Genomic DNA, 102,094 nt, shown 5'->3' with positions numbered 1-102,094 from the left:
CTTCTGTTTGAACGGAGAGTTTGCCGCGCGCGGCAAACTCGGAAGTGAGTTAGGCCGGATCGCCGCCGGGAGCAGCCTTCCAGCGCACCCTGCGCGCAGCGCAGGGCGAGGCACCAGCGGGACGGCACCGCGCACCGCCTGGCGCGACGCACCCCGGATGCCGAAGCCCTGGATTCCCGCCTGCGCGGGAATGACGGGGGCGCTACGGGGCGCGGTCAGTCCGCCTCGTTCTGCCGCTCGATCAACTCGATCTTGTACCCGTCCGGGTCCGTCACGAAGGCGATGACGGTCGATCCGCCCTTGACCGGGCCCGGCTCGCGGGTGATGTTGCCGCCGGCGGCGCGGATGCGGTCGCAGGCGGCGTAGACGTCCGGCACGCCCAGTGCCATGTGGCCGAACGCCGTGCCCAGCTCGTACGCCGACACGCCGTGGTTGTACGTGAGCTCGATCTCGGCGTGGTCGGGGTTGGTGCCGTAGCCGACGAAGGCCAGGGAGTACTTCTGCTCCGGCCGCTCGGTGGTGCGCAGCAGCTTCATGCCCAGCACCTGGGTGTAGAAGTCGATCGAACGCTGCAGGTCGCCCACCCGCAGCATGGTGTGGAGGATTCTCATGGGGCCGGATTATGGGGAAGGCGGCCAAGCTCTGCCGTGCTTTGTTTGCATGAGTCGGAATCGGCCTACGTCGCGTGAACCGCGGCGCGTCCATAGTTCGCAGTCCATGATTCGCCAGCTCCTCGGCGCAGCAGGCCTGGCCCTGCTCTGGCTGCTCGCGCCAGCCGCGGCCGCCCAGTCGCCCGCACCTGCCTTCGACCTCGTCGTGCGGGCCCCCGAACCGCTCCAGGAACTGCTGGAGCGCAACATGGAACTGCGCCGCTACCGCGAGGTGACCGACCTCGACGATGCCGAGATCGCCCGCCTGATCGTGCTGGCCGAGAAGGACGTGCGCGAGCTGCTGGCCACGCAGGGCTACTTCCGGCCGGACGTGGCCATCGCGCGCGAGCCGGGGCCGCGCACCCGCCTGGTGGTGACGGTGCAGCCCGGCGAACGCACCCGCGTCAGCGAGGCGCGCGTCGAGTTCGAGGGGGACATCGCGGCGAGCACCGATCCCGATGCCATCTCGCAACGGGAGGCGATCCGCGGCGGCTGGGACCTGCCGGCCGGCGAGCCGTTCACGCAGACGGGCTGGGACCGCGCCAAGTCGGAGGCCACCCGCCAGCTGCTGGCCCGGCGCTATCCGGCGGGACGCATCAGCTACAGCCTGGCCGACGTCGACGCGGCCACGTCCACCGTCCGCCTCGGCCTCCGGCTGGATTCGGGGGCCTTGTTCCGCCTCGGCGCGTTGCGCGTCAGCGGCGTCGAACGCTACGACCCGCGGCTCGTGCCGCGCCTGGCGCGCCTGCCGCAAGGCATGGTGTACGACCAGGAGAGGATCGTCCAGGCGCAGCTGCGCCTCTCGGGCAGCGGCTACTTCGATTCCGCCTTCATCTTCGTCGACCCCGAATCCGATCCGGCCAGCGCCGACGTGCAGGTGACCGTGCGCGAAGCGCCGCTGCAGAAGGTCGTGCTCGGCGTCGGCTTCACCACCGACGGCGGGCCGCGCCTGACGCTGGAGCACGTGCACAACCGCGTCCCCGCGATCGGCTGGCGCGCCGTCACCAAGCTGCAGGCCGAGCGCAAGAACCCCTTCGCGCAGACCGAGCTGATCGACATCCCGGACGAAGAGGGCTGGCGCTGGGCCGTGCTGGGCCGCATCGAGCGCCTGGACGACGACCGGCTGGTGACGAACAGCCAGCGCCTGCGGGCCGGGCGCTTCCAGCAGGGCGACCACATCGACCGCAACTGGTACTTCCAGTACGACCGCGCCACGGTGCAGAACCCGCGCAACGTGGTGCTGACGCCGCTGGACACCGGTGCCGGCTCCGCGTTCAGCGGCAACTACATCTGGAGCGGCCGCTACTTCGACAACCCGCAGCTGCCCACGCGCGGCTTCGGCGTCGGCTTCGAGCTGGGCGGCGGCATCACGCTGGCCGGCGACCGCAAGCTGTTCCAGCGCACCGTCTTCCGCTGGCTCGGGTTCCGGCCGCTGGAGCGCGGCCGGCTGCAACTGCGCACCGAGCTCGGCGCGGTGCTGGCGCCGTCGAGTGCGCAGGTTCCCGCCACGCAGTTGTTCCGCACCGGCGGCGATACGACGGTGCGCGGCTACAAGTACCTGGACATCGGCGTGCCGCTGCCCGGCGGGCTGGTGGGTCCGGGCCGCTACCTGGCGGTGGGCAGCGTGGAATGGCAGCGGCCGATCGTCCGCCGCGGCCAGCCCACGCAGTTCGACCACACGCTGTTCGTCGATGCCGGCGCGGTCGCCGACAAGCCGGCGGACCTGCGCGCGCGAGTCGGCGTCGGCACCGGCGTGCGCTGGCGCAGCCCGGTCGGCCCGATCGAGGCGGCGGTGGCCTATGGCGTGCACTCGAAGAAGTTCCGCGTGCACTTCTCCGCGGGGTTCGTGTTTTGAAGCCGCATCCGCGCGCCGCCCGCTGGATCGTGCGGATCCTGGTCGGCTTCGCCACACTGATCGTGCTGGCCGCCGCCGGCATCTGGTGGTGGGCGGGGCAGGAAGGTTCGCTCGAATGGGTCCTGCAGCGCGTGGCGCGCGGCGGGCCGCTGACGAGCGAAGGCGTGCGCGGTTCGCTGCGCCGCGGCTGGCACATCCAGCGCATCGTCTGGGAGCGCGACGGCCTGCGGCTGGTGGCGGAGGACATCCGCCTCGAATGGCAGCCGCTGGCCATCCTCAATCGCACGCTGCAGCTCGACGAAGTGTCGGTCGCGCGTGCCACCGTCATCGACGACCGTCCCAAGGACGATGAGCCGCTGAAGGAGCCGGAGCACCTGCGGCTGCCGTGGCGCGTGAAGGTGGAGACCCTCAAGGTCGGCGCGCTGAAGGTCCAGGGCCGCACGCCCTTCGAAGCCAGCGGTGCGGCGGCGAAGTACGGCTTCGACGGCTTGCGGCACAAGGTCGAACTGCAGTCGCTGCAGCTTGCGGGCGGCGAGTACCGCGGCGAGGCGACGCTGCTGGCCGTGAAGCCGCTGACGCTGGACGCCAGGATGTCCGGCAGGTTCCTCGCGCCCGTGCCGGGCGTGGCCGAACGCGTGCCGCTCACGCTGGAGGTGCGCGCCGAAGGGCCGGCACGCGCCATCGAAACGCGCGCGGAGGTGCGCGTCGTCGACGCGAAGGCGGATGCCGCGACGCTGCCGCAGGCGACGGCGAGCGCGCGCATCGCCCCCTTCGACGCGATGCCGGTGCCGCGGGGCGCGGCCGATTTCCGCCAGCTGGACCTGGAGATGTTCTGGCCGGCGGCGCCGCGCACGCTGCTGTCGGGGCACGTCGAGGTGGCCCCCGCCGGCGAGAAGTCGTGGCGCCTGCAGGCCGATGTGCGCAATGCGGCGGCCGGCGCCTGGGATGCGGGCCGCCTGCCGGTACGGTCGGCCCGCGGCGAAGGCGAGTGGCGCAACGGGGTCGCGCTGCTCAAGGCGCTGGATGCGGAAGTGGGCGGCGGCCGCATCGCCGGCAGCGGCGGCTGGCGCGGCGAAGGCTGGAGCTTCGAAGGCCGCATCGATGCGGTCGACCCCTCGCAGGTGCACGGCAGCATGGCGGCGCTGCCGCTCACCGGGCCCGTGAAGCTGGAAGGCGCGGGCCGGGCCGTGGACTTCGATGTCGCCCTCGAAGCCGGTGCGCCGCGCCGCCGCGGGCCGCGCGAGACCGACGTTGCGCTGGCCGCCGCGGGTGCGCTGGAACTGCGCAGCGCCCAGGCGCGCGGCCGCTGGGCCGGCGATGCGATCGAGCTCGAGCAGCTGCGCGTGCGCACCAGCGACGCCTCGCTCGAAGGCGAGGTGGCCCTGCGACTCGCGCAGCGTGCCGGCGACGGGCGCCTGCAGCTGCGTGCGCCCGGGTTGCAGGCACAGGTGCAGGGCCGCATCGCGGAGACCCGCGGCGAAGGCTCGGCGAACGTGGCGGCATCCGACCTGGCGCAGGCCCAGCGCTGGCTCGCCCGCTGGCCCGGAACGGCCGGCGTGTTGAAGGACCTGGCGTTGCGGGGGCAGGCGCAGGCGCAGCTCGGATGGCAGGGCGGCTGGCGCGACCCCGCGGTGCAGGGCCGCGCCACGGCGCGTGGGTTGGCGTGGCAGCCACGCCCGGCGGATGCCGCCGCGCCCGGGCCGTGGGTGGTGCGCGATGCCGCGTTGCAGGTGAACGGGCGGCTGCGCGACGCGGCGCTCGACCTGCGCGGGCAGGCCGAGCAGGGACAACGCAAGCTGGACCTGGCCACCAACGGCCGCCTGGGCGCCACGCTGGGCGGCGCCGCAACGAGCTGGCGCGGCCAGGTCGCGCAGCTGTCGGTGCAGCTGCAGGACCCCGGCATCACGCCGGGTCCCTGGCAGCTGCAGCTGCGGCGGGCGGTGGACTGGCGCTTCGCCGGAGGCTCCTTCGACGTGTCGGCGGGCGAGGCGGTGTTGCGCGCGCCGGCGATGCGCAGCGGGACCCCGGCCACCGACGCGCTCCTGGCCTGGTCGCCCGTGCGCCGTCAGGGCGGGCAGCTCTCCACCGCGGGGCGCCTGGGTGGGCTGCCGCTCGCGTGGATCGAGCTGTTCGGCGGCCAGCAGTTCGCCGGCGCGGCGCTGTCGGGCGACATGGTCTTCGATGCCGAGTGGAACGCGGTGCTCGGGACCACCTTGCGCGTGGATGCGTCCCTGGTGCGCGTGCGCGGCGACGTCAACGTGCTGGCGGAAAGCGCCGACGGCGCGGCGGCGCGCGTGACCGCGGGCGTGCGCACCGCGCGCCTGAACGTGAGCAGCCAGGGCGAGCAGCTGGTGCTGTCGCTGCTGTGGGACAGCGAGCGCGCCGGCCGCGCCGAGGGACAGGTGCGCACGCGGCTGGCGCGCACGCCCGACGGCGGCTGGACGTGGCCGCAGCAGGCACCGCTTTCGGGCCGGGTACAGGCGCAGTTGCCGCGCATCGGGGTGTGGTCCCTGCTGGCACCGCCCGGCTGGCGGCTGCGCGGCTCGCTCAACGCGGACATCACGGTGGCCGGGACGCGGGCGGAACCGGCGCTGTCCGGGCCCCTCGTGGCGGACGACCTCGCGCTGCGCTCCGTCGTCGACGGCATCGAACTGAAGAATGGCCGCCTGCGCGCGCAGCTGGCGGGACAGCGCCTGGTGGTCAGCGAGTTCATGCTGCGCGGCAGCGAGGAAGGCACCGGCACCGGCGGCTCGGTGGTCGCCTATGGCGAGGGATCGCTGACGCCGGCCGGCATCGTGTTCAACGCCAATGCGCAACTGTCCCAGCTGCGCGCGAGCATCCGCAGCGACCGCCAGCTCACGGTGTCCGGACCGGTGACGGCGCGGATGGACAGCGGCGGCACCACGGTGACCGGCGACTTGCGCGTGGACAGGGCACGCATCCAGATCCCCGACGAATCGCCGCCGCGGCTCGGCGAGGACGTGGTCGTGCGCAACGCGACCGGCCTGGCGAGCACGGAAGCGGAGCGCAAGGTGCGGCCGCCGCCCAAGGAGCCGGGACGCGCCGTCAGCCTGCGCGTGAACATCGACCTCGGCTCCGACTTCCGCCTGAGCGGCCGGGGCGTCGACACGCGCCTGGCCGGCACCGTGCAGGTGGTCGGAGCCTCGCTGTCGATGCCGCAGATCACGGGCGTGATCAATGCGGTGGGCGGGACCTACGAAGCGTACGGCCAGCGCATGAACATCGAGCGCGGCGAGCTGCGCTTCACTGGCGCCGCGGACAACCCGGCGCTCGACATCCTGGCGGTGCGGCCCAACATGACGCAGAAGGTCGGCGTGCTGGTGACCGGCCGCGCGCAGGCACCGCACATCGAGCTGTACTCCGAGGGCGGGCTGTCCGACGCGGAGACGCTGTCGCAGGTGGTGCTGGGCCGCTCGTCCTCGGGCGGCGGTGCGGAGACGGCGCTGCTGCAGCGCGCGGCCACCGCGCTGCTGGCGGGCCGCGGCGGCACCGGCAAGGGCCTCGTCAGCCGCCTGGGCGTGGACGACCTCTCGGTCAGCCCGGACAGCACCAGCGGCGCCGTGGTGCGCGTGGGCAAGCGCTTCGCCGACAACTTCTATGCCGCCTACGAGCGCAGCCTGTCGGGCGCGATGGGCACGCTGTTCATCTTCTACGACGTGTCGCGGCGCGTGACCGTGCGCGCCGAAGCCGGCGAGCGCACCGGCCTGGACCTGATCTTCACGTTCGCGTTCGACGGCCCGCGCAAGCGCTGAGGCCGCCTACTTCAGCTCGAACACCAGGCAGGTGGTGGTGCCGTGCGCGTAGAGCGTGCCGTCGGGGCCGATGAGCCTCGCCTCGGCGGTGGCCAGCTGCCGCCCGCAGTGCAGCACCTTCGCTTCGGCCCGCACGCGCTGCACGCGCAGGGGGATCGCCTTCACGAGGTTCACGCCGAGTTCGGCCGTGGTGTAGCCGCGGCCGGGCGGCATCAGCGTGTGCACCGCGCAGCCGAGCGCGGAATCGAGCAGCGTCGCGTACCAGCCGCCGTGCACGCCGCCCATCGGGTTCAGGTGGTCCGGCTTGGGCGTGCCCTGGAACACCGCGCGGCCTTCGCCGACCTCCACCAGCTGGAACGAGAGGGTGCGGGCGATCGGCGGGTAGGGCAGTTCCCCGCGCAGCATCGCCTGCAGCGTGTCGAGGCCGGTGCGGCCGGCCACCTGCTCCGGCCGCGCCACGCCGCAACCGGCGCCGGACTGCAGCCTGTCCTGCACGTCGCGCTCCTGGGCGATCCAGGCTTCCAGGGTGGCTTCGGGGCTCGTCATGCGGAATTCTCCATGGATGGTTGCATATGCAATGGTCGCGGCTACACTAATGTCCGTGGACACCGCTGTCAAGCCCGCGGGCTGCACCAACCTCAAGCTGCGCCAGCTGATGCGCCGCGTGGCGCAGCTCTATGACGCGGAGGTCGGCAAGACCGGCCTTCGCGGCACGCAGTACTCGCTGCTGTCGTACGTGGCGAAGCTCGGGCCCGTGCGACCGGTCGACCTCGCCCGGGCGATGAAGGTCGATGCCTCCACCCTCACGCGCAACCTGCGGCCGCTCGTCGACGCGGGCTGGCTGGCCATGGCACCGGGGCCGGACGCGCGCAGCCGCCTGGTGAGTGTCACGCCGGCCGGGCGCGAGAAGCGCACCGAAGCGCAGCGCCGCTGGCGCGTCGCCCAGGAGTCGCTCAACCAGCGGCTGGGCGCGACGCGGGTGGTGGCCCTGCACGCGCTCCTCGACGAATGCCAGGACCTGCTGGCCGACCTGCCCGAGGGAGAGGCGGATGCCTGAAACCGCCCGCCGCACGGCGTTCTGGCTGGTGCTGCTCGCGGCCGCCGGCACCTTCGCGCTGACCATGGGTTCGCGCCAGAGCATGGGCCTCTTCCTGCCGGCCCTCAACACGTCCACCGGCCTCGGCCTGGGCAGCATCAGCCTGGCCTTCGCCTTCGGCCAGCTGTGGTGGGGCCTCACGCAGCCGTTCGCGGGGGCGATGGCCGACCGCTACGGCGCCGGGCGCGTCATCGTGGTCGGCGTCGTGCTGCTCGCGCTGGGCACCTTCATCACGCCGTACATGACGAGCACGCCGGGCCTGGTCTTCGCGATCGGCGTCCTCGCCTCCGCCGGCTCCGGCATGGCGGGGCCCGCGGTGCTGATGTCCGCCAGCGTGCGCATGATCGCGCCGGAGCGGCGCGGCATGGCCACCGGCATCGTGAACGCGGGCGGCTCGTTCGGGCAGTTCGCCACCGCGCCGATCGCCGCCGCGCTGATCGTGGGGATGGGCTGGGCTTCGGCGATGCAGGTGCTGGCCGTCATGGTGCTCGCCTGCCTGCCCGCGGCCTGGGTGCTGCGCGGGACCGCGGTCCGGGCCGGCGCGGGCACCGGCGCCCCGCCGCCGGTGGGTGCCCGCGCGGCCGTGCGCGAGGCGCTCCGGCACCGGGGCTACCTGCTGCTGGGAGCGGGCTTCTTCGTCTGCGGCTTCCACGTCGCCTTCCTGGCGGTGCACCTGCCGGGCGTGGTCGAAGCCTGCGGGCTGCCGACGCAATGGGGCGGCTGGGCGCTGGCGATGCTGGGCCTGTTCAACATCGCCGGCAGCCTCGCCGTGGGCTGGGCGATGGGTCGCTGGCGCTCGAAGTCGCTGCTGTCGCTGATCTACGCCGTGCGCGGGCTGGCCGTGCTGGCCTTCCTGCTCGCGCCGAAGACCGGGCCGGTGGTGCTGGTCTTCGCGGCGGTCATGGGCCTCACCTACCTGTCCACCGTGCCGCCGACGGCGGGCCTGGTGGCGAAGTTCTTCGGCACGGCGAACATGGCCACGCTCTTCGGCGTGGTCATGCTGACGCACCAAGTCGGCGCGTTCTTCGGATCGTGGATGGGCGGCAAGGTGTTCGAGGCGAGGGGTGCCTACGACTGGGTCTGGTACGTCGACATCGTGCTGGCCGTCGGGGCCGCGCTGGTGCACCTGCCCATCCGTGAGGCGCCGCTTCCGCGCCGCGCCACGGCCGCGGCCTGAAGCGGCACCCGCACGCGGCCGCAGGCTCAGCGTTGGCGTTGGCCTACACGGCGTTGCGCAGCGCACCGGCCCCACGTAGGTGCGTTTGCCTCAGCCGGAAAGCGGCGTTCGTACTACCATTGGACTCACATGATAGGTGCACAGTATTATCATGTCAGAGCCCAAGAACGATCGCATGGAAGACAAACCCGCCCGTCTGACGATCCTCATCGACGCAGACAAGAAGAAGGCGTTCGAGGACCTTTGCGCCTCGCAGGACATCACGGCTTCGCAGGTCCTGCGCAAGCTGATCCGCGACTACCTCGCGCAGCACGGGGTGCAGCCTGCCCAGTTGAGGCGGCGTAGCGGCGAGTAACAGCGGCCCCGGGGCGGGCCACCGGCGAACCGGAACTGATTACAATCCGATTAACATCGGACACGTTCGCCCATGGAGCTCAAGACCGCCCGGCTGACCATCCTCATCGATCCCGCGAAGAAGCAGGCCTTCGAGGAGCTCTGCCACACGCAGGACATGACGCCCTCCCAGGTCGTCCGCCGCCTGATCCGCGATTTCATGGAAAGCGAGGATGCGCCGGTGGCCCGCAAGGCCGCCGCGCCTCGCAAGGCCGCGCCGCGCAAGGCGGCCCCGGCGCGCAAGGCCGCGCCCGCCCGCAAGCGCTGAGCGCGCCTCAGGCCGCAACGGTGTAGTTCAGGGTCATGCGCCCGCCGTCGACGACGACGATCTCCCCCGTGACGTAGCTCGCCGCGTTGCTCGCCAGGTAGGCGACCACGTCGGCCACCTCCGAGGGCTCGCCCAGCCGCTTCATCGGGGTGCGCATCATGATCTTCTTCTTCGCCTCCTCGCTGGTGAGCACCGCCTTGGCGGCGAGCTCGGTCGCGATCGTGCCGGGCGCGACGGCGTTCACGCGGATGCCCTTGTCGACCAGCGCCAGCGCCATCACGCGCGTGAGCTGGTTGATGCCGCCCTTGCTCACGTTGTAGCTGGCGATGTTCGGGATCGCCAGCACGGCGTTCACCGAACTCATGTTCACGATGGCGCCGCCGCCCGCCTTCGCCATTTCCCGCGCGACCGCCTGGCCGACGAGGAAGGCGCCCTTGACGTTCACGCGCAGCACGGCGTCGAAGTCGGATTCCGTGATGTCCAGGAAGTCGGCCGCCTTGAAGATGCCGGCGTTGTTCACCAGCACGTCGATGCGGTCGTGCGTGAGGATCGCCTTGGCCACCAGGGTGTCGACCTGCGCCTTGTCGCCGACGTCGCAGTGCACGTAGAGGCCGCCGAGTTCCTGTGCCAGCGCCTGGCCCTTGCCGTCGTCGACATCGGCCAGCACGACCTTCGCGCCTTCGCGGGCGAAGCGCCGCGCGCAGGCTTCGCCGATGCCTTGCGCGGCACCTGTCACGATGCAGACGCGGCCGCCGAGGCCGAAGGAAACGGTGGAAAAATCCGGTGCGCTGTTCATGCGCGCATGGTACCCGCCCATGCGTCCGCGAAGGCGCGCGCCGAGGCAGCCACCGCCGCGGCATCCATGCCCGGCTTGTAGAGCGCCGACCCGATGCCGAAGCCGTTGGCGCCGGCGGCGCGGTACTCGCCCATGTTGGCGGGCGTGATGCCGCCGACCGGGAACAGCGCGACCTGCGCGGGGAGCACGGCACGCAGCGCCTTCACGGCGCCGGGCGGGACCATCTCCGCCGGGAACAGCTTCAGCCCGGTGGCCCCGGCGGCCAGCGCCGCGAACGCTTCCGTGGGCGTCATCACCCCCGGCAGCGCCACCATGCCCTGCCGCACCGCGGCCTGCACCACGTCCGCATCGAAATGCGGCGAGACCACGACACGGCCGCCCGCGTCCTGCACCTGCCGCACTTCATCGGCCGTGCGCACCGTGCCGGCGCCGACGATCGCCTCGGGGAAACGCCGTGCCAGGCGCGCGATGCTCTCCATCGGCGAGGGCGAGTTGAGCGGCACTTCCATCAGGCGGAAGCCGGCTTGCCACAGCGCGTCGCCGACGGCGTCGGCTTCGCCCGGCGTGATGCCGCGCAGGATGGCCACCAGCGGCAGCGCCCGGGACGCAGCCTGCCAGGCCGCCTGCGTGTTCGTGTTCATGGGGTCTCCAGGGTGCGGGCCAGCGCCCACAGTCCGTGCCAGGTCGCTTCGGAACCGATCGAACGGCTGTCCCACGCCAGCGTGCGCAGGGCGAGAGCGTACCGGGCCGTCAACGCGGGGCTGCCCACCAGCACCACTTCGCGCGGCAGCGGGGCACGGGCGCGCAGTTCCTCGCCGATCACCAGCCCGGACAGGTAGCTGGCCAACGCGGCCGGGGCCGCCCGTTCGAACAGGGCGAGCGTGCGAACGCCGAAGGCGCTGCGCAGCAGGCTGCCGGCCGCCTGCGCCTCGCGCACGCCGCGCGTGAAGGCCTCTTCGTCCGGTGCTGCGCCATCGCCGGCGGGCAGCGTGCGGGCCAGGATCGAATGCTGCCGCAGCAGCGCATAAGTCTCACCGGTCATGTAGGTGCTGAAGCTGCGGACGCGCGCGTCCTGCACCTCGACCCACTTGCTGTGCGTGCCGGGCAGCACGAAGGTGCCGTCCTGCAGGCCCAGCCGGCCGAGCGCGCCGAACACCTGCACCTCCTCGCCGCGCATCACGTCCGGCAGGCCGCGCTCCTCGCAGCTCAGGCCCGGCACCAGGGCGATGCGCCCCGGCGTGATCCACGTCAGCGACCGCGCCACTTCCGCGAAGCCGGCGGGGCAGGCGCAATAGGGCGCCTCCTGCCAGCCCTGGCGGCTGCCCGCCATGCCGCTCACCAGGCACAGGGCATCGCCCCCGAGCCAGTCGCCGCAGGTCTCCTGCAGCACGGCGGGGAAACCGCCCGCCGGCACGCTCAGGATGCCGCGCGCCGAAGACCTTTCCTCCAGCACTTCGCCGCCTGCACCGAGGCGGGCCGCCCGCAGGGACGACGTGCCCCAGTCGACGCCGACCAGCGCGCGCACGGCGCTAGTGGTTGTCGCGCGGCACGAAGGCGCCGCGCTTGCCGACGAGGAAGTCGAGGTCCACGCCTTCGTCGGCCTGCAGCACGTGGTCGACGTACAGCTTCCAGTAGCCGGACGCGAGCGGCGGCTTCGGCGGCTGCCAGGCCGCGCGCCGGCGCGCCAGCTCCTCGTCGCTGACCTCCAGGTGCAGGCGGCGCTTGGGCACGTCGAGCTCGATGATGTCGCCGTTCTGCACCAGCGCCAGCGGCCCGCCGGCGGCGGCTTCCGGCGCCGTGTGAAGGACGACGGTGCCGTAGGCCGTGCCGCTCATGCGCGCATCGCTGATGCGGACCATGTCGGTGATGCCCTTGCGCAGCACCTTGGGCGGCAGCGGCATGTTGCCGACTTCCGCCATGCCGGGGTAGCCCTTGGGGCCGCAGTTCTTCAGCACCAGCACGCAGTCCTCGTCGACGTCGAGGTTCTCGTCGTCGATGCGGGCGTGGAAGTCCTCGATGTCCTCGAACACCACCGCCCGGCCGCGATGGACCATCAGCTTGGGCGTGGCGGCGCTGGGCTTGATGACGGCGCCGCGCGGCGACAGGTTGCCGCGCAGAACGGCGATGCCCGCCTTTTCCTTGAACGGCGCCTCCAGCGGCAGGATCACTTCCTTGTTCCAGTTCTGCGCGTCGGCGATGTTCTCGCCCATGGTCTGGCCGGTGACGGTCAACACGTCCAGGTGCAGGTGGTCGCGGATCTCCTTCATCACCGCGGGGATGCCGCCGGCGTAGCAGAAATCCTCCATCAGGTGCTGGCCCGAGGGCTGCAGGTTCACCAGGCAGGGCATCTCGCTGCCGAGGCGGTCGAAGTCCTCGATGGAGAGTTCCACCCCGAGGCGGCGGGCGATGGCGATCAGGTGGATCACGGCGTTGGTAGAGCCGCCGATGGCCGCCAGGGTCTTGATGGCATTCTCGAAGGCCTGGCGCGTGAGGATCTGCGAGATCTTCACGTCGCGGTGCACCAGGTCCACGATGCGCCGGCCGGCCTGGCGCGCCAGCACGTTGCGGCGGCCGTCGACGGCGGGGTAGGCCGCGTTGCCGGTCAGGCCGATGCCCAGGGCCTCGACCATGCTGGCCATGGTGGACGCCGTGCCCATCGTCATGCAGTGGCCGTGGCTGCGGTGCATGCAGCTTTCCGCTTCGAAGAAGTCCTGCAGCTTGAGCGTGCCGGCGCGCACCTGCTCGCTCATGCTCCACACGCCGGTGCCCGAGCCCAGTTCCTGGCCGCGCCACTTGCCCGAGAGCATGGGGCCGCCGGAGACGCCGATCGCGGGGACGTCGACCGAGGACGCTCCCATCAGCAGCGAAGGCGTGGTCTTGTCGCACCCGAACAGCAGCACGACGCCGTCGACCGGGTTGCCGCGGATCGACTCCTCGACGTCCATGCTGGCCAGGTTGCGATAGAGCATCGCCGTCGGGCGCAGCAGGGTCTCGCCCAGCGACATCACCGGGAACTCCAGCGGGAAGCCGCCGGCCTCGTACACGCCGATCTTCACCTGCTCGGCGAGGGTGCGGAAATGCGAGTTGCACGGCGTCAGCTCGCTGAAGGTATTGCAGATGCCGATGACGGGGCGGCCGTCGAACTGGTCGTGCGGGATGCCCTTGCCCTTGAGCCAGCTGCGGTAGGCGAAGCCGTCGCGGTCCTGGCGGCCGAACCATTGTTGCGAGCGGAGTTCGGAAGGCGGTTTCTTGGGGGTGGTCATAAGGGTTGGTCCTGATCGGTCAATCATCTTATGGTCATACGATTGCGCCCGCTTCCGTGCAAACCATGATCAAGAACGTTTCGGGCACCACCCTCGACCTGCTGGGCGCCGCCATCGTCGGCGGGCGCTATGCCGTGGGCGCCAGCATGCCACCGGAGCCGCTCCTCGGGGAGGAGCTCGGCGTCAGCCGCACCGTCGTCCGCGAGGCGGTCAAGTCCCTGGTGGCCAAGGGCCTGGTCACGACCGGTCCCAAGGTCGGGACGAAGGTCCTGCCGCCCGACGCCTGGAACTGGTTCGACCCGGACGTCATCGTCTGGCAATCCCAGGCCGGCCTCACGCGCGAGTTCCTGCGCGACCTGCAGGAGCTGCGCCGGGTCATCGAACCGGCGGCCGTGCGCATCGCGGCCGAGCGCGCCACGCCGGCCGACATCGCCGAGATCGAGGTGGCCTTCGCCGGCATGAAGAAGGCGGTGGAGCAGGGCGGCGACTACGTGGCGCACGACCTGCGCTTCCACCAGGGCCTGCTGCGCGCCTGCCACAACCGCATGATGGTGCAGATGAGCAAGGCCCTGTCGGCCCTGCTGCGCACCAGCTTCGAGATCTCCACCACCCGCAAGGACGGGCCGAAGAATTCGCTGCCGCTGCACCGGGCGGTGGTCGACGCCGTGATCGCCCGCGACGCCGATGCGGCCGAACGCGCGATCCTCGTGCTGATCGACGGGGCCCGCGAGGACATCGACACCGTGCTGGCGTCCCGCCGGCGGCTGCCCAAGCTGGACATGCCCGCGCCGCTGCTGCGCGCCGCCTGAAAGACCGCATGCAGAAGGCTTCCGACCTGTTCTTCAAGCTGCTCGAACTGCTGGTGGTCGTCGCGCTGGTCGCGATGGTCATCATGGTGTTCGGCAACGTGGTGCTGCGCTATGCATTCAACTCCGGCATCCTGGTGTCGGAGGAGCTTTCGCGCTACTGCTTCATCTGGCTCACCTACATCGGCGCGATGATCGCGATGCGCGACCGCGAGCACCTGGGCGTCGACACGCTGGTGCGCCGGCTGCCGCGCGCGGGCAAGATGGCCTGCCTGTTCCTGTCCGAAGCCATGATGCTCGGCGTGAACGTGCTGTTCTTCGTCGGCACGTGGAAGATGCACGAGCTGCAGGTGACCAACGTCTCGCCCGTGGTCGGCATCTCGATGATCTGGGTGTACGGGGTCGGTTACGTGGTGGCGGTGGTGATGGCCCTGTTCAACCTGGCCGTGCTGTACCGCCTCCTCGCCGGCAAGCTGTCGGACGACGAGCTCGTGCAGGTCGTCGAGTCGGAGGACATGCCGCACATCGTCGTGCCCGAACCGCAGCCGCAAGGGGCCCCCCGATGACGGTCACCATCTTCGTCGGCAGCCTGCTCGGCGCCATGGCGCTCGGCATGCCCATCGCCTACGCGCTGCTGGTGTGCGGGCTCGCGCTCATGGCGTTCATGGCCGCCACCGGCATGCTGCCGGCCTTCGACTCGCAGATCCTGGCGCAGCGCTTCGTCGACGGCGCCGACAACTTCCCGCTGCTGGCGGTTCCGTTCTTCCTGCTGGCCGGCGAGTTCATGAACGCCGGCGGCCTCTCGCGCCGCATCGTCCACCTCGCGATGGCCTGGGTCGGCCACTTCCGCGGCGGCATGGGCTACGTCGCGGTGCTCGCCGCCGTCATCATGGCCTCGATCTCGGGTTCCGCCGTGGCCGACACGGCGGCGCTGTCCGCGCTCCTGATCCCCATGATGCGGCAAGCCGGCTACCAGGTGAACCGCTCCGCGGGCCTCATCGCCGCCGGCGGCATCATCGCGCCGGTCATCCCGCCGTCGATCGGCATGATCATCTTCGGCGTCGCCGCCAACGTCTCGATCACCAAGCTGTTCCTGGCCGGCATCTTCCCCGGCATCCTGATGGGCCTGGCGATCGGCATCGCCTGGTGGATCGTCGCCAAGAAGGAGAACGTGCAGGCGGCGCCGCGCATGCCGATGGGCGAGCGGCTGCGCGTCACCGGCCAGGGCACCTTCGCGCTGCTGCTGCCGGTCGTGATCCTCGGCGGCATGAAGTTCGGCGTCTTCACCCCGACCGAGGCCGCCGTCGTGGCCGCGGTCTACAGCTTCGTGGTCGGCATGTTCGTCTACCGCGAACTGAAGCTGAAGGACCTGTACGGCCTGGTGGTGTCCGCCGGCAAGACCACCGCGGTGGTCATGTTCCTCGTCGCGGCCGCCATGGTCAGCGCCTGGCTGATCACCGTCGCCAACATCCCCGACGAAGTCGCCAAGCTGCTGTCGCCCTTCGCGCACAACAAGACGCTGCTGATGCTGGTGATGATGGTGATCATCGTCGTCATCGGCACGGCGCTGGACTTCACGCCGACGGTGCTGATCCTCACGCCGGTGCTGATGCCGATCGTGCGCCAGGCCGGCATCGACCCCGTCTACTTCGGCGTGCTGTTCATCATGAACAACGCCATCGGGCTGATCACGCCACCGGTGGGCACCGTGCTGAACGTGGTGTGCGGCGTCGCGCGCATCAGCATGGACGACGCCTTCAAGGGCGTGATGCCCTTCTTCATCGCGCAGCTCATCGTCCTGTTCTCGCTCGTCCTGTTCCCCGACCTCGTGCTCGTGCCTTTGCAATGGCTGATGCGCTAGGTCCATGTTCCCCCCGTCCGACCCTAGGAGACAAACCATGTTGAAGCGACGCACGCTCGTCACCCTCGTCGCCGGCGCCCTGCTGGCGGCTGCCCCTGCCTTCGCGCAGTTCCAGGAGCGCACCATCAAGTTCACCAACGGCGTGAACGAAGACCACCCGGTGGGCGTGGGCGTGAAGAAGATGCAGGAAGTGCTGGCCGCCAAGACCGGCGGCAAGATGAAGATCAACGCCTTCTGGGGCGGCGCCGCCGGCAACGACCTGCAGGCCACGCAGGCGCTGCGCGCCGGCACGCAGGAGATGGTGTGCACCTCCTCCTCCCCGCTGGTGGGCATCGTCAAGGAACTGGGCGTGTTCGACCTGCCCTTCCTGTTCGCCAACGAGAAGGAAGCCGACGCGGTCCTGGACGGCCCGGCCGGCGTCTACTTCAACAAGAAGCTGGAAGAAGCGGGCCTCGTGAACCTGGCCTACTGGGAGAACGGCTTCCGCAACCTGACCAACAGCAAGAAGCCGGTCGCGAAGGTCGAGGACTTCGACGGCATCAAGCTGCGCGTGATGCAGAACAACATCTTCCTGGACACGTTCCGCACGCTGGGCACCAACGCCGTGCCGATGGCCTTCCCGGAAGTGTTCACGGCGCTGGAGACCAAGACCATCGACGGCCAGGAGAACCCCTTCGTCACGATCGAGACCTCCAAGTTCAACGAGGTGCAGAAGTACCTGTCGGTCACGCGCCACGCCTACACGCCCTTCCTGATCCTCTATTCCAAGAAGCTGTGGGACGGCCTGAGCCCGCAGGAGCAGGCCGTGCTGCGCGAAGCCGCGATCGAGGGCCAGAAGGTGCAGCGCGTCGCCAACCGGCAGCTGAACGAGAAGTCGCTGGCCAGCCTGCGCTCCAAGGGCATGCAGGTCAACGAGATCACCCCCGCGGAGCAGCGCCGCATGTTCGACAAGGTCAAGCCGGTCTACGACAAGAACGTGCCGACCATCGGCTCCGAACCGGTGAACATCGTCCTGGACGCGCTGAAGAAGGCCCGGGGCGGCTGACAAGGGCTTAAGCCATATTCCTGGTGCGCTGCTCGGTCATGGCAGCTACAATTTCTAACATTCCCGGCGTGCAGCAGAAAGCCGGGTCAACGTTGGAGAGAGGTAGTTCCCGTGGCCCAGTCGTCACCAGCGACGCCGTTCCCGGAGGCCGACCATCCGCGCTACTGGCTCGGACGCTCCCCCCTGTTCGACATGGAAGACCCGAAGCTGCGGCTGCGGGTCCATGCCCTCACCCAGTTGTGCAAGAACGACAGGGAGAAGGCGCTGTCGATCTACGGCTATGTCAAGCGCCTGCCGCTGCGCACGCGCATGAAGTTCGGCGCGCCCACGGCGCGCCAGGTCTACGACGCCGGCCACGGCGACGCCTTCGACAAGGCGACGCTGCTGGTGGCCATGCTGCGCATGGCCGGCCTGCCGTCCCGTGTCCGGTTCCTGAACCTCGGCGGCGAGATCCTGCGCGGCATCCCGGGGCGCATGCGCGAAGCCGTGCGTCCGGTGCTGGAGATCTGGCTGCAGGACCAGTGGCTGCGGACCGACACCTTCATCTACGACGGCGAGTGCATGGCCGCGGCGCGCCAGCGCCTGAAGGACCTCGGCTGGGAATGGGGCTACGGCATCCACGTCAACGGCGCCATGGTCTGGAACGGCTACGAGAGCGCCTTCCTGGGCGGCGTGCCCACGGAATGCGACCTGATGGTGCTCGAGGACCTGGGCGTCTTCCACGACCCGCTGCATTTCGCCACCCGCAGCACGCTGGGCAGGCTGCACGCGAGCTTCGGCCGCCTGCTGCACTGGAACCTGCTCGCGCCGCTGATGGACCGCGCCTGGCGCAAGCTGCGCGACTCCCGCGCGGGCGGCGAACTGCCCTTCCACAAGACCTCCTGAAGCCGGCGCGGCCGGCGCATCCGGCATGAAGATCCGCCAGCTCGAAACCCTCCGGCTCGGGGAGTTTCCCAACATCCTGTGGGTGCGCGTGCACACCGACGAAGGTCTCGTCGGCCTCGGCGAGACCTTCATGGGCGCCGAAGCCGTCGAGGCCTACCTGCACGAATGGGCCGCGCCGCGGCTGGTCGGCCAGGACCCGCTGGCCATCGAGGCCCGGGCGCGCGACCTGACCGGCTATCTCGGGTGGCGCGGCTCCGGGGCCGAGACGCGCGGCAACTCCGCCGTCGACATCGCGCTGTGGGACCTGTTCGGGCAGGCCGCGGGCATGCCGCTGCACACCGCGCTGGGCGGCAAGAGCCGCGACGCGATCCGCGTCTACAACACCTGCGCCGGCTACCGCTACGTGCGCAGCAACCGCAACCAGGCGTCGTCGAACTGGGGGCTGGGCAACGCGCAGGGACCCTACGAGGACCTCGAGGGTTTCCTGCACCACGCCGACGAACTGGCGCAGTCGCTGCTGGAAGAGGGCATCACGGCGATGAAGATCTGGCCCTTCGACGTGGCGGCCGAGCGCAGCCACGGCCAGTACATCAGCGCGCAGGACCTCGACGCGGCGCTCGAGCCCTTCCGCAAGATCCGCTCGGCCGCCGGCTCCCGCATGGACATCATGGTGGAGTTCCACAGCCTGTGGCGGCTGCCGATGGCGCGGCGCATCGCGCGCGCATTGCAGGAGTTCGACACCTTCTGGCACGAGGACCCGATCCGCATCGACAGCCTCGACCTGCTCAAGGCGTATGCCGAAGACTGCCGGGCGATGGTCTGCGCCAGCGAGACCCTCAGCTACAAGTGGGGCTTCAAGGACTACCTGCAGACGGGCGTGGCCGGCGTCGCGATGCTGGACCTGAGCTGGTGCGGCGGCCTGACCGAAGCGCGCAAGATCGCGGCGATGGCGGACGCCTGGCAGCTGCCGGTGGCGCCGCACGACTGCACGGGGCCCGTCGTCTGGGCCGCGTCCACGCACCTGTCGCTGCACGCGCCCAACGCGCTGGTGCAGGAGAGCGTGCGTGCGTTCTACACGGGCTGGTACCGCGAACTGGTGACCGGGCTGCCGAAGGTGGAGCAGGGGATGGTCAGCCTGGGCGACCAGCCGGGGCTGGGGATCGAACTGCTGCCGGAGCTCTGGAAGCGCAAGGACGCGATGGTGCGCGCCTCGTAGGCACGCGCTACGCAGGCTGCATGTCGCCCGACAGCAGCACCTGCGCGGCCTTCGCTTGCGGCACGGTGCGCAGCAGCGCGCGCGCGACGTCCGCCGCCCGGATCGGACGCAGGTTCGCGGGCAGGACATGGCCGATCCAGCGGCCCACGCCGGCGGCGATCTTCTCGCCCGTGCGCTCCGGCTGGCCGAGCGACTGGCGATCGCCCAGCAGGAACGACGGGCGCGCGATCACGACGCCTTCGTAGCCGAGGCCGTCGACCGCCTTCTCGAGCTCGCCCTTCACGCGGTTGTAGAAGATGGCGGACTGCGAGTCCGCGCCCATCGCGCTGACCACGCCGAGGCGCGTCGCGCCGGCGGCCCGGGCCGCGCGAGCGACGGCGAGGTTCGCGTCGAGGTCGACCGCGCGGAAGGCCGGCTGGCTGCCGGCGACCTTGATGGTGGTGCCGAGGGCCAGGTAGGCCTCGTCCAGCGCCGGAAGTGCCGGCAGGCGCGTGAAGTCGACGAGATGGACGACCAGCTTGGGGTGGCGCAGGTCCGGCGCGCGGCGCGCGAGCACGTGCACCGTCGCCACGCCCTCGTCGGCCAGCAGGCCCTGCAGGATCTCGCGGCCCACCAGGCCCGTCGCGCCCGCCACGAGGGCGGTGCGGGGGGGCAGGGCGGGCCGCTCCATGGCAGGGACGGACTCAGCGGCCGTAGTTGCGGGCAGGGTTGCCGCCGCGGCGGTTGCCGCCGCCGCCACCACCACCACCACGGCGGCTCGCGCCCATGCTGTCGATGCTGGTGCGGGTGGGATCCGGCTGGCCGTTCGGGCTGACGCGCTTGACGCCGGTCATGTCGCGGCGGCCGGGCAGGTTGGTGCGCAACGGGTCCACGTTGCGCGGCATGCGGTCTTCACCGTCCTCGTCGCGCTCCGGGCGCACGTCGCGCGCCTGTTGCTGCGGCGGACGCGCGCCCTGGCCGTTGTTCGGCGGACGCTGGCCCGGCTGCTGCGGACGGCCGCGGCCGCCGTTGCCGTTGCGTGCCTGCTGGCCCTGGTTTTCGCTGCGCTGGCCGTTGCCGCCGGCGTTGCGGCCCGCGCCGTTGCCATTGGCGCTGCGGCCGGCGCCGTTGCCGCCACGGCCGGCGCCGCCGCGCGGCTGGCCGCCGTTCTTGTCCTTGTTCTCGCGGATGCGCTGCATCATCTCGCTGCGTGCCGCCTTGGCCGCGGCGTTGAGCACTTCGCGCGAGGGCGGGCGGCCCTTGCCGCCCCACAGCACTTGGCGGCCCATGGCGATCGGCTCGGCCTGCTCGCCGGGTTCGGGCCCGAAGCCCTCGACCACCTGCACGGCGATCTGCTGCTTGGTGAAGCGCTCGATCTCCTGCATGAAGCCTTCCTCGTCCAGGCAGACCAGGCTGACGGCGGCGCCGTCGTTGCCCGCGCGGCCGGTGCGGCCGATGCGGTGCACGTAGTCTTCCGGCACGTTGGGGATCTCGTAGTTCACCACGTGCGGCAGTTCGTCGATGTCGATGCCGCGGGCCGCGATGTCGGTCGCCACCAGCGCGCGGATCTCGCCGCTCTTGAACCCGGCCAGGGCCTGCGTGCGCGCGGTCTGGCTCTTGTTGCCGTGCAGGGCCATCGCGGTGATGCCCTTCTTGTTCAGGAATTCGGCAACGTTGTTGGCGCCGAACTTGGTGCGCGTGAACACCAGCACCTGCGACCAGTCGTGTTCCTGGATCACGTGCGCCAGCAGCTCCTTCTTCTTGCCGCGGCCGACCGGGTGCACCACCTGCGTGATGCGCTGGACGGTGGTGTTGCGCGGGGTGACCTGGATGCTCTGCGGATTCTTCAGCAGCGTGTGGGCCAGCTCGCGGATCTCGTCGCTGAAGGTGGCGGAGAACAGCAGGCTCTGCTTTTCCTTCGGCACCAGCGCCAGCACCTTCTTCACGTCCGGCAGGAAGCCCATGTCCAGCATGCGGTCGGCCTCGTCGAGCACGAGGATCTCCACCGTGGACAGGTCCAGGTGGCCCTGCTGCTGCAGGTCCAGCAGGCGGCCGGGCGTCGCGACCAGGATGTCGACGCCCTTGCGGATGCGGTCGATCTGGGGGTTCATGCCGACGCCGCCGAAGATCACGGCGGAAGTCAGGGGCAGGTACTTGCCGTAGGTCCGGATGGACTCTTCCACCTGCGCGGCGAGTTCACGCGTGGGCGTGAGCACCAGGGCGGCGATGCCGTCCTTGCCGAACTTGTTGGTCTTGCTCTGCCCGTGGGTCAGCTTGTGCAGCATGGGCAGCGTGAACGCCGCCGTCTTGCCGGTGCCGGTCTGGGCGCCGGCGAGGAGATCGTGGCCGTCGAGCACGGCGGGGATCGCCTGGGCCTGGATCGGGGTGGGGGTTTCGTAGCCTTCTTCGCGGACAGCCTTGAGGATGGCCGGTGCGAGGTTCAGTTCGTCAAAAGTCATTGAGCAGTGAAGCGCCTCCCGGGCGCTGGGGCATCGGCCGTTCCGGGCCACGCGGGCCGGATCCAGTCAAGGCAGATGAGGTTAAGTTCGGGAGCCGGCGGGCGAAAAGCCTGCTTCGTCCCCAGCGGAACGCTGAGCTCGCAGGCAACTGGAGGCCGCGAGAAAGGGCATTGTCGCACGGTTCCGCGGGGCCTGCCCGGGCCGCCCGTTGCGCCCGCGCACCGGCTGTCGTGCACAAAGTGTCACCCGTCCTGCCAAAAAGTGTCGACCCGGGTGGCCTCAACCATAATCTGTCGACCATATGTCCAAGTCCATGAAGCTCCGCCTGGGGGTCGCCGACGACCCCGCGGCCCTGCAGCCGTCGCTCGGTGATTGCATGGAGGCCATGCTGCAACAGGCCGAGCCCCTGATGGCCCAGGTGCTCGAAGGGCTGGAGAAGGCGGCCCTTGCCACGGGTACGCGCAAGGTGGCCGCCTTCCAGGCGCCGCCCGTGCGGGAGGCGATCATCCGGCTGCAGGAGAGCGCGGGCGACGTCACCGACTCGTTCGTGGCCGAACTGACCCGCCTGGTCTACGAAGGCGGCGGCAAGGACCAGACGAACGCCGAGACGCTGCGCTTCGAGGACCTGCAGCTGTTCGAGGACGCCCAGCTCGACCAGAGCATCGAACTGGCCCGTGCGCAGCAGGAGGTCGCCCTGGCGGTGGACGACACGCTGCCCGCCGCCGATGCGCTGATCAGCACCATGCTGGGCTGGCGCACGATCCAGCCGGGGCTCAACCCGTTGCGGCCGGACGTGTTCGTGCGATCCCTGCAGCACGCGCTGGCGCAGCACGTGCCGGACTCGCAGGTGCGCGAAGTGCTGATCACGCCCGCCGCGGGCCTGCTCGGGGTGAACCTGCGCAAGCTCTATCGGGAGCTGTCCGACTGGCTGCGCTCCACCGGTGTCGAACCGGCCGTTCCGCTGGGGGGCCGCATCAACAAGGTCACGGGGGCCGGCGGCAAGCCGGTGACGGACACGGCGTCGAAGACCCTGCTCACGCTCGACCGGCTGCGCAAGCTGCTCACCGGCGACCTGGACCAGCCGCGCAAGCCCGAATTCCTGCACACGGTGCCGGCGTCGATGTCGCTGCTGAACGAGCTGAAGAAGGCCGATGAACTGGTCAAGCGGCTGGAACAGAGGCCCAAGGCCGCGCCGGCCCCGGTGCAGCCGGTGGACATGCTGGCGGACGTGGGCAAGGAGCCGACGGCGGCGCCCGGCCGCATCGGCCAGCAGCTCGGCGAGGAAGTCGTCGGCATGATGTTCGACCACCTGGCCGAAGACCGCCGGCTGCTGCCCTCGGTGAAGCGCCAGCTGAAGCTGATGGAGCCGGCGGTGCACCGCCTGGCCAAGGAAGACTCGCGCTTCTTCAGCGACCGCACCCACCCGGCCCGCTTGGTGCTGGACCGGATCACCCAGCGCAGCCTGGCGTTCACCTCGGACGCCGATCCGGGATTCGCGCGCTTCATGGCGTCGGTGGAATCCGCCTCCAAGTGGCTGGAGTCCAAGGTGGTGGACGCCGAGACCTTCGGTGAACTGCTGGACCACCTGCAGGCGCAGTGGGGCGAGCAGGACCAGGGCGCCAGGCAGAAGCGCGAGGAAGCGGCGAAGGCGCTGCTGCACGCCGAGCAGCGCAACCTGCTGGCGCAGAAGCTCGCCGCCGATTTCACGGGCATGCTGCAGGGCCTGGACGTCGCCGACTTCGTGCACGACTTCCTGCGCAATGCCTGGGCCCAGGTGGTCGCCGAGGCGCAACTCAGTTGCGAGGACGGCTCCTCCGACCCGCACGGCTACCGCGCCCTGGTCGACGACCTGGTGTGGAGCGTTCAGAAGACGTCCGCCCAGCGCGGACGCGCCCGGCGCCTCGTGCAGATGATCCCCGGCCTGCTGCAGCGCATGCGCGCCGGCCTGCAAGGCATTGGCTATCCGCCGGAGCTCACGCAGCGCTTCTTCGACCACCTCATCACGCTGCACAAGGCGGCGGTACAGGAAGGCCGCGACGCCGCCACGCAGACCGCCGCCGATGCGGCCTGGGAAGAGGAATCGAAGTTCAGCGACAGTGCCGTGGAGATGTGGCTCGACGGCGTGGAGGTGCAGGAGTCCGGCTACGTGGACTTCCCCGGCCTCGAGACGGACACCGAGCACGTGGCTTCCGCCGAAGCCGCGCAGCAGGAGGCGCTGGAGGCGGAGCAGGAGCTGGCCGCCGCCCCGGACCTGAACCTGCAGGAGCCCGCGCCGGCATTGCGCGACGCCGAACTCAAGGTCGGCACCTGGGTCGAGATCCAGATCAAGGGCGAGTGGGTGCGGGCGCAGCTGACCTGGTCGAGCCCGCACGCGACGCTCTTCATGTTCACGTCCGTGGGCGGGACGGCCCATTCGATGTCGCGCCGCACCCTGGACAAGCTGCGCGCGTCCGACACCCTGCGCGTGATCGCCGACCGCCCGGTCCTCGACGAGGCGCTGGACCACGTCGCGCAGGAGGCGCTGAAGAACAGCGTGGTGAAGAAGGACTGAGGTCCTCCGGCCCTGCCTGGCGGGGTGACAATTCGCGTCACCCCGACCGCACTTTCCCGCCGGAATTTCGTCATCCGGGATAATCGGCGGTTTCCCGCAGAAAAATCCTATGGCCCAGTACGTCTACACCATGAACCGCGTCGGCAAGATCGTGCCGCCGAAGCGGCAGATCCTGAAGGACATTTCGCTCAGCTTCTTCCCGGGCGCGAAGATCGGCGTGCTGGGCCTGAACGGCTCGGGCAAGTCCACGCTGCTCAAGATCATGGCCGGCCTCGACACCGAGATCGAGGGCGAGGCCATCCCGATGCCGGGCCTGAAGATCGGATACCTGCCGCAGGAGCCGCAGCTCGATCCCGAACAGACGGTGCGCGAGGCCGTCGAGGGCGGCATGGGCGAGGTCAACCAGGCCAAGGCGCGGCTCGAGGAGGTCTACGCGGCCTACGCCGAGCCCGACGCCGACTTCGACAAGCTGTCGGAGGAGCAGCAGAAGCTGGAGGCGATCATCGCCGCCGCCGGCGCGGAAAGCGGCGGGGAACACCTGCTGGAGATCGCGGCCGACGCGCTGCGCCTGCCGCCGTGGGAAGCCGTGATCAAGAACCTCTCGGGCGGCGAGAAGCGCCGCGTGGCCCTGTGCCGCCTGCTGCTGTCCAAGCCCGACATGCTGCTGCTGGACGAACCCACCAACCACCTGGACGCCGAGTCCGTCGAGTGGCTGGAACAGTTCCTGGCGCGTTTCTCGGGCACCGTGGTGGGCATCACCCACGACCGCTACTTCCTGGACAACGCCGCCGAGTGGATCCTGGAACTGGACCGCGGCCGCGGCATCCCCTACAAGGGCAACTACTCCACCTGGCTGGAGCAGAAGGAAGCGCGCCTGGAGCAGGAGCAGCGCACCGAGGACGCCCGCACCAAGGCCATGAAGAAGGAACTGGAGTGGGCCCGCCAGAACCCGAAGGGCCGCCAGGCCAAGAGCAAGGCGCGCCTGGCCCGCTTCGAGGAACTGTCCGACTACGAATACCAGCGGCGCAACGAGACCAACGAGATCTTCATCCCGGTCGGCGAACGCCTGGGCCACGAGGTCATCGAGTTCGTCAACGTCAGCAAGTCCTTCGGCGACCGGGTCCTCATCGACGACCTGAGCTTCAAGGTGCCGGCCGGCGCCATCGTGGGCATCATCGGCCCCAATGGCGCGGGCAAGTCCACGCTGTTCAAGATGATCTCCGGCAGGGAGAAGCCGGACTCCGGCGAAGTGAAGATCGGCAAGACGGTGCAGATGGCCTTCGTCGACCAGCACCGCGACGACCTGGCCAACGACAAGACCGTCTGGGAGGACATCTCGGGCGGCCTGGACATGATCCAGATCGGCAAGTTCACCATGGCCAGCCGCGCCTACTGCGGCCGCTTCAACTTCAACGGCGGCGACCAGCAGAAGAAGGTGGGCATGCTCTCCGGCGGCGAACGCGGGCGGCTGCACCTGGCCAAGACCCTGCTGCAGGGCGGCAACGTGCTGCTGCTGGACGAACCCTCGAACGACCTGGACGTCGAAACCCTGCGCGCGCTGGAAGACGCGCTGCTGGAGTTCGCGGGCAGCGTGATGGTGATCAGCCACGACCGCTGGTTCCTCGATCGCATCGCCACGCACATCCTCGCGGCGGAGGACGAAGCCAAGTGGGTGTTCTTCGACGGCAACTACCAGGAGTACGAGGCGGACAAGCGACGCCGCCTCGGCGAGGAAGGTGCACGGCCGCACCGGGTGCGCTATAAAGCGCTGAAATGACAGCGCGGTAGAGCGCGCAATCCGGCGTCCCGCGGACGCCGGACCCACACCGTCCGAGGGGGCCGCCACATGGGCGTGCAGCAACCACAGTACCAGTCGCTGTACCGCGCCAGCATCAAGGAAGCCGCCATGCAGGGGGCGGCCCTGATGCAGGCCACGCTCGTGCGCGCGCTGCGCGAATGGCCGGACACGGCGGCGCGCATGGACGACGTCATCGAGCGCGGCGTGCTGCTGGAGGCGCTGGCGGTCCTGAAGGAGCGGCAGCAGGCGCTGACCGATGCCTTCCCGCAGGCGCTGCTGGCCGAGTTCGCGCATGCGATCGCCGGCGAGCGCAGCGCGGCGCTGAACTTCGACGCGCTGTCGCTGCTGGGGGATGAGCAGGTGCAGGAGAACGCCGACCTGGTGCGCGCCGCCCGCGCGCTCGAGGAGGCGGTGCAGCCGCGGCTGGCGGAACTGGAAGCCGCGCTCGCCGCCGCCCAGCTCACGCCGCGCGGCGCCGCGCAGCGCCATCCCTTGCGGCCCGAGGTGTACGTGCGCGCCGTCTACCGGCTCGCGCGGCAAAGCCCGCTGTCGTCGTCGGTGCGCCGCCGCTGGCTGCGCCACCTGCCGCCCCTGATGGCGCCGGACCTGCTGCAGTCGTACGCCGTCGTGGCGAAGCGGATCGCGCCGGCGGAAACGGCCCTGGTGCCCGCGGAGGTCGCGCAGGAGGCACGTGACCGCGCCACGCAGCTCACCATCCGCGAGCTGCAGAAGCTGCTCGCCGGCGAGCCGGGCGAGGGCGCCGGCGAAGCCTTGATCGTCTTCGACGAGAGCGACTTCCAGCACACGGTGCCGGCGGCGCTGGAGATGGTGCAGGACATGCGCAAGGTCGACCAGCTGATGCTCCAGCTGCGGCAACGGCAGGCGGCGATGCCGGGGCGGGAGCAGGACAGCCTGGTGGCCTTCCGCGACGCCTTGCGGCAGGAGGCGAGGAAGCCCGCGCAGGCCCTCGCCGTCGAAGTCGTGCAGCTGATGATGGACAACCTGGCTGCCGACGAGCGCCTGCTGCCCCAGGTGCGCGAGGTCGTGCGCGACCTCGAGCCGCCGCTGCTGCGGCTGGCGCTGGTCGACCCGCGCTTCTTCAGCGACCGCGAGCATCCGGCGCGCCAGCTGCTGGAACAGCTGACGCAACGCAGCCTGGCCTGGACGTCGGCCGAAGATCCTGCCTTCCAGACCTTCATGGGGGCCTTGCAGGAGGCCACGGAAGCGCTGCTGGACACGCGGGCCAGCGGCCCCGAGACCTTCGAGATCGCGCTGGCGGCCCTGGAGGAGGCGTGGGACGAGGCGCAGCCGCGTGGCCGCCGCAACCGCGAACGCGCGGTGCGCGCGCTCCTGCGCGCGGAGCAGCGCAACCTGCTGGCCGGCGAACTCGCGCGGAAGGTCCTGGAGCGGCCCGACGCCGCCGGCGCGCCGCCCGAGGCGCTCGCCTTCCTCACCGGGCCCTGGTCGCAGGTGATGGCGCAGGCAAGGCTGGTGGACGGCAGCGGCTCGGAGGATCCCGGCGGCTATGGCTGGGTGGTGCAGACCGTGTTGTGGAGCGTGCAGCCCGCGCTGACGGCGCGCGTGGCGGGCCACCAGCAGACGCTGCGCAACCGCATCCACGAGGGCCTGGCGAGCATCGACCACCTGCCGGCCGACACGCAGCGCTGGCAGAACCTGCTGGCGGCGCTGCGCGACCTGGCGATGTCGGTCGCGACGGGCACGGCCTTGCGCGCGGCCGGTCCCGAGCCCGCACCCGAGCGTGTCGACACTTGGCTGGCGCCGCTGGAGATGCACGAGTCGGGCTTCGTGCCCGATGCGGGCGTGCAGCTGGCGTCGACGGCGGCGGAGCCGGACGCCCTGCCGCCGCAGGAGCTGGCCGTCGGCGCCTACGTCGACCTGCTCTCCGACGGCTGGGAGCGCTGGCAGCTCACCTGGGCCAGCCCGCACGGCCTGCTGTTCATGTTCACGCACGCAAGCGGTGCCACCCGCTCGATGACGCGCCGCAAGCTGCACCACACGCTGCAGCAGGGCGCGCTGCGCCTGGTGTCGTCGCATCCCGTCGTCGACGGCGCGCTGGACGCGGTGGCGCACGCCGCCTGGCGCAACAGCGGCACCGCGTAGGGCTGCGCCGCGGCGGCTACGCCTGCCAGACGCCGAAGCCCTTCTCGCGCAGGGCGATCCCCAGCTCCACTTCCATCTCCACGGCCGCGTGGTACGGCATCGGGTTGTAGACCGCATAGAGGTCCGGACGCAGCCGCACGCCGTGCTGCTGCACGTAGGGGTTGGCCTGGATACCCGCCTTGTGGCGGTCGAACCGGACGTCGGGGTCCAGGCCCGTCATGCCGACGTAGACGAAGGGCATGCCGAGCCGGTAGTCCGGGTTGCAGCGGCGGAAGCGCGCGCTGTTCCACACCGCATCGCCGAGTTCCACGACGTACACGTGGTAGTGCAGGCGCGGCTTGCGGGGCATGGCCTCAGGGCAGGTGGCGCCAGCCGCCTTCGACCTTCACCTCGCCGCGGATCGAATGCGCCAGGTCGCAGTGCGCGTGCGCTTCGTGGTGCAGGTGGGCGATGGCCGCGTCGTCCGGCACCCGCGCGCCGCGCAGCACGACCTGGGGCCGCAACAGGACTTCGGTGATGCCCCGGTGGCCGTCGGCGAAGCGCCCCATGCGGCCCTCGGCGTCGTCCGTGTAGCGGTCGACCACGAAGCCGGCGCCGGCGGCCAGCGAGAGGAACCACAGCATGTGGCAGCTGGACACGGCCGCCACCAATGCTTCCTCGGGATCGACCGCGGCCGCATCCGAGTAGGGCAGCCGCACGGAGTGCGGCGAGCTGGACGCCGGCACGACGGTGCCGCCGTCGAAGCGCCAGCGGTGTGCGCGGCTGTACTTGCCGTCCGTGAAGGCGGCGTCGCCGCGGGACCATTCGATGTTGCAGGCGTAGTTCGCCATACCTTCCTCCTTCAGGCCGGGCGCAGCGCGGCGAGCGCGCTGCGCTCGGTGGCCGCGAGGTGCTCCTGCAGGACGCGGCTCGCGGCCTTCGCATCGCGCTTGCGCAGCGCCCGGATCAACGCGTGATGTTCCTGGTGCCAGCCCTGGGCGCGGGTGGAAGGCTTCAGCCGCGTGAAGTAGAAGCGGTCCACCAGGTAGCGCAGCCGCCGCACGATCACCATGGACTCCGGGCGCTGCGCGGGCGCGTAGAGCGCCTCATGGAACTCGCGGTCGCCTGCCAGCCAGTCCGCCACCGAATGCGCCTTGTCCAGGGCGGCCTGGATCGTTTCGACCCGGTTGATGCTGGACGCGTCGTGCAGCGGCACCGCCTCGGCCAGCACGTCGGCCTCGATGAGCCAGCGCAGCCGGAACAGTTCGCGCAGGTCCGCGGGGCTGACCGTGCGCACGTACATGCCCTTGTTCGGGACCATCTCCAGCAGGCCCTCGGCCTGCAGCTGGAACAGGGCTTCGCGCACGGGCACGCGGCTGACGCCGAGTTCGGCGGCGATCTCCTCCTGCCTCAGCGGCGCGCCCGCGGCCCAGCGGCCGTGGTCGAGCGACTGCCTCAGCAGCTGCGTCACGGCGGAGGAAGTGGTCCGGGCAATGGAAGAGGCGGGCATCGGCTGAGTTATACGTGTATACAATCTGACCCACAAGCAACCTATGGCTTGCGCGCAACACACGCCGTTGCGCATGCCTCTGCAGCAGCGCGGGTGCCTTCAAACCCATGAGTTTTTCACGCCTACACGCCATGTAGGACGAGACGCTGTAACAGCACGAACTTTCTCCGACACGGCCCCTCCGACCGTACTTGTCGCAACTCACGCAGGGACCCGAGGAATGAAAGAGCGCCTGGCTTCGCAAGTGACCTCCGTGCACAACGTGCTGATGCTCGCCGGCATGCTCGGCGTCGGCCTCACCGGATCCATGGGGACCACGCCTGCGCCGACGTCCGACACGCTGGCCCAGCGGGTGCAGGCCGGCAAGGTGGCGGAAGTCGCCGCGCAGATCGCGGGCCTGGAGCTGAAGGTGCCGAAGATCGCCTTCGGCACGCCGACGCCCGCCTCGCCGCTCGGCTTCAAGCACGACCATTACGAGCAGCTGCGTTCGCAGATGCGCTGGCTGCCCGTGCGCTACGCCGGCACGGTGCTGAAGACGCCCGACCCGACCTCCCGCATCCTGCTGGCGCAATCGGCCGCCGAGAAGGCCGGCCTGCAGGAAGTGGGGCTGAGCTACCACGACGTCTACGGCATCATCAACGCGGAGACCTCGTGGATCCCGCGCATGGGTTCCAGCAAGGACGGCACGCCCAACCTCGGCATCGCGCAGTTCGAGCCCGCCACCGCGAAGGCCGTGGGCCTGACGGACCCGCTGGACCCGGTGCAGGCGGTGCACGCCGCCGCGCTGCACCTGAAGGACGCCGCCCGATGGAGCGCGCGCCGCATCGCCGGCCTGAAGCTCACGCCCGAGCAGCATGCGCAGAAGCTGCGCGAAGGCGTCTCGATCTACTACAACCTGTCCACCAAGGGCCGCAACACCTGGAACGGCATGAACACCGCCAAGCTGCCGGTGGAAACGCGCCGCCACATCGCCAATGCGCGCGTCGGCGCGCGCGAGGCCGCGGAGCTGGAGGCGCAGCTCGCGCAGCTCAAGCGCCGCATGAACCAGCCCGGCGTCATGACCGTCTCGCTGCCGGACAGCGGCAGCTGAGCGCCGGCTAGATCTCTCCCGCGGCGGGCAGGTGCAGCTCGCCGATGCGCACGCCGCGGGCCGCGCGCACCGCCCGCACCACCGCCAGCGCGCAGGCCTCCGCGGCCATCGCGGCCAGCGTCATCATCCCCGGCGTCCGGCCGCTCGCGCCGGTGGCCAGCGCGAACAGCGCATCGCCGTCGGAGAGGGTGTGCACCGGGTTGATGGAGCGCGCCAGCCCGTCGTGCCCCACCGTCGCGAGCCGGCTGGCCTGCACCTTGGTCAGCACGGCGTCGGTGGCGATCACGCCGATGGTGGTGTTGCTGCCGGCCAGCATGGGCCTGGGTGCATCGCCGCGCAGCAGCGCACGCCGCGAGTCCAGCAAGTGCAGGCCGTCCTCCGTGCGGGCTCCGGCGATCACGCGGCCGGTGTCCGGGTCGACCACGTCGCCCAGCGCGTTGCAGGCGATGAGCGCACCGACGGTCACGCCGCCGGCGGTGACCGACGCGGTCCCGATGCCGCCCTTCATCGCGCGGTGGAAACCGAAGATCTTGCCGACCACGGCGCCCGCGCCGGCGCCGATGCAGCCCTCGGCCGGTGCACTGCGCGACGCTGCCTGGCACGCCGCATAGCCGGCCGCCGCGTCGGGGCGGACGCGCTGGTCGCCCAGCGGCAGGTCGAACAGCACCGCGGCGGGCACGATCGGGATGCGGGCCGGACCCACGTCGATGCCGATGCCCTGTTCCTCCAGCCAGCGCATCACGCCGCCGGCGGCATCCAGGCCCCAGGCGCTGCCGCCCGAGAGCAGCACGGCATGCACGCGTTCCACCACGTTCTGCGGGGCGAGGAGGTCGGTCTCGCGCGTGCCCGGGGCGGCACCGCGCACGTCGACGCCCGCGACGGCGCTGCCGCGGGCCAGCACCACGGTGCAGCCCGTCGGACGGCGGGCGTCGGTGAAGTGGCCCACCTCGATGCCGGCCACGTCGGTGATGGAGGAGGTCATGGCCGATTATGTGCGGCCCGCCGGTTCAGGCCCAGGCCCAGCGCGCCGCCGCGGTGATGCCGGCGATGCACAGCAGGTCCAGCTTCCAGCCCGCGCGCATCATCATCCGCTGCGGCACGCGGCCGGTGCCGAACACCATCGCGTTGGGCGGCGTGGCCACCGGCAGCATGAAGCCGCACGAAGCGGCCAGTGCGATCGCCATCGCCATCGCCTCGGGCGCGAGGCCCAGCGCCGGCGCCATCGGCATGAACAGCGGCAGCGCCAGGGCGGCGCTCGCCGTGTTGCTCATGAGCTCGCTCAGGAGGACGATGAAGGCGACGACGCCCAGCAGCAGCAGCGTGGGCGGAGCGCCCGCCAGCAGCGCCAGCAGGCGTTGCACGAGGAAGGCGCTGGCGCCGCTGGCATCCATCACGCTGCTCAGCGCCAGGCCGCCGCCGAACAGCACCAGCACGCCCCATTGCACCTGGCGCTCGAGCGCGCGCCAGTCCAGCGCGCCGGTGGCGAGCAGCGCGACGACCGCGGCGATGCCGACCAGCGCGCTGGTGTCGCTCGCGATGCCGAGCAGCCGGCCCAGCGTGGCGCCACCGGCCCAGCCGGTGACCGTGGCCACGAAGATGAGGGCCGTCGCGATCCGCGCGCGGTCCCAACGCCAGGGCGCGGGCGCGACGGCGATGCGGCCGGCCAGCCGCGGCCGCAGCGACAGGTACAGGACCAGCAGCATGCCCGTCCAGAGCAGCAGCGCCACGGGGGCGGCACGCGCGAACCAGGCGCCGAAGGAGAGGCCGGCGTGGGCGGACGCCATCGCATTGGGCGGCGTGCTGACCAGCGAGGCCATGCCGCCGAGGGCGCAGCTGTAGGTGAGCGCCAGCAGCGTGAACGCCTGCTCGCCGGGACCGGGAGCCTCGTCCTGCCCGTCCAGCAGCGCCAGGGCCAGCGGCAGCATCAACGCCGCCGCGGCCGTGTTGCTCATCCACATCGAGGCCAGCGCGGTGAAGCCCGCCAGCAGCACCACGGCGCGCGCCCGCCGCCCGCCCGCCATCTGCAGCACGCGGGAAGCGAGCGCCTGCGCCAGCCCGTGCTGCTGCAGGGCGGCGGCCAGCGCGAAGCCGCCGAGGAACAGGAAGAGGATGGGGCTCGCGAAGGGCGCCAGTGCCGGCGCGGGGGCCTGGATGCCGGTGAGCACCGCGAGCAGCGGCACCAGCAGCGCCGTCGCCGCGAGCGGCAGCGCCTGCGTCAGCCAGAGCGCGGCGGCCAGCGTGAAGATGGCCAGGCCGGCGCGCACCGGGGCGTCCGCGGGCGCGGCCCACCACGCGAGGGCTGCCGCCGCCAGCGACGCGGCCAGCCACGGCAGGCGGATGTGCTGCCTGTCGCCGGCCGCGCCCGGTGCGTGCGCCAAGGCCTACTTCTGCGCCGCGTGGTACGAAGCGTAGACCCGCGGCTCGCCGGAGCGGGCGACCAGCAGCACGTCGTAGGGGTCCCGGCGGTTGCCGTACGCCGGCCCGTCCATCCCGGGCGAGCCCACCGGCATGCCGGGCACCGCGAGCCCGACGGCCTGCGGCTTTTCCCGGAGCAGGCGGCGGATCTCGCGTGCCGGCACGTGCCCCTCGATCGCATAGCCGCCCACCAGGGCGGTGTGGCACGACCCGAGCTTGGGCGGGATGCCCAGCCTGGCCCGCATCGCGTTGTTGCCGGTGTCGTTCAGCTTCACGGCGAAGCCCTCCGCCTGCAGGTGCCGGACCCAGTCACCGCAGCAGCCGCAGTTGGGGTCCTTCCACACTTCGACGAGGACCGCGGGTGCGGCCTTCTGCGCGAGCGCGGCGAACGGCCATGCGGCGGCGGCCAGGAGCAGGTGGCGCCGGTTCTGGAGGAGGTTCATGGTTGTTGCTTCCGGGGGGCGTCAGGGGCATCGTAGCCGCGCAGCTGCTGGTAGCGCGCGACCTGCTGCGGGGTGAGCAGGGCGGTCTGCTGCAGGTGCGTGCGCAGGTGGGCGGCGCGCAGTTGCGCCTGCAGCTCGCCGATCTGGCCGGTCAACTGCGCGAGGGACGCCGCGTCGACGGTGCGCTGCGCGAAAGCCTGGTCGAGCCGGCGCTCCGCTTCGATCGCGCGGGCGCCGAGTTCGCGGGCTTCGCCGCGGTGCGCCCGCATCAGCGCCTCGGTCGCGGTTCGTTGCCCGGGCGAGAGTCGCAGCGCCTCCGCGTGCTCCAGCACGTGCAGCGGACCGGGATAGCCGTTGAGTTCGGCGGCCAGCGCGTAGCGCAGGCCGTGGCCTTCGCGCAGGCCTTGCGCTTCTTCCGCCGACAGCGCCTTGATCTCGCGCGACTGCAGGCCGGCATAGGGGGACGCGGGGGCGGCATGCGCGGCGTGGGCGCCATGGCCGCCGTGCTGCGCGGATGCGCCGGTCGCGACGAGCGCGGCGGCGAGGAGGGTGGATCGGATGTTCATTGCGTTTTCCTTCGACGGACCTGCCTGCGCACGACGTCGTGGCGGCAGGGATCCCTTGCCGGGACGGGCGTCCGGGAGGTCGGGCCACCCGGACGGATTTCGGGCCTGGAAGTCAGGCGCGCGGCGGCTTGAAGGCGAGTTCGGGCTCGGTGCTGGCATGGCCGTGCACCTCGCGTTCGGGTGCGCCCTGGCGCAGCGGCGGCCCGGCGAGCAGGTCCACGGTGGGCGCGAGCGCGGCCGCCGAACACACCTGGCAGCTGGCGCAGCTCCCGGTGTCGGGCGTCGCTGGGGCACCTTCGTCTGCCGGCGCGGCGCGGTGCCCTTCGCAGTCGGATGGAGCGGCATGGACGGCTGCCGCCGTGCCCGCCACGGCCAGGTGCTGCTCCAGCATCTGGCCGGCCAGGACGCCGCCCGCCAGGCCGCGCAGGGGCAGCAGCAGGACCAGGACGACGAGCAGCCAGCGGTGCATGGGCGGATGATAAGCGCGGCCTCCGTCCCCGGTTTGAGGAAGGACAAGTCCTACAGCCGATCCAATGGATTCTCCGACAGGGCCGAATCGCTGGGCTTCCTACAGTGGGCGTTCCGCCGGCATGCGCCGGCATCTTCCCCACCACGACCCCGCCGAGAGAGGAACCACCATGAACGCCGAAACGTCGTCCCAGAACCCCTTCCCCACCAGCGCCGAGACGTCCGGCACCAGCGGCGCCAACGGCAGCGGCCTCAACGGCGATGCCAACCGCGTCCGCCGCATGGCCCAGAGCCTGCACGAAGCCGTCGACTCGCTGGAGCAGAAGATCGGCTCCAGCAGCGAGCGCGTCATGAGCATGCAGCAGGAGTACGGCGACATGGCCCGCGAGCAGGTGCGCGCCAACCCGCTGGCCGCGCTGGGCGCCGCCTTCGCCGCCGGCTTCATCATCTCCCGCATCCTGCGCTAAGGAGCGCCGGGCGCTACGCGCTCCCGGTCGCGAGCTCCCGCCGCGCCTGCCGCAACACGGCCAGGCCGGCGGAGAGCGCAAGGCCCGCCATGACCGCCGCGACCAGCAGGTCCGGCCAGCGGGTCCCCGTCCCGAACACCCCCACCGCCGCCAGCAGCACCGCCAGGTTGCCGATCGCGTCGTTGCGCGTGCACAGCCACACGCTGCGCATGTTCGCATCGCCTTCCCGGTAGGCGTACAGCAAGGCCGCCACGGCGACGTTGGCCACGAGCGCGAGCACGCCCACGATGCCCATCGTCAGCGGCTCGGGCACGTCGCCGGCGAGCGCCGACCAGCCGGCGCGCGCCAGCACCAGCACGCCGAACAGCAGCATGCAGGCGGCCTTGAACAGGGCCGCGCGCGCCCGTGCCACCAGCCCCAGGCTCAGGACGGCGAGCGAGAGCGCGTAGTTGCCCGCATCGCCGGCGAAATCGATCGCGTCGGCCAGCAGCGACACCGAACCGGCGGCGACGCCGGCCGCGACTTCGACCAGGAACATGAGCGCGTTGACGACCAGGGCGATCCACAACACGCGCGCGTAGCCGGGTGGCACCGGGCCGTCGGGCAAGGCCCCGTGGTCGTGGTCGTGGCCGTGGCCGTCGCCGGCGTGGTGGTGGTGCAGGCCCATGGTGGTCTCAGCGTTCCCGCGCCGGTGCCGGGGGTGGAAGCGGCATCCCGCGGCGCTGCATCACCTCGCGCAGCCGGTCGGGATAGTCGGTGATGATGCCGTCGACGCCCCAGGAGAGGAGGCGCTCCATGTCGGACGGTGCATTGATGGTCCAGGGCGTCACCTTCAGCCCCAGCGCCTGCGCTTCCCTGACCAGCGCCTCGGTCAGGGCGCCGCCGTTCGGGGCCCACGCGGCACCGCCGGCCGCCTTCACCAGGCGCGGCACGCTGCCGCCGTGGTCCGACAGCAGCAGGCCGGCCGTCCAGGCGGGGTCGTTCACGTTGTTCGTGTTCGCGGTCTGGATGGTCAGGTAGGACGTCGGCAGACCGGGCTGCAGTTGCTGCACGCGCTGCAGGGTGCGCCAGTCAAAGCTCTGGATCGTCACGCGGTCCGCCACGCCGGCCGCGCGGATGGCGGCCAGCAGGGCATCCGTCATCGCTTCGACCGAGGCCGTGTCATCGGGCTGGCGCGGCGAGAGCTTGGTCTCGATGTTGAAGCGCACCGGGGCTCCGCGCCCGCGCACCAGCGCGAAGACCTCGGCCAGCGCCGGGATCCGCGTGCCGTCGCGCGGCTGCTGCGTGGCGAAGGTGCGGGCATAGGGCGACTCCGGCGCGATGCGGCCCACGTCGTAGGCCTGCAGTTGCGCCGCGGTCAGGGACTTCAGCAGCGGCCCCGGTACGGACAGCCAGCGCCCCGAGGCGTCGCGCGTGATCGCCGGGTTCAGTGCCGGGTCGTGCGACACCACGACGACGCCGTCCGCCGTGAGGCCGATGTCCAGTTCGAGCGTGGTGACACCGAGGTCCAGCGCGCGCTCGAACGCGGGGAGCGTGTTTTCCGGCGCCAGGCCGCGGGCGCCGCGGTGGCCCTGCAGGTCGAACGCGAAGGTGGAGACCGAGGCGAAGGCCGCCAGCAGGGCGGGCAGGACGCGGCGGAAGGCACTGTGCATGCGGCCATTCTGCCGTGGGGCCGGGAGGCCCGGCCCGCGCAGGGCTGCTGCCCGGTGCCGGTTCAATCGAGCTTCGCGCCCGATTTCTTCACGGCATCGGCCCAGCGCGGCATCTCCGCGGCCAGGAACTTCGCGAAGTCCTCGGCCCCGAGGAAGGCCGGGTCCGCGCCCTGCGCGATCATGCGGTTGCGGATCTCCGGGCTGGTGAGCACCTGCCGGAAGGCGTCGCTCAACTTCGCGGTGACGTCGCGCGGCAGGTTCGCCGGGGCGAGGAAGCCGTAGAAGCCCACCACTTCGAAATCGCGCAGGCCCGTCTCCATGACGGTGGGGATGTCGGGCAGGGCCGGGTTGCGTTCGCGGCTGGTGACCGCCAGCGCTTTCACCTTCCCCTGCTTGTGGTACGCCGCGGCCTGCGGGATCGATTCCGCCATGAACTGCACCTGGCCGCCCATCAGGTCGGTGAACGCCGGCGCGCTGCCGCGGTACGGGATGTGCACCATGAACAGGCCCGTGGCGCTCTTGAACATCTCGGGCACCAGGTGGCTGATGCCGCCGTTGCCCGCCGAGCCGTAGTTCACCTGGCCCGGCCGTGCCTTGGCATAGGCCACGAACTCCGGCAGGGAGCGCACCGGCACCTGCGGGTTCACCAGCAGCGCGAGCGGCTGCATCGCGGTGCGCGCGATCGGCGTGAAGTCGCGCAGCGTCTGGTAGGGCAGGCGCGTGTAGAGCGCCGGGTTGATCACCATCACGCCGGTGTTGGCCAGCATCAGCGTGTAGCCGTCGGCGGGCGCCTTCATCACGTCCTGCGCGCCGACCGTGCCGCCGGCCCCGGCCTTGTAGTCGATGACGACCGGCTGCCCGAGCACGGCCTGCAGCCGCTCGGACAGCAGGCGGGCATGCTGGTCCAGCGGGCCGCCGGCGGGGAAGCCGATCACGAGCCGGATGGGCTTGTCGGGATAGGCGGCGAGCGCGCTGCCGGCAAAGGCCGCCAGCGCGAGGGCTGCGGCGAACTTCCACGAACGCATGGGGTCTCCTCCTTGGGTCGGGCCATCTTAGCGGCGCGCTGTACGTCGCCTGGGCGACGTCGCGTGGGACTTCCCCCCATGCGGCGGCTGCCGGCATTGGCTATGGTGGCCGGCTCAGGAGTCCCGCCTTTTCCATGGATCGTCCGCACCACAAGTCCTGGCCCAAGCGCCTGCCCCATTCGCTCACCGTGCCCGCCACTTCGCTGTGGGACAACCTGGCGATCAGCGCCCGCCGCTATCCCGAAAAGGCGGCCATCGTCTTCTTCGGCCGCCGCTACCCGTATGCCGAACTCCAGCGCCAGGCCGAGCGCCTGGCCGCGCGCCTGCACGCAATGGGCGTGCGCAAGGGCGACCGGGTGGTGCTGGACATGCAGAACTGCCCGCAGCTGGTCATCGCGCATTTCGCGATCCTGCGCGCCAATGCGGTGGTGGTGCCCGTCAACCCGATGAACCGGGCGGAGGAGCTCAAGCACTACATCGTCGACCCCGACGCGAAGGTGGCGATCACCACGGCGGACCTCGCGGCCGAGATCGCCCGGGCCGACGCCGAACTGCCGCAGGAACAGCGGCTCGCGCACCTGGTCGTCACGCAGTTCACCGATGCGTTCGATCCCGCCGCCCCGGATGCGGGCCCGATGCCGGAGGCCTGGAAGCCGTGGCTGCTGACGCGGCATGCCCTGCCCGAACTGGCGAGCGGCCGCGTCACCGCGTGGACCGAGGCGCTCGCCAACGACCTGCCGCTGCCGCCGGTGGAAGTGGGCCCGGCCGACCTCGCCGTGCTGCCGTACACCAGCGGCACGACGGGCAACCCGAAGGGCTGCATGCACCCGCACCGCAGCCTGCTGCACAACGCGATGGCGAGCAGCCTGTGGGGCAACGCCACGCCGGAAGCCGTCACGCTGCTGGTGGTGCCGATGTTCCACATCACCGGCATGGTGAGCGTGATGCACTCGAACATCTACACCGGCTCCACGCTGGTGATGATGCCGCGGTGGGACCGCGACGTGGCCGGCTGGCTGATCTCCAACTGGCGGGTCACCAACTGGACCAACATCCCGACCATGGTCATCGACCTGCTCGGGAGCCCGAACTTCGGCAGCTACGACCTCTCCAGCCTCGCCTACATCGGCGGCGGCGGGGCGGCGATGCCGCAGGCCGTGGCGCAGCGGCTCTACGACCTTTTCCAGCTGCGGTACGTGGAAGGCTACGGCCTGACGGAGACGGCGGCGCCCTCGCACACCAACCCGCCGGATGCGCCCAAGCAGCAGTGCCTGGGGGTGCCTTTCCTCAGCTGCGACGCGCGCGTGGTCGACCCCGAAACGCTGCGTGAACTGCCGCCGGGCGAGTCCGGCGAGATCCTGATCCACGGCCCGATGGTCTTCGACGGTTACTGGAAGCGTCCGGATGCGACGGCCGAAGCCTTCGTCATGCTGGACGGCAAGCGCTTCTTCCGCTCCGGCGACCTCGGGCGCATGGACGAGGACGGCTACTTCTTCATGACCGACCGGCTCAAGCGGATGATCAACGCCTCGGGCTTCAAGGTCTGGCCGGCCGAGGTCGAGGCCCTGATGTTCCGGCACCCGGCCATCCAGGAAGCCTGCGTGATCTCGGCGCGCGACACGTACCGGGGCGAGACGGTCAAGGCGGTCGTGGTGTTGCGGGCTTCCCACCAGGGGAAGGTGAGCGAGCAGGACATCGTGGAATGGTGCCGGCAGAACATGGCGGTCTACAAGGTGCCGCGCATCGTCGAGTTCGCCGCCGCGCTGCCCAAGAGCGGCAGCGGGAAGGTGATGTGGCGTGCCCTGCAGGAGGCCGAGCCCCGGGGCTGACGAAGGGCGGCGGAGGACAAGGCTGTCGGAAAGGGCCTACAACGCCACGGTCGCGCAGCCTTTAGGATGGCTGCGCAGCGCATCTTCAGCGGCTGTTGCTACTGATGAAACGCAACGTACCCCAAGCCAACCTACCCACGCAGCCCCGCGCTTCCACAGGTGTCCCCGGCCTGGACGACGTCCTGGGTGGAGGGCTGCCGAGCCGGCACGTCTACCTGGTCGAAGGCGATCCCGGCTCCGGCAAGACGACCCTCGGCCTGCACTTCCTGCTGGAAGGCGTGCGCCACGACGAGAAGGGCCTCTACGTCACCCTCTCCGAAACGGGCGATGAGTTGCGCACCGTCGCCGCTTCGCATGGCTGGAGCCTCGACGGCATCGAGCTGTTCGAACTGGTGAGCGACGAGGGGCTGAGCCCCGAGCTGGAACAGTCCATCCTCCACCCTTCGCAGATCGAACTGGGCGAGACGGTGCAGGGTGTGATCGCCGCGGTCGAAAAGCTGCAGCCCCGGCGCGTGGTCTTCGACAGCCTGTCGGAGATGCGCCTGCTGGCGCAGGACCCGCTGCGCTATCGCCGGCAGGTCCTCGCGCTCAAGAAATTCTTCTCCGACCAGGGCTGCACCGTGCTGCTGCTGGACGACCGCTCCAGCCGCGACACCGACCAGCAGCTGCACAGCATCGCGCACGGCGTGATCAGCGTGGAGCAGTCCGTCGACCAGTACGGCCCCGAGCGCCGCCGGCTGCGCGTGCTGAAGATGCGCGGCATCAAGTTCCGCGGCGGCGACCACGACGTCGTGCTGGACACGGGCGGCCTCTCGGTGTTCCCGCGCCTGGTGGCCGCGGAACACCGCGTGCAGACCGAGTTCCAGGTCCACAGCACCGGCGTGCCCAAGCTCGACGACATGATGGGCGGCGGCATGCCCAGTGGCAGCAACCTGCTTTTCAACGGCCCGTCCGGGATCGGCAAGACCACCACGGCGATGCGCTGCGCGCTGTCCATGCTCAAGTCGGGCGCGAAGGTCGCGTACTACCTGTTCGACGAAGGCCTCTCCACCCTGGTGATCCGCGGCAAGGCGCTGGGCATGGACCTGCAGCCGTTCATGGATTCGGGGCAGCTGCTCATCGTCCCGCTGGATCCGGCGGAGGTGAGCGCCGGCGAGTTCGCGCACATGGTGCGGCATGCCGTGGAGGACGCAGGGGCGTCGATGGTCGTCATCGACAGCCTCAATGCCTACCTGCAGGCGATGCCGGGCAGCAAGTACCTGTTGCTGCAGATGCACGAGCTGCTCACGTACCTGAACCACCGGAACATCGTGACGATCCTGATCCTGGGCCAGCACGGGCTCGTGGGCGAGATGCACGCGGATGTCGACATGAGCTACCTCGCGGACGCCATCCTGCTGTTCCGCTACTTCGAGGCGCGCGGCAAGTTGCTGAAGGCCGTGTCGCTGGTCAAGAGCCGGACCAACGCGCACGAGCAGACGATCCGCGAGTTCCGCATGGTCACCGGCGGCCTGGAGGTCGGCAACGAACTCACCGACTTCGAAGGCGTGCTGGCCGGCGTGACGGCCTACCGTGGCGGCCAGCCCCTGCTGGGCGATCCGAAGCCGGGAAAGCACTGAATGGACTTCCGGGTCCTGATCCATGCGCCGCGGGGCCGCGACGGTGCGGTGGTGCAAGGCGTGCTGGCGGGGCAGGGCATGCACTCGCTGGTGTGCGACACCGAGGACGAATTGATGGACGCGCTCTGCGAGGGCGCCGCCGCGGTGATCCTCACGGAAGAGGCGCTGCCGGCCCTGCTGTCCGACGAGCGCCTGATCGCCTGGCTCCGGGACCAGCCGCCGTGGTCCGACTTCCCCTTCGTGGTGCTGGCCACCAAGCGCGAAGGGCGACGCCCCGACAAGGATTTCCGTTCGCTGCACAGCCTCGGCAACCTGGTGCTGCTCGAACGCCCGCTGAATGCCGAAACGCTCGCGAGCGCCGCCGAATCCGCGGTGCGGGCGCGCCGCCGCCAGTACGCGGCGCGCGAGCACCTCGAGGAACTCAAGCGCACGCGCATCGAGCTCGAACGCCTGAATGGCGAACTGGAGGACCGGATCCTCAAGCGGACGAAGGAACTGGCCAGCGCCAACGACCGCCTGATGAAGGAGATCAACGAGCGCGAGCGCGCGCAGGCCGCGCTCACGCAGGTGCAGAAGATGGAAGCGATCGGCCGGCTCACCGGCGGCATCGCGCACGACTTCAACAACCTGCTGCACGTGGTCAACATGAACCTCGAGCTGGTCTCCCTCTACGCCAAGGAGGAGAAGGTCAAGCCCGTGGTGGACCGCGCCAAGAGCGCGGCGCGGCGCGGCGCCCGCCTGACGAACCAGCTGCTTTCGTTCGCGCGCAGCCAGTCGCTGATGCCCAAGCTGACGCGGGTCAACCACCTGCTGCTCGGCATGAAGGACCTGCTGGAGATCTCCGTCGGCTCCGGCGTCGAAGTCGAACTGGACCTGTGCGAGGAAGACGCCAGCGTCGTGCTCGATCCGAGCCAGCTCGAGATGGCGGTGCTGAACCTCGCGGTGAACTCGCGCGATGCGATGCCTGAGGGCGGCAAGCTGAAGATCACCACGGGCACCCGCTTCCTCGACGCCGACCGCGACCTGCCCGAGGGCGACTACGTGCTCCTGAGCGTCACCGACACCGGCAGCGGGATCCCTTCCAACGTGCTGCCCAAGGTGTTCGACCCCTTCTTCACCACCAAGCCGGTGGGCAGCGGCACGGGGCTCGGCCTGAGCCAGGTGTACGGCTTCGCCCGGCAGTCGGGCGGCCTCGCGCGCATCCGCAGCGAGGAAGGCAAGGGCACGACGGTGGAGATGCTGTTCCCGGAGGCCGACGCCGAGGCCGAGGAGCCGGTGGTGCTGCGGCAGGAGCCGGCGGTGCCGGCGCTCGCCGGCGCCTGCCACATCCTGGTGGTCGAGGACGACCATGACGTGCGCCGCGTGATCGTGGAGTGCCTGAGCCTCATCGGCTACAAGGTCACCGAGGCGGCCAACGGCAACGAGGCGCTGGCATCTCTGGCGAACGCGAAGCCGGACCTGCTGGTGGTGGACTACGCCATGCCCGACATGACGGGGGCCGAAGTGATCTCGGAGGCCCGCAAGATGGTCGGCGACCTGCCGGTGATCCTGGCCACGGGCTACGCCGACATGGCCGCCGTCGAACGCCTGGCCGGCAAGCCGCGCATCCTGCGCAAGCCCTTCGACATCGCGCAGCTCGGCGACGCCGTGAACAGCGTGCTCGAGGCCGCGAAGGACAAGGCCGAAGCGCCGAGCGCGTAGCGCCTAGCGGCGCTTCATCAGGACACTGCCGATCGCCAGCCCCAGGGCGAAGCAGGCATACACGTTCACCATTTCCGGCCGGCCCAGGCGGTGCTCGAAACCGGGCGTCAGGCGCTTGGGCGTGAGCTGGTAGTCGACGAAGGAAGCGACGCCGGCCGCGGCGATCGCACCCGCCGCCGCGGGCAGCGGCTTCGTCGCCGCCGGGTGGTCGCCCCAGGCCTTGGCATGCATGACGCCCCAGAACACCGACGCCACGTGGTGCACCAGGTAGCCCGTCACCGTGTACAGCACGCTCGGCTCGTCCTGTTCGAGCGCGCGGCGGCCGAAGAACCAGTGGCTCGGCGCGTTCAGCGGCGCGGCGGGCTCGTGGCGGCGCTGGCCGGCCCATGCGAGGTAGCCGGCCGAGAGCAGGCTGGCGAGGCTGCCGGACACGGCGCCTTCGCGCAAGGCTTGTTTCCAGGTGATCATCCGTGCAAGTCTATGCACGCACGCGCAGGCCGTGGGGCCACGCTCTCAAAGGGTAACGGCCCCCGCCGCGGCGGCGGCTGGCTAGACTCGTCGCCATGCGCATCCTGCTGACCGGTGCCACGGGCTTCATCGGCCGCGCCGTCGCGCAGGCCCTGCGCCAGCGCGGCCACACGGTGGTGTCCGCGCAGCGCCGCGTGCCCGCCGGCGCGACGGACGCGCTGCAGGTGGACTTCGCGGCCGTGCCTCGGCGCGAGTGGTGGCTTCCGCGCCTGCGCGGGATCGACGCGGTGGTGAACACGGTGGGCATCCTGCGCGAGGGGCAGGGCCAGACCTTCCGTGCATTGCACACCGAGGCGCCGGCCGAACTGTTCCAGGCCTGCGCGGCCGCCGGCGTCGGCGCGGTGGTGCAGGTCTCCGCGCTGGGCGCGGACGACCAGGCCCGCTCCGCCTACCACCTCAGCAAGAAGGCGGCCGACGACGTGCTGCGCTCGCTGCCGCTGCGCGGCGCGATCGTGCAGCCTTCGCTCGTGTACGGCGCCGGCGGCACCAGTGCCGCGCTCTTCAACCAGCTGGCGCTGGCGCCCGTGCTTCCGTTTCCCGACGGCGGCCGCATGCAGGTGCAGCCCGTCCACGTGGACGACGTGGTGGAAGGCATCGTGCGCCTGGTGGAGGATCCGCCGCCGATGGTCGGGACGCTCCACTTCGCCGGCCCCGAAGCGCTGCCGCTGCGCGGCTACCTCGCGGACCTGCGCACGGCCATGGGCGAGCCCGCGCGCCAGTGGGTGCTGCCACTGCCCGCGGGCGCCTTCCGCGCGGCGGCGGGCGTGGCGGGCCACCTGCCCGGCAGCATGCTGGACAGCGAGACGGCCGACATGCTGCTGGCGGGCAATGCGACGCGCGACAACGCCTTGCCCCGGACCCTGGGTCGCGCGCCGCGGCCGCCGTCGGCCTTCATCGCCGCCGACGACCGGGAAGCGCACCGCCGCGCCGCCGCGCTGGACTTGTGGCAGCCGGTGTTGCGGCTCGCGCTGGCGCTGATGTGGGCCTGGACGGCGGCCGTGTCGTTGGGCCTCTACCCCGTGCAGGACAGCTATGCGCTGCTCGCGCGCGTGGGGCTCCACGGTGCCCTGGCGTCCTTCGCCCTGTACGGCGCGGCCTTGCTGGACCTGGCCCTCGGCGTCCTCACGCTGGCCGCGCCCGCGCGCTGGCGCCGCCGGGTGTGGCTGGCGCAGGTCGCGCTCATCGGCGGCTACACGGTGCTCATCACCTTCTTCCTGCCGGAATACTGGCTGCATCCCTACGGTCCCATCCTCAAGAACCTGCCGATCCTTGCGTTGATCGGGCTGCTGTGGGCGCTCGAACCGCCGGTGCGGAGGCCGGCCTGACCCGATGGACTACCTGGTGCTGAAATGGGTGCACGTGCTGTCGTCGACCATCCTGTTCGGCGCCGGCGTGGGCTCCGCCTTCCACCTGTTCGCCGCCACGCTGCGGCGGCGCAGCGACGGCATCGCCAGCGCCACGCGCAACGTGGTGCTCGCGGACTGGTTGCTCACCACGCCGACGGCCATCCTGCAGCCGGTGACCGGGCTGTGGCTGGTGCACAAGATGGGGATCCCCTTCTCGACGGCGTGGGTCGCCTGGTCCATCGGCCTGTACGTGGTGGCGATCGCCTGCTGGCTGCCCGTGGTGTGGATCCAGATCCGCATGCGCGACGTCGCCGCCGAGGCGGATGCCCGCGGCGGCCCGGTGCCGCGGGCCTACGACCGCATGTTCCACCAGTGGGTGGTGCTCGGGTTCCTCGCCTTCTTCGCCTTCCTCATGGTCTTCTGGCTGATGGTGGCCAAGCGGCTGCCCTGGGCCGCGTGAACGCGCATGGACACCGGACGCTTCGATTGCCTGATCATCGGCGGCGGAGCCGCGGGACTCACCGCCGCCGTCTACATGGGCCGCTACAAGCGGCGCGTGCTGGTGCTGGACGACGATGGCAGCCGGCTGAACTGGATCCCGCGCACCCGCAACGTGCCGGGCTTCCCGGACGGCATCGAGGGGCCGGAGCTGCTCTCCCGGATGCGGGCCCATGCGGCGAAGTACGCGATCCCCACCGAGCGCACGCGGGTCGAACGCCTGTTGTGCCTGGAGGACGGCAGCTTCCAGGCGGAGAGCGCGCAGGGCCGCTGGCGCGCGCGGTTCGTGATCCTCGCCACCGGGGCGCGCGACGTCGAGCCGGAGATCGAAGGCATCCCCGCCGCGCTCCAGGCGGGCCAGGTCCGCTATTGCCCGATCTGCGACGGCTACGAGACGCAGGGCCAGCGCGTCGCGGTGCTCGGGCGCGGCCGCCACGGGCTGCGCGAATCGCTGTTCATCGCGAACTGGGCGCGCGAGGTGACGTGGCTGGCCATGGCGACGCAGGAGGAGGTGGACCCGCGGGAGCTGGCGCGGCTGCGTGACGCGCACGTGCGCATCGCCGCCAGCCCGCCGCAGCGCATCGAGTGCGGCGTCGCGGGTGCCGGCGTGCGCGTGGACCTGCAGGACGGCCAGGTGCTGGAGTTCGACACCATCTATCCCGCGCTCGGCCTGCACCACGCCTGCGAGCTGGCGACGGCGCTGGGTGCCCGGGCCCGCGAGAACGGCCAGCTGGAAGTGGATGCGCACCAGCAGACCACCGTGCCGGGCCTCTACGTCGCGGGCGACGTGGCGGTGGACCTGAACCAGATCAGCGTCGCCACCGGGCACGCGGCCATCGCCGCCACCGCCATCCACAACCGCCTGTAGCCCGGCGCGGCTACCATCGCGGGGTCGCGCCCAGCCGCGAGGAGGCCGCCTTGAAGATCACCCGCGTCGAGCCCTTCATCCTGCACGTGCCCGTGACGGGCTCGCAGATCGCCGACAGCACGCACAGCATCACGCATTGGGGCGTGGTGGGTGCGCGCGTCGACACCGACACCGGCCTGTCCGGCTACGGCTTCACCGGCACGCACGCGTACCTGCCGGGCGACCAGCTCATCACCCGCTGCATCGCCACCTGCCATGCGCCGCTGCTGCTCGGGGAAGATCCCCGTGACGTCCAGCGCCTGTGGCAGAAGCTCGCGCGCAACCCGGCGCTGCAGTGGATCGGCCGTGCCGGCATCACGACGCTGGCGCAGGCCGCGATCGACGTCGCGCTGTGGGACCTCAAGGCCAAGGCACAGGAGGTGCCGCTCTGGCAGCTGCTGGGCGGCGCGGTGCGCGACCAGGTCCGCGCGTACAACACCGACATCGGGTGGCTCTCGATCGCCGACGACCTGCTGGTGCAGGGCGCGCGCCGCGCGGTGGAGCAGGGCTTCACCGGCATCAAGATCAAGGTGGGCTCGACCGTCGAACGCGACCTGCGGCGCCTGCAGGCGGTGCGCGAGGCCATCGGCGCGGACGTGACGCTGGCCGTGGACGGCAACGGCAAATGGGACCTCGCCACCTGCCTGCGCTTCTGCCGCGGCGCCGAACCCTTCGACGTGTACTGGTTCGAGGAGCCGCTCTGGCACGACGACGTGAAGGGCCACGCGCAGCTGGCGCGCGCGACGCGCATCCCCGTCGCGCTCGGCGAGCAGCTGTACACGCAGGAGGCGTTCGCCGAGTTCTTCCACCAGCAGGCGATCCACTGGGTGCAGCCGGACGTCACGCGCATGGGCGGCCTGACCGAGGTGCTGCGCGTCTGCGAGGCGGCCCACACGCACCGCCTTCCGGTCGCGCCGCATGCGGGCGACATGAGCCAGGTGCACGTGCACCTCGCCTATGCGCACCCGGCGTGCCAGGTGCTGGAGTACATCCCCTGGATCAAGGACTGCTTCACCGACCCGGCGGAGGTGGTGGGCGGGTCGTTCCGGCGCCCGGCGCTGCCCGGCGCGGGGACCACGCCCACGCCGGAAGCCTGGGCCCGCTTCCGCCAGCCCGCCGCCTGACATGGGCCTGCTCACCCCGACCAACGAGGAGCTCGGGCGGCCGGATGCGGCCTGGCGCCGGCGCCTGCACACCGTCATCTTCGAATCGGAGACGCCGGCGGGCCGGCGCTTCGACAAGTGGATCGTCGCCGCCATCCTGGTGAGCGTGGCGATCGTGGTGGTCGACAGCGTGCCCACCTTCCACCAGCGGCACGGCAAGGTGCTGAACGCGGCCGAGTGGTTCTTCACCATCGTGTTCACGCTGGAGTACCTGGCGCGCCTGGCCAGCGTGCGCTACCAGCTGCGCTACATGTTCAGCTTCTTCGGCATCGTCGACCTGCTGTCCGTGCTGCCGACGTACCTGGCGATCTTCTTCCCCGAGACGCACGCGCTCATCGACGTGCGCATCCTGCGGCTGCTGCGGATCTTCCGCATCTTCAAGCTCGCGGACTACGTGGCCGAGTACCAGATGCTCGGCGAGGCGCTGGCGGCCAGCCGCCGCAAGATCCTGGTCTTCCTCTCCGCCGTGTTCATGGTCGTGCTGATCATGGGGACGCTGCTGTACGTGGTGGAGGGGCCCGCCAACGGCTTCGTCGACATCCCGACTTCGGTCTACTGGGCGATCACGACCGTCACCACCGTGGGCTTCGGCGACATCACGCCGAAGACGGACGTGGGCCGCTTCATCGCCTCCGTCAGCATGCTGATCGGCTGGGGCACGCTGGCGGTGCCCACCGGCATCTTCACCGCGGAGATGACGGCCCGCCGTCACCTGCGGCCGCCGCTGCTGCAGCTGCCCTGCCCGTCCTGCGGCGCGACCGGGCACGGGGCGGAGGCGAAGTATTGCCAGATGTGCGGCAGCGCCCTGGCCGCGCCCGCTGGGGAAAACGCGCAGGCCGCCGGACCGCCGGTGCGCTAACGTGGCGCACCCCACCCCGAGGAGCTTCCCATGCGCGCATCCCTGATCCTGGCCGCCGGCCTGCTGCTGGCGGGCACCGCCTTCGCGCACAACTGCCCGAACGAGATGAAGGCGATCGACGCCAAGCTGGCCACCAAGCCGGCGCTCTCCAAGGACGCGGCCGACAAGGTCGCCAGGCTGCGCGCCAGCGGCGAAGCCCACCACAAGGCGGGCAAGCACGACGACTCCATGAAGGACCTCGGCGAAGCGAAGAAGCTGCTCGGGATCTAGTCGGGGGCGAACGCGGCCCCGCGCTGCGCGAGCAGGTCGCGCAGCGCCGAGCGGTGGCAGCGCGCTTCGTCCTCGCAATAGCAGCCGACCGCGAAGGAAGCGGCGTGCGAGAGGGCCGCCAGGGTGTCCAGCACGTGGCTGGCCTCGGGCTGCTTCATCTCGGCCTCGTAGCGGCGCCGGAAAGCCGCCCATTCCCTGTCGCTGGCCGCCGCCCGGCCCTGCGCCATCAGTTCCGCGCTCGGGGACAGGTTGGGCAGCCAGACGTCGTAATAGTCGCGGCGGGCGAACTCCGACTTCGGCACGCCGCGCGGCGGGCGCCGCACGGTGCCGAGGCGCACGCCTTCACCCGCGCTGCGCGGGCTTCCGAGCTGGACCACGCGGATGGCCATGGCGTCGGCCTCAGTCGCGCGGGAGTCCCAGCGCGTCGCCCACGGCCTCGCGCAGCAGCTCGGTCGGGGATTCCTTCGAGAGCGTGCGGTGTTCGCCGAACACGCCCTCGAACTCCGGCACCTCGTCGGGGCTCACCAGCCCGGTGAGGTAGAGGAAGGGGATGCCGGCGGTGGCGGGGTCCTGCGAGATCGCGAAGGCGACGTCGTCGCCGCTCATGCCCGGCATGTCGATGTCGCACAGGATGACGTCGGCCTGCTCGTCGCGGGCCCGCTCGACGGCCCGGGCGGGGTCCGTCTCGCCCACCACGCGGAAGTCCGGGCCCAGGCGGCCGGCGATCGCCCAGGCGATGGTCTCGTCGTCGTCGACGACGAGGATGCAGGGCTTGGCGCGCTCCGGATCGGGCAGGTGGTGCATGGGCGGGGAAACGTGTAAGGTCCGAATCATAAAGGCCTAGCCCATCCGCATCCAGGAGACCCCGAGACCATGCTGTTCCCGACCACCATCGCGGGCAGCCTGCCCAAGCCGGGCTGGCTGGCCGAGACCCACAAGCTCTGGCCGCAGTGGCGGGCGCAGGGCCAGGCGCTGCGCGAAGCCAAGGCCGACGCCACGCTGCTGTGGATCAAGGCGCAGGAGGACGCCGGGCTGGACATCGTGACGGACGGCGAGATCTCCCGCCAGCATTTCGTCCACGGCTTCCTGGAGCAGGTCGAGGGCATCGACTTCGAGCACAAGGTGGAGATGGGGATCCGCGACGACCGCTACCGCGCCATGGTGCCGCAGGTGGTGGCGCCGGTCCGGCTGAAGGGCCGCGTGCACGCCTTCGAGGCGCAGCTGGCCCGTGCCCACACCCGGCGCCGGCTGAAGTTCACGCTGCCCGGCCCCATGACCATTGCCGACACCGTCGCCGACCGGCACTACGGCGACCGGATGAAGATGGCCTTCGCCTTCGCCGAACTCCTGAACGAGGAGGCATTGGCCCTGCAGGCCGACGGCGTCGACGTGATCCAGTTCGACGAGCCCGCCTTCAATGCGTACACGCGCGAGGCCGCCGACTGGGGCGTGCGCGCGCTCGAGCGCGCCGCGCAGGGCCTCACCTGCACGACGGCCGTGCACATCTGCTACGGGTACGGCATCCAGGCCAACGTCGACTGGAAGAAGTCGCTGGGCGAGGAGTGGCGCCAGTACGAGCGCGTGTTCCCCGCGCTGGCCGCCAGCAGCATCGACCAGGTCAGCCTGGAGTGCTACCACTCGCACGTGCCGCCCCGCCTGATGGAGCTGCTGGCGGGCAAGGACGTGATGGTGGGCGTGATCGACGTGGCCAGCGACGAGGTCGAGACGCCGGAGCAGGTCGCCGACACCATTGGTGCCGCGCTGCAGTTCGTCGCGCGCGAACGCCTTTTCCCCTGCACCAACTGCGGCATGGCCCCGATGGACCGCGACGTGGCCTTGCGCAAGCTGCAGGCGCTGGCGCAGGGCGCAGAACTCGCGCGGCGCCGCTTCGGTGGATGAGGTGAAAGGCCTTGTCAGCGGATTCCGACGCGCCGCCGGACGATTTCCCTGCGCGCTGTTCATGCACGCCTACAACCGGATGAGGTGAGCCTTGGGTAGAAACACAGCCGTTGCCCCTGGAGCGCCCCATGAACCCGAGTGCAAGGCCGTCCCGCATCGTTCCCGCCCTCGCCGTCGCCGCGGTGAGCTTCGCCGCGCTGTGCGCCGCCTGGACCGGGGACGCTGCCCTGGATGCCCCCGGCCAGCAGGCGCAGAGGCCCGCGGCCGACGCGCCGGTGGAGGTGGTCAAGTCGCCCCTGGCGCCGGCGCTGCCGGCCGCGCGCGGGCACATGGTGGGCTGTCGCGACTGTGCACCCGCCCGCCTGCCGGAGGCGCGGCTGTGAGCGCGCTGCAGCGCGGCGCCGCTGTCGTCCTGGGCTGCCTGGCCGCCGCCCAGGCCGCGGCGGAATACCGCAACGCGACCACCGGTGGCCCCCTGCGTCCCGGCATCTACGGCCGCATCGTGGTGAAGCACGCGGCGCCCCCGCCGCCGGTGATCTACCCCCAACCGGTGGTGGCCGACGCCGCCCTGCCGCCTCCCGGCGCGCAGCCGGTCTACCTGTACGTGCCGCCCGGCCAGGTGCGCAAGTGGAAACAGAACTGCGCTCGCTGGCAGGCCTGCAGCCAGCCGGTGCTGTTCGTGCGCGTCGACGACAGCCCCAGCCGCTGGGGCAGCTGGCGGCACCGGCGCGAGCAGGTCGCACTGCAGGAGCGCGACTGACCCGCATGCCCCCTCCTTCCGCCGCCGCCGCGCAGGACAGCCTGCGTGCAGGCGGCCGTGCACCGCTGGCCGCGCGCTTCGCGCAGGTCCGCGCGCACACGCTGGCGCTGGCCGCTCCGCTGTCGCCCGAGGACCAGTGCGTGCAGTCCATGCCCGATGCGAGTCCGACCAAGTGGCACCTGGCGCACACCACGTGGTTTTTCGAGGCGGTGGTCCTGGCCGCGCACCGCCCGGGCTACCAGCCCTACGACCCGCGCTGGTTCCATCTCTTCAACTCGTACTACGAGGCGCTGGGGCAGCGCCATCCGCGCGCGCAGCGCGGCCTGCTGACGCGGCCGTCGCTGGACGAAGTGCATGCCTACCGGCGCCACGTGGAAGCGCAAGTCCACGCGCTGGTGGAGGAGGCGGACGAGGCGGCGTGGCGCGCGGTCGAGCCGCTGCTCGAGCTCGGCCTGCACCACGAGCAGCAACACCAGGAACTGCTGCTCACGGACATCCTCCATGCGCTGTCGTGCAATCCGCTCCTGCCAGCGTACGCGCGAAACGAGGCGCCCTCGCTGCGGCTGGCTGCGCCGCAGGCGCCGCTGCGCTGGATCACCGGGCCGGAAGGCGCCGTCGAGATCGGCCATGCGGGCGAAGCTTTCGCGTTCGACAACGAGACGCCGCGGCACCGCACGTGGCTGCAGCCGTACCGCATCGCCGACCGGCTGGTGAGCTGCGGCGACTTCGCCGACTTCATCGCCGATGGCGGCTATCGGCAACCCGCGCTGTGGCTCTCCGACGGCTGGGCGATGGTGCAGGCGCAGCAGTGGCGCGCACCGGCCTACTGGATCGCTCCCGACGACTTCCGCGCGCCCGCGGCCGGGTGGCAGGTGTTCGGCTTGCGGGGCGTGCAGCCGCTGGACCGCGATGCGCCGGTCATGCAGCTCAGTTTCTACGAGGCGGCCGCCTATGCGGAATGGGCCGGCGCCCGCCTGCCCACCGAGCAGGAGTGGGAGGCCGCGTATGGCCTGCCCGGCCTGCAGCAGATGACGGGCCAGGCCTGGCAATGGACCCGCTCCTCCTACGACCCGTACCCTGGCTTCCGTCCCTGGCGCGGCGCCGTGGCGGAGTACAACGGCAAATTCATGGTGGGGCAGATCGTCCTGCGGGGCAGCAGCCTCGCGACGCCGGAGGGGCATGCCCGTCCGACCTACCGCAACTTCTTCCCGCCGGCCGCGCGCTGGCAATTCAGCGGGCTGCGGCTCGCCAGGGATGGCGCATGCTGACTTCCACCGTGCCTTGCGGCATCGCACCCACTGCCGAGGCGGCCAACGCGCCGGCATCGGCCAACGCCAGCGACTGCGAGTTCGGGCGCGACCTCGTCGCCGCCTTGCGTGCGCGGCCGCGCAGCATCTCGCCGAAATACTTCTACGACGCGGAAGGCTCGCGCCTGTTCGACCGCATCTGCGAATTGCCGGAGTACTACCCGACGCGCACCGAGCTCGGCATCCTGCAGCGTTGCGCGGCCGAACTGGCGCAGCTGGCCGGCCCGCAGGCGGAGATCGTCGAGTTCGGGGCGGGTTCGCTGCGCAAGGTGCGGCTGCTGCTGCAGGCCTTCGACGCGCCGGCACGCTACCTGCCGATCGACATCTCCGGCGAGCACCTGCGCGATGCGGCCGCGGTGCTGCGGCGCGAGTTCGCCGGCCTGGAAGTGCAACCCATCGTGGCCGACTACACGCAGCGCCTGCTGCTGCCGCAGGGCGAGGGCGGCGGCCGCCGGATCGGCTTCTTCCCGGGATCGACGCTGGGCAACTTCAGCCCCGAGGAGGCCCTGTCCTTCCTGCGGCGCGCCGCGGAGGTGCTGCAGGGCGGCGCGCTGGTGCTGGGCGCCGACCTGGTGAAGGACCCGCGCGTGCTGCACGCCGCGTACAACGACGCGCAGGGCGTGACGGCGGCCTTCAACCTGAACCTGCTGGCCCGCGCGAACCGCGAGCTCGGCGCGAACTTCGAGCTGCAGGGCTTCGCGCACTATGCGTTCTACAACGCGCCGCTGCAGCGCATCGAGATGCACCTGGTGAGCCGCGAGCGGCAGGCGGTGACCGTTTGCGGCGAGCGCTTCACGGTGGAAGAGGGCGAGAGCCTGCACACCGAGAACTCGCACAAGTTCACCGTCGACGGCCTGCGCGCGCTCGCGATGCGCGCCGGTTTTCGCCCGGGCCCGGTATGGACGGACCCGCAGCGGCTGTTCAGCGTCCACTGGCTGCACGCACCCTGAGAGGAACCCCCATGAAGGCGGAATGGAACGGCGTGATCGTCGCGGAGAGCGACGACACGGTGGTGGTCGAAGGCAACCACTACTTCCCGGCAGAGGCGCTCAAGCGCGAGTACGTCACCTTCAGCAACCACCACACCACCTGTGCGTGGAAGGGCGAGGCGAGCTACTACTCCCTGCTGGTCAACGGCGAGCTGAACCCCGAGGCGGTCTGGTACTACCCCGACCCCAAGCCCGAGGCGGAGATGGTCAAGGACCGCGTCGCCTTCTGGAAGGGCGTGAAGGTCAGCGCCTGACGCGGCTCACCCGCAGGAACCGCCGCCGCAACCGCTGATGGCCGTCGCGGGCAGGCGCTGCGGCGCGTGGACTGCTCCGGTCGCGGCATCGAAGCCGACGCCCCGCAGGTGCAGGGCCAGCGCCGCATCCATGCTTTTCGCGTGCTGCGGGAACCAGGCGGCCAGTTCGCCGATCATCTGCCGCACGGGCCCCAGGTCGCCCTGGCGCGCATGCAGCGCGCCTTCGCGCAGCACCTGCAGCACCACCTTGTGCTGCGTGGCATGGCAGTTGCCCGAGGCGAACCCGGTGGCCAGCATCCACTCGTCCTCCCGGCCGAAGTGGTCGGCGGTGTGGGCGATGAGGGTGTCCCAGAGCGCGGGCAGCTCCGCATCGGCCGCACCTTCGCATTGCGCCAGCAGGTCGACGAACTCCCTGTGGGTGTCGTCCATGAAGGACAGGCCGAGTTCCAGTCCTTCGGACCAGGTCAATGTGCTCATGCGGTGGGGTTCTCCAGTGCGGCGCGAGCTTAGGACGCCCGTGCGCGCGGGGTCTTGACGCAGGTCAGGGAAGCACTTCGCGCGGGCGGCGGTAAGCTCGCGCCATGCTGCTGAGCCCCGCCTACACCTATCCCGACCAGCTCGCCACCCAGTTGCGCCAGCACGGCTACGCGGTGCTCGGGCCGCGCGGCGTCTGCGAACTCGCCGGCTGCAGCCTCGCGGACCTGCAGGCGCTGGGCCGCTCCTGGCATGACCTGCCGCCCGACCAGCACCTGAAGGACGGCGGCCGCTACCGCAAGCGGCGGCATGCTTCCTTCGTCGTCGAGGGCGGCAGCGTGACGCAGGTGCCGCACCGCGCGCACTGGCAGCCGGTGGAATACAACGCATTGCACGGCGGCATGGAGCGCTGGTTCGACGCCATGCAGCCGGAGGTGGTGGCGCAACCCGCCTGGCGCGCGTTGCTGCAGTCCCTGGCACGCGTGGCCGGCGACCTGCGCGGGCCGCAGCCCTGGTACGTCGAGGCGCACCAGTTCCGCATCGACACGGAAGGCGGCATCGGCCGACCCACGCCGGAAGGCGCGCACCGCGACGGCGTCGACCTGGTCGCGGTGTTCCTGGTGGCGCGTGAGGGCATCAAGGGCGGCGAGACGCGCGTGTTCCAGGCCGACGGCCCGGCGGGCCAGCGCTTCACGCTCACCGAGCCCTGGAGCGTGCTGCTGCTGGACGACGCGCGGGTGATCCACGAAACCACGCCGATCCAGCCGGTGGAAGCCGGAGGCCGCTGCCACCGCGACACGCTGGTGCTGACCGCGCGCGCCGGCGGCTTCCAGGACGCGTAGGAGCCCTGGTCAGTCGCGCACGTCGGCGACGGGGTTCGCGCCGAAATCCGCGCGGGCCAGGAAGGCGAGCACGCGCTGCGCCGCATCGTCGGGCGAGCTGAGCATCCCCTTTTCCTTCATGCCGACGAAATTGCCGACATCCGGGAAGCGGCCCGGCTCGGCGCCGCGCAGCTGCACCTGCATGTCGGTGTCGATCACGCCCGGCGCCAGAGAACACACCTTCGCGCCATTCGGCAGCGACGCCTGCTCCAGCGCCACGCAGCGCGTGAAGTGGTCCATGCCGGCCTTCGCGGCGCAGTAGGCCGCCTGCACCGCCATCGCGCGCCGGCCCAGTCCGGAGGAGATGTTCAGCACCTTCCGCGGCGCCTTGACGGCCGCCGTCGCGCGCAGGAAGGCGCCGGTCAGCAACATCGGCGCTTCCAGGTCCACGCGCATGGCTTCGGCGACTTGCGCGGCGGGGATGTCGTCGATCGGCGCGATCCGCGGGATCAGGCCGGCGTTGTTGATCAGGGTGACCGACGCCAGCACCGCGAAGTCCTGCGCCTGCAGCCAGGTCTCGAGCCTGGCGGCGGCGTTCTCGGGCCGTGCCAGGTCCTGCGGCCACTGTTCCAGCTGGCGGCCGGCGGCCTGGGCGCGCGCCTGCAGCTCGTCGTTGGTCTTGCGCGAGATGCACAGCAGGTCGTGGCCGGCGGCCAGCAGCTGCTGCGCCATGGCGAGGCCCATGCCGCGCGAGGCGCCGGTGAGGATGGTGAGGTGTCGCTGGTTCATGCCGCCATCGTACGCGGCACGGCGCCGCCTCAGGCCGCGACCACGATGGGAAAGCTGGCTTGCAGGCCTTCGCTGCCGCGGGTGAAGGGCACGGTCACGAGGGACCGCGCCTCGCCCAGCCGGCGCCACAGGGAGTCGCGTTCGTTGTGCGGGTCGCCTTCCACGTACAGCTGCGTCGTCAGCAGCTCGCGGGCGCCCAGGCGCACCTTGACGTGGATGTGCGGCGTGCGGCCGGCGTACGCGACCGGGCGGATGGTGCGGAAGCGGTAGCGGCCGTCGCTGCCCACGGCCACCCGGCCGAAGCCCTGGAAGTCCGGGTCCGCGCGGCCGCCGTCGCCCGGATGGTGGTAGTGGCCCGCATGGTCGCACTGCCAGATCTCCACCTGTGCGCCGCGCAGCGGCCGGCCCTCGAGGTCGGTCACGGTGCCGTCCACCGAGGCGGGCTGGCCCCGCCCGTAGCTGCGGGCGCCGTTGCGCAGCAGGTCGGCGTCGGCATCGGCCGGCAGTTGCACCGGATAGAAGGGCCCCTCGGTCTGCGCCGGCGTGGCAGGCCGCGGCGCGGCCGGCTGCGCGCGTGCGCCCGTCCAGCAGAAGGGCAGGGCGACCAGCGCGGCGGCGGCATGGCGGCGGGAGAGGCGGGTCATGGTGTGCTCCGGAGCTTGCCGGGGTCAGACTGTCCGGAGAGGCGGCGAGTTCCTCAGAACGGCGGCGGGCTGTCGAACGCGAGCGCCTCCTCGGTGGCGGGATGCGCGAGCCGCAGGCGGCTGGCGTGCAGCAGGAGGCGCGGCGCGCGCGCCAGGGCCGGCGCGGGCGCGTAGAGCGCATCGCCGAGGATCGGATGCCCGATCGCCTGCAGGTGCACCCGCAGCTGGTGCGTGCGGCCGGTGACCGGCTCCAGCAGCAGGCGCGCATCCGGGCCCTCGTGGGCCAGCACGCGCCAGCGGGTCGTGCTCGGGCGGCCTGCTTCGGCATCGACCTTCTGCAGCGGCCGGTTCGGCCAGTCCGCCGCGAGCGGAAGCTCGATGGTGCCGGTGGCGTCCACCTCGCCCGGATGCCCCGCCACCACGGCGATGTACTGCTTGTCCACCGCGCGGTCGGCGAACGTGCGGCCGAGGACGCGCTGCATGTGCACGCCGCGGCCCATGAGGAACAGGCCGGAGGTGGCCATGTCGAGTCGGTGCACCACGAGCGCGTCGGGCCACATGCGCCGTGCGCGTTCCGACAGGCAATCCTGCTTGTCCTCGCCCCGCCCGGGAACGGCCAGCAGGCCGGCCGGCTTGTCCAGCACCAGCAGGTGATCGTCCACGTAGACCAGCCCTTCCGATAATCCTGGCATGAACGCCCTTTCCTCCATGGTTCCCCTGTCGCTGCAGACGGTGCTGCTGCTGGTCGCGTCCAACGTCTTCATGACGATCGCGTGGTACGGCCACCTGAAGAACCTGGCCACCGCGCCCTGGTACACGGCCGCCTTCATCAGCTGGGGCATCGCCCTGGCGGAGTACCTGCTGCAGGTGCCGGCCAACCGCATCGGCCACCTGCAGGCCGGCTTCAGCGTCGGCCAGCTCAAGATCATGCAGGAAGTGATCACGCTGGCCGTGTTCGTCCCGTTCGCGGTGCTGTACCTCAAGGAGCCGCTGAAGCTGGACTACCTGTGGGCGGCGCTGTGCATGGTGGGCGCCGTCTATTTCATATTCCGCAACGCGTGACGGGGGGCGGCAGGTACACTCGTCACGAAACCGTCACAAAAGAACCCGTCCAGGGGCGCCCATGCTCTTCAAGAAACTGCTCCCGCGAGAAGGCAACTTCTTCGAGATGTTCAACCAGCATGCCGAGCGCATGGTCGAGGGCGCCCACGCGTTCCGCAACCTGGTGGCGAACTACAACGACGTGAACCTGCGCGAGCAGTACAATCGCGAAGTCGACCACGCCGAGCGTTCGGCCGACAAGGTGACGCAGGAAGTCAACCGGCTGATCCACTCCACCTTCATCACGCCGATCGACCGCGAGCAGATCCACACGCTGATCAACACCATGGACGACGTGGCCGACCTGATCCAGGACTCGGCCGAGACCATGGCGCTGTACGACGTGCGGCACATGACCGAGGAGATCACCCGCCTGACCGACCTCAGCGTGCGCTGCTGCGAACGCGTGAAGGAAGCCGTCGGCTTCCTCGGCAAGCTGTCGGACCACGACACCGCTGTCGCCGCGCTGAAGACTTGCGAGGAGATCGACAAGCTCGAGTCCGACGCCGACCGCGTGATGCGGTCGGCGATGAGCAAGCTGTTCCGGGAGGAGCCGGACGTACGCGAGGTGATCAAGCTCAAGGCCATCTACGAGCTGCTGGAGACGATCACCGACAAGTGCGAGGACGTCGCCAACGTCGTCGAGGGCATCGTCCTCGAGAACTCCTGAGGGCGGCGCGCCATGGAAGTCTCGCAGGCGGCCCTGTGGGTCGTGATCATGCTGGTGGCCGTCGCGCTGCTGTTCGACTTCATGAACGGCTTCCACGATGCCGCGAATTCGATCGCCACGGTCGTGTCCACCGGCGTCCTGCGGCCGACGCAGGCCGTGGTGTTCGCCGCCTTCTTCAACTTCATCGCGATCTTCATCTTCCACCTGAGCGTCGCGGCGACGGTGGGCAAGGGGATCGTCGAGCCCGGTGTCGTGAACACGCACGTGGTGTTCGGCGCGCTGGTCGGCGCGATCACCTGGAACGTCATCACCTGGTGGTACGGCATCCCGAGCAGCTCCTCGCATGCGCTCATCGGCGGCATCGTGGGTGCGGTCATCGCCAAGTCCGGCGCGGGGGCGCTCATCGCCACCGGCATCTGGAAGACGGTCGTCTTCATCTTCATCTCGCCGACCCTCGGCTTCCTGCTCGGCTCGCTGATGATGGTGCTGGTGTCCAACATCTTCCGCAACACGCGGCCTTCGCGCGTGGACAAGTGGTTCCGGCGGCTGCAGCTGGTGTCCGCCGGCGCTTACAGCCTGGGCCACGGCGGCAATGACGCGCAGAAGACGATCGGCATCATCTGGATGCTGCTGATCGCCACCGGCTACGTCGCCACGGGCGCCGAGTCGCCCCCGGCGTGGGTGATCATTTCCTGCTACGTGGCCATCGCGATGGGCACCATGTTCGGCGGCTGGCGCATCGTGAAGACCATGGGCCAGAAGATCACCAAGCTCAAGCCGGTGGGCGGCTTCTGCGCCGAGACCGGCGGGGCGCTGACGCTCTTCATCGCCACCTCCCTGGGCATCCCCGTGTCGACCACGCACACCATCACAGGTGCCATCGTCGGCGTGGGCTCCACGCACCGCATGAGCGCCGTGCGCTGGGGCGTCGCCGGCAACATCGTGTGGGCCTGGGTCCTGACGATCCCGGCCAGTGCGTTCGTGGCGGCGATCGCGTACTGGATCTCGCTGCAGATCTTCTAGGCCGGGAGACCCCGCCCGCCCTTCCCGCGCCCCCGTCATTCCCGCGGAGGCGGGAATCCAGGGCTCCCGCATCCGGGGTGCGTCGCGGCAGGCGGCGGGCGGTGCCGTCCCGCGGTGCCTCGCCCTGCACTTCGCTGACGCTTCGTTCCGGGTGCGCTGGAAGGCTGTTCCCGGCGTCGATCCGGCCAAACTCACTGCGAGTTTGCCGCGCGCGGCAAACTCTCCGTTCAAGCAAATGCCCGGAAAAATGAGACAGTCGCAGTGCTCGATCCGCGCTGCGCGCTCTCGTAGCCCTGCTTCGCCGCCGGGAACAGCCTTCCAGCCGAGGCCCCTGACTGCGGGCCGGCACCGCCCGCCGCCTGCCGCGACGTTCGAGGGCGGGAGTGGGCCTGTCGGCCCACGGTGCCGGAGCCCTGGGTCCCCGCCTCCGCGGGGATGACGGTGCCCGGGAGGTCGCTTCAGCCGATCGCCGGTGGGTTCGGGTGCAGCCGCGCCATCGTGAGCGCGTCCGAATAGCGCCCGTCCTTCAGCACGTACCCGCGGTGCCGGCCTTCCTCGACGAAGCCCAGGCTGCGGTACAGCGCGATCGCGTGCTCGTTGTCGGCGTGCACGTTCAGCTCGATGCGGAGCACGCCGGCCCAGCGGTCTGCCCAGTCCAGCAGGCGCTCCATCAGCCGGCGGCCGACGCCGCGGCCCTGCCACTGCGGTGCGAGCGCGATGGCCAGCAGCCGCACGTGCGCCCGCCGCAGGCCTGCATTCATGCCGTGCAGCGCGGCCCAGCCGACCACCTCGCCGTTCGCCACCGCGACCAGCCGGCAGCTGTACGGGTCCACGCGCTGGTGCATCTCGACGCGCAGCGCCACGGGCATGTCCGGTAATTGCAGCGTGCCCTCCATCGTGCCCGGCGTGCCGAGCAGGGCGGAGATGCCTTCGGCGTCCGAGGGCTCGGCACTGCGGATCTGGACTTCGGCGGCGTCGGTCATGGGAACCTCATTGCGAGATGCGGCGGCCTTCCTCGACCTGGTATTCGAAGTAGCGCTGGAAGCTGAAGGCGATGCTCGCCATCAGCACGCCGGCGCCGATCATCAGCGCGGCGACGATGGCGAAGATGGTGCCCCAATGCGTGCCGCCCGGTTCGGCATCCTCGGGCAGCGAAGGGTTGAAGCGTGCGTTCCACTTCTCGCGCGCCATGAGCCCGTAGACGATGGCGGTGAGGCAGCAGCCGGCGAAGGTGAAACCGAGCAGCGGCACCAGCAGCCACGAGAGCACGTCGTCCTGCCCGTACTCCTGCACGCGCTCCAGCCCGTAGAGCCCGAGCGCCGTCGGGATCGGCAGCAGCCACCCGATCATGTCGCCCAGGCCGCGCAGGTAGAAGCGGTGCAGGCCCAGCGGCCCGCCCACCAGCGCCAGCCAGGCGGCGACGGTCTTGCTCTTCATGGGGCGGGCGTTTCCGGCGGCGTGCGGTCGCCCTCGCCGATGGACTTCTCCATCAGCACGATGTCCAGCCAGCGTCCGAACTTCCAGCCGCAGGACTGGATCACGCCCACCTTGCTGAAGCCCAGCGAGCGGTGCACGCCGATCGAGCCCGCATTGGCCGAGTCGCCGATCACCGCGATCAGCTTGCGCACGCCGGCCGCCTCGGCCTGCTGCACGAGGTCGGCCAGCAGCTTCTTGCCCAGCCCCTGGCCCGCGGCGTCGGCGTGCAGGTAGATCGAATCCTCGGCCGAATAGCGGTAGGCCGGCCGCGGCTTGAACCACTGGCAGTAGGCGAACCCGAGCACCTTGCCCCCCTGTTCGGCCACCAGGTAGGGCAGCCCGCGCGCCAACACGTCGAGCCGGCGCGTGGTCATGTCCTGCTCGGTGGGCGGGGTGGTCTCGAAGGTGCCCGTGCCATGCAGGACATGGTGGGCGTAGATGGCCGTGATGGCGGGCACGTCGGCGTCGGTGCTGGGGCGGAGGATGAGCATGGCGGCAAAAGGCTATAATCGCGGGCTTTTCGGCGTGTCGCTGGCCGGGTGGCCAGTCGCGTGTCTCAACGCTGGAAGAACATTCGAAGCTCGCCGTTTGGGCGTAGCTGATCCACCCGAAGGATAAATCATGGTCGTCATTCGACTCTCCCGTGGCGGCTCCAAGAGCCGTCCGTTCTACAACATCGTCGTCGCGGACAAGCGCGTGCGCCGTGACGGCCGCTTCATCGAGCGCCTGGGTTTCTACAACCCGCTGGCCAAGGATGGCGAGGAAAAGCTGCGCGTGGCGCAGGACCGCCTGACCCACTGGCGCGGCGTCGGCGCCCAGGCGTCGCCGACGGTGGAACGCCTGCTGAAGCAGGGCGCCACCACGGCCGCCGCCGCTCCCGCGGCCGCCTGAGCTGGGGCATGGCCGCGCCCGGCCGTCCGGGAGCCACGCTCCCCGCGGACATCGAACCGGCGGATCTCCCCGCCGACGCCGTCGAAGTCGGGCGCATCCTCGATGCCTGGGGCGTCAAGGGCTGGCTCAAGGTCCTGCCCCACAGCGCCGACCCCCAGGCGCTGTTCTCCTCCAAGCGCTGGTTCCTGCAACCGACCGAAAGAGGCGTCGCCGCCTTTTCCGGCACGGTGCTGCTGCGCGTGCGCGAGGCGAAGGAGCATTCCGATTCCGTGGTGGCCCGCGCCGACGGCGTGGAAGACCGCGGCACGGCCGAAATGCTGCGCGGCGCCCGCGTGTTCGTCCCCCGCTCCTCCTTCCCCACCGCGGACAAGGACGAGTACTACTGGGTCGACCTGCTCGGGCTGGACGTGGTGAACCGCGAAGGCGTCCACCTGGGCGTGGTGCGCGACCTGCTGTCCACCGGCCCGCAGACGGTGCTGGTGGTGGAGTACCAGGAGGACGGCAAGCCCCTGGAACGCATGCTGCCCTTCGTGTCCGCCTACGTCGACGGGGTCGACCTGGAAGCGCGGCGCATCACCGTCGACTGGCAGCCCGACTACTGACTGCGGCGCGATGCGCTTCGACGTCGTCACCCTGTTCCCGGAACTGTTCGCGCCTTTCCTCGCCGCGGGCGTGACCCGTCGCGCCTACGAGGCGAAGCAGGTGGACGTCCGCCTGTGGAACCTGCGCGATTTCGCGGAAGGCAACTACCGCCGGGTGGACGACCGGCCCTTCGGCGGTGGCCCGGGCATGGTGATGCTGGCCGAGCCGCTGGCCAGGTGCCTGGCGGCGGTGCGCGCGCAACGCGTGGACGCCGCGCCCGTCGTCCTCTTCTCCCCCATCGGCGAACGCATCGACCACGCCGGCGTCGAGCGCTGGTCCGCCAGCGCAGGGGCCATCCTCCTGTGCGGGCGCTACGAAGGCGTCGACCAGCGCTTCATCGATGCCCACGTGGACGTGCAACTGAGCCTCGGCGACTTCGTGCTTTCCGGCGGGGAGATCGCGGCGATGGCGCTGCTCGACGCGGTCGCGCGCCTGCAGCCCGGCGTCCTGAACGACGCCGGCAGCCACCAGGAGGACAGCTTCAACCCCGCCCTCGACGGCCTGCTGGATTGCCCGCACTACACCCGGCCGGAGGAGTGGAACGGCGTGAGGGTGCCGGAGGAACTGCTGTCCGGCCACCACGCCCGCATCGAGGCCTGGCGCCGCCGGCAGCGGCTGGAAACCACCGCGAAGCACCGGCCCGACCTGATCGCCGCCGCCCGCGCGGCGGGGCACCTGACACGGCTGGACGAGGAATTCCTCGCCGGGCTATAATCCCGGGCTTTCCCGATCCTCTGTCCGGCCGTCCGAGCCGCAGCGACATCCGATGTCGCCCCGCGAAGCAGGGCCTTCCGTGTAGCGCGGACACGATCGACGCGAGAACTTCATGAACCTGATCCAGACCCTCGAGCAAGAGGAAATCGCCCGCCTGGGCAAGAACATCCCCGAGTTCGCCCCCGGCGACACGGTGATCGTCTCCGTCAACGTCGTCGAAGGCAACCGCAAGCGCGCCCAGGCCTACGAAGGCGTGGTCATCGCCAAGCGCAACCGCGGCCTGAACAGCGCCTTCACGGTGCGCAAGATCTCCAGCGGCGAAGGCGTGGAGCGCACGTTCCAGACCTACAGCCCGCTGATCGCCAAGATCGAAGTCAAGCGCCGCGGCGACGTCCGTCGCGCCAAGCTGTACTACCTGCGCGACCGCAGCGGCAAGTCGGCCCGCATCAAGGAAAAGCTGGCCTTTTCCCAGAAGGGCGAGAAGGCCGCCGCCGCCGAATAAGCGGGGAACGCCTTCCGACCAGCCGCCGCAGGCCCAGAGCTCGCGGCGGCTTTTTCGTTTCCGACCATGCCCATCGATCCCTCCGCCACCATCCCGCCGGACACCCCGCTGTCGAAGCTGCCCAACTTCGATCCGAAGCAGGTGCCGGTGCTCGGCGTGGACGCGCACCTGCCGCCGGTCGCGCTCCAGGCGCTGGGGCCGGAGGCCCTGCGCCGGCGCTTCGCCGAGCCGCGGCCGTGGGAGCCGGAAGTCTGGTCCGAGAAACGCTTCACCGACCGGCAGCTCGCGCTGGCCTCGGTGCTGGTGCCGATCGTCATGCGCGACCGGCCGACGGTGCTGCTGACCGAGCGCACCGCGCACCTCTCGACGCATTCCGGCCAGGTGGCCTTTCCCGGCGGCAAGCAGGACGACACGGACGTCGACGCGGCGCACACCGCGTTGCGCGAAGCGCACGAGGAGATCGGCCTGGAGCGCGAGTGGGCCGAGGTGATCGGCACCATGCCCACGTACACGACCGGCACCATGTTCGTCATCACGCCCGTGGTGGCACTGGTGCAGCCGGACTACCGCCTCACGCTCAATCCCCACGAGGTCGCCGACGCCTTCGAGGTGCCGCTCGACTTCCTCATGGATCCGCGGCACCACCGGCGCCATGCGTTCGAGTTCAGCGGCACGCGGCGGGAGTGGTTCTCCATGCCCTACGAGGAGGGCGGCAAGGAGCGCTTCATCTGGGGCGCGACGGCGGCGATGTTGCGCAATTTCTACCGCTTCCTTTCGGCCTAGGGACTCCGCCGGGGCCGGCGGCTATCATCCCCGGCCATGAGCTTCTTCGCGATCCTGTTCGCCCTGCTGATCGAGCAGGTGCGTCCGCTGGGTCCGCACAACCTCGTGCACTCCGGCCTGCGCGTGTGGGCCCGCGCGGTCAGCCGCAACTTCGACGCCGGCAAGCCGCAGCACGGCTGGGTCTGCTGGGTGCTGGCGGTGCTGGGGCCGGCCGCGCTCGCGAGCGCCATCCACTGGGCGCTGCTGTCGCTCGTCGGCTGGCCCGCGGCGATGGTGTGGAGCGTGCTGGTGCTGTACGTCACGCTGGGCTTCCGCCAGTTCAGCCACCACTTCACCGACATCCGCGACGCCCTCGAGGCCGGCGACGAGATGCGCGCGCGCCAGCTGCTGGCGCAGTGGCAGCGGGTCGACGCGAGCGAGCTGCCGCGCAGCGAGATCGTGCGGCACGTCATCGAGTACTCGGTGCTGGCCGCGCACCGCCATGTGTTCGGGGTGCTCGCGTGGTTCTCGGTGCTCGCCGCCTTCGGCTTCGGCCCGGCCGGCGCCGTGCTGTACCGCATGGCGGAGTTCGTGGCGCGCTACTGGCGGCACCGCAACCACACGCACGCGCAACCCGCGAGCGAAGCGCTCCAGTCGGCCGCCGCGCGCGCCTGGGCCGCGGTCGACTGGCTGCCCGCGCGCATCACCGCCGTGGCCTTCGCCGTGGTCGGCAGCTTCGAGGAGGCGATCGACTGCTGGCGCAACCATGCGCAGCGCTTCCCGAACGACAACGACGGCGTGATCCTTGCGGCGACGTCGGGGGCCGTGAACGTGCGCCTGGGCGGCGAGATGCTGAAGCCTGCCGCGGCCTTCGCGACCGGCACGCAACCCGCGGGCTTCGCCGCCGAGCCCGAACCGGCCACGGTCAGCACGCCGGGCCGTGAAGCCGAGATCGCGCACCTGCGCAGCGTGGTGGGCCTGGTGTGGCGCTCCGTCGTGCTGTGGATGGTGCTGCTGGCGCTGCTGACGCTCGCCAACCTGCTGGGCTAGCCGCGCTCAGGCCGTGGCGCCGGTGCGCGAGAGCTGGGCCTCCGTCCAGCGCACGATGTCCGGCGCGCCCATCGCGCCCGCCTGCCGCGCCACTTCGCGGCCACCGATGAACAACGCCAGCGTCGGGATGCTGCGGATGTTCAGGCGCGCGCCGACCCCCTGGGCCTCGTCCGTGTTCAGCTTGACCAGCTGGACCCGCGGCTCCAGCCGCGCGGCCGCCTGCTCGAAGGCAGGCGCCATCATGCGGCAGGGGCCGCACCAGGGCGCCCAGAAATCGACCAGCACCGGCAGCTGGCTGCGGGCGATGTGCCGCTCGAATTCGGTGGCCGTGACGTTGGTGGGCGCGCCGGTGAAGAGGGCCTGGTGGCAACTGCCGCAATCCGGGGCCTGGCCCAGGTCGTCCGCGTGGACGCGGTTCGTGGTGTGGCAATGCGGGCAGACGACGTGCAGCTGGCTCATGGGTAGGGGGGACCTCCGTTCCCAGGAAGATGCGGGCCGGTCGCCCGCACGCAAGAGCCTCGTTGCGACTAGTAGCGAGTTTGCGAAAGTTCCTCGAACAGGGTGCGGTAGATCCGGTAGCGGCTCGGCGCGATGCGGTCGGCCGGCGGCGCCGGCTCATCCGCGACCGCGGCGATGACGCCGCAGCCCGGTTCGTGCAGGTGCGTGCAGTTGTAGAACTTGCACTGCGGGATGTGCGCCTTCAGGTCGGGCATCAGCGTGGCCAGGTGCATCCTGTCCACATGGTGCAGCCCGAATTCCTGGAACCCGGGCGAATCGATCAATGCGGTCTCGTGCGCGTCGTCGACCCAATACCAGGTGGTCGAGGTCGTCGTGTGCTTGCCCGAGTTCAGCGCCTGGGAGATCTCGCCGGTCTGCGCCTGCGCCTGCGGCACCAGCAGGTTGATCAGCGTGCTCTTGCCGGCGCCCGAGGGACCCAGCACCAGCGTCGTGCGGCCGCCCAGGTGCTTCTGCAGGTGCGCGTGGTCGACTTCCTTCGACAGCCGCAGGGACAGCGGGACCACGCCGTAGCCCATGTGCAGGTAAGGCACCAGCCTTTGCCAGGCGCGCTCGAAGGGCTCCACCAGGTCGCTCTTGTTCAAGGCGATCAGCGGCTGGATGCGTTCCGCCTCCGCCGCGATCAGGGCGCGCGCGAGCTGCATCTCGGAGAACTCGGGTTCGGCGGCGATCAGCACCAGCACCTGGTCGAGGTTGGCGGCGAAGGACTTGGTGCGGATCTCGTCCTGGCGGTAGAACAGGTTGCGGCGCGGCTCGACGCCGGCGATCACGCCTTCGTCGCCGCTGCGCTTCCACAGCACGCGGTCGCCGACCACGGTCTCGTTCTTCTTGCCGCGCGCATGGCACAGGCAGCGCGTGCGGTCGGGGCTTTCCACCAGGCAGTGCCGGCCATGGGCGGCGACCACGAGGCCGGGGCGTGCGTTGTCGTCGGTCAACGCGCGGGCCTCAGGCGACCAGCGCTTCGGCCCGCGCCGCGCACTCGAAATCCGATTCCGAAATGCCGTGCAGCGCGTGGGTGCTGAAGCGCACCACGCAGCGATCGTAGTGGACCGAGAGGTCCGGGTGGTGGTCCAGCGTGTGGGCCACGAAGGCCAGCGCGTTGACGAAGGCGATCGTCTCGAAGTAGTCCGCGAAGCGGAAGGTCTTCTCGATGGCGACGTCGTTGCCGTCCCCGGCGAGTTTCCAGCCGGGGAGGTCGGCGAGGCGCTTGACGATCTCCGTCGGCGTCAGCGCGCGCCGCGTCAGCTGCGACCAGTCCCTCTTTCGGAGCATCGAGCTCATGCCGGCGACCCCACCAGCCGCGACAGCCGCTCCGTGGCCGGCGGATGCGAGTAGTAGAACTTCACGTAGACGGGGTCCGGCGTGAGGGTGGAGGCGTTGTCCTCGTACAGCTTCAGCAGCGCGGTGCCGAGGTCCCTGCCGCTGGTCTGGGTGGCGGCGAAGGCATCGGCCTCGAACTCGTGCTTGCGCGAGAGCTGCGCCATCAGCGGCGACACGAAGTAGCTGAACACCGGCACGGCCAGCAGGAACAGCAGGAGCGCCAGGGCGTCGTTCGGGCCTTCGAGGTTGGGGCGCACGCCCAGGCCGGTATAGAACCACGGCTGCGTCGCCAGCCATCCGAGCAGGGCGAAGCCGGCGAGGCTGGCGGCGAACATCATCACGATGCGCTGGATGATGTGCTTGTGCTTGAAGTGCCCCAGTTCGTGCGCCAGCACCGCATCGACCTCGCCCGGCGAGAGCTTGGCCAGCAGCGTGTCGTAGAAGACGACGCGCTTGGCGGCGCCGAAGCCGGTGAAGTAGGCGTTGGCATGGGCGCTGCGCTTGCTGCCGTCCATGACGAACAGGCCCTTGGCCGCGAAGCCGCAGCGCTGCATCAGCGCCGTGACACGGGCCTTGAGCGTCTCGTCTTCCAGCGGCTGGAACTTGTTGAACAGCGGCGCGATGAAGGTGGGGTAGATCACCAGCAGCAGCAGGTTGAATCCCATCCAGACGGCCCAGGCCCACAGCCACCACCAGTTGCCCGCGGCACCCATCAGCCAGAGGATCAGGGCGGCGATCGGCAGGCCGATCGCGGCACCGAGCAGCGAGGACTTCAACGCGTCCGCCAGCCACAGCTTCCAGGTCATCTTGTTGAAGCCGAAGCGCTCCTCCACCACGAAGGTCTGGTACAGCGAGAACGGGAGCTCCAGCAGGCCGCCGACGAGCGCGAAGCAGGCGAGCAGCGCGAGCTGCTGCCACATGCCGGCACCGAGCAGCCCCAGCAGGGCGCGGTTCAGCGTGTCGATGCCGCCCAGCAGCGTCCACCCGAGCAGCACCGCGGCGGAGAACGCCGTCTCGAGCAGGCCCAGGCGCGACTTCGCCACCGTGTAGTCGGCGGCCTTCCGGTGGGATTCGAGCGAGACGGTGCCGGCGAAGGCGGGCGGCACTGCATCGCGATGGCGAGCCACGTGCCGGACCTGCCGCGTGGCGAGCCAGAACTTCACCAGCAGCCCCGCGAGGAGGAAAGCCGCGAAGGCGAAGGTCAGGGTGAGCGAGGCTTGCATCCCGGAATCTTAGGCCATCAGCGACAATCGTCCCATGGCCGACCCCATTGCAAGCCCTGTTGCCACCCTCGCAAAGAACGACCAGAATCTGGTGTGGCTCGACTGTGAGATGACCGGCCTGGACCCCGAGCGGGACCGCATCATCGAGATCGCCGTGGTGGTGACCGGGCCGCACCTCGAACCGCGCATCGAGGGGCCGGTGATCGCCGTGCACCAGAGCGACGCCCAGCTGGACCTGATGGACGCCTGGAACAAGGGCACCCACGGCAAGAGCGGCCTCACCGACAAGGTGCGCGCCTCCACCGTGACCGAGGCCGAAGCGGAACAGCAGGTGCTGGACTTCGTGATGCAGTACGTGCCGAAGCAGTCGACGCCGATGTGCGGCAACAGCATCGGGCAGGACCGGCGTTTCCTGGTGAAGTACATGCCGAAGCTGGAAGCCTGGTTCCACTACCGCAACCTCGACGTCAGCACCCTGAAGGAGCTGGCGCGGCGCTGGAAGCCCGGGGTCTACACCTCGTTCAAGAAGCGGCAGCTGCACACGGCCCTGGCCGACGTGCACGAATCCATCGACGAACTGGCGCACTACCGCGAGCACTTCCTGAAGCTGCCCTGAACACCGCGCTGCGGGAAAACCCGAAACCTGCCATAATCGCGGGCTTGCTGTCCAAGAGGGCGGCTTTAAATCGCGCATCTGCCTTCTCGCACCGGCTCGCTGAATGAGCCACACAGGCCGCAAAGCCTGCGTAGTCGTTGGAATGGTTGATGTTCATCCAACCATTTCAATGACGGCATGCCCGCCAGGGCGTCGCCGTGTGGAAAACCCATGACGGATTACCAAGACCTCTCCCCGGGCATCGGCCTGGACACCCCCGTTGCCATCGGCAACGACGCACCCGCGGACGCCGTGCAGGCGCCGGCCGCGCCCAACGGTTTCGCGCTCCTGGGCCTGGCGCCCGAGCTGCTCGCCGCAGTGGCCGACCTGGGCTTCACGCAGCCGACCGCCGTGCAGGAACAATGCATCGGCAAGGCGATGGCGCAGGCCGGTGCCGAAGGCCAGTCCTTCAACGACCTGATGGTCTCCAGCCAGACCGGCAGCGGCAAGACCGCGGCCTTCCTGCTGCCCGTGCTGAACACGCTGATCGCGCAGAAGGCCGAGGAAGCCGCCGCCGAACAGAAGGCCTACGACGAAGCGGTGGCCCGCGGCGAAGCGCCCAAGCGCAACCGCAAGAACCCGCTGAACCCGCGCCACTTCAAGGCCGCCGTGCCCGGCGCGCTGATCCTGTGCCCCACGCGCGAACTCGCGCAGCAGGTGGCGAGCGACGCCATCGACCTGGTCAAGCACACCCGCGGGCTGCGCATCGCCAACGTCGTGGGCGGCATGCCGTACCAGATGCAGATCGCGCGCCTGCAGAACGCCGACCTGGTGGTCGCCACCCCCGGCCGCCTGCTGGACCTGCAGCGTTCCGGCCAGATCAAGCTGGACGAAGTGCGCTTCCTGGTGGTCGACGAAGCCGACCGCATGCTGGACCTCGGCTTCGCCGAAGACCTGGCCGAAGTGCACCAGCTGACCGCCAACCGCGGCCAGACCATGATGTTCAGCGCCACCTTCGCGCCGCGCATCCAGCAGCTGGCCCAGCGCGTCATGCGCCAGCCGCAGCGCATCCAGGTGGATTCGCCGCAGGAAAAGCACGCCAACATCAAGCAGGTGCTGTTCTGGGCGGACAGCCCGCAGCACAAGCGCCAGCTGCTGGACCACTGGCTGCGCGATGCCGGCATCGACCAGGCCATCGTGTTCGCCAGCACGCAGATCGAGTGCGACGGCCTCGCCGAGGAACTGCAGCAGGTGGGCTTCAGCGCCGTGGCGCTGCACGGCGCCCTGTCGCAGGGCCTGCGCAACCGCCGCCTGATGGCGCTGCGTCGCGGGCAGGTGCAGATCCTGGTGGCGACGGACGTCGCCGCCCGCGGCATCGACGTGCCGACGATCACGCACGTGTTCAACTTCGGCCTGCCGATGAAGAGCGAGGACTACACGCACCGCATCGGCCGCACCGGCCGTGCCGGCCGCGACGGCCTGGCCGTCACGTTCGCCGAGTTCCGCGACCGCCGCAAGATCGGCGACATCGAGGCGTACACCAAGCAGCGCTTCAATGCCGAGGTGATCCCCGGCCTGGAGCCCAAGCAGCGCTTCCAGCCCACCAGCGCCCCCCGTGGCGGTTTCGGCGGCAAGCCGGCCCGCTTCGGCGACCGTCGCCCGGCGGGTGGTGGTGGCGGCGGCTACGGCAAGAGCTCGAGCTTCGGCGCCAAGTCTTTCGGCCCGCGTGAAGGCTTCGGCGGACGGGACGGTGGCTCGCGTGACGGCGGCTTCGGTTCCCGCGATGGCGGCTTCGGCGGCCGCGGGCGTCCGGCGCGCTGAGTCCGCGTCATTCCCGCGCAGGCGGGAATCCAGAGCTTTGGAGAGGAAGCGGCCCGCGGGCCGCTTTTTCATTGGAAGCCCTGGATCCCCGCCTCCGCGGGGATGACGACAGGGACGCGGGCATGACGATCACGCTCACTCGATCAGCGCCCGCCCCGTTTCCGGCCACAGGTTCTTCACGAACAGCCAGGCGAACAGGCCGACGCTCATCATCAGCAGCGACGTGAGCGCGAGTGCGCGGGTGGAGTGCATCACCAGCGGGGCGACGACACCGGCCACGATGCCGTTGGACGCCGAGCCGATGAAGGCCTGCAGCGAGGACGACATGCCGCGCCGCTCGGGGTAGAGGTCCAGCACCAGCAGCGTCACCACCGGCACCATCAGGGCCCAGCCGAACGAGAAGAACGCGATCGGGAACAGCGCCCAGGCGACGTGCGCGTCGAACAGCAGGTTGGCCGCCACGTTCGCCAGCGACACGACCACCATGACGATGAAACCGTAACGGATCTGCCGCTTGGGCGCGATCTTGCCGGCCAGGCTTCCGCTGGCGAACGAGCCCGCCATGATCCCGCTGATGGTGAGCAGGAAGAACCAGAAGAACTGCGTGGGCGCGAGGCCGAGGTGCTCGCCGAGGAAGGCCGGCGCCGACAGCACGTAGAGGAACATGCCGTTGAACGGGATGCCGCTGGCCAGCGCCAGCAGCAGGAAGCGCGGGCTCGAGCCCAGCTGCCAGTAGCCGCGCATCAGGTTGGGCACGTTGAACGGCTGCCGGTGCGTGACGTGCAGCGTCTCGGGCAGCAGCTTGTAGTTGGCCGTGAACAGCACGACGCCGACGCCGGTCAGGAACCAGAAGATGCTGTGCCAGCCGGCGTGCGCGAACAGCCAGCCGCCGATCACCGGCGCGATGGCGGGTGCGATGCCGAAATAGATCGTCACCTGGCTCATGACCTTCTGCGCCTGGTCGGGCGGGAACATGTCGCGGATGACGGCGCGCGACACCACCCAGCCGGCGCCGGTGCACAGCCCCTGCACGGCGCGGAAGAACACGAGCGTGCCGATGCTTTCCGCCAGGGCGCAGCCGGCCGAGGCGACCGTGAAAATGGCGATGCCCCACAGCACGACGGGGCGGCGGCCGAAGCTGTCGGCCAGCGCACCGTGGAACAGGTTCATGAAGGCGAAGCCGAACAGGTACGCCGACAGCGTCTGCTGCATCTGCACCGGCGTGGCGTCGAGCGCGCGGGCGATGCCCGAGAACGCCGGGATGTAGGTGTCGATGGAGAACGGACCGAGCATGCCCAGCAGGGCGAGCAGGGCGGCGAGCGCCCAGCGCGGGGCAGTCCAGATCTGTTTGGCTTCGGGATTCATCGGGGCAGCAAGGCGGAGCGTGAGGTTGTACCAGACCTCACGTGCGCCCGCCGCCGCCGGTCAGGCGGCAACGCGCTTTTGCAGCATCTCGGGCGTGACCAGCACCACGCCCGTGTCCGTGCGATGGAAGCGGCGCGCGTCCTGTTCCGGGTCCTCGCCGATCACGGTGCCTTCGGGCAGGCGGCAGCCCCGGTCGATGACCACCTTCGACAGGCGCGAGCCGCGGCCGATGACCGTGTCCGGCATGATCACGGCCTCGTGGATGGTGCAGCTGGCCTCCACGCGCACGTTAGAGAACAGCACGGCGCGCCGGATGTTGGAGCCGACCACGATGCAGCCGCCGGAGATCAGCACGTTGGCCGTCTCGCCGTTGAGGCCGCGTTCGTCTGGCACGAACTTCGCGGGCGGGAGCTGCTCCTGGTAGGTCCAGATCGGCCAGTCGCGGTCGTAGAGGTTCAGCTCCGGCAGGTCGGCGGCGAGGTCGAGGTTCGCGGCCCAGAACGCATCGACCGTGCCGACGTCGCGCCAGTACGGACGGTTGCGCGTGCCGGAAGGGATGCTCGACATGTTGAGCGGATGCGCCAGCGCGCCGCCTTCCTTCACCACGCGCGGGATCACGTTCTTGCCGAAGTCGTGGTCCGACTTCTCGTCGGCCATGTCGTCCTCGAGCAGCTGGTAGAGGTACTCGGCGCCGAACACGTAGATGCCCATGCTGCCCAGCGCCTTGTCGGGCTTGCCCGGGATGGCGGGCGGGTCCTTCGGCTTCTCCAGGAACGCCGTGATGCGGCGCTGCTCGTCCACGTGCATCACGCCGAGCGCGGTCGCCTCCATGCGCGGCACCTCGATGCAGCCGACGGTGCACTTGGCGCCGCTCTGCACGTGGTCCAGCAGCATCAGCGAGTAGTCCTGCTTGTAGATGTGGTCGCCGGCCAGCACGAGGATGTACTCGGGGCCGTAGGCGCGCAGGATGTCGATGTTCTGCGAGATGGCGTCGGCCGTTCCCCGGTACCAAAACGCCTCGTCGACCCGCTGCTGGGCCGGCAGCAGGTCGATGAATTCGTTGGCCTCCCCGCGCAGGAAGTTCCAGCCGCGCTGCAGGTGCCGCAGCAGGGAGTGCGACTTGTACTGCGTGAGCACCGCCATGCGGCGGATGCCCGAGTTGATGCAGTTCGACAGCGCGAAGTCGATGATGCGGAACTTGCCGCCGAAGTACACGGCCGGCTTGGCGCGCCGGTCGGTCAGCTCGTGCAGGCGCGAGCCGCGCCCGCCGGCCAGCACCAGCGCGATCGTGCGCTTGGGCAGTTCGCGCGCCAGGATCATGCGTTCCATCGCGGCATCGGTGCCGGCACCGCCGACGGCTTCGAGAATGCTCAGGTTGTCCTTCATGGTGGTTCGTTCCCCCTGTAACCCAGCATGACTGTGGGTCAGCGGCCCGTCCGGTCATGTAGGACGCCATCGCCTTTCCCGCGCGCACGGCTCGTAGGACGATGCCGTGACCTGTGCCCGGTGCGCCTCGCGGCGGCCCGTCACCGCCGGGCCTGGCGTAGCATCGCTCCCCCGTGCGTCCGACGAGGAGAACGCCATGAACGCTGCCCGTCCCCTCCGCCTGCTGCTCGCCGCGCTCGTGGCGGTGTTCGTGCTCGGCGTCGCCCTGGCGGTGGGAGGCCTGCTCGCGCTGCGGGATCCGTCTGCGATGGTCGTGTTCGCCGTCGCGGCCCTCGCCGGCGTGATCGCCGCCACCATCACCTACTTCGTGGCGCGCAGCGCGACGGTGCTGCCCGACGACGTCCCGGCCGTGGTGGAAGCGTTGCCGGAACTCCCGGCGCCCCGCACGATGCGCACGGTTGCATCCCTCCCCGTCGCCAGCCTGCCCGCGCCCTACCTCGCCGCCGTGATGAAGGGCCTGCATGCGAACCGCCAGGCCCTCACGCGCCGGGGGCAGTCCGCCGGAAACCAGGCCGGCGCCTGAGCCGGTCGCGCGGCTGCGCGTCCGCCCTGGGCATAATGTGCGTTTGGACAAATGTGCATCGGCCCCGCGACCGCGGGCCCCACACACCGTGACAGGATCGCTTCCCGTCCCGCTCCCCGCATGAGCAAGGACCGCGTCCCGGACGACGTGCGCCGTTTCCTCCTGACGAGCGTTCCTTCCGTTCCCTACCTCGAAGCCCTGCTGCTGATGCGGGCCGAGCCGCACCGCGCGTGGGATTCCTTCGGCGTGGCGGGCCGCCTCTACATCGGCGAAGGCCAGGCGCAGGAGCTGCTGGGCCTGTTGAAGGCCGCCGGCATCGCGCGCGAGGATGCGCCCGGCCGCTTCACGTACACACCGGCGAGCGAGGACCTGCACCGCACGCTGGAGGCGCTCGCGGTCACCTATTCGCAGAACCTCGTCGGCGTGACCGACCTGATCCACTCGCGGGTGGACAAGCGGGCGCACCAGTTCGCCGGCGCGTTCCGCATCCGCAGGGACGGCGGCAAGGAGGGCAGCTGATGGCCAACGTGATCTATGCGCTGTGCGCGCTGACCAGCGCGACCTGCCTGGCCCTGCTGTGGCGCAGCTACCGTGCGAGCCGCGCGCGGCTGCTGTTCTGGAGCGCCTGGTGCTTCCTGCTGCTGACGGTCAACAACGTGCTGCTGGTCCTCGACAAGGTGGTGTTCCCGGTGGAGGTGGACCTGCGGCTCTGGCGACTGGGCACCGCGCTGGCGGCGGTGCTGCTGCTGGTGTACGGGCTGGTCAACGAGGAGGACTGAGGTGGAGCAACTGCTGGCCGGCGCCGTCGCCGCGGGCTCCTTCGTCGCGGGGCTGTTCTTCTTCCGCTTCTGGCGCCACACGCGCGACGCGTTCTTCGTGTACTTCGCGCTGGCCTTCTGGCTCGAAGGCGCGAACCGCGTGGCGCTCGCCGCCATCCCGCACGCCGACGAAAGCGAGCCGCTGTTCTACATGGTGCGCCTGCTCGCCTACGGCTTGATCATCGTCGCGATCTGGCGCAAGAACCGGCAGCGCGGCGGCTGAGGCCGCTCCTCTCTCCCCGCCGGGCTTGTCCCCCTTCAGTCGGCACCGAGCTGCAGCCGGTTCGGCTGGCGCCGCTCGATCGCCCACTTCAGCAAGGCGGCGCACCGGTACACCGCGTGCGCGAACTTGCCGTAGGGCAAGGTAAGGAACAGCGCCAGCACGGTGCCGAGGTGCACGGCCAGCAACAGGCCCATGGCGCCGGTGTCGCGAAGAAGCAGCAGCGCGAGGCCGGTCAGGCTGGTCGCGAACAGCAGCGCGAGGAAGGCGCGGTCCATCGGACGTTGCTGCGGGTCGCCGTGCAGCGGATGCCGGCGCAGGTTCAGCCACAGCAGTCCCGCCGGTCCGGCCAGCAGCCCCAGGCCGCCGAGGGTGCCGAGCAGCACCGGCAGGCTGGTGACCGGGTAGGGCGCGGCCTGTCCCAGCGCATAGTGGTAGAGCGTCGCGACGCAGGTCGAAGCGAAGCACAGGAGGAAACCGTAGAAGGTGAGGTGATGGAAGCGCCGGCGCAGCAGCGTGAACCGGTCCGATGCCTCGTTGCAGCCTTCCCCGTGGCCACCATCGAGGTAGGTCAGGGCGAGCGCATGCCGCGCCACTTCCGCTGCCGAAGCGCCGGTGACGGCCCCCGGCGACTGCCCGCGCCAGAAGCGCGCCGCGCCGATCGCCAGGGCCAGCACCGCCCAGGCGAAAGCCGCACCGAACATCCACACCATCAGCCCGTGCGGGAACACGGCGTAGAAGTTGCCGGCCAGCGGCGCGTGCCACAGGTTGCCCCGCAACGCGAGCAGCAGCACCAGGAACAGCCCGAGGCCGCCCGCGGTGGCCAGCGCCAGCACCATGCCGTTGCGGCGGTAGAGGGCACCCAGCGGCGCCGGCCACGCATACGCGGCGTAGGTCTCCCGCCGCACCTGCGCCATCGCGCGCGGCACGTTGACGGCGAAGGCGTGCGGCGGCGAGTACTGGCAGGCGTGCAGGCAGGCCCCGCAGTTGTGGCACAGGTTGGCGAGGTAGTGCACGTCGGCGGAGTCGAACGCCAGGCGGCGCGTCATCGCCGGGAACACGGCGCAGAAGCCTTCGCAGTAGCGGCAGGCATTGCAGATCTCCAGTTGCCGGGCCGCTTCGGCGGCGGGCGTGCCACCCGCCAGCGCCGCGGCTTCCCGCGCGAGCGCTTCAAGCGTGCGCATGCTTCGCCTCCCCGAGCGCGGCGCGCGCCGCCTGCGCGCCGGCGATGCGCCCGAAGGCGGTCCCGATGCTCATGCCGACGCCGGCCGTGTAGCCCTGGCCCAGGACGTTGCCCGCCATCATCTCCCCCGCGACGAACAGGTTGTCGCTGGGTGCACCGCCGAAATGCACGCGGGCGCGGGCATCGGTCTTCAGGCCGAGGTAGGTGAAGGTGATGCCGGGCCGCAGCGCGTAGCCGTAGAACGGCGGGGTTGTGATGGGCCGCGCCCAGTGCGTCTTCGGGGGCACCAGGCCTTCGGTGTGGCAGTCGTCGAGCACCGTGTGGTCGAAACGGCCGACGCGGCACGCCCCGTTGTAGTCCGCGAGCGTCTGCACGAAGCGGTGCTCGTCGAGTTGCAGCGCACGGGCGAGCTCAGGAAGGCTGCCCGCCTGCACGCCCGGGAAGACCGGCGGCATGAAGCGGCCGACGGCCTTGCTGTCGATGATGCAGTAGCCGATCTGCCCCGGCTGCAGCGCCACCAGCCGGCCCCAGATGGCGTAGCGCTTGGGCCAGAAGTCCTCGCCTTCGTCGTAGAAGCGGACGGCGTCGCGATTCACCATCACGCCCAGCGAGACCGCGTCCACGCGGGTGACGATGCCGCCGTCGTACAGCGGCGCGCGTGCATCGATCGCGACGCAGTGCGCCTGCGTCGGATCGCCGATGGTGTCGGCGCCCTGCGCCATCATGTGCTTGAGGAGGACGCCCTGGTTGAAGCGCGTGCCCCGGATCAGGAAGTTGTCCGCCGGCCACTCCCCGCGCGCATCCTGCCCCCAGGCTTCGCGCAGCCATTCGCGGTTGGACTCGAAGCCGCCGCAGGCGAGCACGCAGGACCTGGCTTCGATGCGCTCGCCACCGATGCGCGCGGCGACGAAGCGGCCGTCGCGCAGTTCCAGGGCATCGACCGGCGCGTCGTAGCGGACGTCCACGCCCAGCCGTTCGGCACTGCGGTAGTACGCATTCACCAGCGCCTTGCCGCCCCCCATGAAGAAGGCGTTGGTGCGCGACAGGTGCAGCGTGCCGGCCAGGGACGGCTGGAAGCGCACGCCGTGCCTGCGCATCCAGGGACGGCAGGTGGCCGAGGCGCGGATCACCAGCCGCGCCAGGGCTTCGTCGGTGCGGCCGCCGGTGACCTTCAGGAGGTCCTGCCAAAACTCCTCCTCCGGGTAGGCATCCTGCAGCACGTCCTGCGGAGCATCGTGCATGCAGCGCAGGTTGCGTGTGTGCTGTGAGTTGCCGCCGCGCCACTCGCGCGGCGAGGCTTCGAGCAGGAGCACGCTCGCGCCCGCCTCGCGGGCCATCAGCGCGGCGCACAGGGCAGCGTTGCCGCCGCCGACCACCAGGACGTCGTGCATGGTGGCGCAGGTTAACAAAGCGCTGAGCTTCGCGCGCGCACACGGTCGCGCCAGGCTGCCCCACAGGCCGTGATTTTTCGGCGCGGACCCGCCGTTCGTGCATTTCGACTGAACTCCTGCGCGTAGGCGCCCTCCTACCGCGTTCATGTCTTTCTGGAGGGCAGCGGAGTGGGGAAATGGATCGTCGCGGCACTGATGGCCATGGGAGCAGGTTCTCCCGCGCTGGCGCAAGCGGATGCGTTCGGCAAGGGGATGGACACGATGTGGGAAGTGCTGTGGCACCAGAGCGGCGCGCCGACGCGGCTGCTGCGCTGGGAACAGGACCTGAAGGTCAACGTCTCCGGTGAGAACGCCGCGCTGCACCGACCGCAGATGCTCGCGGCACTGCGGGCGGCTGCGAGCCACGCGGGGCTGAAGGTGGTGGACGTGACGGACGCCGCGGATGCGGCCGCGCAGGCCAACGTGCACGTGCAGATCCAACCCGACCACGCCCTCAGCGACGAACAGCCCTGCGAAACGCGCCTGAAGTTCGAGGACGAAACGCTGATCCAGGGCGCGACGCTGCAGGTGCGCGAGGCGGATGCCGCACGCTGCGCGCACCATGAAGCGATGCACGTGATGGGCGTGCGCGGCCATCCGGAGGGCGAGACGGTGCTGAGCTACTTCGCCACGCACGTCGACCGCCTCCTGCCGCTGGACCAGGCCATGCTGCGCGCCTGGTATTCGCCGCGCGCCCGGGCCGGCATGACGCCCTTCGAAGTCCTGCCCATCCTCGCCGACGAGCTGGCCAGGACGCTGCCGGACCGGCAGCAGGCGCTGCGCGACCGCGACGCCTTCCTGGCCCGGACGGTGAACGAGATGCAGGCCTTCGCCGACGGCAAGGGCGACGTGCCGGCCATCGTCCGGCAGTCGGGCAAGTTTTCCGACGCGGGCATCCGGTACGGCCGCATGGAGATGAGCTTCTTCCTCGGCGTCGCCTACCTCGAAGGCACCTGCGTGCCGCGCGATCCCGCGCGCGCCGCGCATTGGCTCCAGCGCGCAGTCGCGCTGGGCAGCCGGCCCGCGCAGGCGCGGCTGGGCGCCGCCCGCGCCGCCGGCTGAGGCGACGCGGCGCCCTCCGCGACACGGCGCGTTCCTACACCCCGGGCCCCGGTGCCGCGGGGATCATGCGGTCCACCACAACGGGGATCCCGATGATCGAATGGAAGGACACGCTGCGCGAAGGCGCGGTCTCCGGCACGCTGGCGGGCCTGCTCTCGGCGGCCGTGCTGCTGGCGACGGGCCGGCGGGAGGACGGCAGCGCGGTGGCGCCGGTGAACGCCGAGAGCCACTGGCTGTGGGGCGACGAGTCCCTGCGCGAGGACCGCCCCACGCTGCGGCACACGCTCACGGGTTTCGTCACGCACCAGTTGTCGACGGTGTTCTGGGCCACCCTGTACGGCCTGGTGCGCGGCCGGCACAAGCCGGCGGACCTGTCGCAGGCCTTGCTCGGCGGGGTGGCGACCAGTGCCGCGGCCGCGGCCATCGACTACACGCTGGTGCCCAAGCGCTTGACGCCCGGCTTCGAGCATCGCCTGTCGACGGGTTCGATGGTGGCGGTGTTCGCCGCGATCGCCGGCGGCGTCGCGCTCGGGTCGCTGTTGATGCGCGACCGCCGCTAGGTCCGCCGGCGCTGGCGGCCTAGCACTCGCTCATGTCGCGCAGGCTCTCGATGGCCTGCTTGGCCTCGTTGAGCGCGCCGGCGGCCTTGCGCTTGTTCGGCGTGCGGCGGCGGCCGTCCTCGCACAGCGCATCGCGCCCGCGCAGCAGTTCCTTGCCGTCCAGGTGCACGGAGTACCTCCCCATCTCGTCGACGTGGATGGTGTAGGTGAGCCGAAGGCCGGTGCTGCGGACGTATTCCGTGGTCATGCGCGAAGGGTAGCCCTGCCGCGCGGCGGCGGCGTGGGTGCAGGCCCCGCGGGGATGTGGGACCACCGGCAAAATGCGGCATGGACCGCATCGAGATCCGGCCCGCCACGGCCGCGGACGTCCCCCTGATCTTCGCCTTCATCCGCGAACTCGCCGACTACGAGAAGGCGGTGCACGAGGTGGCGGCGACGGAGTCCCACATCCACCGCGCGTTGTTCGGCGCGTCGCCGCAGGCGCGCGCGCTGGTCTGCAGCGTCGGCGGGGTTGCGGCCGGCTTCGCGGTCTACTTCTTCAACTTCTCCACCTGGCAGGGCCGCCACGGCCTCTACCTCGAGGACCTGTACGTGTCGCCCGCCTTCCGCGGTTCGGGTGCGGGCACGGCGCTGCTGCGGCACCTGGCGCGCATCGCGGTGGAGAAGGACTGCGGCCGCTTCGAATGGAGCGTGCTGGACTGGAACGAGCCGGCGATCCGGTTCTACGAGTCCATCGGGGCGGTGGCCCTGGACGAGTGGGTGCGGTACCGCCTCGCCGGGCAGGCCCTGGCGGATTTCGCTGCAGGCGGCGGCTAGCCGCGGCGCGCGCGGGCCGCGGCGGCGAGGCGCCGCAGCACCGGCTCGGTGTCGTCCCAGCCGATGCAACCGTCGGTGATCGACACGCCGTGCGCCAGCGGCACGCCAGGCTTGAGGTCCTGGCGACCCGGCTGCAGGTGGCTTTCGACCATGACCCCGACGATGCGCTTCTCGCCGGCGGCCACCTGCGCGGCGACATCCTCGGCGACGGGGACCTGGCGGCGCCAGTCCTTGCTGGAGTTGGCGTGCGAGCAGTCCACCATCACGCCCTCGGCAACGCCGGCCTGGCGCAGGATCGCGGCCGCGGCCGCGACGTCGGCGCTGCCGTAGTTCGGCCCGCGCGTGCCGCCGCGCAGGATGATGTGGCAGTCGCCATTGCCCGCGGTTTCGAAGACGGCTGCGGCGCCCATCTTGGTCATGCCCATGAAGGCGTGCGGCGCCCGCGACGCGACCAGCGCGTCGGCCGCCACCTGCACGCCGCCGTCGGTGCCGTTCTTGAAGCCGATGGGGCAGCTCAGGCCGGAGGCCAGCTGCCGGTGGCTGGGGCTCTCGGTCGTGCGCGCGCCGATCGCGCCCCAGCTCACCAGGTCCGCGATGTACTGCGGGCTGAGCAGGTCGAGGAACTCGGTGCCGGCGGGCAGGCGCAGCTGCGCGATCTCCAGCAGCAGGGCGCGCGCGCGGCGCAGGCCCTCGTTGATGCGGAAGCTGCCGTCCAGGCGCGGGTCGTTGATGTAGCCCTTCCAGCCCACGGTCGTGCGCGGTTTCTCGAAGTACACGCGCATGACGATGCACAGGTCCTCGCGCAGTTCGTCGGCCAGCCGCCGCAGCCGCCGTGCGTATTCGATGGCCTGCCCGTGGTCGTGGATGGAGCAGGGCCCGACCACCGCCAGCAGGCGCGGGTCGTGCCCGTGCACGATGGCCGCCACCTCCGCGCGGCTGCGCTCCACGAAGTCCTGCACCGCGGCGTCGGCCGGCAGTTCCTCGTGCAGCAGCGCCGGCGAGATCAGCGGCCGCACTTCGCGGATGCGCACGTCGTCCAGGCGCGTCGCGTGCGGCATCTCCTCGGTGCCTTCGGGTCGGTTGGGGAGGGCAGGGGTGGGGTTCATGGCGCCGGGGCGGAAGCCGTCTTGGTGACGGCGGCCTTCCATGATACGGTCCGCGGTGGATGACCGAACACCACGCACGCCCCGCCCGGCCGCCCGTCCTCGGCTGCATCGCCGACGACTTCACCGGCGCCACCGACCTCGCCAACAACCTCGTGCGCTCCGGCATGCGGGTGGTGCAGACCATCGGCGTGCCGACCGTTCCCGTGCCGGACGTCGATGCGGTCGTGGTGGCGCTCAAGTCGCGCACCATCCCGCCGCAGGAAGCGGTGGCGCTGTCGCTGGCCGCCCTCGAGGCCTTGCGCACACAGGGCTGCCGGCAGTTCTACTTCAAGGTCTGTTCCACCTTCGACTCCACGCCGCAAGGCAACATCGGTCCGGTCGCCGAGGCGCTGCTCGCGCGCCTGGGCGCGGCCTTCTGCTGCGTGACCCCGGCCTTCCCGCAGGCGCAGCGGACGGTGTACATGGGCCACCTGTTCGTCGGCCGGGTACCGCTGCACGAATCGGGCATGCGCAACCACCCGCTGACGCCGATGACGGATTCGAACCTGGTCCGCGTGCTCCAGGCGCAGTGTTCCGGGCGCGTGGAGCTGCTGGAGCTCGCCGCGGTGCGCGCCGGCGCCGATGCGCTGCGCACGCGCATGGCGCGGCTGGAAGGCGAGGGGGTGCGCTTCGCGGTCGTCGACGCGATCGCCGACGAAGACCTGATGGTGCTCGGCCGCGCGCTCGCGGGTGCGCCGCTGGTGGTGGCGGGCTCGGGCGTCGCCATCGGGCTGGCGCAGAACCACGGCCTCGCGCCGTCGCAGGGCGCGGCGCAGCTGCCGCCGCCAGGCGGCGCGCGTGCCGTGGTGTCGGGCAGCTGTTCCGAAGCCACCAACGCGCAGGTGCAGGCCTTCATCGCCGCGGGCGGCCCGGCGTTCGCGGTCGACCCGCTCCAGATCGCCGCCGGTGCCGACGTTGCCGGGCAGGCGCTGCACTGGGCGGCGGAGAGGCTGGGCGGCGCGCCGGTGCTGGTCTACGCCTCCGCCCCGCCCGAAGCCGTGCAGTCGGTGCAACGGGCCCTCGGTGCGGCCGCGGCCGGCGCGATGGTCGAGGAGACGCTCGCCCGCATCGCCAGGGGCCTGGTGGACCAGGGCGTGCGCCAGCTGGTCGTGGCCGGTGGCGAGACTTCCGGCGCGGTGGTCCAGGCGCTCGGCGTCGAGCAGCTGCGCATCGGCGCGCAGATCGATCCCGGCGTGCCCTGGTGCCATGCGGTTGCGCGGCACTGTGACGCGCCCTTGCACCTGGCGCTGAAGTCCGGCAACTTCGGCGCCGTCGATTTCTTCCACAAGGCCTTCGGGCAGCTCGCATGAACGAAGACACCGCCCGCCGCGACATCTGCGAAGTCGGCCGCAGCCTCTTCGCGCGCGGCTACGTGCACGCCACCGCCGGCAACATCAGCGTGCGCCTGCCGGACGGCTTCCTGATCACGCCGACGGACGCCTGCCTCGGCTTCCTCTCGCCGGACGGCCTGTCGAAGGTGGACCTGCAAGGCCAGCCCGTGAGCGGCCCGCGCGCGAGCAAGACGCTGCAGCTGCACCGGCGCATCTACGAAGCGAGTGCCTCGACGCCCGCGCCGGCCGGCTGCATCATCCACACGCACAGCACGCACTGCGTGGCGCTCACGCTCGATGCGCCGGCGGGCGACCTGCTGCCGCCGATCACGCCCTATTTCGTGATGAAGGTGGGCCACGTTCCGGTCGTCCCGTACCTGCGGCCGGGCGACCCCCGGGCCGGCGACGAGGTGGCTGCGCAGATCGGCGCCCACGCGGCGGCGGACCGTGCCATCCGCGCCGTGATGCTGTCGCGGCTCGGCCCCAACGTCTGGCACGACACGCCGATGCAGGCGATGGCCGTGCTCGAGGAGCTGGAAGAAACGGCGCGCCTGTGGCTGCTGGGCGGCAGGTCGACCCGCCCCCTGGACGAGGCGAGCATCGGCGAACTGCGCGAGGCCTTCGGCGCGCGCTGGTAGGCCCCAGCGCGGCAGGAGCGCGAAGGACCGCCTCTGCATCGTTCCCTCCTGGGGTTGTCCTTTTCAGGCCACGCGGCCGAACCAGAGCACGGACAGGCCCGCGGCGACGACGGCGACGAGGGCGGACACCAGGGCGACCAGCCCGGTGATCTCGGTTTCACGCGCGAGCACCTGCACGCGCGACCCGAGGTTCGCGTACACCTTGCGCAGCGTTTCCGCCGTGCCCGCGTGGTGGTACTCGCCCCCGGTCATGCGGGCGACCTCGCGCAGCGTCGGCTCGTCGAGCTGCAGGTAGATCGGCATGCCCTCCACGCTCGCGGCCTCGCCGCTCACCACCCCGAGCCCGACCACGTCGATGCGCACGCCGCGGTCCGCCGCCATCTTCGCGGCCGCCAGCGTGTCGATCCCGGTCGTGCGGCGGCCGTCGCTCAGCAGGATGATCGCGGCGGACTCGTAGGAGGCCGGCGGCACCGGCGCCACCTGCCTGGGCGGCGGCTTGTCCTTGTCGTCCAGGCTGCGGCCCTGCGGCCGCTTGCTGCCGAAGGTCATGTCGCCCACGTCCAGTCCGTGGTCCGGGAACAGTTCGGCCAGGGCCACCACGATCGCGTTGCCGACCGCCGTGCCCATCTGCATCTGGAAGCCGTCGATCGCGGCGACCAGCGAGGTGCGGTCCAGCGTCGCCGCCTGCGCCACCTGCGTGCTGCCCGCGAAGGTGACGAGGCCGACCTCGATGTCCTTCGGCAACTCGCGCAGGAACAGTTTCGCGGCGTCCTGCGCGGCGGCCAGGCGCGTGGGCTGCACGTCCGTCACGCGCATGCTGAGCGACACGTCCATCACCAGCAGGACGGTGGTGCGGGCCCAGGGCAGGGGGATCCTGGCGACCGGTCGCGCGGCGGCCAGCAGCAGGCCGGCGAAGGCGACGAGCAACAGGGCGGGCGGGAGATGGCGGCGCCAGCTGCGGGGGCCTGCCGCCTCGCGCACCACCGCCAGGCTGCTGTAGCGCACGGCCAGCCGGCGCTTGCGCCGCAGCAGCCCCAGGTAGGCCAGCGGCAGCAGGAGCAGCGCCGGCAACAGCCAGAGGGACGCGGGCCAGAGGAACGACATGGGGCGGCTTCTGCCGCCGATCGTGCACGGGAAGCGGCCGCGTGGCAACCGCGTCAGGTCATCCGTGGATCACGCCGTGAAGCGGGCACGCCGTCGCCGGTGGGCCCGGCGCGCGAGCATGGCCAGGACGGAGAGCAGGAAGGAAGGGGAAGGGGAGCAGGGCGTGGAGCGCATGGCGCGAGCTTCCCCTGCGCCCGCGAAGGCGGCGCGAAGCCTGCGGGAAGCGGACGTGAAGTCCGCCCGCCGCTCACTTCTTCAGCGCCTTCTCGACCTTCTTGCGCGAGTTGCCCTCGCTCTGCACCGCGCGCTTGACGTCGGACGCGCTGGCGCCGGTCTTCTTCGCCTCGTAGCGCACTTCATGCTCCTGGCCGCCCGCGACGCGGGAGCGGTCCTGGGCACGGCCACGGCTGGATTTCTGGATGGATGCCACGATTGCTCCTGTTGTGGTTTGCGTGGCCCGAGCATCGCGTCGGCCCCACGGCCGCGTTGCAGGAAGGCGGCTGATCCCCGTGTCAGCCCGGGTCGGCAGGCGCGAAGCCCTGGGTTACGCTGCGCCGTCTGCAACCCGGAAGCCCCCCATGCACCGTCGCACCCTCCTGGTCGCCGCAGCGACGTCTTCTCTGCCGGCCTTTCTGCAAGCGCAGGACTTCCCGCCGCGCAAGCCCGTCACCCTGGTCGTCGGCTTCGCGCCCGGTGGAGCGGCCGACGCCGCGGCGCGGCTGATCGCCAGGCAGCTCGGCGAGAACATCGGCCAGTCCATCGTGGTGGAGAACCGCGCCGGCGCCGGCGGCAACATCGCCCACCAGCAGGTGGCGCAGGGGCCGGCCGACGGCAGCATGCTGCTGTTCGGGTCGATCGGGCCGCTGACGATCGCGCCGCACATGATGAAGCTGCCGTACGACCCGTTCAGGGACCTCGCACCCATCACCGGGGGCGTCTACTTCCCCAGCGTGCTGGTGGTGAACGCCGAGAAGGGGCCGAAGACGATGGCCGAGTTCATCGCCCTGGCGAAGAAGGCGCCGGACACGGTGAGCTATGCGTCCACCGGGCCCGGCTCCGCCTCGCACCTCACCGGCGAGCTGTTCGCCAAGCGCATCGGCGCGGAGATGCTGCACGTGCCGTAAGGGCGGCGCCGCCGCGATGCCCGACCTGCTGGCTGGCCGCTTCACCGGCTACTTCGCGGCACCGCCGACCGCGCTGCCGCACATCGAGACCGGCAAGGTGCTGGCGCTGGCGACCACCGGCCTCACGCGCCCGCCGCACCTGCCCAACGTGCCGACAGTCGCCGAGTCCGGCCTGGCCGGCTTCGAGGCGCTGAACTGGTACGCCTTCGTCGGGCCGTCGAAAATGCCGGGCGCGCTGCTGGACCGGTACAACCAGGAGATCGTGAAGGTGCTGCGCACGCCGGAAGTGCGCGACGCCCTGGTCAAGCACGGTCTGGCGCCCCATCCGACCTCCCGCGCCGAGCTCGCGGAGTTCATGCGCAAGGAGTCGGCGCAGTGGGGCGCCATCGTGAAGGAGCGGAAGATCACGGGCGAGTGAGCCACCCGTGGCTCAAAAGCGACTCCGCGCCGCAAGCCTTCCGATGCACGTTGCGCCGCCCGGGGCGCAGGCGTAATGTGCCGTGCATGAGCACCTCGCCGAACGCCCCCGCCGCTTTCGACATCCGCGAATTGATCGCGGCCACCGCGCAGAACAGTTCGGCCGACGTGTTCCGGCCGGCGCTGAAAGCGGCGGACTGGCAGGTGCTCGGCAGCTACCTGCAGCCTCTGTCCGTGCGGCCGGGCCAGGTGCTGATCCAGCAGAACGCCGCCGACCGCACCGTGTACCTGGTGGAATCCGGATCGCTCACCGTGCACTACGAAGACAAGGCCGGCCGCATCCGTCTCGCCTCCGTGGACGCGGGGTCGGCCGTCGGCGAGGGCGCCTTCTTCTCCCGCGAACCGCGCAACGCCACGGTGCAGGCCGCCACCGCCTGCAAGCTCTGGACGCTGTCGCCGCTGCGCTTCGGCGAGCTGTCCAACCGCCAGCCGCAGATCGCGCTGGAGGTGGCGATGGCGCTGGGGGCGATCGTGTCGAAGCGCCTGTCGAACCGGCTGCAGCGGGTGGCGGTGACCTGAGGAAACGAAAACGGCTGCTACGTTGTTCGTAGCAGCCGTTCGTGCGCTGGCGCGGTGTGGATGGTGGGTCCTGTAGGATTCGAACCTACGACCTACGGATTAAGAGTCCGCTGCTCTACCAACTGAGCTAAGAACCCACTGCCGAAAAAGTTGTGGTGGAGAGGAGGAGGATCCACTGCACCGCGCGTAAGTCATTGATTCATATAAGGCCCGTTTCGGACCTCTGTAGCAACTCTTTGCGCAGGGCGGATCATACCAAACTCAGGAATCCTCTTCGAACGAGTCGAGCACTTCGGTGCCGACGAACTTGGACGTTGAAGGGTTAAAACTGATGATCAAGGCGCCGTCCTTCCTTGACGGCCACTTCCTTTCGCCGGAGGCCACTGGGAGGATCAAGACAGGAACTACTGGCTTGGCTCGGCCACGTTCCGCAAGGAAGGCTGAGTACGTGCTGGCGGCCCGGATCGCCTGCGTCACAGCATCCAGCAGTCCAGACGGTCGCTGGGTATTCCGGATCTCAATGACGAAATCGACAGTCGAGGTCTCAGCGACAGCGTCGATCACTATGCCGGCCATCGCCGAGCGGCGAAGGGCGAGCTCAGTCTTTATTCTTGCTCGCCTAAACGGGGAGTGGACCGCGGTCAGTGCTTCCTTGACCTGCCGCTCGAACTGGCTGCTCTGTGTGACCAGTTCCTTCAGGCGCTGGTTGCCACCGTAGGGGACGATTTCGACGTGCGTAGAAAATAGGGCGGAGTCGTCCTCCACTGTCGACCGCGTGAGAATGTATTTGCTAGCCGCGTCGTTCACCATGGGAGGCTCCCCTTCTGCAGTCGAAGGATATGGAAGCGCCTGAGACGCCTGTGGTGGCGTGGGTGAGTGTGCGGGCGACGCAGGCGAAGGCGTCGCGGCGGGCGATGGCGGTGACGCGCCTCGTGAGGGCGTTGGGCCAGGGGGCGCCGTTGGCGCGGGTGAAGTCGCTTGCTCCGGCGAAGGGGCAGGCGACGCCGGTGCTGTTGTCACAGCGGGCGGTACGGGTGTGGACGGCGCAGCTTCTGGTTGGGCGGTTTCCGCGGCCAGCTCCTTTACTGCCTCCTCTGTCACTCTTGCGCGTACCTCTCCAGGCGTGGCTTTCCCAGCGCGGAAGTCCCAGTACTTGTCACGATTCCATGCGATTGCGGCGAGCTTCTCCAGGAAGTCCAGATCTGTGACAAGCGTCGCTACGATGAAGATCGCGACCGCATAGACGAATGGGTTGTTGGACGCGAAGGCCATTGCCAAGACCATCATGCTTCCGAGCAATTTCACTGACCCGGAAACTCGAGGAGCGAAGAACAGGACGATGGTGCACACCAAAGCCGCGATGCCGAAGGCGACCGCGAGCGAGGAAGCCGCAGCAGCGATGTTGAGAATCCACTCGGGCATGAGCTCGGCGATCCAGCGGGGCAACTCAGCGTATTTCTCTCCACTACTGGTCGTGCCAGGCATTGGAGAAGAAGCCGACAACGCTGGAGTCTGAGCGGCTGCCATTGACGCTGGGGTAGTTGCGGAAGCAGCGGCAGTTGCCGATGCCATTTCCGACCCGGAAGGCGCTGTCATTGAAGGTCTCCTGCTAGCTGGGCATTATCGCGCAAGGCTTGATCTATACTGTATGTGCATACAGCATGAAGGTTTGTGTCACGTTGACTCGCCAAGCAGGAGAGCCGCGCCCAGCGTTTGGGATGCGTGAGACTGCGTCGGGTGATTTGCACCTCACGTACCGCACTGCCCGAAATCGACGTATCGCGCTCCTACAGCTGCTTGGGGCGGATAGATCCTGGCCGAACTTGTACGACCCAAAGCTCGTGGAGCTCTCCGGAGCTCGACTGCACTTTGTGGGTCATGAGCGCTGCGGTGCTGCCTGGGTCCTACAGGAATGGGTCTGCGAGCTCAAGTGAGGGGGCTGTCGCGCCGCGATATCGACAGCTCCGACGCGCGGACGGAACGCACTAAGCTGTGCAAGTTCTGCCCGTAGGGACGCTGCGTGGGGAAACGGCTGTCGGGTCGGCGGAAAGGGTAGGCGCATCTGCTTCATTGGCCGTACTCTGAACTTCCGTAGCCGAAAGCAAAGTGAAGAAGACGCAAGCAGTGGCAGGCCTGAGTCACGCGAAGCCTGGGAATATCTCACCGCGCTGCCACATCACCTGCCAAGCCCCGCACCGATTTTGCGTATAAGGACACCCTGCAGAAAATCTCCCCTTGTTCTCTCACCATGCCCTTGAGGGTGCTACGTATAAGCACCTCCGTTGCGCAACCGGGAAAAAACTAAACCAAGGGCTTCGCACATCCCTGATTGGGGATAAGGGGTACAAGGTCAGGTTAGATGTCTTCAGGTGGGAAGGGAATAGCTACCCCTACCCTCGAGAGACGAAGATTGGGGGCCAGACCGTCCCACCTGAAGCTCTCTTCAGTTCGGGTCACCTTCGCGTGCTTGGCTACAGCTGTGTGTTGCGCAAGAAGACTGGCATGCGATCCGGTCACAGCTTCTTGCACTCACCCGGGTCGTCCTGCAGCGCAACGGAGGAGCTCCGCGCCTTACCGACGATGCCCTTGTCCCGGGATTCCCTCTAGGGCTTTGCAATGTGCGCCGAGCGTACGTAGTCACCGCAATCGCACATTGGCGGCAATGCCGCGAATTCATTATAGGTAGGAGGTCTACACCCTGATGGGCTCCGCACGGCGCATTCGCCATGACAGCGTCGGCTCGTCGTCGAACTCCACGTCCAGCTTCGCTACGCCCGTCCAGTCGCGCCTTAAGGTCGGGTCAGCTGCCCAGACATTGCTGATGAATGCCGCGACCTCCGCCGGATCATAGAGAGGCCGCTCACAGCGGTCGTGACGCCGTGCGACGGGAAACAGCTTGAAGCCTCGAACATGGACGCCCTTTGGCTTCTCCCTCGCCAGATCCGCGAGGAAATCACTCCAGGCGCGAACCGGTCCGAGGGCCAGGCGAAGCGCGAATTGCGTTTCGCTTGCAGTGAGGAGTTTGCCCCGCTTCTTCATGCAAACGCTCCTCGCTTCGCCTCTACTTCTTCGCGAGAGAACGGGATGGCAATGGCCAAGTGGAGACCGTCCCGCAGACCGTTCTTGACCCAGATCACCGGCTGCTCATTTGAATCGGTGCCGACAAACAGTTGGAAACCGAGCATATCCACGGGCCCGCCTTCAACCTTCCCGTGCGCCAGTTGATCCGCCAGTGCCGCGTCGTCCAACATGTTGCAGCCCTCCAGAAGGACTGCGCCGCCCGAGCGCACTTGATCCGCTCGCTGTGCAAAAACGCTCTCAGCTAACAGGCCTTCCACTGTCGCTGCTCGAATAACTGCATGCATGTTCTCGGCGTCGGGGTTGGCCGCAATAAGTCGGCGAACCCATTCCGTCCAGCGGATGCCTTCGCCTTCCGCAAGAGTCTCGACCGCCCGCCAGGTCGGAACGTCGAAGCGCAGAGTAGTGCGCTTACCGTCGCGGAGGTCCAAAGTCCTCGTTTGTGCTTCCATCGCGTCTCCATCAGTACATAGGTAGTTTCCCTCGGAATGGAAAAATTGTCCATATAAGATCATGTAATCGGGGGCTGACGCGCTACAATGCATCGCATTAAACGAGCGTTTTGTAACGTAGCCAAAGACCGGAATGACTGCCAAGTTCGTTAGCTACCTCCGCGTGAGCACCCAACAGCAGGGCCGCAGTGGGCTCGGTCTCGAAGCGCAACGAGCCGCCGTGGTGGCGTATGTAGCGGGGCGGGGTGAACTCCTCAGGGAGTTCGTTGAGGTCGAAACGGGCAAAGGGGCCGATGCTCTCGAGCGGCGCAAGGAGCTGCGGCTTGCACTAGAAACGTGCAGGCGTGCGGGCGCCGTCCTCCTCATTGCCAAGTTGGACCGGCTGGCGCGGAACGTTCACTTCGTGTCGGGCTTGATCGAGTCCGGCTGCGACTTCATCGCCGTGGACATGCCGAACGCCAACAAGGTGATGATCCAAATGCACGCCGTCATGTCTGAGTATGAGCGCGACCAAATCTCTGCTCGGACGAAGGCGGCACTGGCGGCTGCGAAGGCACGCGGGGTCGCGCTCGGGCGCAAAGGCATGGACAACCTTCGTCCGAACATCGAAGAGCGTCAGAAGGCTGCTGACGCCTTCGCATTGCGGCTGAAAGGCATTGTCGACGGCTTTCAGACCAGCGGCCTTAGCCACAGAGCGATGGCCGCGGAACTGAACGCCGTGGGCGTCTCCGCGCCCAGGGGCGGCAAGTGGACCCACGGGCAAGTTCAGCGGTTGCTCGCGCGGCTGTCGTGAACTCGCTATCGGGTACGTATCGGCGGCCTACGACTGCCGAAGACGGGCCTCCAACGCGCGCTTGGCAGAGTCCAGCCGCTTTTTCGCGTGTGCCTGAGCTTTGGTGGACTGCTGCACCTTTGACGCGAGCTTCTCCTGCCATTCCAGGTCAATGCCGCCGTCCTTTTTCTTCGGAAGGAAGACGAGGAATTCCTCAATGTGTTCCGGGTAAATCTCTAGCTGCCCGGAAGAGCCGGTCTGGAATTGCTCACTTTGCTGAATGCCAGGAGGGGAGTTCAGAAAGAGGGCCAAATAGTCAGGCAGGCACACGGCAGGATCTGGGCGAAGAATCGCCACGTGGTTGTCGCAAATCGCCGGGTCCTTGAAGTGGTAGCAAGCTGCCCTCCCTAATGTGCCCCGACCAGTGGAATTTAGGAGCACGTCGTTCCTCTTCACCCGCGCCTTCGCATTTGGGACAGCGTCGTAGAACGCTCTCGTCGCGCGCTCCCCGGGCGCTGGCTGCACGCCCTGGGGACGCACCGCCTTGCTGTCGATCACGAGAACATCTCCGTCCTCCGTGAGTGAAGGCTGCACGCCTCTGTTTGGCCGTTTGCAGAAATCCCGGATTCGTGCGCCGCCCTTCTGCGCAATTTGCAGTGCAAAACGCCTCGCGCTCGGGTGGAAGAACTCCGCGTCATGTCGACGTGCGCCCTCGAGAGTCGAGAATGAACACAAATATGTCAGTTCGGGTGCTCGTTGCAGGTGCACCCAGCCGAGTCGAGCCAACAACTCTTCTTGCGCTTCCGGGTAATAGCTCTTGGCGGTGCGGAGCTCCGCACATGCTTCCTGAACATCTTGGGAAAGAGCCTGAAAGCGTCTAGCGACGGGCACCCGCATTCCCTTGATCTTGTCGATGAAGAGGTTGAGTTGCACGTTGCCAGTTGATTCGCGGATGCTCTGAAATCGGCCGAACTCACTATTGAGGAACGTCGCAAGGTAGTAGGGGTCAATTTCCTTGGGATCGCGAATGCGGATGATTGCCAAATGGCGGTCCATGTTGGCCGGCAGCATCCAGTCCTCTACGACTGCGGCATTGCCGATCGTGCCAACACTCGTAATGATCACATCGCCCTTGCGTGCTCGCGTTCTGGGATTTGCCGCGTCCTGGGTCTTGCTAATGCGTCCCGCACCAGTTGGATCAATGGCGTGTTCGCGAACGCACTTTGCGGACAGGTACGCAACGCCTCCTTCATTGACCCATTCCGGAGAGGCGTGAATCCCGTCCGTCACGTCTGCGAAGGTGTCAATTCGCACGGGGTTGTGTCGGCCCAACTGGGCCGAGAGCGCCAGATTTGAGGGTGAGAAGAACTCCGCGTCCCACCGCTCGGCTTTGCCGAGATTGGGCGCTTCCAAAATAGACCAGACCGCCATCGTCAATCGCCGATGAGGAATCCGAAACCCTGCTCCGAGCCCCACTGGATGAAGGCGTCGGCGATTTCGTCAAGGTCGTGGTCAATCGCCGGCGGGCGTCCGCTCTCCGTCACCGGGACCCCTTCCTCGTCGACCAAGTTCCCTTTGGTGTCTTTCCTGTAGATGTATTCACCGCTATTGTTTTTGCCGCTCTTCTGGCTCGTCGCCAGGAACACGGGGTAGTCGGAGACTGGCTCTCCGGCCTCACCCCCCCATTTCTGCAAGAACAACACGCTTGTTTTAGTGCCGGTGAACGGTTTGAAGGTGTTCACATGAAGTCCGACAACGCCCAGCAGCCGAGCGCGCCCGGCAACGTATGACCTTAGTGCCCGGGTGCCCAGGTTATTCAAGTTGCCTTGGGGTAGAACAATTGCTGTTCTCCCTCCAGGCCGTAAAAGGTCCAAGCAACGCTCCACAAAAAGGATGTCGCGCTTCATCCCACTGACTTTTTTTCGCCTCTTCAGCTTCTCGCCCTCGCCCTCAGCCTGTTCCTCTTCTTCCTCATCGTCTGTGGACAGCTGACCCGTTGACGCCAGTTCATACAGGTCGTAGACCGATAGCTGCGCCTTACCCGTCACCTTCCCGGCGAACGGCGGGTTGGTTAGAACAAGGTCGAAGCTGCCGTCTTTTGAGTCCCTGCTGAACTCACCAATCTTCGTCCGGGCGTCGGAGTTTTGCCATTCACGCACGTCGAGGGCCGAGGTTCCGATGACGTTCGCTTTGCCGTCTCCAGCAATGATCATCATGGTCTTGGCGACCTTCTTCAGGCGCTCGTCAAAGTCCACGGCATACAAATTCTCGTTGGAATATCTGTACAGCCGTTCCGTATTCCAGCCATAGAGCTTCTGCACGTGGCGAATCGTGTGGATGAGAAAGCCGCAGGAGCCGCATGCCGGATCAATCGTCTTCTCGCCGTCTTGCGGGTTAAGCATCTTCACCGCCATCTTCACAACGGGGCGGGGCGTGAAATACTGTCCCTTCTGTCCCTTCTGTTCTGGGTTGATCAGATACTCGAACGCAGCGTCTACAGCCTCTAGGTCTGTGTGCGCCAGCGAGTAGGGCTCCAGTGCTGCAGCGCAGAGTTTCAGAGCATCGCCCTTCAGCTTCAACGTGTCGCCGGCATCAAAAATCTGGTCCCAGTGTGGCCTCTTCTTGGCCGCCTGGAATAAGTCATTGAACCGCTTGTAAACCACGTCAGGCGCGCCGGTAGGCACGCGAAAATCGACGGGATCAGAATCCTTTCTGCGAGGCCTGAACTCGTCATGCAGCTTGGCGAAGATCAGCTTGAAGAGCTCGTCAAAGGCGTTTACTCCTGCGTTCGCGAGAGCGTCGTGTTCGAGCCGCTGAATCAGTGACCGCATGTCTGAGATGGGCTTGAGCTCGCCGAACGTGAGCGGCTTGAGGATGTCCGCGAGGTCCTCATCCAGCTTGGGCAGGCGCGGGATGTCGCGGAACTTATACGGCCCTTTCCGAGCGTTCTGCTCCTCCTCACGTAGCTGAAAAGACTGCTCGCTGCCGTTGCTCCAGCACCCGAAGAAGCAACCGGTCCACCGCAGATAGCTACGAAGTTGCTCCAAGCCCTCCTTGCTGTCAGGCTTCTTGAGTTCGAAGACGATGTAAGGGTCAGTGCAGGCGTCGTCCGTGAAGACCACAATGTCGGCGCGCTCCTTTTCGGAGTCCTCGCCCATCTGAATGGGCCATTCCACTTGGACGCGCTTAAGGGGGTAGCGAAGCGTGTCCTGCACCCAGACCAGAAACAGCTGGCGAACAACTTCTTCGGGCTTCGCTCGGAGCCACCGTTCCCGCTTGGCGCAGTAGATTTCTACCTTGTCGTCGTCGGAGACGCGGAGATCGAGCTTCGCCCTCTCGTTCCTGGAAAAAACCCGCAATCCCTGCTTGGTGCTCGGGTCGCGGAAGACTCGGTCTAAGAGCTCCGTAGTCATGTCGCTTGGAGCATTGTTGGCTGGCGCGCGCCGGCGTGCCGTCGTTTTCTGGCTCATCGCCGGGAGTATAGGGAGCGTCTGCTGCTGGGTGCCATCCGGAGGGAGCGCGAGCCGGCCATACCGCCTGGAAACAACGGAACCGTCTCCCGGCGCGAGCGCGCCGCGTGTTGGGGGAGGAGAAGGAGGGCTCCGACTACACGGCGCCTTCGAAGGGGCTGAAGCCGAACCGAATTGCCGTCAGCGTTCGCAGCTTTGTCGAAAGCAGGAGCTCGCCCTCATACGCACGAACAACGCTGCTTTTTGCCGGGTCCGCATGACCTGTGATGGAGCTTGCGTCCACTGGAGGATGCGAGTTGGCGGCACGGGCCAGCAAGGTGTGGCGGAAGGCGTGAAAACCGACCACCCGCGCGCCCGGCGTTTCGTCTCTCAATCCCTTTGCCCGGAGGAAGTCGCGGAACCACCGTTCCGCTTGGGTGCTTGCCCGAGCGTTTGTTGGCGTCCATGCAGGGAACAAGAGCTTGCTCCCACGCTTCCGAACGCGCTCTACATAGTCCAGGAACCCGCCTGCGACAAGCTCCGGGTGCAGCGGAACGAAGCGCTGAACGCCAGTCTTCGTGGACTTCCGTACGCGATCGTCTGCCGGAGTGTCTTCGGTGACCAGGACATAGGGGATGCCATCTTTGGCCGTCCCAATATCGGTCTGCGGGTTCACTTGGCACAACTCATTCACACGGGCACCCGTGTAGAAGGCCAAGGCAGGGAGCCACCACTTATGCTCCTCCGCCTGGAGAGTGCGGAACTCACGGAGCTCGATGTGGAACAGCTGGGCGAGTTCCTCGCGTGTCAAAGCGCGCTGCCGTCGCAGTCCCTCGTCGTCCTCGCCCAGAAACTCAATTCCCTCGGTGGTGAGAGAGACTGGAAACCCTTGGTCCTGCCAGTTCAGGCGTGCCCACTTCAAGAACAGCCGAACCGGCACCACGTAGTTGTCGTCAAAGGTTTTCTTGCTTAGGCGTTCCGCATGCGGCTCGCTCGCCAAGACCCGGGGTGACACGCCCAGCTTTTTGCACTTCTCCGCCCACCGTGAAGGCAGGCCGTGCACCACGTTGAAGTAGTCGGTGAGATCCGACTGTCGGAGTCCCGTTATCGTCTTGGCGCCATGCAGTTCGCGCAGCAACTGAAGTGCCGGTTGGTGCTTCTTGAACATGGCCGGCTTGCGTTCTTTCGCGTAGCCCGCGAGGAACCGTGCGATGAGGGTCGCCAGGGGCTCTGAAACGCCTTCTTGAAGCACTTCCGGCGCAGCAGAGGGGGTAGGGGGCATCGGCGCTGGGCGCGCGCTCCAGGCGGTCACGGTGCTGAGCGCCTTCTCAAGCGTCTCGACTTTTGCCAACAGTTCGCGTCGGCTTGCGTCGTTCTCCCGGGCGGCGGCTTGGATCGCCGCAATCCGAGCGCGGTGCGCCTCCTCGACCTGTTCCTCCATTTCGGCGCGGACCTGGTCCACACGGAGTTTGACGCGTGCTTCTGCAAGCACTTTCTTCAGATCGTCACTGCTCATGCACGTGGTCAGCTCGTTAAATAGGTGATGTGCCGTCGCGCCGAACTCCAGGGCGAGCGGAAGCGCGGACGCCCGATCGCCGGTCTTCAGAGTGCTGGTTAGCTCGCGCACACCCACAAGTGGGCGCAGTGCCGCCGGCACGCTGATGCGAAAGAAAAGGCGATTGCCGCGCCGTTGAAGATACGGGTGATGTGTGCCCAAGATTCCCGGCGCGTTGTAGCGCCTCTCTGTAGCAGTTCTCCAAAAAAGCTACGGGAATCAACGACTTAGAGCACTGGCATGGGCCAGGAAGTTGTGGTGGAGAGGAGGAGGATCGAACTCCCGACCTTCGCATTGCGAACGCGACGCTCTCCCAGCTGAGCTACCCCCCCACAACGATCGTTATTCTAGCAAAGCCGCGCAGGCTTTTCCGGCGCCGCCGCCGGAATCACGTCAGACCATTGCGCGAGGCGAGCTCCACGAACAGCCCCGAGTGGTCCAGGTCGTCGAGCCCGTGCTCGGCGGCCTGGGCGTAGAGCCGCTCGAACAGCGCAGTGACGGGGGCCTCGAAGCCGACCTCCTCCGCCGTGGCGAGCGCGTTGCGCATGTCCTTCAGCTGGATGGCGACCTTGGCGCGCGGCGCGAAGTCGCGCTCCACCATCCGCCCGCCGTGCACCTGCAGGATGCGGCTGTCGGCGAAGCCGCCGGTGATCGCCTCGCGCACCTTCGCCATGTCGGCGCCGCCCTTGGCGCACAGCAGCAGCGCCTCGGCCACCGCGCCGATCGTGATGCCGACGATCATCTGGTTCGCCAGCTTGGCGAGCTGGCCCGACCCGTGCGGCCCGACGTGCGTCGCGCGGCCGAACACCCGGAACAGCGGCTGCGCCCGCCCGAAGTCCGCGGGCTTGCCGCCCACCATGATCACCAGCGAACCGTTCTCCGCCCCGCCCGTGCCGCCGGAGACGGGCGCATCGAGCTGCGCCACGCCCCGCTCGGCCAGGCGCGCCGCATGGTCGCGCGCCTCGCGCGGCTGGATCGAGGCCATGGAAAGGAAGAGGGCGCCGGGCCGCAGGGCTTCGGCGGCGCGCTGGCGGAACAGCACGTCCTCGATGACGGGGCCGCTTTCCAGCATGCAGACCACGGCTTCCGCCTCGCGCAGGGCCGATGCGGCGTCGCCATGCACGCGCGCGCCGAAGGCGGCCAGGGGCTCGACCTTCGCGCGCGTGCGGTTCCAGGCGTGCACGGCATGCCCCGCCTCGCACAGGCGGCGCGCCATCGGGAAACCCATGGCCCCGGTGCCGAGGACGGCGATCTGCATGGCTGCTCCTTCAGTGTTCAGCGATGCATGATCGGCCGCCCGTGCCCGCGATGGCTGTCAGGCGGCTTTCAGGACGGGCGCGGCGAAGAGCTGCTCCATCTCGCGGCGGACCCGGTAGGCCTGCGTGCCCGTGTCCATGGCGACGTCCGCCCAGGACAGGCTCTGCCCCTTCTTCACCGGCCGCACCACCTTCACGTCGTGGGCCAGGCCGAGCGGCAGGCCTCCCATGCGCATCGAGGTTTCGGCCGGCAGCAGCTTGCCCCACACCGTGTAGCCGCCTTCGCCGTCGAGCATCTCGCCCGGCGCGAGGTCGCGCTTGGCGGTGGCCACGACGTCGGCGTTCCAGCAGGTCGCCACGCCGGTCGCCTCACCGCGCAGTGCGACGCTCGCCACCGACTGGCCCACTTCCAGTCCGATCAGGTGCCAGCGCTTGTACAGCGTGAAGTAGCGTCCGCTCGGGTCGGTGTGGGCCTTGTACTCCTCGAAGCAGTTCTTGATGTACTCGGTCTCCGCTTCCACCGTGACCCACACGCCCATGCGGATCTCGTACGGGATGGCGCGGCCGTCCGTCTCGAGCGAGGAGATCACTTCGACCATGCCCTTGCGTTCGAGCACGCCGCCTTCGCTGCGCGGGCGCGTGACGAAGGGGATGTCCTCGATGCTCGCCGGCGGGTAGAGCAGGCCGTCGCTCGGCACGGTGAGCCCGGTCGCATTGGCCACGGCCGTGCTTTCGATCGAGGGCTTGGAGCCGTCGAGGAAGCTGTTGAACATCTTCGGGTTCAGCCCGCCGCGCCTGGCCTGCTCCGGCGTGAGGCCCCAGTTGTCCCACACGGTGTCCGGCGTCGATGCGCTGAAGTGCGGCAGCCACTTGTGGCCGCGGCCGGCGGCGACCACCGGAAAGCCGCAGGTGCGCGCCCAGTCGACCAGGTCGCAGATCAGCGCCGGCTGGTCGCCGAAGGCCAGCGAATACAGGACGCCCGCGTCGGCGGCCTTGCGCGCCAGCAGCGGGCCGCAGAAGGCGTCCGCTTCCACCGTCACGTTCACCACGTGCTTGCCCTGCGCGAAGGCTTCCAGGCAGTGGTCGACGGCGCTGATTGGATGTCCGGTGCACTCCACCACGACGTCGATCGCCGGATGGCGGACCAGCGCCTGCCAGTCCGTGCCGACGTGCGTCGCGCCCGTCTTCAGCGCCTCGTCGATCGACGCGGCCTGGGTGCGCTCCGCCTTCCAGCCGACGCGCGCGAGGTTGGCGCGCGCGTTGTCCGGCGACAGGTCGGCGATGGCGGCCAGGTGCACGCCGGGCGTGCGCGGCACCTGGGCCAGGTACATGGAGCCGAACTTGCCGGCACCGATGAGGCCGACGCGGATGGGGCGGCCTTCGGCGGCGCGCTGCTGCAGCTTGGCGTGGAGGGACATGTCAGGCGGCTTTCTTGATCTGGTCGATGGGGTCGGAGGAGGTCACGAGCGCGCTGGCGGGCATGCCGTTCCGCCACGGCAGGTCGACCGGGCAGTCGCGCACGAGGCAGTCGTCCGGCAGCATCGTGATGGGCGTGAAGTCGCGGTGCGCGATGTATTCCGGCCGCTTGAAGCGGCGGATGTGGTTGGAGACGGCGCACAGGCTCAGGTAGACGCTCACCCGGTTCCACGGCGACAGGTTGCTGGTGGAAGCGTGCACCAGGCAGCTGTGGAAGAGGATCATCGAGCCCGCCGGGCCCTTGGGGCTGACGATGCCCCCCTGCTTGCCGCCGGCGCGCTCCACCAGCTGCGCGATGAGGTCGTTGCTCACCGTCCAGAGCGGGTAGCTGGTGGTGGTGAGGTCGTGCCTGGCGTCTACCACGCCTTTCCGGTGGCTGCCCGGGATGAACATCAGCGGGCCGTTGAATTCATTGACGTCGTCCAGGAAGATGGCGACGTTCATCGCGCGCTCCGTCGGCATCATGTCGTCGTTCAGCCAGGTGCCGTAGTCCTGGTGCCACTGCCAGACGTCGCCCTCGAAGGCCATCTTGCCGTTGATCTTGAACTGGTGCATGTAGACCTCCTCGTCGAAGAGGTCCATGACGGGCTGCACCATGCGCGGGTGGCGCGCCAGGCGCGCGAACGGTTCGCTGTACAGGTGCGCCGCGAAGTTGGTGCGCACCGCGTCGCTGCCCTTCTCGCGCACGTTGAACGCCTCGCGCCGTGCGTACAGCGGCGGCACGGCTTCGACCAGCGTGCGGGTTTCCTCGGGCGTGAACTGTCCCGGGAAGAACAGGTAGCCTTCGCGGTCGAACTGTTCGAGCTGCCCTTGCGTCAATCTCATGTCTGTCTCCTGGGATCGGGTTGCGGGGTGGCCGCGAGCACTTGGGCCAGGCGCTGCGCCAGCGTCTCGCCGGCGCGCAGGCCGTGGTCCTCGATGAGGCGCGCCGCGGTGGCGGCGTCGCCGGCGGCGATCGCATCGGCGATCGCCTGGTGTTCGTCCCAGACGGCTTCGCGCTGGCGCATCTGCTGCAGCACGGCGCCCATCACGCGGCGCAGGTGCCGCCAGTGCAGCTGCGCGCTCTGCCCGATCAGCGGGTTGCCGGCCGCGGCGTAGAGCGCGTTGTGGAAGGCCAGATCGGCATCGATCATCGCGGCGACGTCGTCGCCACGCGCGGCGGCGCGGCCTTGTTCCAGCACCTCGGGGTCGATCCGGAAGCGCCTTTGCGCGGCCAGCCGCGCGGCCAGTGCGTCGAGCGCGCCGCGCACCTGGTAAACATTCCGTATCCAACCCGCATCGAGCGGCGACACCTGCAAGCCGCGGCCCGGGGCATCCTCCACGAACCCGTCCTTCTTCAGGAGCCGCAGCGCCTGCAGCACCGGCTGTCGCGACACCGCGAGCTGCTGGGCGATCTCTTCCTGCGTGATCCGCTGGCCCGGTGCCAAAGAGCCGTCGCTGATGGCATCCACCAGCGTCCGGTAGACGCGCTCCACGAGGTCGGGAGATGCTTCGAGCCGAAGCAATTGGGCAGGCATGGCTGTATTCTGTATACAGAGTACAAGTCGTGCAACGCCAATAACCTCACAGACGAGTCTGACATGTTGTGTCAATATGTTGCAAAGGTTACGAGGATGAGGAAATGAAGTTGCGCGACGGAGGGTGGCACGACCGGATGTACAACAACCGGGAGCTGGTGCCGGACCATCAGGACTACCTCGGGCGCTGGAGCCGCGAGGCGGAGACCGCGCGCGCGGCCGGGCCCTGCGAACTGGACATCCCCTACGGCACGGCACCCGGCGAGAAGCTGGACGTCTTCCCGGCGCCCCATGGCGGTGCGCCCATCCTGCTGTTCATCCACGGCGGCTACTGGCGCGCGCTCGACAAGAAGGATGTCTCCTTCGTCGGCCCGGCCTTCACGCGGCACGGCGCCTGCGTGGTGGTGCCCAACTACGACCTGTGCCCCGCGGTCACGGTGCCGGACATCGTGCTGCAGGTGGCCCGCTCGGTCGCCTGGACCTGGCACAACGCCGCCCGTTTCGGCGGCGACCGGCGCCGCATCGTGGTGGCGGGCCACTCGGCCGGTGGGCACCTGGCGGCCATGATGCTCGCGTGCCTGTGGCCGCAGCTGGACGCCGCCCTGCCGAAGGACACGGTGCGCAATGCGCTGGCGGTCTCCGGCCTGCACGACCTCGACCCCATCATGCGCACGCCGTTCCTGCAGCGCGACCTGTCGCTGACGCCGCAGCAGGTGGCCAGGGCCAGCCCGGCGCGGCTGCCCGCGCCGCGGCACGGCACCCTGTACTCGGTGGCCGGCGGCGACGAGAGCGCCGAGTACCACCGGCAGAACCGGCTGATCGAGGAAGCATGGGGCGCGCGGCGCGTGCCCGTGTGCGAACTGCTGCCGGGCCTGCACCACTTCAGCATCCTCGACGCGCTGGTGGACCCGAGCCACCGGCTGCACCAGCTGGCGGTCGATCTGCTGCGAGCGTAGAACGCCGTCGTCCCTGCGGAGGCGGGGACCCGGAGCTTCCAGCAAAAAAGGGACGCGTTCGCGTCCCTTTTTGCTGGAGCCCTCGATTCCCGCCTGCGCGGGAATGACGGGTTTCACATCAGCAGGTGCTCGCCCGCGTTGTCCCCGCCCAGGATCACGTAGTTGACCTTGCGGATGTCGGCCAGCTTCGTGCCGCCCGCGTAGCTGATCGAGCTCTGCAGGTCTTCCTGCATCTCGCGCAGGGTGTCCGGCAGCCTGCCCTTCACCGGCTCGAGGATGCGCTTGCCTTCCACGTGCTTGTACTCGCCCTTGTTGAAGTCGGACGCGCTGCCGTAGTACTCCTTGTACAGGCGACCGTCCACTTCCACCGTGGCGCCCGGCGACTCCTCGTGGCCGGCCAGCATGGAACCCACCATCACCAGGGTCGCGCCGAAGCGGATGCTCTTGGCGATGTCGCCATGCTCGCGGATGCCGCCGTCGGCGATGATCGGCTTGGTGGCCACGCGGGCGCACCACTTCAGCGCCGACAGCTGCCAGCCGCCGGTGCCGAAGCCGGTCTTCATCCGGGTGATGCAGACCTTGCCCGGCCCGATGCCGACCTTGGTCGCGTCGGCGCCCCAGTTCTCCAGGTCGATGATGGCTTCCGGCGTGCCGACGTTGCCGGCGATCACGAAGGCGGAGGGCAGCTTCGCCTTCAGGTGCGCGATCATGTTCTTCACCGTGTCGGCGTGGCCATGCGCGATGTCGATGGTCACGTATTCCGGCACCAGGCCTTCGGCGGCGAGCCGGTCGACCGTCTCGTAGTCGGCCTGCTTCACGCCGACCGAGATCGAAGCGAAGGCACCGGCTTCCTTCATCTTCCGGACGAACTTCACGTTGTCCAGGTCGAAGCGGTGCATCACGTAGAAGTAGCCGTTCTGCGCCAGCCACAGGCAGATGCGGTCGTCCACCACCGTCTTCATGTTGGCGGGGACCACCGGCAGCTTGAACCGGCGGCCGCCGAATTCCAGGGAGGGGTCGCATTCCGAGCGGCTTTCCACGCGGCACTTGCGCGGCAGCAGCAGGACTTTGTCGTAGTCGAAGATTTCCATTTCCGTCGCTCCGGGAGACTGTCGTTGAAACAGGTGAGCGCTTGGATCGGGACCCGGCTTCGCCAAAAGAAACCGGGCCACAAATGCTTGGGCCCGGTGACTGATTCTACGGCGGAGCGCCTTTCAGGGACATTCGGTGCGGCTGATAGCCCTGATACGCC

At 69.6% G+C, this 102,094-nt stretch carries 110 protein-coding genes, 2 tRNA genes and 1 pseudogene (1 of these 113 only partly in view); 58 read left to right on the top strand and 55 right to left on the bottom strand.

Translation table 11 applies throughout. The features are described from left to right. Positions 1 to 215: 215 nt before the first annotated feature. A complete protein-coding gene (gloA, locus tag IM787_RS21410; protein WP_193678748.1) occupies positions 216 to 611 on the bottom strand; it encodes a lactoylglutathione lyase in 396 nt (131 codons plus the stop codon). A 106-nt stretch (positions 612 to 717) separates the two neighbouring features. Here gloA and IM787_RS21405 point away from each other — a divergent pair, with 106 nt between their 5' ends. Then, positions 718 to 2,505, top strand: a complete 1,788-nt coding sequence (locus IM787_RS21405) for an autotransporter assembly complex protein TamA (RefSeq protein WP_227494543.1) — start codon at positions 718 to 720, stop codon at positions 2,503 to 2,505. Continuing rightward, positions 2,502 to 6,278, top strand: a complete 3,777-nt coding sequence (locus IM787_RS21400; RefSeq protein ID WP_193678746.1) for a translocation/assembly module TamB domain-containing protein — start codon at positions 2,502 to 2,504, stop codon at positions 6,276 to 6,278. The genes IM787_RS21405 and IM787_RS21400 overlap by 4 nt, the downstream gene beginning before the upstream one ends. A gap of 6 nt (positions 6,279 to 6,284) precedes the next feature. On the opposite strand, the gene IM787_RS21395 is transcribed toward IM787_RS21400, so the two are convergent. Beyond that, positions 6,285 to 6,824, bottom strand: coding sequence for a PaaI family thioesterase (locus IM787_RS21395; protein ID WP_193678745.1), 540 nt, complete (start codon positions 6,822 to 6,824; stop codon positions 6,285 to 6,287). A gap of 49 nt (positions 6,825 to 6,873) precedes the next feature. Between IM787_RS21395 and IM787_RS21390 the strand changes: the two genes are divergently transcribed. The 4 genes from IM787_RS21390 (at position 6,874) to IM787_RS21375 (ending at position 9,212) form a co-directional block, all read left to right on the top strand. Beyond that, positions 6,874 to 7,335: a MarR family winged helix-turn-helix transcriptional regulator gene (locus IM787_RS21390; RefSeq protein ID WP_227494542.1), complete on the top strand. Its 462-nt coding sequence runs from the start codon at positions 6,874 to 6,876 to the stop codon at positions 7,333 to 7,335. Next, positions 7,328 to 8,551 carry an MFS transporter gene (locus IM787_RS21385; RefSeq protein ID WP_193678744.1) on the top strand — a complete coding sequence of 408 codons (1,224 nt, stop codon included), beginning with the start codon at positions 7,328 to 7,330 and terminating at the stop codon, positions 8,549 to 8,551. Before IM787_RS21390 ends, IM787_RS21385 begins: the two co-directional genes overlap by 8 nt. A 175-nt stretch (positions 8,552 to 8,726) precedes the next feature. Next, on the top strand, positions 8,727 to 8,906 hold the full coding sequence (locus tag IM787_RS21380) for a CopG family transcriptional regulator (RefSeq protein ID WP_193678743.1): 180 nt from the start codon (positions 8,727 to 8,729) through the stop codon (positions 8,904 to 8,906). Positions 8,907 to 8,978: 72 nt separating this feature from the next. Continuing rightward, complete coding sequence (locus tag IM787_RS21375; protein ID WP_193678742.1) at positions 8,979 to 9,212, top strand: CopG family transcriptional regulator; 234 nt, start codon at positions 8,979 to 8,981, stop codon at positions 9,210 to 9,212. Between the two features lie 7 nt (positions 9,213 to 9,219). Here IM787_RS21375 and IM787_RS21370 read toward each other — a convergent pair whose 3' ends face one another. Genes IM787_RS21370 through IM787_RS21355 form a run of 4 tightly spaced genes read right to left on the bottom strand, consistent with a single transcriptional unit; the run spans position 9,220 to position 13,271 of the window. Continuing rightward, positions 9,220 to 10,008 carry an SDR family NAD(P)-dependent oxidoreductase gene (locus IM787_RS21370; protein WP_193678741.1) on the bottom strand — a complete coding sequence of 263 codons (789 nt, stop codon included), beginning with the start codon at positions 10,006 to 10,008 and terminating at the stop codon, positions 9,220 to 9,222. Then, entirely contained in the window at positions 10,005 to 10,649 is a 645-nt protein-coding gene (locus tag IM787_RS21365; RefSeq protein WP_193678740.1) for a 2-dehydro-3-deoxy-6-phosphogalactonate aldolase, read from the bottom strand. Before IM787_RS21365 ends, IM787_RS21370 begins: the two co-directional genes overlap by 4 nt. Then, on the bottom strand, positions 10,646 to 11,533 hold the full coding sequence (locus IM787_RS21360; protein ID WP_193678739.1) for a 2-dehydro-3-deoxygalactonokinase: 888 nt from the start codon (positions 11,531 to 11,533) through the stop codon (positions 10,646 to 10,648). The genes IM787_RS21365 and IM787_RS21360 overlap by 4 nt, the downstream gene beginning before the upstream one ends. A 4-nt stretch (positions 11,534 to 11,537) precedes the next feature. Continuing rightward, entirely contained in the window at positions 11,538 to 13,271 is a 1,734-nt protein-coding gene (locus IM787_RS21355) for an IlvD/Edd family dehydratase (protein WP_193678738.1), read from the bottom strand. Between the two features lie 65 nt (positions 13,272 to 13,336). On the opposite strand from IM787_RS21355, the gene IM787_RS21350 reads away from it, so the two are divergent. The 6 genes from IM787_RS21350 (at position 13,337) to IM787_RS21325 (ending at position 19,084) form a co-directional block, all read left to right on the top strand. Next, positions 13,337 to 14,080 (top strand): FadR/GntR family transcriptional regulator, encoded by a 744-nt coding sequence (locus IM787_RS21350; protein WP_193678737.1) that lies wholly within the window; start codon positions 13,337 to 13,339, stop codon positions 14,078 to 14,080. An 8-nt stretch (positions 14,081 to 14,088) separates the two neighbouring features. Next, entirely contained in the window at positions 14,089 to 14,643 is a 555-nt protein-coding gene (locus tag IM787_RS21345) for a TRAP transporter small permease (RefSeq protein WP_193678736.1), read from the top strand. Then, positions 14,640 to 15,938: a TRAP transporter large permease gene (locus IM787_RS21340; protein WP_193678735.1), complete on the top strand. Its 1,299-nt coding sequence runs from the start codon at positions 14,640 to 14,642 to the stop codon at positions 15,936 to 15,938. Before IM787_RS21345 ends, IM787_RS21340 begins: the two co-directional genes overlap by 4 nt. Before the next feature lie 37 nt (positions 15,939 to 15,975). Beyond that, positions 15,976 to 16,983: a TRAP transporter substrate-binding protein gene (locus tag IM787_RS21335; RefSeq protein ID WP_193678734.1), complete on the top strand. Its 1,008-nt coding sequence runs from the start codon at positions 15,976 to 15,978 to the stop codon at positions 16,981 to 16,983. 111 nt (positions 16,984 to 17,094) lie between these two features. Continuing rightward, complete coding sequence (locus IM787_RS21330; RefSeq protein WP_193678733.1) at positions 17,095 to 17,868, top strand: transglutaminase-like domain-containing protein; 774 nt, start codon at positions 17,095 to 17,097, stop codon at positions 17,866 to 17,868. A 25-nt stretch (positions 17,869 to 17,893) separates the two neighbouring features. Continuing rightward, the gene (locus tag IM787_RS21325) at positions 17,894 to 19,084 is read left to right on the top strand and encodes a mandelate racemase/muconate lactonizing enzyme family protein (RefSeq protein ID WP_193678732.1); all 1,191 of its coding nucleotides are present in this window, start codon (positions 17,894 to 17,896) and stop codon (positions 19,082 to 19,084) included. Between the two features lie 7 nt (positions 19,085 to 19,091). Here IM787_RS21325 and IM787_RS21320 read toward each other — a convergent pair whose 3' ends face one another. Beyond that, on the bottom strand, positions 19,092 to 19,754 hold the full coding sequence (locus tag IM787_RS21320; protein ID WP_227494541.1) for an NAD(P)H-binding protein: 663 nt from the start codon (positions 19,752 to 19,754) through the stop codon (positions 19,092 to 19,094). Between the two features lie 13 nt (positions 19,755 to 19,767). After that, positions 19,768 to 21,522, bottom strand: coding sequence for a DEAD/DEAH box helicase (locus IM787_RS21315; protein WP_193678731.1), 1,755 nt, complete (start codon positions 21,520 to 21,522; stop codon positions 19,768 to 19,770). Positions 21,523 to 21,835: 313 nt separating this feature from the next. On the opposite strand from IM787_RS21315, the gene IM787_RS21310 reads away from it, so the two are divergent. The 3 genes from IM787_RS21310 to IM787_RS21300 all read left to right on the top strand — a co-directional run bounded on the left by IM787_RS21310 (position 21,836) and on the right by IM787_RS21300 (position 27,992). Then, positions 21,836 to 24,073, top strand: a complete 2,238-nt coding sequence (locus tag IM787_RS21310; RefSeq protein ID WP_193678730.1) for a DUF1631 family protein — start codon at positions 21,836 to 21,838, stop codon at positions 24,071 to 24,073. Between the two features lie 109 nt (positions 24,074 to 24,182). Next, on the top strand, positions 24,183 to 25,850 hold the full coding sequence (gene ettA / locus IM787_RS21305; RefSeq protein WP_193678729.1) for an energy-dependent translational throttle protein EttA: 1,668 nt from the start codon (positions 24,183 to 24,185) through the stop codon (positions 25,848 to 25,850). Between the two features lie 69 nt (positions 25,851 to 25,919). After that, positions 25,920 to 27,992: a DUF1631 family protein gene (locus IM787_RS21300; RefSeq protein ID WP_193678728.1), complete on the top strand. Its 2,073-nt coding sequence runs from the start codon at positions 25,920 to 25,922 to the stop codon at positions 27,990 to 27,992. 16 nt (positions 27,993 to 28,008) lie between these two features. On the opposite strand, the gene IM787_RS21295 is transcribed toward IM787_RS21300, so the two are convergent. Genes IM787_RS21295 through IM787_RS21285 form a run of 3 tightly spaced genes read right to left on the bottom strand, consistent with a single transcriptional unit; the run spans position 28,009 to position 29,481 of the window. Next, positions 28,009 to 28,341, bottom strand: a complete 333-nt coding sequence (locus IM787_RS21295) for a hypothetical protein (RefSeq protein WP_193678727.1) — start codon at positions 28,339 to 28,341, stop codon at positions 28,009 to 28,011. 4 nt (positions 28,342 to 28,345) lie between these two features. Continuing rightward, the gene (locus tag IM787_RS21290) at positions 28,346 to 28,822 is read right to left on the bottom strand and encodes an OsmC family protein (protein ID WP_193678726.1); all 477 of its coding nucleotides are present in this window, start codon (positions 28,820 to 28,822) and stop codon (positions 28,346 to 28,348) included. A gap of 11 nt (positions 28,823 to 28,833) precedes the next feature. Then, on the bottom strand, positions 28,834 to 29,481 hold the full coding sequence (locus tag IM787_RS21285) for a GntR family transcriptional regulator (RefSeq protein WP_193678725.1): 648 nt from the start codon (positions 29,479 to 29,481) through the stop codon (positions 28,834 to 28,836). A 220-nt stretch (positions 29,482 to 29,701) separates the two neighbouring features. On the opposite strand from IM787_RS21285, the gene IM787_RS21280 reads away from it, so the two are divergent. After that, entirely contained in the window at positions 29,702 to 30,571 is an 870-nt protein-coding gene (locus IM787_RS21280; RefSeq protein ID WP_193678724.1) for a transglycosylase SLT domain-containing protein, read from the top strand. Between the two features lie 7 nt (positions 30,572 to 30,578). On the opposite strand, the gene IM787_RS21275 is transcribed toward IM787_RS21280, so the two are convergent. The 5 genes from IM787_RS21275 to IM787_RS21255 all read right to left on the bottom strand — a co-directional run bounded on the left by IM787_RS21275 (position 30,579) and on the right by IM787_RS21255 (position 34,464). Then, complete coding sequence (locus IM787_RS21275; protein WP_193678723.1) at positions 30,579 to 31,553, bottom strand: P1 family peptidase; 975 nt, start codon at positions 31,551 to 31,553, stop codon at positions 30,579 to 30,581. A gap of 25 nt (positions 31,554 to 31,578) precedes the next feature. Continuing rightward, positions 31,579 to 32,949 carry an SLC13 family permease gene (locus IM787_RS21270; protein ID WP_227494540.1) on the bottom strand — a complete coding sequence of 457 codons (1,371 nt, stop codon included), beginning with the start codon at positions 32,947 to 32,949 and terminating at the stop codon, positions 31,579 to 31,581. Between the two features lie 3 nt (positions 32,950 to 32,952). Beyond that, complete coding sequence (locus tag IM787_RS21265; RefSeq protein ID WP_193678722.1) at positions 32,953 to 33,429, bottom strand: DUF411 domain-containing protein; 477 nt, start codon at positions 33,427 to 33,429, stop codon at positions 32,953 to 32,955. Beyond that, entirely contained in the window at positions 33,426 to 33,995 is a 570-nt protein-coding gene (locus IM787_RS21260) for a Spy/CpxP family protein refolding chaperone (RefSeq protein WP_193678721.1), read from the bottom strand. Before IM787_RS21260 ends, IM787_RS21265 begins: the two co-directional genes overlap by 4 nt. Before the next feature lie 112 nt (positions 33,996 to 34,107). Then, positions 34,108 to 34,464: a hypothetical protein gene (locus IM787_RS21255; RefSeq protein WP_193678720.1), complete on the bottom strand. Its 357-nt coding sequence runs from the start codon at positions 34,462 to 34,464 to the stop codon at positions 34,108 to 34,110. Between the two features lie 169 nt (positions 34,465 to 34,633). On the opposite strand from IM787_RS21255, the gene IM787_RS21635 reads away from it, so the two are divergent. After that, positions 34,634 to 34,930, top strand: coding sequence for a hypothetical protein (locus tag IM787_RS21635; RefSeq protein ID WP_227494539.1), 297 nt, complete (start codon positions 34,634 to 34,636; stop codon positions 34,928 to 34,930). A gap of 13 nt (positions 34,931 to 34,943) precedes the next feature. Here the strand turns inward: IM787_RS21635 and IM787_RS21245 are convergent, their stop codons facing one another. From IM787_RS21245 to IM787_RS21235, 3 genes are all read right to left on the bottom strand, one after another. After that, positions 34,944 to 35,597, bottom strand: a complete 654-nt coding sequence (locus IM787_RS21245) for a cation efflux transmembrane domain-containing protein (RefSeq protein WP_193678719.1) — start codon at positions 35,595 to 35,597, stop codon at positions 34,944 to 34,946. A 7-nt stretch (positions 35,598 to 35,604) separates the two neighbouring features. Beyond that, positions 35,605 to 36,582, bottom strand: a complete 978-nt coding sequence (locus IM787_RS21240; protein ID WP_193678718.1) for a glycerophosphodiester phosphodiesterase — start codon at positions 36,580 to 36,582, stop codon at positions 35,605 to 35,607. Between the two features lie 62 nt (positions 36,583 to 36,644). Then, complete coding sequence (locus tag IM787_RS21235) at positions 36,645 to 37,607, bottom strand: Bug family tripartite tricarboxylate transporter substrate binding protein (RefSeq protein WP_193678717.1); 963 nt, start codon at positions 37,605 to 37,607, stop codon at positions 36,645 to 36,647. A gap of 134 nt (positions 37,608 to 37,741) precedes the next feature. On the opposite strand from IM787_RS21235, the gene IM787_RS21230 reads away from it, so the two are divergent. The 3 genes from IM787_RS21230 (at position 37,742) to IM787_RS21220 (ending at position 42,756) form a co-directional block, all read left to right on the top strand. Continuing rightward, entirely contained in the window at positions 37,742 to 39,436 is a 1,695-nt protein-coding gene (locus tag IM787_RS21230) for a long-chain fatty acid--CoA ligase (protein WP_193678716.1), read from the top strand. Between the two features lie 104 nt (positions 39,437 to 39,540). Continuing rightward, positions 39,541 to 41,055 (top strand): ATPase domain-containing protein, encoded by a 1,515-nt coding sequence (locus IM787_RS21225; RefSeq protein WP_193678715.1) that lies wholly within the window; start codon positions 39,541 to 39,543, stop codon positions 41,053 to 41,055. Beyond that, entirely contained in the window at positions 41,056 to 42,756 is a 1,701-nt protein-coding gene (locus IM787_RS21220) for a response regulator (protein WP_193678714.1), read from the top strand. It abuts the gene before it with no gap. A 3-nt stretch (positions 42,757 to 42,759) separates the two neighbouring features. On the opposite strand, the gene IM787_RS21215 is transcribed toward IM787_RS21220, so the two are convergent. Next, positions 42,760 to 43,224: a hypothetical protein gene (locus IM787_RS21215; protein WP_193678713.1), complete on the bottom strand. Its 465-nt coding sequence runs from the start codon at positions 43,222 to 43,224 to the stop codon at positions 42,760 to 42,762. Positions 43,225 to 43,319: 95 nt separating this feature from the next. Here IM787_RS21215 and IM787_RS21210 point away from each other — a divergent pair, with 95 nt between their 5' ends. Genes IM787_RS21210 through IM787_RS21185 form a run of 6 tightly spaced genes read left to right on the top strand, consistent with a single transcriptional unit; the run spans position 43,320 to position 48,327 of the window. Then, positions 43,320 to 44,609, top strand: a complete 1,290-nt coding sequence (locus IM787_RS21210; RefSeq protein ID WP_193678712.1) for an SDR family oxidoreductase — start codon at positions 43,320 to 43,322, stop codon at positions 44,607 to 44,609. A gap of 4 nt (positions 44,610 to 44,613) precedes the next feature. Beyond that, positions 44,614 to 45,090, top strand: coding sequence for a DUF2269 family protein (locus IM787_RS21205; RefSeq protein ID WP_193678711.1), 477 nt, complete (start codon positions 44,614 to 44,616; stop codon positions 45,088 to 45,090). A gap of 6 nt (positions 45,091 to 45,096) precedes the next feature. Then, the gene (locus IM787_RS21200) at positions 45,097 to 45,996 is read left to right on the top strand and encodes an NAD(P)/FAD-dependent oxidoreductase (protein ID WP_193678710.1); all 900 of its coding nucleotides are present in this window, start codon (positions 45,097 to 45,099) and stop codon (positions 45,994 to 45,996) included. A 50-nt stretch (positions 45,997 to 46,046) separates the two neighbouring features. Further along, the gene (locus tag IM787_RS21195; protein WP_193678709.1) at positions 46,047 to 47,159 is read left to right on the top strand and encodes a mandelate racemase/muconate lactonizing enzyme family protein; all 1,113 of its coding nucleotides are present in this window, start codon (positions 46,047 to 46,049) and stop codon (positions 47,157 to 47,159) included. Position 47,160: 1 nt separating this feature from the next. Next, complete coding sequence (locus IM787_RS21190; RefSeq protein WP_193678708.1) at positions 47,161 to 48,057, top strand: ion transporter; 897 nt, start codon at positions 47,161 to 47,163, stop codon at positions 48,055 to 48,057. A gap of 30 nt (positions 48,058 to 48,087) precedes the next feature. Then, positions 48,088 to 48,327 carry a PA2433 domain-containing protein gene (locus tag IM787_RS21185; RefSeq protein WP_193678707.1) on the top strand — a complete coding sequence of 80 codons (240 nt, stop codon included), beginning with the start codon at positions 48,088 to 48,090 and terminating at the stop codon, positions 48,325 to 48,327. Here the strand turns inward: IM787_RS21185 and IM787_RS21180 are convergent. Both IM787_RS21180 and IM787_RS21175 read right to left on the bottom strand, forming a co-directional pair. Continuing rightward, entirely contained in the window at positions 48,324 to 48,716 is a 393-nt protein-coding gene (locus IM787_RS21180) for a DUF488 domain-containing protein (RefSeq protein ID WP_193678706.1), read from the bottom strand. The two genes, IM787_RS21185 and IM787_RS21180, sit on opposite strands and share 4 nt — an antisense overlap. Positions 48,717 to 48,726: 10 nt before the next feature. Continuing rightward, a complete protein-coding gene (locus tag IM787_RS21175; RefSeq protein WP_193678705.1) occupies positions 48,727 to 49,131 on the bottom strand; it encodes a response regulator in 405 nt (134 codons plus the stop codon). 72 nt (positions 49,132 to 49,203) lie between these two features. On the opposite strand from IM787_RS21175, the gene IM787_RS21170 reads away from it, so the two are divergent. From IM787_RS21170 to IM787_RS21145, 6 genes are all read left to right on the top strand, one after another. After that, positions 49,204 to 50,226, top strand: coding sequence for a methionine synthase (locus IM787_RS21170; protein ID WP_193678763.1), 1,023 nt, complete (start codon positions 49,204 to 49,206; stop codon positions 50,224 to 50,226). A gap of 128 nt (positions 50,227 to 50,354) precedes the next feature. Beyond that, positions 50,355 to 50,609, top strand: a complete 255-nt coding sequence (locus IM787_RS21165) for a hypothetical protein (RefSeq protein WP_193678704.1) — start codon at positions 50,355 to 50,357, stop codon at positions 50,607 to 50,609. After that, entirely contained in the window at positions 50,606 to 50,986 is a 381-nt protein-coding gene (locus IM787_RS21160; protein ID WP_193678703.1) for a hypothetical protein, read from the top strand. The genes IM787_RS21165 and IM787_RS21160 overlap by 4 nt, the downstream gene beginning before the upstream one ends. Before the next feature lie 5 nt (positions 50,987 to 50,991). Beyond that, entirely contained in the window at positions 50,992 to 52,254 is a 1,263-nt protein-coding gene (gene egtB, locus IM787_RS21155) for an ergothioneine biosynthesis protein EgtB (RefSeq protein ID WP_193678702.1), read from the top strand. Beyond that, on the top strand, positions 52,248 to 53,243 hold the full coding sequence (egtD, locus tag IM787_RS21150; protein WP_193678701.1) for an L-histidine N(alpha)-methyltransferase: 996 nt from the start codon (positions 52,248 to 52,250) through the stop codon (positions 53,241 to 53,243). Before egtB ends, egtD begins: the two co-directional genes overlap by 7 nt. Before the next feature lie 11 nt (positions 53,244 to 53,254). Beyond that, positions 53,255 to 53,536, top strand: coding sequence for a DUF427 domain-containing protein (locus IM787_RS21145; protein ID WP_193678700.1), 282 nt, complete (start codon positions 53,255 to 53,257; stop codon positions 53,534 to 53,536). Between the two features lie 6 nt (positions 53,537 to 53,542). On the opposite strand, the gene IM787_RS21140 is transcribed toward IM787_RS21145, so the two are convergent. Next, positions 53,543 to 54,013 (bottom strand): hemerythrin domain-containing protein, encoded by a 471-nt coding sequence (locus IM787_RS21140; protein ID WP_193678699.1) that lies wholly within the window; start codon positions 54,011 to 54,013, stop codon positions 53,543 to 53,545. 104 nt (positions 54,014 to 54,117) lie between these two features. Here IM787_RS21140 and IM787_RS21135 point away from each other — a divergent pair, with 104 nt between their 5' ends. Next, positions 54,118 to 54,852, top strand: a complete 735-nt coding sequence (locus tag IM787_RS21135; RefSeq protein ID WP_193678698.1) for a 2OG-Fe dioxygenase family protein — start codon at positions 54,118 to 54,120, stop codon at positions 54,850 to 54,852. A gap of 9 nt (positions 54,853 to 54,861) precedes the next feature. On the opposite strand, the gene IM787_RS21130 is transcribed toward IM787_RS21135, so the two are convergent. Genes IM787_RS21130 through IM787_RS21120 form a run of 3 tightly spaced genes read right to left on the bottom strand, consistent with a single transcriptional unit; the run spans position 54,862 to position 56,956 of the window. Next, positions 54,862 to 55,620: an SDR family NAD(P)-dependent oxidoreductase gene (locus IM787_RS21130; protein ID WP_193678697.1), complete on the bottom strand. Its 759-nt coding sequence runs from the start codon at positions 55,618 to 55,620 to the stop codon at positions 54,862 to 54,864. Between the two features lie 29 nt (positions 55,621 to 55,649). After that, on the bottom strand, positions 55,650 to 56,264 hold the full coding sequence (locus IM787_RS21125; RefSeq protein WP_193678696.1) for a dioxygenase family protein: 615 nt from the start codon (positions 56,262 to 56,264) through the stop codon (positions 55,650 to 55,652). A 53-nt stretch (positions 56,265 to 56,317) separates the two neighbouring features. After that, entirely contained in the window at positions 56,318 to 56,956 is a 639-nt protein-coding gene (locus IM787_RS21120) for an RluA family pseudouridine synthase (protein ID WP_193678695.1), read from the bottom strand. On the opposite strand from IM787_RS21120, the gene IM787_RS21115 reads away from it, so the two are divergent. The 3 genes from IM787_RS21115 (at position 56,955) to IM787_RS21105 (ending at position 59,058) form a co-directional block, all read left to right on the top strand. Beyond that, positions 56,955 to 57,326: a DMT family protein gene (locus IM787_RS21115; RefSeq protein WP_193678694.1), complete on the top strand. Its 372-nt coding sequence runs from the start codon at positions 56,955 to 56,957 to the stop codon at positions 57,324 to 57,326. The two genes, IM787_RS21120 and IM787_RS21115, sit on opposite strands and share 2 nt — an antisense overlap. Before the next feature lie 61 nt (positions 57,327 to 57,387). Further along, positions 57,388 to 58,035, top strand: coding sequence for a DUF47 domain-containing protein (locus IM787_RS21110; protein WP_193678693.1), 648 nt, complete (start codon positions 57,388 to 57,390; stop codon positions 58,033 to 58,035). A 12-nt stretch (positions 58,036 to 58,047) separates the two neighbouring features. After that, complete coding sequence (locus tag IM787_RS21105; protein WP_193678692.1) at positions 58,048 to 59,058, top strand: inorganic phosphate transporter; 1,011 nt, start codon at positions 58,048 to 58,050, stop codon at positions 59,056 to 59,058. A 458-nt stretch (positions 59,059 to 59,516) separates the two neighbouring features. On the opposite strand, the gene IM787_RS21100 is transcribed toward IM787_RS21105, so the two are convergent. From IM787_RS21100 to IM787_RS21090, 3 genes are read right to left on the bottom strand one after another with little or no spacing between them, the layout of a single operon-like run. Further along, positions 59,517 to 60,041: a GNAT family N-acetyltransferase gene (locus tag IM787_RS21100; protein ID WP_193678691.1), complete on the bottom strand. Its 525-nt coding sequence runs from the start codon at positions 60,039 to 60,041 to the stop codon at positions 59,517 to 59,519. 7 nt (positions 60,042 to 60,048) lie between these two features. Beyond that, positions 60,049 to 60,495, bottom strand: coding sequence for a TM2 domain-containing protein (locus IM787_RS21095; protein WP_193678690.1), 447 nt, complete (start codon positions 60,493 to 60,495; stop codon positions 60,049 to 60,051). Beyond that, complete coding sequence (locus IM787_RS21090) at positions 60,492 to 61,025, bottom strand: GNAT family N-acetyltransferase (protein WP_193678689.1); 534 nt, start codon at positions 61,023 to 61,025, stop codon at positions 60,492 to 60,494. Before IM787_RS21090 ends, IM787_RS21095 begins: the two co-directional genes overlap by 4 nt. Positions 61,026 to 61,155: 130 nt before the next feature. Between IM787_RS21090 and rpsP the strand changes: the two genes are divergently transcribed. The 6 genes from rpsP to IM787_RS21060 all read left to right on the top strand — a co-directional run bounded on the left by rpsP (position 61,156) and on the right by IM787_RS21060 (position 65,095). Then, entirely contained in the window at positions 61,156 to 61,425 is a 270-nt protein-coding gene (rpsP, locus tag IM787_RS21085; RefSeq protein WP_193678688.1) for a 30S ribosomal protein S16, read from the top strand. Positions 61,426 to 61,433: 8 nt separating this feature from the next. Next, entirely contained in the window at positions 61,434 to 62,027 is a 594-nt protein-coding gene (gene rimM / locus IM787_RS21080; protein WP_193678687.1) for a ribosome maturation factor RimM, read from the top strand. 10 nt (positions 62,028 to 62,037) lie between these two features. After that, entirely contained in the window at positions 62,038 to 62,781 is a 744-nt protein-coding gene (gene trmD / locus IM787_RS21075; RefSeq protein WP_193678686.1) for a tRNA (guanosine(37)-N1)-methyltransferase TrmD, read from the top strand. Between the two features lie 112 nt (positions 62,782 to 62,893). Then, positions 62,894 to 63,283 carry a 50S ribosomal protein L19 gene (gene rplS / locus IM787_RS21070; protein WP_193678685.1) on the top strand — a complete coding sequence of 130 codons (390 nt, stop codon included), beginning with the start codon at positions 62,894 to 62,896 and terminating at the stop codon, positions 63,281 to 63,283. Positions 63,284 to 63,349: 66 nt separating this feature from the next. Then, positions 63,350 to 64,066, top strand: coding sequence for a CoA pyrophosphatase (locus IM787_RS21065; protein ID WP_193678684.1), 717 nt, complete (start codon positions 63,350 to 63,352; stop codon positions 64,064 to 64,066). 36 nt (positions 64,067 to 64,102) lie between these two features. Then, a complete protein-coding gene (locus IM787_RS21060) occupies positions 64,103 to 65,095 on the top strand; it encodes a CobD/CbiB family protein (RefSeq protein WP_193678683.1) in 993 nt (330 codons plus the stop codon). 6 nt (positions 65,096 to 65,101) lie between these two features. Here IM787_RS21060 and trxC read toward each other — a convergent pair whose 3' ends face one another. The 4 genes from trxC to IM787_RS21040 all read right to left on the bottom strand — a co-directional run bounded on the left by trxC (position 65,102) and on the right by IM787_RS21040 (position 68,154). After that, a complete protein-coding gene (gene trxC, locus IM787_RS21055) occupies positions 65,102 to 65,554 on the bottom strand; it encodes a thioredoxin TrxC (protein WP_193678682.1) in 453 nt (150 codons plus the stop codon). 68 nt (positions 65,555 to 65,622) lie between these two features. Then, complete coding sequence (rsgA, locus tag IM787_RS21050) at positions 65,623 to 66,546, bottom strand: ribosome small subunit-dependent GTPase A (RefSeq protein WP_193678681.1); 924 nt, start codon at positions 66,544 to 66,546, stop codon at positions 65,623 to 65,625. Positions 66,547 to 66,556: 10 nt separating this feature from the next. After that, positions 66,557 to 66,892 (bottom strand): 4a-hydroxytetrahydrobiopterin dehydratase, encoded by a 336-nt coding sequence (locus IM787_RS21045; RefSeq protein WP_193678680.1) that lies wholly within the window; start codon positions 66,890 to 66,892, stop codon positions 66,557 to 66,559. After that, a complete protein-coding gene (locus tag IM787_RS21040) occupies positions 66,889 to 68,154 on the bottom strand; it encodes a M48 family metallopeptidase (RefSeq protein WP_193678679.1) in 1,266 nt (421 codons plus the stop codon). The genes IM787_RS21045 and IM787_RS21040 overlap by 4 nt, the downstream gene beginning before the upstream one ends. 34 nt (positions 68,155 to 68,188) lie before the next feature. On the opposite strand from IM787_RS21040, the gene orn reads away from it, so the two are divergent. Then, entirely contained in the window at positions 68,189 to 68,770 is a 582-nt protein-coding gene (gene orn, locus IM787_RS21035; RefSeq protein ID WP_193678678.1) for an oligoribonuclease, read from the top strand. 210 nt (positions 68,771 to 68,980) lie between these two features. Then, entirely contained in the window at positions 68,981 to 70,570 is a 1,590-nt protein-coding gene (locus tag IM787_RS21030; protein ID WP_193678677.1) for a DEAD/DEAH box helicase, read from the top strand. A gap of 135 nt (positions 70,571 to 70,705) precedes the next feature. Here IM787_RS21030 and IM787_RS21025 read toward each other — a convergent pair whose 3' ends face one another. Then, positions 70,706 to 71,935, bottom strand: coding sequence for a multidrug effflux MFS transporter (locus tag IM787_RS21025; protein WP_193678676.1), 1,230 nt, complete (start codon positions 71,933 to 71,935; stop codon positions 70,706 to 70,708). Between the two features lie 60 nt (positions 71,936 to 71,995). Further along, positions 71,996 to 73,255 carry a glucose-1-phosphate adenylyltransferase gene (glgC, locus tag IM787_RS21020; protein WP_193678762.1) on the bottom strand — a complete coding sequence of 420 codons (1,260 nt, stop codon included), beginning with the start codon at positions 73,253 to 73,255 and terminating at the stop codon, positions 71,996 to 71,998. Between the two features lie 262 nt (positions 73,256 to 73,517). Between glgC and IM787_RS21015 the strand changes: the two genes are divergently transcribed. From IM787_RS21015 to IM787_RS21000, 4 genes are all read left to right on the top strand, one after another. Beyond that, positions 73,518 to 73,904: a hypothetical protein gene (locus tag IM787_RS21015; protein ID WP_193678675.1), complete on the top strand. Its 387-nt coding sequence runs from the start codon at positions 73,518 to 73,520 to the stop codon at positions 73,902 to 73,904. Between the two features lie 120 nt (positions 73,905 to 74,024). Beyond that, positions 74,025 to 74,423 (top strand): hypothetical protein, encoded by a 399-nt coding sequence (locus IM787_RS21010; protein WP_193678674.1) that lies wholly within the window; start codon positions 74,025 to 74,027, stop codon positions 74,421 to 74,423. Next, entirely contained in the window at positions 74,423 to 74,683 is a 261-nt protein-coding gene (locus IM787_RS21005) for a DUF5985 family protein (RefSeq protein ID WP_193678673.1), read from the top strand. Before IM787_RS21010 ends, IM787_RS21005 begins: the two co-directional genes overlap by 1 nt. 1 nt (position 74,684) lies before the next feature. Next, positions 74,685 to 74,945 (top strand): DUF5985 family protein, encoded by a 261-nt coding sequence (locus tag IM787_RS21000; RefSeq protein WP_193678672.1) that lies wholly within the window; start codon positions 74,685 to 74,687, stop codon positions 74,943 to 74,945. 35 nt (positions 74,946 to 74,980) lie between these two features. Here the strand turns inward: IM787_RS21000 and tcuB are convergent, their stop codons facing one another. Together tcuB and tcuA are read right to left on the bottom strand one after the other, a co-directional pair. Further along, the gene (gene tcuB / locus IM787_RS20995; RefSeq protein WP_193678671.1) at positions 74,981 to 76,126 is read right to left on the bottom strand and encodes a tricarballylate utilization 4Fe-4S protein TcuB; all 1,146 of its coding nucleotides are present in this window, start codon (positions 76,124 to 76,126) and stop codon (positions 74,981 to 74,983) included. Further along, entirely contained in the window at positions 76,113 to 77,516 is a 1,404-nt protein-coding gene (tcuA, locus tag IM787_RS20990) for an FAD-dependent tricarballylate dehydrogenase TcuA (protein WP_193678670.1), read from the bottom strand. Before tcuA ends, tcuB begins: the two co-directional genes overlap by 14 nt. A gap of 168 nt (positions 77,517 to 77,684) precedes the next feature. Between tcuA and IM787_RS21820 the strand changes: the two genes are divergently transcribed. Both IM787_RS21820 and IM787_RS20980 read left to right on the top strand, forming a co-directional pair. Next, on the top strand, positions 77,685 to 78,617 hold the full coding sequence (locus tag IM787_RS21820; protein WP_193678669.1) for an SEL1-like repeat protein: 933 nt from the start codon (positions 77,685 to 77,687) through the stop codon (positions 78,615 to 78,617). 92 nt (positions 78,618 to 78,709) lie between these two features. Next, positions 78,710 to 79,177, top strand: coding sequence for a hypothetical protein (locus IM787_RS20980; RefSeq protein ID WP_227494538.1), 468 nt, complete (start codon positions 78,710 to 78,712; stop codon positions 79,175 to 79,177). 19 nt (positions 79,178 to 79,196) lie between these two features. Here the strand turns inward: IM787_RS20980 and IM787_RS20975 are convergent, their stop codons facing one another. Continuing rightward, entirely contained in the window at positions 79,197 to 79,424 is a 228-nt protein-coding gene (locus IM787_RS20975) for a hypothetical protein (RefSeq protein WP_193678668.1), read from the bottom strand. 80 nt (positions 79,425 to 79,504) lie between these two features. Here IM787_RS20975 and IM787_RS20970 point away from each other — a divergent pair, with 80 nt between their 5' ends. Further along, entirely contained in the window at positions 79,505 to 79,993 is a 489-nt protein-coding gene (locus IM787_RS20970; RefSeq protein ID WP_193678667.1) for a GNAT family N-acetyltransferase, read from the top strand. Here the strand turns inward: IM787_RS20970 and IM787_RS20965 are convergent. After that, entirely contained in the window at positions 79,990 to 81,099 is a 1,110-nt protein-coding gene (locus IM787_RS20965; RefSeq protein WP_290427337.1) for a 3-deoxy-7-phosphoheptulonate synthase, read from the bottom strand. The two genes, IM787_RS20970 and IM787_RS20965, sit on opposite strands and share 4 nt — an antisense overlap. Positions 81,100 to 81,158: 59 nt before the next feature. On the opposite strand from IM787_RS20965, the gene otnK reads away from it, so the two are divergent. Then, positions 81,159 to 82,448 carry a 3-oxo-tetronate kinase gene (gene otnK / locus IM787_RS20960; RefSeq protein ID WP_193678666.1) on the top strand — a complete coding sequence of 430 codons (1,290 nt, stop codon included), beginning with the start codon at positions 81,159 to 81,161 and terminating at the stop codon, positions 82,446 to 82,448. Continuing rightward, positions 82,445 to 83,107: a class II aldolase/adducin family protein gene (locus IM787_RS20955; protein ID WP_193678665.1), complete on the top strand. Its 663-nt coding sequence runs from the start codon at positions 82,445 to 82,447 to the stop codon at positions 83,105 to 83,107. Before otnK ends, IM787_RS20955 begins: the two co-directional genes overlap by 4 nt. A gap of 63 nt (positions 83,108 to 83,170) precedes the next feature. Here IM787_RS20955 and IM787_RS20950 read toward each other — a convergent pair whose 3' ends face one another. After that, on the bottom strand, positions 83,171 to 84,211 hold the full coding sequence (locus IM787_RS20950) for a VWA domain-containing protein (RefSeq protein ID WP_193678664.1): 1,041 nt from the start codon (positions 84,209 to 84,211) through the stop codon (positions 83,171 to 83,173). A gap of 247 nt (positions 84,212 to 84,458) precedes the next feature. Then, complete coding sequence (locus IM787_RS21815; RefSeq protein ID WP_193678663.1) at positions 84,459 to 84,641, bottom strand: DUF3606 domain-containing protein; 183 nt, start codon at positions 84,639 to 84,641, stop codon at positions 84,459 to 84,461. 148 nt (positions 84,642 to 84,789) lie between these two features. Between IM787_RS21815 and IM787_RS20940 the strand changes: the two are divergent. Both IM787_RS20940 and IM787_RS20935 read left to right on the top strand, forming a co-directional pair. Continuing rightward, positions 84,790 to 85,753: pseudogene (locus IM787_RS20940) on the top strand (Bug family tripartite tricarboxylate transporter substrate binding protein). An 86-nt stretch (positions 85,754 to 85,839) separates the two neighbouring features. Continuing rightward, a complete protein-coding gene (locus IM787_RS20935; protein ID WP_193678662.1) occupies positions 85,840 to 86,331 on the top strand; it encodes a Crp/Fnr family transcriptional regulator in 492 nt (163 codons plus the stop codon). 61 nt (positions 86,332 to 86,392) lie between these two features. Here IM787_RS20935 and IM787_RS20930 read toward each other — a convergent pair. Both IM787_RS20930 and IM787_RS20925 read right to left on the bottom strand, forming a co-directional pair. Continuing rightward, positions 86,393 to 86,468: transfer RNA gene (locus IM787_RS20930), tRNA-Lys, on the bottom strand. Positions 86,469 to 86,592: 124 nt separating this feature from the next. Then, positions 86,593 to 87,141 carry a hypothetical protein gene (locus IM787_RS20925; protein ID WP_193678661.1) on the bottom strand — a complete coding sequence of 183 codons (549 nt, stop codon included), beginning with the start codon at positions 87,139 to 87,141 and terminating at the stop codon, positions 86,593 to 86,595. A gap of 445 nt (positions 87,142 to 87,586) precedes the next feature. Here IM787_RS20925 and IM787_RS20920 point away from each other — a divergent pair, with 445 nt between their 5' ends. Then, positions 87,587 to 87,847, top strand: a complete 261-nt coding sequence (locus IM787_RS20920) for a hypothetical protein (protein ID WP_193678660.1) — start codon at positions 87,587 to 87,589, stop codon at positions 87,845 to 87,847. A 1,175-nt stretch (positions 87,848 to 89,022) separates the two neighbouring features. On the opposite strand, the gene IM787_RS20915 is transcribed toward IM787_RS20920, so the two are convergent. Both IM787_RS20915 and IM787_RS20910 read right to left on the bottom strand, forming a co-directional pair. Then, positions 89,023 to 89,370 (bottom strand): hypothetical protein, encoded by a 348-nt coding sequence (locus IM787_RS20915; protein ID WP_193678659.1) that lies wholly within the window; start codon positions 89,368 to 89,370, stop codon positions 89,023 to 89,025. Then, positions 89,367 to 89,861 carry a hypothetical protein gene (locus tag IM787_RS20910; protein ID WP_193678658.1) on the bottom strand — a complete coding sequence of 165 codons (495 nt, stop codon included), beginning with the start codon at positions 89,859 to 89,861 and terminating at the stop codon, positions 89,367 to 89,369. The genes IM787_RS20915 and IM787_RS20910 overlap by 4 nt, the downstream gene beginning before the upstream one ends. Positions 89,862 to 89,994: 133 nt before the next feature. On the opposite strand from IM787_RS20910, the gene IM787_RS20905 reads away from it, so the two are divergent. Then, the gene (locus tag IM787_RS20905) at positions 89,995 to 90,654 is read left to right on the top strand and encodes a recombinase family protein (RefSeq protein ID WP_193678657.1); all 660 of its coding nucleotides are present in this window, start codon (positions 89,995 to 89,997) and stop codon (positions 90,652 to 90,654) included. A 27-nt stretch (positions 90,655 to 90,681) separates the two neighbouring features. On the opposite strand, the gene IM787_RS20900 is transcribed toward IM787_RS20905, so the two are convergent. From IM787_RS20900 to IM787_RS20865, 8 genes are all read right to left on the bottom strand, one after another. After that, positions 90,682 to 92,070: a restriction endonuclease subunit S domain-containing protein gene (locus tag IM787_RS20900; RefSeq protein WP_193678656.1), complete on the bottom strand. Its 1,389-nt coding sequence runs from the start codon at positions 92,068 to 92,070 to the stop codon at positions 90,682 to 90,684. Further along, the gene (locus tag IM787_RS20895) at positions 92,067 to 94,046 is read right to left on the bottom strand and encodes a type I restriction-modification system subunit M (protein ID WP_193678655.1); all 1,980 of its coding nucleotides are present in this window, start codon (positions 94,044 to 94,046) and stop codon (positions 92,067 to 92,069) included. The genes IM787_RS20900 and IM787_RS20895 overlap by 4 nt, the downstream gene beginning before the upstream one ends. Positions 94,047 to 94,239: 193 nt before the next feature. Then, positions 94,240 to 95,799, bottom strand: coding sequence for a DUF6538 domain-containing protein (locus IM787_RS20890; protein ID WP_193678654.1), 1,560 nt, complete (start codon positions 95,797 to 95,799; stop codon positions 94,240 to 94,242). 94 nt (positions 95,800 to 95,893) lie between these two features. Next, positions 95,894 to 95,969, bottom strand: a tRNA-Ala gene (locus IM787_RS20885). Between the two features lie 56 nt (positions 95,970 to 96,025). Continuing rightward, on the bottom strand, positions 96,026 to 96,916 hold the full coding sequence (locus tag IM787_RS20880; RefSeq protein ID WP_354004458.1) for an NAD(P)-dependent oxidoreductase: 891 nt from the start codon (positions 96,914 to 96,916) through the stop codon (positions 96,026 to 96,028). 36 nt (positions 96,917 to 96,952) lie between these two features. After that, the gene (locus IM787_RS20875) at positions 96,953 to 98,311 is read right to left on the bottom strand and encodes an NAD(P)H-dependent oxidoreductase (protein ID WP_193678652.1); all 1,359 of its coding nucleotides are present in this window, start codon (positions 98,309 to 98,311) and stop codon (positions 96,953 to 96,955) included. A 1-nt stretch (position 98,312) separates the two neighbouring features. Continuing rightward, entirely contained in the window at positions 98,313 to 99,194 is an 882-nt protein-coding gene (locus IM787_RS20870) for a phytanoyl-CoA dioxygenase family protein (RefSeq protein ID WP_193678651.1), read from the bottom strand. After that, complete coding sequence (locus tag IM787_RS20865) at positions 99,191 to 99,886, bottom strand: GntR family transcriptional regulator (RefSeq protein ID WP_193678650.1); 696 nt, start codon at positions 99,884 to 99,886, stop codon at positions 99,191 to 99,193. The genes IM787_RS20870 and IM787_RS20865 overlap by 4 nt, the downstream gene beginning before the upstream one ends. 104 nt (positions 99,887 to 99,990) lie before the next feature. On the opposite strand from IM787_RS20865, the gene IM787_RS20860 reads away from it, so the two are divergent. Beyond that, positions 99,991 to 100,842: an alpha/beta hydrolase gene (locus IM787_RS20860; protein ID WP_193678649.1), complete on the top strand. Its 852-nt coding sequence runs from the start codon at positions 99,991 to 99,993 to the stop codon at positions 100,840 to 100,842. Positions 100,843 to 100,955: 113 nt separating this feature from the next. On the opposite strand, the gene IM787_RS20855 is transcribed toward IM787_RS20860, so the two are convergent. Together IM787_RS20855 and IM787_RS20850 are read right to left on the bottom strand one after the other, a co-directional pair. Further along, a complete protein-coding gene (locus IM787_RS20855) occupies positions 100,956 to 101,933 on the bottom strand; it encodes a GMP reductase (protein WP_193678648.1) in 978 nt (325 codons plus the stop codon). Positions 101,934 to 102,056: 123 nt separating this feature from the next. Next, positions 102,057 to 102,094, bottom strand: partial view of a hypothetical protein gene (locus tag IM787_RS20850; protein ID WP_354004457.1) — the 3' portion only. It continues 631 nt past the right edge of the window; 38 of the gene's 669 nt are visible here — the last part of the coding sequence; the start codon falls outside the window, past its right edge; it ends in the stop codon at positions 102,057 to 102,059.

The sequence above is a fragment of the Ramlibacter pallidus genome (genome assembly GCF_015070875.1).
Lineage (GTDB): Bacteria > Pseudomonadota > Gammaproteobacteria > Burkholderiales > Burkholderiaceae_C > Ramlibacter > Ramlibacter pallidus.
Note: the sequence above shows the minus strand (reverse complement) of the source record. Positions and strands in the feature narration are given on the sequence as shown.

What these genes read in the sequence shown, in the direction of transcription:
- IM787_RS21125 (WP_193678696.1), bottom strand. Translation starts at nt 56,264, where the DNA reads ATGACCCGCCTCTCCCGCCGCCATGCCGCCGCCGCGCTGGTCGCCCTG.
- IM787_RS21175 (WP_193678705.1), bottom strand. Translation starts at nt 49,131, where the DNA reads ATGCACCACCTGCCCGATCCGGAGCGCGCCAAGCCCTGCATCCTCGTC.
- IM787_RS21380 (WP_193678743.1), top strand. Translation starts at nt 8,727, where the DNA reads ATGGAAGACAAACCCGCCCGTCTGACGATCCTCATCGACGCAGACAAG.
- IM787_RS21310 (WP_193678730.1), top strand. Translation starts at nt 21,836, where the DNA reads ATGAAGCTCCGCCTGGGGGTCGCCGACGACCCCGCGGCCCTGCAGCCG.
- IM787_RS21140 (WP_193678699.1), bottom strand. Translation starts at nt 54,013, where the DNA reads ATGAGCACATTGACCTGGTCCGAAGGACTGGAACTCGGCCTGTCCTTC.
- IM787_RS20855 (WP_193678648.1), bottom strand. Translation starts at nt 101,933, where the DNA reads ATGGAAATCTTCGACTACGACAAAGTCCTGCTGCTGCCGCGCAAGTGC.
- egtD (WP_193678701.1), top strand. Translation starts at nt 52,248, where the DNA reads ATGCTGACTTCCACCGTGCCTTGCGGCATCGCACCCACTGCCGAGGCG.
- IM787_RS21060 (WP_193678683.1), top strand. Translation starts at nt 64,103, where the DNA reads ATGAGCTTCTTCGCGATCCTGTTCGCCCTGCTGATCGAGCAGGTGCGT.
- rpsP (WP_193678688.1), top strand. Translation starts at nt 61,156, where the DNA reads ATGGTCGTCATTCGACTCTCCCGTGGCGGCTCCAAGAGCCGTCCGTTC.
- IM787_RS21245 (WP_193678719.1), bottom strand. Translation starts at nt 35,597, where the DNA reads ATGGGCCTGCACCACCACCACGCCGGCGACGGCCACGGCCACGACCAC.
- IM787_RS21210 (WP_193678712.1), top strand. Translation starts at nt 43,320, where the DNA reads ATGCGCATCCTGCTGACCGGTGCCACGGGCTTCATCGGCCGCGCCGTC.
- IM787_RS21005 (WP_193678673.1), top strand. Translation starts at nt 74,423, where the DNA reads ATGGCCAACGTGATCTATGCGCTGTGCGCGCTGACCAGCGCGACCTGC.
- IM787_RS20975 (WP_193678668.1), bottom strand. Translation starts at nt 79,424, where the DNA reads ATGACCACGGAATACGTCCGCAGCACCGGCCTTCGGCTCACCTACACC.
- IM787_RS20870 (WP_193678651.1), bottom strand. Translation starts at nt 99,194, where the DNA reads ATGAGATTGACGCAAGGGCAGCTCGAACAGTTCGACCGCGAAGGCTAC.
- IM787_RS21375 (WP_193678742.1), top strand. Translation starts at nt 8,979, where the DNA reads ATGGAGCTCAAGACCGCCCGGCTGACCATCCTCATCGATCCCGCGAAG.
- IM787_RS21315 (WP_193678731.1), bottom strand. Translation starts at nt 21,522, where the DNA reads ATGACTTTTGACGAACTGAACCTCGCACCGGCCATCCTCAAGGCTGTC.
- IM787_RS21180 (WP_193678706.1), bottom strand. Translation starts at nt 48,716, where the DNA reads ATGGCCATCCGCGTGGTCCAGCTCGGAAGCCCGCGCAGCGCGGGTGAA.
- IM787_RS21100 (WP_193678691.1), bottom strand. Translation starts at nt 60,041, where the DNA reads ATGACCGACGCCGCCGAAGTCCAGATCCGCAGTGCCGAGCCCTCGGAC.
- IM787_RS20895 (WP_193678655.1), bottom strand. Translation starts at nt 94,046, where the DNA reads ATGACTACGGAGCTCTTAGACCGAGTCTTCCGCGACCCGAGCACCAAG.
- IM787_RS21385 (WP_193678744.1), top strand. Translation starts at nt 7,328, where the DNA reads ATGCCTGAAACCGCCCGCCGCACGGCGTTCTGGCTGGTGCTGCTCGCG.
- IM787_RS21395 (WP_193678745.1), bottom strand. Translation starts at nt 6,824, where the DNA reads ATGACGAGCCCCGAAGCCACCCTGGAAGCCTGGATCGCCCAGGAGCGC.
- IM787_RS21230 (WP_193678716.1), top strand. Translation starts at nt 37,742, where the DNA reads ATGGATCGTCCGCACCACAAGTCCTGGCCCAAGCGCCTGCCCCATTCG.
- IM787_RS21130 (WP_193678697.1), bottom strand. Translation starts at nt 55,620, where the DNA reads ATGAACCAGCGACACCTCACCATCCTCACCGGCGCCTCGCGCGGCATG.
- IM787_RS21115 (WP_193678694.1), top strand. Translation starts at nt 56,955, where the DNA reads ATGAACGCCCTTTCCTCCATGGTTCCCCTGTCGCTGCAGACGGTGCTG.
- IM787_RS20910 (WP_193678658.1), bottom strand. Translation starts at nt 89,861, where the DNA reads ATGGAAGCACAAACGAGGACTTTGGACCTCCGCGACGGTAAGCGCACT.
- IM787_RS21325 (WP_193678732.1), top strand. Translation starts at nt 17,894, where the DNA reads ATGAAGATCCGCCAGCTCGAAACCCTCCGGCTCGGGGAGTTTCCCAAC.
- IM787_RS21390 (WP_227494542.1), top strand. Translation starts at nt 6,874, where the DNA reads ATGTCCGTGGACACCGCTGTCAAGCCCGCGGGCTGCACCAACCTCAAG.
- trxC (WP_193678682.1), bottom strand. Translation starts at nt 65,554, where the DNA reads ATGAGCCAGCTGCACGTCGTCTGCCCGCATTGCCACACCACGAACCGC.
- IM787_RS21110 (WP_193678693.1), top strand. Translation starts at nt 57,388, where the DNA reads ATGCTCTTCAAGAAACTGCTCCCGCGAGAAGGCAACTTCTTCGAGATG.
- IM787_RS21025 (WP_193678676.1), bottom strand. Translation starts at nt 71,935, where the DNA reads ATGAATCCCGAAGCCAAACAGATCTGGACTGCCCCGCGCTGGGCGCTC.
- gloA (WP_193678748.1), bottom strand. Translation starts at nt 611, where the DNA reads ATGAGAATCCTCCACACCATGCTGCGGGTGGGCGACCTGCAGCGTTCG.
- IM787_RS21635 (WP_227494539.1), top strand. Translation starts at nt 34,634, where the DNA reads ATGAACGCCGAAACGTCGTCCCAGAACCCCTTCCCCACCAGCGCCGAG.
- IM787_RS21285 (WP_193678725.1), bottom strand. Translation starts at nt 29,481, where the DNA reads ATGCCCGCCTCTTCCATTGCCCGGACCACTTCCTCCGCCGTGACGCAG.
- IM787_RS21265 (WP_193678722.1), bottom strand. Translation starts at nt 33,429, where the DNA reads ATGAACCTCCTCCAGAACCGGCGCCACCTGCTCCTGGCCGCCGCCGCA.
- IM787_RS21040 (WP_193678679.1), bottom strand. Translation starts at nt 68,154, where the DNA reads ATGCAAGCCTCGCTCACCCTGACCTTCGCCTTCGCGGCTTTCCTCCTC.
- IM787_RS21280 (WP_193678724.1), top strand. Translation starts at nt 29,702, where the DNA reads ATGAAAGAGCGCCTGGCTTCGCAAGTGACCTCCGTGCACAACGTGCTG.
- IM787_RS21345 (WP_193678736.1), top strand. Translation starts at nt 14,089, where the DNA reads ATGCAGAAGGCTTCCGACCTGTTCTTCAAGCTGCTCGAACTGCTGGTG.
- IM787_RS21275 (WP_193678723.1), bottom strand. Translation starts at nt 31,553, where the DNA reads ATGACCTCCTCCATCACCGACGTGGCCGGCATCGAGGTGGGCCACTTC.
- IM787_RS21235 (WP_193678717.1), bottom strand. Translation starts at nt 37,607, where the DNA reads ATGCGTTCGTGGAAGTTCGCCGCAGCCCTCGCGCTGGCGGCCTTTGCC.
- IM787_RS21240 (WP_193678718.1), bottom strand. Translation starts at nt 36,582, where the DNA reads ATGCACAGTGCCTTCCGCCGCGTCCTGCCCGCCCTGCTGGCGGCCTTC.
- IM787_RS21190 (WP_193678708.1), top strand. Translation starts at nt 47,161, where the DNA reads ATGGGCCTGCTCACCCCGACCAACGAGGAGCTCGGGCGGCCGGATGCG.
- rplS (WP_193678685.1), top strand. Translation starts at nt 62,894, where the DNA reads ATGAACCTGATCCAGACCCTCGAGCAAGAGGAAATCGCCCGCCTGGGC.
- IM787_RS21065 (WP_193678684.1), top strand. Translation starts at nt 63,350, where the DNA reads ATGCCCATCGATCCCTCCGCCACCATCCCGCCGGACACCCCGCTGTCG.
- IM787_RS21355 (WP_193678738.1), bottom strand. Translation starts at nt 13,271, where the DNA reads ATGACCACCCCCAAGAAACCGCCTTCCGAACTCCGCTCGCAACAATGG.
- IM787_RS20935 (WP_193678662.1), top strand. Translation starts at nt 85,840, where the DNA reads ATGAGCACCTCGCCGAACGCCCCCGCCGCTTTCGACATCCGCGAATTG.
- IM787_RS20905 (WP_193678657.1), top strand. Translation starts at nt 89,995, where the DNA reads ATGACTGCCAAGTTCGTTAGCTACCTCCGCGTGAGCACCCAACAGCAG.
- IM787_RS21185 (WP_193678707.1), top strand. Translation starts at nt 48,088, where the DNA reads ATGCGCGCATCCCTGATCCTGGCCGCCGGCCTGCTGCTGGCGGGCACC.
- IM787_RS21335 (WP_193678734.1), top strand. Translation starts at nt 15,976, where the DNA reads ATGTTGAAGCGACGCACGCTCGTCACCCTCGTCGCCGGCGCCCTGCTG.
- IM787_RS21340 (WP_193678735.1), top strand. Translation starts at nt 14,640, where the DNA reads ATGACGGTCACCATCTTCGTCGGCAGCCTGCTCGGCGCCATGGCGCTC.
- IM787_RS21105 (WP_193678692.1), top strand. Translation starts at nt 58,048, where the DNA reads ATGGAAGTCTCGCAGGCGGCCCTGTGGGTCGTGATCATGCTGGTGGCC.
- IM787_RS21145 (WP_193678700.1), top strand. Translation starts at nt 53,255, where the DNA reads ATGAAGGCGGAATGGAACGGCGTGATCGTCGCGGAGAGCGACGACACG.
- IM787_RS21260 (WP_193678721.1), bottom strand. Translation starts at nt 33,995, where the DNA reads ATGAACATCCGATCCACCCTCCTCGCCGCCGCGCTCGTCGCGACCGGC.
- IM787_RS20875 (WP_193678652.1), bottom strand. Translation starts at nt 98,311, where the DNA reads ATGTCCCTCCACGCCAAGCTGCAGCAGCGCGCCGCCGAAGGCCGCCCC.
- IM787_RS21255 (WP_193678720.1), bottom strand. Translation starts at nt 34,464, where the DNA reads ATGCACCGCTGGCTGCTCGTCGTCCTGGTCCTGCTGCTGCCCCTGCGC.
- ettA (WP_193678729.1), top strand. Translation starts at nt 24,183, where the DNA reads ATGGCCCAGTACGTCTACACCATGAACCGCGTCGGCAAGATCGTGCCG.
- tcuB (WP_193678671.1), bottom strand. Translation starts at nt 76,126, where the DNA reads ATGCGCACGCTTGAAGCGCTCGCGCGGGAAGCCGCGGCGCTGGCGGGT.
- IM787_RS21225 (WP_193678715.1), top strand. Translation starts at nt 39,541, where the DNA reads ATGAAACGCAACGTACCCCAAGCCAACCTACCCACGCAGCCCCGCGCT.
- IM787_RS21200 (WP_193678710.1), top strand. Translation starts at nt 45,097, where the DNA reads ATGGACACCGGACGCTTCGATTGCCTGATCATCGGCGGCGGAGCCGCG.
- egtB (WP_193678702.1), top strand. Translation starts at nt 50,992, where the DNA reads ATGCCCCCTCCTTCCGCCGCCGCCGCGCAGGACAGCCTGCGTGCAGGC.
- otnK (WP_193678666.1), top strand. Translation starts at nt 81,159, where the DNA reads ATGACCGAACACCACGCACGCCCCGCCCGGCCGCCCGTCCTCGGCTGC.
- IM787_RS20865 (WP_193678650.1), bottom strand. Translation starts at nt 99,886, where the DNA reads ATGCCTGCCCAATTGCTTCGGCTCGAAGCATCTCCCGACCTCGTGGAG.
- IM787_RS20950 (WP_193678664.1), bottom strand. Translation starts at nt 84,211, where the DNA reads ATGTCGTTCCTCTGGCCCGCGTCCCTCTGGCTGTTGCCGGCGCTGCTC.
- orn (WP_193678678.1), top strand. Translation starts at nt 68,189, where the DNA reads ATGGCCGACCCCATTGCAAGCCCTGTTGCCACCCTCGCAAAGAACGAC.
- IM787_RS21370 (WP_193678741.1), bottom strand. Translation starts at nt 10,008, where the DNA reads ATGAACAGCGCACCGGATTTTTCCACCGTTTCCTTCGGCCTCGGCGGC.
- IM787_RS21295 (WP_193678727.1), bottom strand. Translation starts at nt 28,341, where the DNA reads ATGCCCCGCAAGCCGCGCCTGCACTACCACGTGTACGTCGTGGAACTC.
- IM787_RS21010 (WP_193678674.1), top strand. Translation starts at nt 74,025, where the DNA reads ATGAGCAAGGACCGCGTCCCGGACGACGTGCGCCGTTTCCTCCTGACG.
- IM787_RS21030 (WP_193678677.1), top strand. Translation starts at nt 68,981, where the DNA reads ATGACGGATTACCAAGACCTCTCCCCGGGCATCGGCCTGGACACCCCC.
- IM787_RS20965 (WP_290427337.1), bottom strand. Translation starts at nt 81,099, where the DNA reads ATGAACCCCACCCCTGCCCTCCCCAACCGACCCGAAGGCACCGAGGAG.
- IM787_RS20925 (WP_193678661.1), bottom strand. Translation starts at nt 87,141, where the DNA reads ATGGTGAACGACGCGGCTAGCAAATACATTCTCACGCGGTCGACAGTG.
- rimM (WP_193678687.1), top strand. Translation starts at nt 61,434, where the DNA reads ATGGCCGCGCCCGGCCGTCCGGGAGCCACGCTCCCCGCGGACATCGAA.
- IM787_RS20955 (WP_193678665.1), top strand. Translation starts at nt 82,445, where the DNA reads ATGAACGAAGACACCGCCCGCCGCGACATCTGCGAAGTCGGCCGCAGC.
- IM787_RS20980 (WP_227494538.1), top strand. Translation starts at nt 78,710, where the DNA reads ATGATCGAATGGAAGGACACGCTGCGCGAAGGCGCGGTCTCCGGCACG.
- IM787_RS21015 (WP_193678675.1), top strand. Translation starts at nt 73,518, where the DNA reads ATGAACGCTGCCCGTCCCCTCCGCCTGCTGCTCGCCGCGCTCGTGGCG.
- tcuA (WP_193678670.1), bottom strand. Translation starts at nt 77,516, where the DNA reads ATGCACGACGTCCTGGTGGTCGGCGGCGGCAACGCTGCCCTGTGCGCC.
- glgC (WP_193678762.1), bottom strand. Translation starts at nt 73,255, where the DNA reads ATGATCCTGGCGCGCGAACTGCCCAAGCGCACGATCGCGCTGGTGCTG.
- IM787_RS21120 (WP_193678695.1), bottom strand. Translation starts at nt 56,956, where the DNA reads ATGCCAGGATTATCGGAAGGGCTGGTCTACGTGGACGATCACCTGCTG.
- IM787_RS21300 (WP_193678728.1), top strand. Translation starts at nt 25,920, where the DNA reads ATGGGCGTGCAGCAACCACAGTACCAGTCGCTGTACCGCGCCAGCATC.
- IM787_RS21215 (WP_193678713.1), bottom strand. Translation starts at nt 43,224, where the DNA reads ATGATCACCTGGAAACAAGCCTTGCGCGAAGGCGCCGTGTCCGGCAGC.
- IM787_RS21290 (WP_193678726.1), bottom strand. Translation starts at nt 28,822, where the DNA reads ATGGCGAACTACGCCTGCAACATCGAATGGTCCCGCGGCGACGCCGCC.
- IM787_RS21365 (WP_193678740.1), bottom strand. Translation starts at nt 10,649, where the DNA reads ATGAACACGAACACGCAGGCGGCCTGGCAGGCTGCGTCCCGGGCGCTG.
- IM787_RS21090 (WP_193678689.1), bottom strand. Translation starts at nt 61,025, where the DNA reads ATGCTCATCCTCCGCCCCAGCACCGACGCCGACGTGCCCGCCATCACG.
- IM787_RS21165 (WP_193678704.1), top strand. Translation starts at nt 50,355, where the DNA reads ATGAACCCGAGTGCAAGGCCGTCCCGCATCGTTCCCGCCCTCGCCGTC.
- IM787_RS21405 (WP_227494543.1), top strand. Translation starts at nt 718, where the DNA reads ATGATTCGCCAGCTCCTCGGCGCAGCAGGCCTGGCCCTGCTCTGGCTG.
- IM787_RS21045 (WP_193678680.1), bottom strand. Translation starts at nt 66,892, where the DNA reads ATGAGCTCGATGCTCCGAAAGAGGGACTGGTCGCAGCTGACGCGGCGC.
- trmD (WP_193678686.1), top strand. Translation starts at nt 62,038, where the DNA reads ATGCGCTTCGACGTCGTCACCCTGTTCCCGGAACTGTTCGCGCCTTTC.
- IM787_RS20860 (WP_193678649.1), top strand. Translation starts at nt 99,991, where the DNA reads ATGAAGTTGCGCGACGGAGGGTGGCACGACCGGATGTACAACAACCGG.
- IM787_RS21220 (WP_193678714.1), top strand. Translation starts at nt 41,056, where the DNA reads ATGGACTTCCGGGTCCTGATCCATGCGCCGCGGGGCCGCGACGGTGCG.
- IM787_RS20970 (WP_193678667.1), top strand. Translation starts at nt 79,505, where the DNA reads ATGGACCGCATCGAGATCCGGCCCGCCACGGCCGCGGACGTCCCCCTG.
- IM787_RS21320 (WP_227494541.1), bottom strand. Translation starts at nt 19,754, where the DNA reads ATGGAGCGGCCCGCCCTGCCCCCCCGCACCGCCCTCGTGGCGGGCGCG.
- IM787_RS21205 (WP_193678711.1), top strand. Translation starts at nt 44,614, where the DNA reads ATGGACTACCTGGTGCTGAAATGGGTGCACGTGCTGTCGTCGACCATC.
- IM787_RS21135 (WP_193678698.1), top strand. Translation starts at nt 54,118, where the DNA reads ATGCTGCTGAGCCCCGCCTACACCTATCCCGACCAGCTCGCCACCCAG.
- IM787_RS21350 (WP_193678737.1), top strand. Translation starts at nt 13,337, where the DNA reads ATGATCAAGAACGTTTCGGGCACCACCCTCGACCTGCTGGGCGCCGCC.
- IM787_RS21095 (WP_193678690.1), bottom strand. Translation starts at nt 60,495, where the DNA reads ATGAAGAGCAAGACCGTCGCCGCCTGGCTGGCGCTGGTGGGCGGGCCG.
- IM787_RS20915 (WP_193678659.1), bottom strand. Translation starts at nt 89,370, where the DNA reads ATGAAGAAGCGGGGCAAACTCCTCACTGCAAGCGAAACGCAATTCGCG.